Below are 112,142 nucleotides of genomic sequence, written 5' to 3' on the forward strand. Positions count from 1 at the left end.
CCCCGCGCCCTCCCGCCGCGGCCCGCCCCGCCCCGCGCCCGGCGGGGGGGGGGGGGGGGGCGCCCCGCCCGGGGGGGGGGGGGGGGGCGCGGCCCCCCCCCCCCCCCCGCCCCCCCCCCCCCCCCCCCCCCCCCCCCCCCCCCCTCCTGCGTGGGTATTGCGGTTACAGCACCTTCGACAGGAACGACTTGGTGCGATCGTGCTGCGGGTTCATCAGCACGTCACGGGGGTGGCCGGATTCGACCACCACCCCGTCGTCCATGAAGACCAGGGAGTCGCCGACCTCGCGGGCGAAGCCCATCTCGTGCGTGACGACGATCATCGTCATGCCGTCCTCGGCGAGGTCGCGCATGACGTCGAGGACCTCGCCGACGAGCTCCGGGTCAAGGGCCGACGTGGGCTCGTCGAACAGCATCAGTTTGGGCTCCATCGCCAGTGCACGGGCGATGGCGACGCGCTGCTGCTGGCCGCCGGAGAGCTGGGCCGGGTAGTGGCCCTTGCGGTCGCCGAGGCCGACCCGGTCCATGAGCCGCTGGGCGCGCTCCCGGGCGACGGCCTTGGTTTCGCCCTTCACCTGGATCGGGGCCTCGGTGACGTTCTCCAGCGCCGTCATGTGCGGGAAGAGGTTGAAGCGCTGAAACACCATGCCGATGTCCCGCCGCTGCGCGGCCACTTCCCTTTCCTTCAGCTCGTAGAGCTTGTCGCCGCTCTGCCGGTAGCCGACCAGGCTGCCGTCGACGTACAGCCGGCCGGCGCTGATCTTCTCCAGGTGGTTGATGCACCGCAGGAAGGTGGACTTGCCGGAGCCGGACGGGCCGATCAGGCAGAACACCTCGCGCGGGTTCACCTCCAGGTCGATGCCCTTGAGAATGTGCGCGAGCCCGAAGGACTTGTGCACGCCCTCGGCCTTGACCATCGGATGGCCGCTCGTGCCCATGGCGAACTCCTTGCTGATACTGCTCATCGCGTCACCTCCGGCCGGCGGAACGAACCGAACAGACGGAGGTTCTTCTTCATGCGCTGCAGCGGCGTCGGCGGCAGGTTGCGCGAGGAACCGCGGGCGTAGCGGCGCTCCAGGTAGTACTGGCCGACGCTGAAGACGCTGGTGAGGATCAAGTACCAGATCGACGCGACGAAGTACATCTCGACGACCGCCAGCGAGGTGCTGGAGACGTCCTGGGCCCGCTTGATGAGTTCGTTGAACTGCACCGCGTAGGCGAGCGACGAGGTCTTCAGCATGTTGATGAACTCGTTGCCGGTCGGCGGCACGATCACGCGCATGGCCTGCGGGAGGACCACGCGCCGCAGCGTCTTGCCCTGGGTCATGCCCAGCGCGTGCGAGGCCTCCGTCTGCCCCTCGTCGACCGACTGGATGCCGGCCCGGACGATCTCGGACATGTACGCGGCCTCGTTGAGGCCGAGTCCGAGCAGGGCCGCCAGGAACGGCGTCATCACCTGGTTCATCTCGTCCTTGTAGAACCCCAGGTTGAGTATGGGGAACACGAGGGCGATGTTGTACCAGAGGAGCAGCTGCACCAGCACCGGGGTGCCGCGGAAGAACCAGATGTAGAGCCAGGCCACCGTGCTGGTGACCGGGTTCGACGACATCCGCATCACCGCGAGGATCACGCCCAGGGCGAGCCCGAGGACCATGGCCAGCACGGAGATGTACAGCGTGTGCCAGACACCGTCCAGGATCAGGTCGTCCGTCAGGTAGTCCGGGATGATGTCGTAGTTGATCTTCGCGTTGGAGAAGGCGATTCCGATGAGCACCAGGACCGCGATGACCACGGCGCCGGCCACCCAGCGGCCGTAGTGGCGCACCGGGATGGCCTTGATCTGCTCCGGCGGCACCGACGCCGGAACCTTGTCGACAGTGTCAGTCACAGTGACTGCCCTTCAATGTTGCGTCAGGCAGGGTCAGGAGCCGCCGTTGATCTTGGCCTCGGTCACCGCGCCGTCCGTGACGTTCCACTTCTCGAGGATCTTCTTGTACTCGCCGTTCTCGATGATCGCGTCCATGGCCGCCTTGAGGGCGTCCCGCAGCTGGGCGTTCTCCTTGCTGACGCCGATGCCGTACGGGCCCGCCTCGATCTGCTCGCCGACCACCTCGAAGTCCTTGCCGCCGCCCGAGATCTTCGCGTTGTACGCGGCCACCGGGAAGTCGTTCAGGTCGGCGACAGAGGCACCCTGCTTCAGGCGGAGCAGCGCCTCGGGGTCGGTGTCGAAGGTCTGCAGCTTGATGGCCTTCTTGCCAGCCTTGGTGCACTTCTTGCTCTGTTCCTTGGCGATGCCCTCGGATGTCGTGCCCTGCTGCAGTGCCACGACCTGGCCACACAGGTCGTCCAGGGTCTTGATGCCCTTGGGGTTGCCCTTCTGGACCAGGATCGAGGTGCCGGCGGTGAAGTAGTCGACGAAGTCGATGCCGTTGCCGACCTTCTTGCCCGTGTCCGAGTCGATGCCGTTCTGGCGGTCCTTCGTGTCGTTCATCGCCGACATGATCACGTTGAACCGGTTGGACTGCAGACCCACGATGAGCTGGGCGAACTTGCCGTTCTGGAAGTCGAACTTCACGCCCAGCTGCTTGCCGAGGGCATCCGCGACGTCCGGGTCGATACCGACGGCCTTGCCGCCCTCCATGTACTCGACCGGCGGGTAGGCGATGTCGGAGCCGACCTTGATGACACCGACCTTCTTGATGTCCGCGGGAAGCTTGTCGGCGAGCGGCGCGGCGGACGCGGACGACTCCGACGTGCTCTCACTGCTGCTCTTGTCTGTCTGGTCACCGCAGGCGGTGAGGAGCAGCGCGCCAGCGACCGCGATCGCACCGACCGCGGCTGTCCGGGAGCTCGCGGCGGTCGTACGACGGGTGGAGCTTGCGGTCATGGTGGGTTCCTCCGGCGGATGGATGGAGTTGCCGATGGGGCGGGCGCCTGCCGACGGGTTCGGCAGGAGCCTGAGGTCGACGAGAGCACACGTCTTCGTGTGTAGCGACCTTGTGTGATTACGGCATCTTGCCATTCGGACTGAACCGTTCAGACGACTGGCCATGTCAAAATCGGATAACGGGAGACCCCCGAACCGCACCAGCCCGGTACATCACGGCCGGACCTTCTATTGGGAAGGCACCCTTCCGGCCGGAAGATCTGCGGCTTTTCTCGCGATGCACGCGGCCCAGGTGTCTGACGTGTGTCCACTTGAGCCCTTGTCAAGAGGTTGTCCAGAACTTGTCGCCATAATCAGCCATGAGTGCTCCCATGGTGTGTGACCTTCACGTTATGGACTCGTCCTGACCGTGGTCCGTCGGGTAAGAAGGTTCTTTACACCCCTCATCCGGGGCCCAGGGCGCGTGTGCGGCGCGCCCGTCGCGTATGTGCCCGTATCACTGACAGGGCCGTACGTGGTGCCCGCCCACCCCTCACCAGGGAGTGGCCACCCTCAAACCATGAACATCTAAGGGGTAAGACAAAGTGGCAGCGGAGATCGTCAATCCTCGCGGCAAGAACAAAACGGACCAGGAGGGCGGTGCGGAGCCCCTCGACTCCTTCGATCCGGCGTTCGCGCTGCACCGCGGCGGCAAGATGGCCGTGCAGGCCACCGTCCCGGTCCGCGACAAGGACGACCTGTCCCTCGCGTACACCCCCGGCGTCGCGCGCGTGTGCACCGCGATCGCGGAGCAGCCGGAGCTCGTCCACGACTACACGTGGAAGTCGTCCGTGGTCGCCGTGGTGACCGACGGTACGGCCGTCCTGGGGCTCGGGGACATCGGCCCCGAGGCATCCCTCCCGGTGATGGAGGGGAAGGCGATCCTCTTCAAGCAGTTCGGCGGCGTGGACGCGGTGCCGATCGCGCTGGCCTGCACGGAGGTCGACGAGATCGTCGAGACCGTGGTGCGGCTGGCTCCCTCGTTCGGCGGCGTGAACCTGGAGGACATCTCGGCGCCGCGGTGCTTCGAGGTCGAGCGCAAGCTCCAGGAGCGGCTGGACATTCCCGTCTTCCACGACGACCAGCACGGTACGGCGGTCGTGACGCTGGCGGCGCTGCGGAACGCCGCGCGGCTGAGCGGGCGGACGATCGGGGATCTGCGGGCCGTCATCTCGGGTGCGGGGGCGGCGGGTGTCGCCATCGCGAAGATGCTGGTCGAGGCGGGCATCGGAGACGTGGCGGTCGCGGACCGCAAGGGTGTCGTCTCCCGTGAGCGGGACGACCTCACGTCGGTGAAGGCGGAGCTCGCCGAGTTCACCAACAAGGCGGGGATCTCCGGTTCGCTGGAGGCGGCCCTGGCCGGCGCGGACGTCTTCATCGGAGTCTCCGGCGGTACGGTGCCGGAGGAGGCCGTGGCCTCGATGGCCGAGGGTGCGTTCGTGTTCGCGATGGCCAACCCGAACCCCGAGGTGCATCCGGACGTCGCGCACAAGTACGCGGCGGTCGTGGCGACCGGGCGGTCCGACTTCCCGAACCAGATCAACAACGTGCTGGCGTTCCCGGGCATCTTCGCCGGGGCGCTGCAGGTGCGGGCCTCCCGGATCACCGAGGGCATGAAGATCGCGGCGGCTGAGGCGCTGGCGGCGGTCGTCGGTGACGATCTCGCCGCCGACTACGTGATTCCCTCGCCCTTCGACGAGCGGGTCGCCCCTGCCGTTACCGCGGCGGTGGCTGCGGCGGCTCGGGCGGAGGGGGTTGCGCGTCGCTGAGCTGAGCTCGCGCTGAATGGCCTCGTCTGTTTGGGCGGGGCCATTTCCTTTGCCCTCCCGCCCGCCTGTCGGGGTGGGAGGTGGGGGGGGTGAGGGCTCGTCGGGTGCGGGCGCGCGGCTGGAGGAGCCCGCCCCGCCGCAGCTCGTGCCGGGCTTCCGCAAGAGGGGATGTCTCACACGGTCCCGCGGTTTCGTCGGCACCGTCGGGACCCTATCGTCGGCATCATGTTCGCCGTCTACGCCGCCCGAATCGACCGCGACCAGCCGCTTTCCGGCCTGGAGTTGGGGGAGCGCCCGGCCCCCGAGGCCCGTCCCGGCTGGAGCACGGTCAACGTCAGGGCCGCTTCCCTCAACCACCACGACCTCTGGTCCCTGCGCGGCGTGGGCCTCGCTGAGGACAAGCTGCCGATGATCCTCGGCTGCGACGCCGCCGGCGTCGACGAGGACGGCAACGAGGTCGTCCTGCACTCCGTCATCGGCCAGACCGGACACGGGGTCGGCCCCCACGAACCCCGCTCCATCCTCACCGAGCGCTACCAGGGGACCTTCGCCGAACAGGTCGCCGTACCGACCTGGAACGTCCTGCCCAAGCCCAAGGAGCTCTCCTTCGAGGAGGCGGCCTGTCTGCCCACCGCCTGGCTGACCGCCTACCGCATGCTCTTCACCAATGCCGGCGTGCGACCCGGTGACTCCGTGCTCGTCCAGGGCGCCGGCGGCGGTGTCGCCACGGCCGCGATCGTCCTCGGCAAGGCCGCCGGGCTGCGCGTCTTCGCCACCAGCCGGGACGAGGCCAAGCGGAAGCGGGCCCTGGAGCTGGGTGCCGTCGAGGCGGTCGAGTCGGGGGCGCGGCTGCCTCAGCGTGTCGACGCCGTCATCGAGACCGTCGGCGCCGCCACCTGGTCGCACTCGATCAAGTCCCTGCGGCCCGGCGGCACGCTCGTCATCTCCGGTGCGACGAGTGGCGACCGGCCCTCGCACGCCGAGCTGACCCGTATCTTCTTCCTCGAGCTCAAGGTCGTCGGCTCCACCATGGGCACCAAGGACGAACTGGAGGACCTCCTCGCCTTCTGCGCCGCCACCGGCGTACGCCCCGTCATCGACGAGGTGCTCCCGCTGGACCGGGCCCGCGACGGCTTCGAACGCCTTGCCTCGGGTGATCAGTTCGGCAAGATCGTCCTTACCAACAGCGCCTGAGGTTCCGCCTCGCGCGCCGCGTAGGCGGGTCCGGATCGCCGGGCCCGCCTTTCGTGTGCCCGCTGTGTCAACTGTGGTTGACATCATTCGCCTGTCAACGTAAGTTGACGTCATGACCGAAGCAACGGATCTCGCCGAGCGCGCGGGTGACCGCGATCCGCGGGTCGGACTGCGCGCCGTCGCCGCGCTGCGCAGGCTGCTGGAGCAGTTGGAGGCGGTGCAGGTGCGCAGTGCGCGCAATCAGGGCTGGTCGTGGCAGGAGATCGCCGCCGAACTCGGCGTCAGCAGGCAGGCCGTGCACAAGAAGTACGGGAGGCAGTGATGTTCGAACGGTTCACGAAGGACGCCCGCGAAGTGGTGCGGGGCGCCGCGGCCCACGGCGAACGCTCCGGCTCGCAATGCGTCGACGCCGAGCACATCCTCCTCGCACTGCTCGACCGCGAGGCCAGCCGTGCCTCCTTCGCATTGGCCGCGCTGGGGCTCGCCGAGCGCGGGGAGTCGGTGCGACGGGCCCTGGACGCGGCGCGCCGACGTGCGGGCCTGACCCGGGCGGAGGCCGACGCCCTCGCCGGGCTGGGGATCGACGTCTCCGAGATCGTCTCCCGGGTCGAGGAAGTGCACGGCGTCGGAGCGATGTCCGGTGACCGCGGGGACAAAGGCTGGTGGTCGGGCCGTCGCAGCTTCAGCCGAGGTGCCAAGGACGTCCTCGAAAGGTCCCTGCGAGCCGCCGTGGCCCGCCGTGACCGCCATGTCGGCGACGAACACATCCTCCTCTCCCTGACCAGCCTGCCCGGCGTCCCAGCCGAGGTCCTCGCCGACCACGGCGTGACGTACGAGTCGGTGACGCGGGTGCTGTACGGCGGGGGAGAGGCACAGGCGGGCTGAGGCCCACCCGTACGCTCTCCCGGCGGTCGGCACTCGGCACTCTCCTTGGGTGTTCAGCCCTTAGGAGCGCGCAGTATCACCCCGATGTGCGCCGCCGCCGTGGACAGATGGCGGCGGGCGTCGCGGAGCTGGTCGGGGGTGACACCGTGGTCGCGGGCCGCGTCGCGGATGTCGTCGCGGAAGCGGTCGAGGAGGCGGTCCAGGTCGCGGGAGGGATCGCCGGTGGGGTCCTCGTGAGCCCAGGCGGGCTCGTAGTCGGCGGGGAAGTCCTCCGGGGTCTGCCCGTACTCCGGCTGGGTGGTCGCCGCCCTGCCGCCGGGGCCCGGCCGGCCGAATCCGAAGTCCTTGCCGAACTCCTTCCCGAAGTCCTTGCCGAAGTCGCCGAACTCCTTCGCCAACTCGGTCAGCCCCTCCCGCAGCCCCGTGGGCCAGTCACCCCGCGTGAAGTGGTCCTGCACCTGCTCCTGCACCCGCCGGGCGATGCGCTGCACCTCCTCCTGCGTCTGGGCCCGGGCCCGGTCCTGGGCCTCCTTGGCCTGGCGCCGGGCCCGCTGGGCCTCGTCACGGGCCCGGCGGCTCTCGTCCTTGGCCCGCCTCGCCTGTTCCTTCCACTCCTGCTTGACGCGGCGCATCTCCTCCTTCGCGGCGCGCCACGCCTCCTTGTCGCCGTACTCGCCATGTTGACCGTGGTCGCCGAACTCCCCGAAGGGGCCGTTCTCGCCCGCGCCGGTGGTCGTGCCCCGGCGTGCCTCGGAGGCCGCCGCCCGCATCTCGCGCCGCAGGTCGCCCGCCGCGCCCCGGACGTCGGCCCGGATCTCGGCGGCCAGCTCCGCCACCGACTCCCGGATCTCCAGCTCCAGGTCGGCCAGCTCACCGCTGCGGTCGGCCAGTTCGGCGCGGCCCGCGTCCGTGATGGCGTACACCTTGCGCCCACCCTCGGTGGTGTGCGTGACCAGCCCCTCGGCCTCCAGCTTGGCCAGGCGCGGGTAGACCGTGCCTGCCGACGGGGCGTAGAGCCCCTGGAAGCGTTCCTCCAGGAGGCGGATCACCTCGTAGCCGTGACGCGGGGCCTCGTCGAGCAGCTTCAGCAGGTAGAGGCGGAGGCGGCCGTGGGCGAAGACGGGAGGCATGTCAGAGCACCTTCTTGTCGGTCGTGCCGTCGGCCGGAGCGTCGGTCGCGGTCGCGTCCCCGCCCGGGCCGGAACCGGAATTGTCCCCTGAGGCGGCTCGTGCTCCGTCCGCCGGGTCCGTCGGGTCTGCCGGGTCGGAAGCGGAAGCTGCCGACGGGGTCGCCGAGTCGTCGCCGGGAGTCCTCGGACGGTCGGCCGGGCTCACCCGGTCGTCGAAGGGAGGGTCGGGCTCGGCCTCCCAGGCGCCGTCGCCCTCCTCGTCCTCCTGCGGCCGCCGCAGCAGCGCGATCGACCCGGACACCGTCGTCGCCTTCAACCGGCCGTTGCCCGCGCCCAGGCGCCCGGTGATCCGCTTGGCGCCCCACTGGCCGCTGACCCGCAGATCCTCGAAGGCGTTGGAGACCGCGCCGCTGGCCGTGTTCGCCTCCACCTCCGCGTCCGCCGGGTGGGGGAGCCGGATGGCGATCTCGCCCGACACGCTGGTGAGGCTGACATGGGTGGGCCGGGCCGTCGGGTCCAGGTCGACGATCATCGAACCGCTCACCGAGTCGGCCTTCACGGAGGAGCCCGCGCCGTCTACCACCGTCAGGTCCCCGGAGACGGAGTTGAAGCGCAGGTCGCCGGAGAGGGCCTGGGCCTCCACGTTCCCCGAGACGGTGTCCGCGCGCACCGGCCCCGCTAGGCTCACGAGCGTGGTGTCCCCAAAGACCCCCTTGACCTCGGCGCGCCCCTCGATCCCGGAGACCACGGCCGCGGCACTCACCACGCCCACCTCCACGCGCGTCAGTGCCGGAACGGCCAGGGAGACCACGGCACTGCGGCGCCACCCCTTGCGGTCGAGCCACTTGAGGAAGCCCTTCCAGGGCAGGTCCTCGTACGCCACCGTGAGGGTGCCGCCCTGCTGGGTGACCACCAGGGGCGGGCCGTCGATCTCGGAGACCTCCAGACGGGCGGAACCCTCGTCGGTCCCCACGACGTTCACCGTTCCATGGACGATGCGCACCTGGAGCTCGCTCACCGGCTCGTCGAAGGTGAGCTTCCCCGGCTCTGACACGGACCACTCGGACATGCTGACGACCTCCCCGACACGACACGCCATATCGCGTCTTACGTGAAACACGATATATCGCGGTTGGTGAAAGTCAAGACACCCGTTCTGGTGATCGACGAGCCCCAAGGATGACGAATTGTCCTAGCGTGTGAGCATGCCGACGGAAGACCTGCCCGCCCGCTCCCGGGCGGGCGCCACCTCCGGTGCCCTGCTGCTCTGCCGGGCGGCCCCCGACTCCGTCGCCCCCGCCGCCCGCCTCCTGCGCGAGCCCCTGCTGCTGACGAGCGCCGGTGAGGGCTGGAGCGTCCTCGTCCCCGAGGGCACCCCGTGGCAGTACGGCGGCGACCCGGTCGACCGCGTCCTCACCGGCTGGGCCACCGCCCTGGCCGTCGGCGCCTCCTCGCCCGCACTGGCGCTCTGGTGGGACGCCGACCGCGCCGGCTGCACCCTCGCCTCCGGCTTCCGCCGCACCGTCGCCTACGTCTGGCTCGCCAGCGGCACCCCCGCGGGCGAGGACGAGGCCATGCGCACCCTGGCCACCTGTCTGGGCCTGGACCCCGTCCTGGACGTGCAGTCCCTCGCGCCGCTCACGGAACCGGACTCCGGCGCCGACGCCCCCGCCCGCCTGCGTGCCCTCCTCGCGGTCCTCACGCGCGCGGGCGTCTCCCTCCCGGCCGCCCTCACCCCCGGCGCCCCCGCGAGCCGCCTGTGCGAGGCGGCCCGTGCGCAGTCGGGCGCCCGGGAGATCGACTGGCCGGTGCGACGTACGGAGCCGGAGCCACCGGCACCCACGGCCCCTCCAGCGCCCCGCACCCTCACGGCAGCGCCCCGCACCCTCACCAGCAGCCCCCCGAACCCCTGGCTCCCCTGGTCCCCGACGCACCGTTCCCGCGCCCTGGCCCTCGCTCAGATCGCCGCGGGCCTGTCCCTCGCGCTCTCGGGCCTACGGTGCCGCAGAGGCGGCTGGGCGGCCGCTGGAGCGCTCCTCCTGGCGCACGGCGCGCTCGCCCTGGCGTACGACCTCAGCCACCCGCCCGACTGACGGCCGCCGGAGAAAACGACACCAAAAACACCACCGCAAACGACCCCCGAAACACCGCCGCAAACGACCCCCGAAACACCGCCGCAAACGACCCCAGAAACGACACCAAAAAGGGGCGCCGCAAAGGCGCCCCCAGGAAATCCACCCGACGAACCTACTCGTCGTCGTCGTCCTCGTCGTCCAGCCGGGCCAGCCACGTCGCCAGCCGCTCCACCGGTACCTCGAAGTCCGGGTTCAGGTCGACGAACGTCCGCAGCTGCTCGGCGAGCCACTCGAAGGTGACCTCCTCCTCGCCGCGCCGCTTCTCCAGCTCTTCGATGCCACGGTCCGTGAAGTACATGGCTCAAGGATAAGTGCGCCGAAACGGCCGGGCCGCACCCCCGGAAGAGGGGTGCGGCCCGGTCACGTACGGCCTGCGAGGGCGGTTACGCCTCGAACACCTCGCGCACCAGCTGCTCCTGCTCGGCCTGGTGGCGCTTGGCGGAGCCGACCGCCGGGGACGAGCCGTGCGGGCGCGAGATGCGCCGCAGACGCTCGCCGTGGGGCACGTCGGCGCCGACCGCCAGGTCCAGGTGGTCGATCAGGTTCAGCGCGATGAACGGCCAGGCACCCTGGTTCGCCGGCTCCTCCTGGGCCCACAGGTACTTCTCGGCGTTCGGGTACTTGTTGACCTCCGCCTGGAGCTCGGCACCCGGCAGCGGGTACAGGCGCTCGACGCGGATGATCGCCGTGTCCGTGACACCGCGCTTCTGACGCTCGGCCTCCAGGTCGTAGTAGACCTTGCCCGCGCAGAAGACGACCTTGCGGACGGCGGCCGGGTCGACCGACGCGTCGCCGATGACCGGGCGGAACTGGCCCGTGGTGAACTCGTCCGCCTTCGAGGCCGCCGCCTTGAGGCGCAGCATCGACTTCGGGGTGAAGACGACCAGCGGCTTGTGGTGCGGGTTGTGCACCTGCCACCGCAGGAGGTGGAAGTAGTTCGACGGCAGGGTCGGCATGGCGACCGTCATGTTGTTCTGGGCGCAGATCTGCAGGAAGCGCTCCGGGCGGGCGGACGAGTGGTCCGGGCCCTGGCCCTCGTAGCCGTGCGGGAGCAGCAGGGTGACGCCGGACGTCTGGCCCCACTTCTGCTCCGCCGACGAGATGAACTCGTCCACGACCGTCTGCGCGCCGTTGACGAAGTCGCCGAACTGCGCCTCCCACATCACGAGCGCGTCGGGGCGGGCCAGCGAGTAGCCGTACTCGAAGCCCATCGCCGCGTACTCGGAGAGGAGGGAGTTGTACACGTTCAGCCGCGACTGCTCCTCGGAGAGGTAGTTCAGCGGCGTGAACTCCTCGCCGGTCGCCCGGTCGATGATGACCGCGTGGCGCTGGCCGAAGGTGCCGCGCTGGGAGTCCTGGCCCGCCAGGCGGACCGGCACGCCCTCAAGGAGCAGTGAACCGACGGCGAGGGTCTCGCCCATGCCCCAGTCGATCGTGCCGTCCTCGACCATCGCCGCACGGCGCTGCAGCTGCGGCAGCAGACGCGGGTGCGCGGTGATGTGGTCGGGGACGTTGACCTGGGACTCGGCGATGCGCTTGACGACCTCGTCGGAGACCGCGGTGTTCACCGCGACCGGGAAGGTGTCCTGGCCGTCGAGGGTGTCGCCGGAGGCGGGCTGCGAGGTGGCCTCGCGGACCTCGGTGAAGACCTTCTCCAGCTGGCCCTGGTAGTCCTGCAGAGCCTGCTCGGCCTCTTCCAGGGTGATGTCGCCGCGACCGATCAGGGACTCGGTGTACAGCTTGCGCACCGAGCGCTTCTTGTCGATCAGGTCGTACATCAGCGGCTGGGTGAAGGCCGGGTTGTCCGACTCGTTGTGACCGCGGCGGCGGTAGCAGATGAGGTCGATCACCACGTCCTTGTTGAACGCCTGACGGAACTCGAAGGCGAGGCGTGCGACGCGCACGACGGCCTCGGGGTCGTCGCCGTTCACGTGGAAGATCGGGGCCTCGATCATCCTCGCCACGTCCGTCGCGTACATCGACGAACGCGAGGACTCCGGGGCGGCGGTGAAGCCGACCTGGTTGTTGATGACGATGTGGACCGTGCCGCCGGTGCGGTAGCCGCGCAGCTGCGACATGTTCAGGGTCTCGGCCACCACGCCCTGGCCCGCGAAGGCCGCGTCGCCGTGGATCGCGATCGGCAGGACCGTGAAGTCCGTGCCGCCCTTGTTGATGATGTCCTGCTTGGCGCGGGCGACGCCCTCCAGGATCGGGTCGACGGCTTCGAGGTGCGAGGGGTTCGCGACCAGGTTGACCTTGATCTGCTCGCCGTCGAGGCCCGTGAAGGTGCCCTCGGCGCCCAGGTGGTACTTCACGTCGCCGGAGCCGTGCATCGACTTCGGGTCGAGGTTGCCCTCGAACTCGCGGAAGATCTGCGCGTACGACTTGCCGACGATGTTCGCCAGGACGTTCAGGCGGCCGCGGTGGGCCATGCCGATGACGACCTCGTCCAGGCGCGACTCGGCGGCCGAGTCGAGGACCGCGTCGAGCAGCGGGATGACGGACTCGCCGCCCTCCAGGGAGAAGCGCTTCTGGCCGACGTACTTCGTCTGCAGGAAGGTCTCGAAGGCCTCCGCCGCGTTCAGACGGCGCAGGATGCGCAGCTGCTCCTCGCGCTCCGGCTTGGAGTGCGGGCGCTCCACGCGGTCCTGGATCCACTTGCGCTGCTTGGGGTCCTGGATGTGCATGAACTCGATGCCGGTGGTGCGGCAGTACGAGTCGCGCAGCACGCCGAGGATGTCGCGCAGCTTCATCATCGACTTGCCGGCGAAGCCGCCGACGGCGAACTCGCGCTCCAGGTCCCACAGGGTGAGGCCGTGCTCGGTGATGTCGAGATCGGGGTGCTTGCGCTGCTGGTACTCCAGCGGGTCGGTGTCGGCCATGACGTGGCCGCGGACCCGGTAGGAGTGGATCAGCTCGAAGACGCGGGCGGCCTTGGTGACGTCGTCGTCGTGGCTGGCGTCGATGTCCTTGAGCCAGCGGACCGGCTCATAGGGGATGCGCAGCGACTCGAAGACGTCGTCGTAGAAGCCGCTCTCGCCGAGGAGGAGGTTCGCGACCGCGCGCAGGAACTCGCCGGAGGCGGCGCCCTGGATCACCCGGTGGTCGTAGGTCGACGTGAGCGTCATGACCTTGGAGATGCCGAGCTTGTTCAGGGTGTCCTGGGAGGTGCCCTGGAACTCCGCCGGGTAGTCCATGGAGCCGACGCCCATGATCACCGACTGGCCGGGCATCAGACGCGGCACCGAGTGGACCGTGCCGAGGCCGCCGGGGTTGGTCAGGGAGACCGTGACACCCGTGAAGTCGTCCATCGTCAGCTTGTTGTCGCGGGCGCGACGGACGATGTCCTCGTAGGCCTGCCAGAACTCGAAGAAGTTCAGCGTCTCGGCCTTCTTGATCGCCGCGACGACCAGCTGGCGGTCGCCGTTCGGCTTGACCAGGTCGATGGCGAGGCCGAGGTTGACGTGCGGCGGCTTGACGAGGGTCGGCTTGCCGTCCTTCTCGCCGAACGCGTGGTTCATCGACGGCATGGCCTTGATGGCCTGCACCATCGCGTAGCCGATCAGGTGCGTGAAGGAGATCTTCCCGCCCCGGGCGCGCTTGAGGTGGTTGTTGATGACGATGCGGTTGTCGAAGAGCAGCTTCACCGGCACCGCACGCACGGACGTGGCCGTGGGCAGCTCCAGGGAGGCGTTCATGTTCTTCGCGACCGCGGCGGACGGGCCGCGCAGCGTCACGAACTCGGGACCCTCCGCAGGCGCTGCGGCCTCGGCGGCCGGCGCGGCCTTCGGCTTGGCGGCCGCGGGCTTCGCGGGGGCCGGAGCCGGGGCGGCGGCCTTCGCGGGAGCCGGAGCTGCGGCCGCGGGCTTCGGGGCCGCGGGGGCCGGCGCGGCGGCAGGGGGCGCAGGAGCCGCGGCGGCCGGGGCGGCGGGCGCCGCCGGAGCCGTGGTCTCTGCGGCCCCCGCGGCCGCAGTACCCGCCGGAGCCGGGGCGCCAGCGGCGCCCGGCTTGTAATCGGCGAAGAAGTCCCACCAGGCGCGATCGACCGAATTCGGGTCCTGGAGGTACTGCTGATAGATCTCGTCGACGAGCCACTCGTTCGGACCGAACGCGGCAGCGGGGTTCTTGCCCGCTTGGTCGGCGTCGGTCGAGATGCTCGAGTTACTGGGGGACTGTGGCGACACGGCGGCAACCGCCCTCTTCCGCTTCACAAGGTGATGGACAGCGGGAATAAAGGCTACGCCCCCAAGACGGTGAAGGTCAGGTCGGGCCCGTTCATCGTCGCGTAAGTCACATCGGAAAGTGTGTTTCGGGGCTGGAAATGGCGGGAAACAAGCGTGGTTCCGCTACAGAAGTGCCGCACAGGGGTACGGAGATGGGGGCCGTGCGCGCGCAGCGCGCAGACCTGTGCCTGATCACACGTGTCCGTCAGCGCGGACAGTGGTGGATCTTGAGGCTCCGGTTCGGACTTTACGTCAACTTGGCACGGAAGTCTCTCCCGGGAGAGTGATAAGAATCCGGCAACCCCGCTCGGATTCGGCCACTCCGATCCGGCCCCCGTGGAGATCCACGGCCCAGCGGGCGATCGCCAGCCCGAGCCCCGTACCGCCGTCGCTGCCCGGCCCGTGCGGCCGGCGCACCGCCCCCCGGTTGAACCGCTCGAACACGCGGTGCCACTCCGACCTGGGGATACCGGGGCCCTCGTCCAGGACCTCGAGGGCCAGCGACTCCGGCAGCGGCCCGCGCCGCGCCTTGACCGTCACGCGGCCGTGCGGCGGGCTGTGCTTGACCGCGTTGTCGATCAGGTTGGCGACGACCTGGTGGATGCGCTCCGGGTCGGCGTGCGCGGTCAGCTCCGGCGGGGAGACGTCCAGGTGCAGATGGACGTCGGTACGGGTGTGACTGCCGCCCGAGCCCATCGTCGCGCGCGCGGAGGCGACCATGTTGGCCTCCTTCAGCACGCCCGAGAGGTACGGCCACACCTCGAAACGCCGCTTGCGCAGCGGTACGACGCCGTTGTCGAGGCGGGAGAGGTCAAGGAGCGTCTCCACCAGCCGCCCGAGCCGCTCGGTCTGCTTCAGAGCCGTGCGCATGGTCTCGGGGTCGGCCTCGGCGATGCCGTCCACGACGTTCTCGAGGACGGCGCGCAGACCCGCGATGGGTGTGCGCAGCTCGTGCGAGACGTTGGCCACGAGTTCCTTGCGCTGGCGGTCCTGGGCCTCCAGTTCGTCGGCCATCATGTTGATCGTCTGGGCCAGGTCGCCCAGCTCGTCCCAGCGGTTCTCCTGCACTCGGCGCGTGTAGTCACCGTGCGAGATGGACCGGGCCACCGTGTTCATCTCGTCCAGCGGAGCGGTGAGCGAATGCGCCACGAACTGCGTAATGAGCAGTGTGGCGATCATCGAGAAGACCGTGATGAAGCGGAGTTCCGTCTTGGTGTGCACCGCGATCATCGACAGACCGGTGGTGATCAGCACCGAGATGACGACGAGCGCGCCCAGCTTGGTCTTGATCGAGAACGGGCGTACGCCGCCCCAGGGCTCCCCGGGGCTCCTCCGTGCGGCCGACCGCCCTTCGCTCATGGAGTCGGGGTCTCCAGCGCGTAGCCCACGCCGTGCACCGTACGGATGCGCTCGGCGCCGATCTTCCGGCGCAGCGCCTTGATGTGGCTGTCCACGGTCCGGGTGCCGGAGGCGTCCGCCCAGTCCCACACCTCCGCGAGGAGCTGCTCACGGGAGAGCACCGCGCGCGGGGTGTTGGCCAGGCAGACCAGCAGGTCGAACTCGGTGGGCGTGAGGTGCACGTCCTCCGAGCGCACCCGCACCCGGCGCTGCGCGTGGTCGATCTCCAGCTCGCCGAGCCGCAGGATCCCGCTGCGCGGGGTCGTCGCGGCGAGCGCGGCCCGCTCCACGCGGCGCAGCAGGACGTGCACGCGCGCGGCCAGCTCCCGCATGGAGAAGGGCTTGGTCATGTAGTCGTCGGCGCCGACGCCGAGCCCGACCAGCATGTCGGTCTCGTCGTCGCGCGCGGTGAGCATCATCACCGGCACCGGGCGGGCGGCCTGCACGCGACGGCAGACCTCCAGACCGTCGAAGCCGGGCAGCATGATGTCGAGGATCAGCAGGTCGGGCTGCCAGGCCTCTGCGGTGTCGACGGCCGCCGGACCGTCGCCCGCTGTTTGCACGAGGAATCCCTCGGCGCGCAGGCGGGCTGCGATGGCGTCGACGATCGTCGGGTCGTCCTCGACCACCAGGACTCGCCGCTGGGCGCCCGGAGTCGCCGTCGTCGTGCCGCTGTGGGAGGTGTGTGTCTGCTCCATCGCCCGCCCCTGAGTGTGCTTTCCGGAACCAGTGGGGTGATTCCTCGGTCTGCGCATGGTTGCGATTGACGCTTGAATGATCCGCGTCAGGGGAGCAGCGTACGGGGAGGCACCGCGCCTTTGCTATCCAGGTCTTACAGCAACGTGCACGACGTCGGGAACGCCTCGGGCAACCGGGATCTCTTCGGTACGCACCTGCTGGAACCCGGCATTCCCCATGGTTCCCTCGAATTCCGGCGATGGCCTCGCCGACCACACCGCAAGCACCCCGCCGGGTCTCAACACCCTTGCGCAGCTTGCCAGTCCGGCCGGACCGTACAGCCCGTGGTTGCCGTCGGTGACGGTCCAGTCGGGACCGTTGTCGATGTCCAGGCACAGGGCGTCGTATGTGTCGGATGTCTCATTGACGAAATCGAGCAGGTCCGCTTGCACGATCTCCGTGCGTAGGTCGGCGAGGGCGTCGCGGGACAGCTCCGACAGGGGACCCGTGCGGTGCCAGTCGACGACGGCGGGCTCGCGCTCGACGACCGTGATCCGTCCCCAGCGGGGGTCGGCGGCGGCGTGGGCGAGGGAGAAGCCGACGCCGAGGCCGCCGATCAGGACGTGCGGTGCGGCCCGCCCGTCCAGGGCGTTCAGCGTGGCGTCGACGAGCAAACGCTCCGAGCGGCCGTCGGAGGTGTCCATCAGGAAGCAGCCGTTGGCGATGATCTGGAGCAGCTCGCCGTGGCGGCGCAGTACGACCTCGCCGTAAGGGCCCTCACGACGGTCCAGGACTTCGGGAATGTCGTAAGCGGTGCTCATGCGCTCATCCTGACACCGATGTGACGGAGCGTTGGAGGAATTAAGACGCTGGTGAGCGCGAGCTGGGAAGTCGCTGTGAATCGGCGTCGGGGTGGCGTCGGTCACAGACAGGCGGTCCGTGCGCCGCGAAGGGTGGTGGGGCGTAGCGGAAGGAGCGCCTCACCTTGGAACGGACTGCGCGGGAACGGACGGTACGGGCCGACGCACCGACCTCGTCGGCGCCCCTGCTGGACGGGATACCCAGGCAGCGCGGACCGGCGGACGGCACGACCATCACCGCGCCCGAGGCACCCCGCGTCCGCCGTGTCCCGCGTCCCTGGCGTCTGTTCCCCACCCCCACCGGCACCCCGTTCACCTTCGCCTACGTCGCCGTCCTCGTCGTCACCTCACTTGTCACCGAACATGCCGGCCCCGCGCTCGTGCACGCCCTGTACCAGGGGTCCAGCACGGATGTGGCGCACCTGGTGCGCACACCGGTGCTGGTGCTGGTGGGGAGCGCGCTGTGGGTCGCGGGCGGGTTCCTCTCGCCGTACGCGATCGGGCTCCTGCTCGTCCTGACCGGCCTGGAGCGGCGGATCGGCGGTGCGCGCACGGCCGGTGTCTTCCTGCTGGGGCACGTGCTGGCCACCCTCGCCACCGAGGTCCCGGTGGGCCTCGCGGTGCTCGCCGGTCACCTGCCCGACAGCGCCCTGCACCGCCTCGACTACGGGGTCAGCTTCGGCGTCGCCACGAGCGTCGGCGCCCTCGCCGGCCTCCTCACGCCCTGGCTGCGGTGGCCCCTGCTCGCGGTCGTCGGCTGGATGCTCGTCTCGGACCTGATCGCCTTCACGGACCCCCTGACGAACTGGGGCCACCTCATCTCCCTGGGCATCGGCATCGCGACCTGGCCGCTGGTACGGCGGTGGCGGCGGGGCCGCGCCCTCGGGTGAGCTCCGGCCGCCGAGTGAACTTCGCGCTGGTCGGCGGCGCCCTCGCCGGCAGGCTCAGGCCGGCCGCACGGCACCGTCAACGGCTCGCCCCACGGTGATCGCTGAGAGCGAACGAGGGTTGGGGAACATTCAAGCGGGGCCAAGCATTGAGTCGGCATAACTCAACTTGACTGCCGAAGGGGAGATCATGGCTTCGACGTCCACACCGCTCACCTTGCCCGTGCTGCCGCTCGACGACGAGGTCGTGCTGCCCGGGATGGTGGTTCCGCTGGATCTGAGCGACGCCGATGTGCGCGCCGCGGTGGAGGCAGCCCAGGCCGCCGCCCGCTCGGAGCCCGGCAAGCCCAGGGTCCTCCTGGTTCCACGCATCGACGGGACCTACGCGAGCACCGGCGTCCTCGGCACCGTCGAGCAGGTCGGACGGCTGGCCGACGGTGACCCGGGTGCCCTGATCCGAGGCCGCGGCCGCGTGCGGATCGGCGCCGGGACGACCGGGCCGGGCGCGGCGCTGTGGGTCGAGGGCACCCGCATCGACGAGAGCGTGCCCGAGCCGTTGCCGGGCCACGTCGCCGAACTGGTCAAGGAGTACAAGGCCCTGGCCACCGCCTGGCTGCGCAAGCGCGGAGCCTGGCAGGTCGTGGACCGTGTCCAGGCCATCGACGGCGTCTCCGCCCTCGCCGACAACTCCGGTTACTCGCCCTTCCTGACCGTCGAGCAGAAGGTGGAACTGCTCGAGACCGCCGACCCGGTGGCCCGCCTCAAGCTCGCCACCCAGCAGCTGCGCGACCACCTCGCCGAGCAGGACGTCGCCGAGACCATTGCCAAGGACGTCCAGGACGGCGTCGACAAGCAGCAGCGCGAGTTCCTCCTGCGGCGCCAGCTGGAGGCCGTGCGCAAGGAACTGCGCGAGCTCAACGGCGAGAGTGACGGCGAGGAGTCCGACGACTACCGCGCCCGCGTCGAGGCCGCCGACCTGCCCGAGAACGTCCGCGAGGCCGCCCTCAAGGAGGTCGACAAGCTGGAGCGGTCCAGCGACCAGTCCCCGGAGGGCTCCTGGATCCGCACCTGGCTCGACACCGTCCTGGAGCTGCCCTGGAACGAGCGGACCGATGACAGTGCTTCCGCGTACGACATCCAGGGCGCGAAGGCGATCCTCGACGCCGAGCACGCGGGCCTGGAGGACGTGAAGGAGCGGATCACCGAGTACCTGGCGGTGCGCAAGCGGCGCAACGACCGCGGCCTCGGCGTCGTCGGCGGGCGCCGCGGCGGTGCCGTGCTGGCCCTGGTGGGCCCGCCCGGCGTCGGCAAGACCTCGCTCGGCGAGTCCGTCGCCCACGCCATGGGCCGCAAGTTCGTCCGCGTCGCCCTCGGCGGCGTCCGCGACGAGGCCGAGATCCGCGGCCACCGTCGTACGTACGTCGGCGCGCTGCCCGGCCGGATCGTGCGCGCCATCAAGGAGGCCGGGTCCATGAACCCGGTCGTGCTCCTCGACGAGATCGACAAGGTCGGCTCCGACTTCCGCGGCGACCCCGCCGCGGCCCTCCTCGAGGTCCTCGACCCGGCGCAGAACCACACCTTCCGCGACCACTACCTGGAGGTCGAGCTCGACCTCAGCGACGTCGTCTTCCTCGCCACCGCCAACGTCCTGGAGGCCATCCCGGAGGCTCTGCTCGACCGTATGGAGCTGGTCCGCCTCGACGGCTACACCGAGGACGAGAAGGTCGTCATCGCCCGTGACCACCTGCTCCCGCGCCAGCTGGAGCGGGCCGGTCTGGACAAGGACGAGGTGACTCTCGACGAGGGCGCGCTGCGCAAGCTGGCCGGCGAGTACACGCGCGAGGCGGGTGTGCGCAACCTGGAGCGGTCCGTCGCGCGGCTGCTGCGCAAGGTCGCGGCCCAGCACGAACTCGGCGAGCGGAAGTTGCCGCTCACGGTCCGCGAAGGCGACCTGCGTGCCCTGATCGGCCGGCCGCACCATGTGCCGGAGTCCGCCCAGGACCCGGCCGAGCGGCGCACGTCGGTGCCGGGTGTGGCGACGGGCCTCGCGGTCACGGGCGCGGGCGGTGACGTGCTCTACGTCGAGGCGTCGCTGGCCGACCCGGAGACCGGTGCGGCGGGACTGACGCTGACGGGCCAGCTGGGCGACGTGATGAAGGAGTCGGCGCAGATCGCGCTGAGCTTCCTGCGCTCGCACGGCGCCGAACTGGAGCTGCCGGTCGCAGACCTGAAGGACCGGGGCGCGCACATCCACTTCCCGGCGGGCGCGGTCCCGAAGGACGGGCCGAGCGCCGGTATCACGATGACGACCGCGCTGGCCTCACTGCTCTCCGGCCGCCTGGTCCGCACGGACGTGGCGATGACCGGCGAGGTCTCGCTGACCGGCCGGGTGCTGCCCATCGGCGGGGTGAAGCAGAAGCTGCTCGCCGCGCACCGGGCCGGGGTCACCACCGTGATCATCCCCAAGCGCAACGAGCCCGACCTGGACGACGTCCCGGCGGAGGTGCTGGAGAAGCTCGACGTCCACACTGTCACGGACGTCCGCCAGGTCCTGGAGCTGGCGCTGGCACCGGCCACGAACGGCGCGGCGCCGGAGGTTCCGGTGGCGGCGTGACGGACGCTCCCGGATGAGGGAAGGCCCGGGTCCCCGAGAGGGAGGCCCGGGCCTTGCCCTGCCCGCTCGGGCAGCAGGGGGCCCGGAGGCCGTCATTGGTCCATTCCTGCGAAATACTTGCGGAGCTGCGGCGGTCACCAGGACAGGTCCTGGGTGCGGCAGGATTCTTCGGGACGAGCGGGAAACCGGATCAGGGGTGCTGACGTGCACGAGGACGCGAAAATGGACCAGGAGTTCCTGTCCCTGGAGCGGGAGCTGACCGTCCTGCTGCGGCGTGCCCGGGCCAACCAGGGCGAGATGGCCCGCGAGGTCCACCCGGACCTGGAGTCCGCCGCGTACGGGCTGCTCGTCCGGCTGGAGGAGTGCGGTCGCCAGCGCGCCACGGAGCTCGCCGCCTACATCGGCGTCGGCAAGGCGACCATGTCCCGCCAGCTGCGCGCCCTGGAGGAGCTCGGCCTCGTGGCCCGCGAGCCCGACCCGGCCGACGGGCGGGCCTGGCTGGTCGACCTCACCCCGGAGGGCCGCTCCCGCGTCGGCAAGGTCCGCGAGGCCCGCCGCGCCCGCTACGTCAGCGAACTCTCCCACTGGGACCGAGGCGAGGTGGCGGAACTGGCCCGGCTGCTGCACCAGCTGAATCGCGGCATGGAGAGGTAGCCCACCGGGCGGGCCCGGGTACCTCGCCGGGCGGGCCCGAGGCTCACAGCTCCACGTACACCGCGGTCGCGTCGTCGTGCGTCTTGCTGCGGCCCAGGAACACGCGCTCCTCGCCGTCGGCCCGCTCCAGGGCCCGTACCCGGTCCACCAGGGCGCGAGGGCCCTCCTTGCGCACGAAGGTGAACAGGTCCGTCCAATCGCCCTCCCGGAACTTCTCGACCCACCGCGTCGCCCCGTCCGTCAGCCCGGCCAGGGCGCGGACCTCGGTGCGGGGCAGGGCGCCGGTGACCGCCCGGCCCGCCACCGCGGGATCCGCGGCCGCCGTGAAGAATCCGCCCTCCTTGTTGCGGAGCGTGGCGTCGATCACGGCGTCCGAGGCCAGGGCCGAGCGGGGCAGCCGGGACAGGCGGTCGTCGAGGACCGGCGTGACCACGCCGTCGGGGGACTCCAGCAGCAGGGCCGCGTCGGACAGGACGAGGTACTCGACCGTGTCCGGGGACCAGCGGGCGACGGCCACCGTGGCCTGAGGGGTGCGTGGGTGAGAAAGGTCACAGGTTTCGGCATGGGCTTCGGAGGTACGTGCGATGGCGCGGGCCAGGGCGTCGGCCAGGGGAACATCCGTGAGGGAAACGGTCAGTTCGGTCAACGCCCCGCCGAGGCGCGCGGTGTACCAGGGGACCGAATGAAGACAGCCCGTTTTGCCTCGTGGTGGTGTCACGCCGTCCAGGACGACGAGCGAACCGCCCTGTCCGGAGGCGGGCAGTCCGACACTCGCGAAGTCCTCGTTGGGGTACGCCCGGTCGCCGGGCTCCGATACAAGTTCCGTTCGCATCCGGCCAGTCTGCACGAGGTCTCCACAAGGCCCGCAAAAGGCTGGCATCCATCGCCGGACCGATGCACCGACGCAGGTCAGGCGCCCCGTTTGAGGTGGAATGCTGCGCTCCGGGAAGACGTGGCGGCGAATACTGTCAAAGCCGGTCGCCCACGTCCAACCGGCCCACCGCGCAAGGCCGTCGCAAGCGCCGGAGGAACTTGCCCGCCAACTCTCCTTGGATGTTCACTCCTTCGGGTGGCGGGTCAGATGATGCGCGCCCCCTGTCCATCGGCGCTGGGAGGGTCAGGGACCGGTGGGACCCCCTGCTCCGACGACGCCGAGAGCGCGGGGGAAGACGTACGCAACAGTTGACGAAAAGTCACCCCGACCCATGGGCACACGAGTCAGGAATGCGAGCACCGGTGCAGAAGACGCGGCCGCGGCGCACAGGCAGGCAGACGGCCCCTGAAGGGGACGCGGAGCGCACCCCTGTCGGCAAGGGCCGCCCCACCCACGTACGCAACCGGCTGATCGTCGCCGTGGCCGTCGTGGCCGCCGCCATCGCCGGGGCCGGCGCCCCGTCCGTCCTGGCCGCCTCCGGGCAGCTCAAGGACTCCCAGGACCTGGTGGTCCTCGCCGAGCAGACCCAGGACGCGCTCGCCCTCGCCCACTCGCTCGCCGACGAACGCGACGAGATCACCTCCTACATCGCGGCCGGCCGCGTCAAGTCCGAGGCACCCTCGGAGCAGCGCAGCGCCCGCGTCGACCGGCAGGTCGAGGAGATGCGCGCCGACACGGACACACCCGCCGCGGTGCGCGGGGACCTCGACGCGATCGCCTCCGTCCGCAGGTCCGCCCTCACCGGCAAGGACACCGCCCTGGAGGCGCACCAGGCGTACTCCGCCACGATCACCGCGCTCCACCGGCTCGCCGAGCAGCTGGCGGCGGAGATGCCGCCCCGCGCGGGCTCCGGCACGCACTCCCTCGCCGAGCTCGACGCGGCGGTGCAGCAGTCGGCCGCCGCCCGCGGACTGCTCCTCGCGGCCCTCAACGTGCCGACGAGCAAGCAGACGGTCGTCAACCCCATCACCGGACTCGCGAGCACCGAGCTCGTCTCCTCCGACGCCGACACCAAGCAGCGCGACGCCCTCACCGCCGCCGCCCAGCAGGCCCGGCTGCGCTCCGACGCCGCCCTCGCCGGCTTCCGGGACAGCGCGCCCAAGGCGGCCGTGACGTCGTACGACTCCACGGTCACCGGCTCCGAGGTCCAGTCCGCCGACAAGTACCTCGCCTCCCTCACCGACCAGCCGCAGCTGAGCGACGGCGAGCTCGGCACCGACGCCAAGAAGCTGGACGAGGCCCTGTCCGCCCGCATCGACGCGATGCGGGGGGTGGAGTCGTCGCTCTTCGACCACCGCACCAAGGACCTCGAGAAGCTGCGGGACGACGACGTCACGGCGCTGGAGATCCGTATCGCGGCGCTGGGCGTGCTGATGCTGGTGGCCGTCGGCATGGCCACCGCCATGGCCCGCAGCCTCACCCGCCCGCTCGCCGCCCTGCGCCTCGGCTCGGCCCGGCTGGCCGGGGCGGAGGACCCGGTGGCCGAGGAGCCGGTGAAGTTCACCGGCCGCAACGACGAGTTCGCCCAGGTCGTCCGCTCCGTCAACGCCCTGCACGCGCACGCCGCCGCCCTCCACGAACGCGTCGCCACCCTGGAGGACGACCGCAAGCACCTCGTCGGGCAGCGCCAGAAGATGGCCGACGCCCGCGAGGAACTGCGCGCGGAACTCGCCGACTCCGCAGCCCAGTTGGAGCGGCTGCGCGGGAGCATCGGCGGCACGTTCGTCAACCTCGCCCTGCGCACGCTGGGTCTGGTCGAGCGGCAGCTCGCCGTCATCGAGAACCTGGAGGACCGCGAGCAGGACCCCGAGCGCCTCGCCACGCTCTTCAAGCTCGACCACTTCGCCACGGTCATGCGCCGGCACAGCGAGAACCTCCTCGTGCTGGCCGGTACGGAGCACGTGCAGCAGAGCGCCGTTCCGGTGCCGCTGGTCGACGTGGTCCGCGCGGCGGTCAGCGAGATCGAGCGCTACGAACGCGTCCGCATCGCGGCACTGCCGCCGCACGCGCACGTGGCGGGATTCGCCGCGGACGACCTCTCGCACCTGCTGGCCGAACTCATGGAGAACGCGACGTCGTTCTCCCCGCCCGACCTGCCCGTCGAGGTCTCCGGCTGGTTGCTGGAGAGCGGCGAGGTCATGCTCTCCGTCCAGGACGAGGGCATCGGGATGGCGGGCGACCGTCTGACCCGCCTCAACACCCGCCTCGCCGAGTTCGCCCCGGAGACGCCGTACGACCAGGAGGGTGAGGAGGGTCTCGGCCTCGGCCTCTACGTCGTCGCCCGCCTCGCCCACCGCCACGGCGTCCGCGTCCAGCTGCGCGAGCAGAAGCAGGGCGGCATCGCCGCGGTCGTCGTCCTCCCCCAGTCCCTGCTCGCGGCAGCCCCGTCCGCCGCGGTCCCCTCCTCGTCGTCGTCACCGCTGGCCGGCACGGCGAACACCTTCTCCCTCCCGGGCGCCGACGCCGAGGTCAACTCCAACATCCTCTCCGGCCGCTCCACGGGCGGCGACCCGCTGGTGAGGCTGGCGGAGCAGACGGTGCGGGACGCCGACGAGGCCGACGCGGAGTCCGGGGTGGCCGAGGAGGTCGTACGGGATTCCGAGGGGACTGCTGGGACCGACGCGGCTCTTCGGGAGCCCGGAGCCGGTGCGGAGGCGGAGGCAACCGAGGAGGCCGTACGTGAGTTTCCGGCGGCCGAGGGTGCCCTGGAGACGACCGGGGACGCGCGGGAGGCCGTACCGGAGACGGCGGAGCAGGAGCAGGAGCCGACGGCGCTCGGTACTGGCCCCGAGCCGACCACCGGCGCTGAGCCGGAAGCGCCCTCCGCCGAACCGGAGCCGGCCCCGAAGGCCCCGGAGCGGCCCGCCGAGATGACGATGGAGCTGCTCCTCCCGCCCCAGGCAGCCACCGAGCCCTCCACCCACGAGCGGGAACCGACCGAGAACGCACCCGACGAGCCCGACTCCGAGTCCGCCGGGGCCACTGCCCGTGAGCGCAGGGCGGCTTTGCGGGCGGCCCTTGAAGAGGCGTCCGGCGAGTCCGCGTCGGCTGGGCCTGCGTCGGCCGCGGGTGAGTCCCCGTGGGCCGCCGCCGAGCCCGCCGAGGGCGCGGCTGGTGAGCCCTGGGCGGCTGGGCGTGCGGGCGAGGATGAGCCCGCTGGGCCCGTGGCAGACGAGTCCGAGTCCGCCGGGGGCACTGCCCGGGAGCGTAGGGCGGCTTTGCGGGCGGCTCTTGAAGAGGCGTCCGGCGAGTCCCAGCCTGCTGGGTCTGCATCCGCCGCAGGCGAGCCGGCCGGGAGCGCGGCTCGTGATTCCTGGGCGGCTGCGCGCGTGGGCGAACATGCGCCTGCCGAGCCCGGGTCCGGCGAGTCCGCGCGGGCCGCCGGCGACCCCGCTGAGGGCGTAGGCCGTGAGCCTTGGGCGGCTGCGTCCTCCGAGGCCCAGCCCGCTGGGCCCGAGTCCGGTGGGGGCACGGCCCGGGAGCGCCGGGCGGCTTTGCGGGCGGCGCTCGGGGGATCGGGCGGGGAGTCCGCGTCCGCTGCCAGTTGGCCTGTAGGGGACGGCGGGGAAGCCGAGGCGGTGCATGAGCGGGTTCCCGACGAGCCCGAGGAAGTGCTCACCGACAAGGGGCTGCCCAAGCGGACCCCGAAGATCAACGCGCCTGCCCCGCCGCCGCGGCAGCGCGCCGGTTCCGTGGATGCCGAGGCGCTGCGTCGCCGTCTCGGCGGCTTCCGCCGGGGGGCGGAAGCGGGGTACCGCGACGTGGAGGCGGAGATCGCCGAGAAGACCGGCCAGAACCAGGTGCCCCCGGCACCCGGCGAGGCCACCTCACCCGCACCGCAGCACGCACACGCCGAAGATGACACGGGGGGCACCGTCGAGGAGGCAAGCAGTTGACCGCGCCCAGTACCTTCGGACTGAGCAGTGAAGCCCGCAACCTGCACTGGCTACTGACGAATCTCGTCGAGGAGGTGCCGGGCATCCAGTCGGTCGCGGTGGTCTCCTCCGACGGCCTGCTCCTCCTCTCCTCCGACCACGGCCGAAACGCCGAGGCACGCCGAGCGCAGACCGGCAAACCCACCGGCCCGCGCGGTTCCTCCGCGGACCTCGCCACCATCGTCTCCGGCATCGGCAGCCTCACCGTCGGCGCCGCCAAGCTGATGGAGTTCGGCCCGGTCAGGCACACGATGGTCGCGATGGACGAGGGCAGCCTCTTCGTGATGGCCATCAGCGACGGTTCCCTGCTGGGTGTGCACGGCTCCGCGGACTGCGACATGAGCGTGGTGGCGTACCACATGGCGCTCTTCGTCGGCCGCGCCGGCCACGTCCTGACGCCCGAACTCCGCAGCGAGCTGAGGCAGTCCCTGGAGATCGAGTCGGCAGGGAGTACCCGATGAGCACCGCGCCCCAGAGGCTCCCCGTCCGCGGCGGCGACCGCAAGCCCGCCCGCGTCCGCCCCTACTCGCTCACCGGCGGCCGTACCCGCTTCGGCCACGTCCTCCTCGTCGAGACCTTCGTGGCCGCCCTGGAGGCCCCCGAGGAGCGCCGGGAACTGACGAACGGTTCGCTGAAGACGGCCGTGATGCCGGAGATGCGGGCCATCGTCGAACTGTGCCGCCGTATGCGCACGGTGGCCGAGATCGCCGCGCTGCTGAGGATGCCGCTCGGCGTGGTCCGCGTGCTGCTCAGCGACCTCGCGGACCAGGGAAAGATCCGTGTGTACGGAACCGGGACGGGGCACGGCACCGGCCGCCCGGACCGCGCTCTGCTGGAAAGGGTGCTGAGTGGACTCCGTCGTCTCTGACGCCGCTCGTGGCGTCTCCCCCCACATCGAACCCCTCGTCGAACTCGAACCCGACGAGACGTTGCTGCCCTGGCAGACGGACCGGACCCGAGCCCCGATCGCCACGAAGATAGTCGTGGCGGGTGGCTTCGGCGTCGGCAAGACCACCCTCGTCACCGCCGTCTCGGAGATCACGCCCCTGCAGACCGAGGCGCTGATGACCGAGGCCAGCGAGGAGGTCGACGACCTCACCGCCACGCCCGGCAAGCTCACCACCACCGTGGCCATGGACTTCGGCCGCCTCACGCTCGACGAAGACCTGGTGCTCTACCTGTTCGGCACCCCGGGCCAGCAGCGGTTCTGGTTCATGTGGGACGACCTGGTGCGCGGCGCGATCGGCGCGGTCGTCATGGCCGACACCCGCCGCCTGAAGGACTGCTTCCCCGCGCTGGACTACTTCGAGAGCTGCGGACTGCCGTACGTCGTGGCCGTCAACCACTTCGACGGCAGCGAGCGGTTCGCTCCGCAGGACGTGCGGGAGGCGCTGACGATCCCCACGCACGTACCTGTCATGATCATGGATGCGCGGCGCCGGATCTCGGTGATCGAGACCCTCCTGGCCCTCGTCGGCCACGCCCTCGACGAAACCCCCGAGTAGGAGAAGTTCCCCGCATGCGGAAGATACTCGTCGTCGGAGCCGGCCAGTCCGGACTCCAGATCGCTCTCGGCCTCCAGTCGCACGGGTACGAGGTCACCCTGATGTCCAACCGGACGGCGGACGAGATCCGCTCCGGCCGGGTCATGTCGACGCAGTGCATGTTCCACACGGCCCTGCAGCACGAGCGCGATCTCCAGCTGAACTTCTGGGAGTCCCAGGCCCCGAAGATCGAAGGACTCGGCGTCTCGGTCGCGGCCCCCGGCTCGCACGACCCGGGCCCGACGCAGCGCGCGATCGACTGGGTGGGCAAGCTCGACGGGTACGCCCAGTCCGTCGACCAGCGCGTGAAGATGGCCGGCTGGATGGAGACGTTCGCCCAGCGCGGCGGCCAGCTGGTCATCCACGGCGCGGCGGTCTCCGACCTCGACTACTTCTCCCGTACGTACGACCTGGTGCTGGTCTCGGCCGGCAAGGGCGAGCTGGTGTCGATGTTCGGCCGCGACGCCGAGCGCTCCCCGTACAGCGAGCCGCAGCGCGCCCTCGCGGTGGCGTACGTCCATGGGCTGGGCCCGCGTCCGGAGCACCCGGAGTTCGACGCGGTCCGCTGCAACCTGGTCCCCGGCGTCGGCGAGCTGTTCATCATGCCGACCCTGACCACCTCCGGCCGCGCCGACATCCTCTTCTGGGAGGGCATACCCGGCGGCCCGCTCGACGTCTTCAAGGGCGTCAAGGACCCGGCGGAGCACCTCTCCCTGACCCTGGAACTCATGGAGAAGTTCACGCCGTGGGAGTACGCCCGGGCCACCAAGGTCGAGCTGACGGACGCCGGTGGCACGCTGGCCGGCCGGTATGCGCCGACGGTGCGCAATCCGATCGGCCGTCTGCCCGGCGGGGGCCTGGTGCTCGGTGTGGCTGATGTCGTCGTCGCCAACGACCCGATCACCGGGCAGGGCTCCAACTCGGCGTCCAAGTGCGCGGCGTCCTACCTCGCCTCGATCCTGGAGCGCGGGGAGAAGGCGTTCGACGAGGAGTGGATGCAGGGGACTTTCGACCGGTACTGGGAGACTGCGCAGCACGTCACGAAGTGGACCAACGCGATGTTGGCTCCGCCGCCGGAGCACATTCTGAACCTCATTGGTGCGGCGGGGCAGTTGCAGCCGGTGGCGGATCGATTCGCCAATGGGTTCAACGATCCGGCGGACTTCGAGAACTTCTTCTATGAGCCGGAGAAGGCGGCCGCCTATCTGGCCTCGGCCGCCGGAGCCTGATGGGTTCCTGACCTGCAGGTCCGGCCGTCGTTGCCTGCAGGACAACCGACTGTCGCTTGTCGTCCGGGAAGACATGAACGACTTCCAGCGGGCAGGCGCCCGAAGACCGCCCCTCACCTGGGATGCGACAAGCGAGAAGGCAGGCGATGAGTCGGACGACAACAAGAAGGACCGCCCTTCTGTCGCCCAGAGGCTGTCCCTCCGGACCGAGCGTCCATCAAAGTGGACGTGGGCCTGGCGATGAATCCCGCTGTACGCGAGGGAACAGTTACTTGCACTGACCCTTATGACACTTCATTCCGCTCGGGCAGACGATGCCAGTGCAGGGATCCACCGGCACGCATTGGCCATTTTTGCAGGTGGTGCCTGACGGACATACGATACCCGCGCATTTCTTGTTCGACGCAGCCAACAGCAATGTGCCCGGATCCTGGGAGCATGGCCCACGCTCAGCAGATTGCTGTTGAAGAATGGACGGATTCGGCCGGACATTCTCGTGCGCTGACTGGGTGGGCCCGAAGCCCAGTAGGGCCAGCGGGAGAATGAGCACGACGAGGAAGGACCTGGCAAACATGATTTGCTCCAGCTCTTGTCCTTTTTGTCTAGACTGCGCCTCTGCGTCCATGGGATGCAAGGACTCTATTTGGTTTCGATATCAACCAGTGAGCCAAACGCTGATTTCTGCTCGACGGTCGGTGTGCAACGCGGCCAAGTCGGCATTGGGGCTTGAAGAATGTGCCTCGACTGGCTGCTAGCCGGTAGCCAGTAGCCCCGACGGGCCCCCGTTTCTCTGAGCCGGAGAAGGCGGGGGCTTATCTCGCGGAGGTGTCGGGAGCCTAGGAGTTCGTGGGCGGCTGCGGGTTGTTTTGTTGCTGGTCGCGCCCACGCGGCGGAGCCGCATATGTCTCAGCCTCGCGCCCCTCGGTCTGCTGGTCCGGGCGTACTGCTCCCAGTACCGGGTTGGACGCGATCGGGGAGAGCTTGATGTTCTCGCCGGGGCGGGGGGCCTGGACCACCGTGCCGTCGCCCACGTACATCGCCACGTGGGTGGCGTCGGGGAAGTAGACGACCAGGTCGCCGGGGCGTAGCTCCTCCAAGGGGATTCGGGGGAGCTGCGCCCATTGCTCCTGACTGGTCCGGGGGATCGGGATTCCCGCCCGGCCCCATGCTTGGGACGTCAGGCCCGAGCAGTCGTACGACGTGGGGCCCTCCGCGCCCCACTCGTAGGGCTTGCCGAGTTGCTGGACGGCGTAGCGGATGGCGCTCTCGCCCGCCGGTGACGGGGTGCGGGCGGTGCTGAGGGCGCCGGAGGCCATGAAGGTGCGCTGGGCCTGGGCGATGCCGTTGCGTTCGAAGTCGGCGAGTGCGGTCAGCTGGTCGGTGGTGAGGGAGGCGAGCAGTTTCTCCACCTCGTCGAGCCGTGCGCGGACCTGGTCCCGCTCCTTCTTCCGGCGCTCGGTGAGGGTGAGCTGGCCGTCCAGGGCCCTGCGGGCCTTCCGCGCGAGCTCGTCGGCCCGCCGTTCGGTCCCCGCGAGCCGGCCCACCGTCTGCGCCCGCTCCCGCGCCAACTGGCCGATCATATGGCCCTGGTCGAGCGCGTGCTGGGGGTCGCGGGCGAGGAGGAGGTGTACGTAGGGGGAGATGTCGGAGGTGCCCTGGTACTGCTGGCGGGCCAGCCGTCCGGCCGCGCCCCGGCTGTCGTAGAGGGAGAGGCGGGCGTCGGCGAGTTCACGGTCCAGCCGGTCGGTCTCGGCGCGTTGCCGCTTCAGCTTCTCCTCGGTGGCGTTGTAGGACTCGGTGGCCTGTTCGGCCTCGCGGTACAGCCGCTGAAGGTCCGTCAGCAGCTCGGCCACGGAACGCTCGGGTTCCGGGACGGCCGCCGCGGACACCGGTGCGAGGGCGACGTGCGCCGCCACCGCCGCCGTACATACCAGACGCAGCACCCTGCCTGACACGCCATCACCTCCGGTGAGGGGCAGGCGGGCCTTCCGCCTCCCTCCGCACCGTGAGCATCAGGCGATCGCTCGTGACGTGCGCGTCGAACGTGCGCCGTTCGGCGCAACGCTGTCACTCGTCGGTGTCATCCGGCTTGCCGGGCGGCGTGGTGTCTGGATCGGCGCGGGGCGGGGTGTCCGGCTTGGACCAGGGCCACCTCGGGCGGCTGTCCTTGATCCCTTCCGGGTCGTACTCGTACTTCCACCCCTGGGGCAGGCCCAGGCGCCTGCTGTGGCCGCGGGGCGCGCGTCGGTAGACGAGCACGGTGGGCGGGCCGCCGGCCGCGTCGGGGACGGGGATGCGGTACGTCTTCGGTGGCTGGCCGGTGGGGCCGAGCAGGATGGGCAGGACGCGCCCGTCCATGGGCCCGCCCTCGAAGGGGGTGTCTTCGCTCTTCACGACACCAGTGTCGATCAGGTCTCCGCCGCGAGCGCACGCCGCACGAGCGCTTCGGTCTGCGGGTCCCGGCGTGCGGTGACGGTGAGCAGGGCGACGAACTGTTCCACGAGCCAGTCCCGCAGCTCCTCGGCGGGCGGCTGCTTGTCCTCGTCTAGCCAGATCAGGGAGGCCGCCTCGACGGCGGTGATCCACATCCGGACGGTCATGCGCAGCCGGGGTCCGGGGTCGGTGATCTCCAGGTGGCTCAGGATGTGCTCGGCGGCGGCCCGCCGCACCCCGTCCACGATGGCGGTCGTCCGTGACGTCTCCACGACGCTGCCGCCCTGGAGCAGGGCGCTGAAACCGGCGTCGTGCTCGTCGACGAAGGTGAGGTAGCGGTCGAGGGCGCGGCCGAGGCGGGGGAGGAGAGGGCCCTCGCGCGGCTCGTCGAAGCACTGCCGGAGCTCCTCCGCGGCGGACCGCAGGGCGGCCTCGTACAGCTGCTGCTTGCCGCCCGGGAAGTACCGGTACACCAGGGGCCGTGACACCCCGGCCGCCTCCGCCACGTCGTCCAGCGACACCTCCTCGGGCGCGCGGTGCGCGAAGAGCGACAGGGCGGCGTCGAGGAGCTGGCTCCGGCGCTCCTCGACGCTGAGGCGGCGGTAGGCGGGGGTGGCGGCGGAGGGGGTCATGTCCCGCAGCGTAACCGGCGCACCCTCACCGGCACCCACGCCAGCAGGCACGATGCCGGGTGCCGGGTGCCGGGTGCCGGGTGCCGGGTGCCGGGTGGCGGGCGGCGGCTTCAGGCCAGCAGGCCGGAGGACCTCCACAGTCGTCGCCCGACGCCCCGCAGCACCCCTATGTCGTCCAGGAAGTCGGTCAGGCGCTTCGCGCCGGTCTGCATGACCTCGCGTCGATGGCCGCTCGCGCTCACCTGGGCCACGGCCTCCCGCTTGTCCAGGCCGACGTTCGTGTAGACCTCGGGGTTCACGAAGGCCAGCGAGAACACGCGCGCGACCTCGCCCGACGTGACTCTCGTGAACTCCTGGGACCACTTCGGCGCCGTCACCATCTGCCGGCGCAGCTCCTCGCGGGCGTAGCGCACGTGCCGGGCCTCCTCCACGACGTGGATCCGGGTCACGCCCCGCACCAGCGGCTGCACGCGCTCGTCGGGGAACGTCAGCCGCTGCATCCAGTCGAGGACCTCCTCGCCGAGCAGGGTGGCCGTGAAGGATCCCGGTGTGGTGGAGATGGTCTTGAACAGGCGCCCCAGCTGGTGGTGCGTCCGGCTCACCGGGTACCACGGGGTCTCGCCGCGGGAGATCAGCCGCGCGAACATCTTCGAGTGCCGGCACTCGTCCTCGATCTCGGTGAGGGCGTAGCGCACGTGCGCGCTCGTGGCGGCCTTGTCGTAGATGTGCCGCACGAGCAGCTGCATCAGGATGATCTCGAACCAGATGCCCAGCGAGGCCAGCGAGGCGGCCTCGTGCCGTGACAGCAGCAGCCGCTGCTCCTCGCCCATCCGCTTCCACAGCGGCGTGCCGTACAGCGACACCAGCTCCGGCGGCCAGAACCACTTGCCCTCCTCGAAGGGCGCGTCCCAGTCCAGCTCCTCGTCCGGGTCGAAGGAGTGCTTGGCGGAAGAGACGAGCAGCCGCTCGGCCACCTGCTCGCGGTCCTTGAGCAGGCCGAGCGCGTCCCGCAGCCCGTCGAGCGCGTCGGCTTCCGTCAGGGTCGTCATGGGTGTTCCACCTCGTCGTACGGGGGCGTGTCCGGTTACCCGCGGTTCACTCGATCCTTATGAGACTGCTTGTCAGCAAGCCCGTCAATCCCCCGCGCACCACTTGTTGACCCTCGGTCTAATTGGGGTGTGGGGCTCGACCGGATCCGGAACACTGATCGAATGACCTCCACGCCCCGCGCCGTCGCCCGCCGCAGCCTCGAAGGCCTCGCCCTCGGCGACGCGTTCGGCGAGCGCTGGTTCCCGCTCTTCCGCGAGCCGCGTCAGGCGTACGAGGAGATCCGCACGCGGCGCACGCCCGAGGAACCCGAGTGGCACTGGACGGATGACACGGCGATGGCGCTCGGCGTCCTCCGCGTGCTCGACGAGCACGGTGAGATCCGTTCGACGGACCTGGCCCAGGCCTTCGCGCTCGGCTACGACGCCGACCCCGCCCGGGGTTACGGCTACGGCATGCACGAACTGCTGCCCCGGCTGCTCGAAGCACCGGAGCGCTGGCCCGAGTTGGCGCGCGGTCTGTTCGGCGGCGAGGGCAGCCTCGGCAACGGCGCGGCGATGCGTGTGGCGCCCCTCGGCGCGTGGTTCCACCCCGACCTCTCACGCGTCGTCGAGCAGGCCACCCGCTCCGCCGAGGTCACCCACGCCCACCCCGAGGGCGTCGCGGGTGCCGTGGCCGTGGCGGTGGCGGCGGCGTTGTCGGTCCGTCGGGAGCTGGACCTGGGGCGGGTGGTGTCCCTGACGCCGGACAGCGCGGTGCGGGAGGGGCTGGTGCGGGCCGCCGGGCTGCCCTTCGGTACCGAGCCCTGGAGGGCGTCCGACGTGCTCGGCAACGGGCAGCAGATCCGCGCCGACGACACCGTCCCGTTCGCCGTCTGGTCGGCCGCCCGGCACCAGGACGACCTGGCCTCGGCCCTGTGGACCACGGCCGAGGGTTTCGGTGACGTCGACACCACCTGTGCGATCACCGGCGGGATCGTGGCGGCCCGCACGGGAGTGGACGGAGTGCCGGAGGAGTGGCTGAGCCGTAGGGAGCCGCTGCCCGCAGGGGTCGGCTAGGCGGGGCAGCCCAGGTCGTCGGGGACGTCCAGGGCGACCGGCTCACCGGCCCCCGGCGGGAAGGACGTGCGCAGGGTGAAGGCGTACGGCGTCGGGCCGTTGGTGCGCAGGTGCAGCAGGCGGGCCTCCGCCTCGGCGACCGTCGGGCGGTGACCCGCCGGGACCCACCACAGGGTCGCCATCGCCTCCTGCACCCGCTCGAACCACTCGCGGCGGCGGGCCAGCATCTCGCGGTGCCGGCCCTGGTACATGTAGGCGGTCAGGGCGTTGGTGTCCCGCCACACCGACATGTTGATGATCAGCCACTCGTCGCCGAACACCGCCACGTCCGTCGCGTCGCCGCCCTCGCCCTCCAGCCGCCAGACGAAGCCGTCGGCCGCGTCGGCGTCGGCGTTCACGGGGTCGAGGCCGTCGACGAAGTCCTTCAACTGCGCGGAGTCCAGTGGGGCCTTGAGGCGGGCGATGTTGACCTGGGCGAGTTCGAATGCGGCTGCGGCGTCAGTCATGACCGAACGTTAGGTCGGTCATGACGGTCTCCGGTAGCCCCCGTCTCACGACTTGAGCACTCACGAGTTGAGCACCGCCTCCATCACGGCCCGCGCGATCGGCGCCGCCATGCCGCCCCCGGTGATCTCCCCCCGGTTGCCCGAGGCGTCCTCCACCACCACCGCGACCGCGACCTTCGCCTCCAGGTCGGTGTGACCCTGGGCCCAGGACACGAACCAGGCGTACGGCGTCCCGGCGTTGCCGATGCCGTGCTGGGCGGTGCCGGTCTTGCCGCCGACGGTCGCGCCGCGGATCGCGGCGTTCGTCCCCGTACCCTCCCTCACCACGTCCCGCATCAGCTGCCGCATCCGGGCCGCGGTCGTCGGAAGCATCACCTGGCGCGTGGGACGGGGACCGGCCGTGGATACCGTCGCTCCGTTCGCCCGGAGCGTGCGCTCCACCAGGTACGGCGACCGCAGCTGCCCCCCGTTCGCGACGGCCGCCGCGACCATCGCCATCTGCAGCGGCGTGGCCCGCGTGTTGTACTGGCCGATCGACGACAGGGCCAGCTGCGCCTTGTCCACGGACGTGTCGAAGGTGCTGCGCGCCACCGAGAACGGGATCCGCAGATCCGCGTCGTTGAAGCCGAAGGCGTGTGCCGTGGACACCATGTCGTCCACCCCGACGTCCACGCCGAGCTTCGCGAACACCGTGTTGCACGACCACTGGAACGCGACCCGCAGCGGCGCGTTCTCGCAGCCCTCGGACTCGTTGGCCAGCCTCGTCGTCGTCCCGGGCAGTTGGTACGGGTCGGGGGAGTCGGTCGGCGCGTCGACGTCGCGGACCACACCCGCGTCCAGCGCGGCCGCGGCGGTGACCACCTTGAACGTCGAACCGGGCGGATACGTCTGCCGTACGGCCCGGTTGAGCATCGGCTTGTCCGGGGCGCCGGTCAGCCGCGCCCACGCGCGGGCCGCCGCCGGGCCGTTGCCGGACAGTTGCGCCGGGTCGTAGGAGGGGGCGGACACCAGCGCCAGGATCCGCCCCGTCGCGGGCTCGATCGCCGCCACCGCGCCCTTCCGGCGGCCCAGTCCCTCGTACGCCGCCTGCTGCGCGGCCCGGTTGAGGGTCGTGACGACGTCTCCGCCGGGGTTGCGGGCGCGGGTGACGTCGTTGAAGAGGGGGAGCGGGGTGAGCAGCGGGTCGGTGCCGGAGAGGACGCCGTCCTCGGTGTGCTCCAGGAGGGTCGTGCCGTACATCTGAGAGGCGTAGCCGGTGACGGGCGCGTACAACGGCCCTTCGGGGTACGTCCGTTCGTGGCGGAGCCGGCCGTGGGTGTCCCGGGAACCGGTGACCGGCCGGTCGCCGACCAGGATGTTCCCGCGCGGCTGCCGGTAACGCGCGATGTCGGGACGGCGGTTGGCCGGGTTGTGGTCGTAGGAGCGGGCCTGGACGATCTGGACGCGGGCGGCGTTGACCAGGAGCGCCAGGAGCAGCAGGGCGCAGAAGGCGGCCGCGTGCCGGATGTGTCGGGTCACTGTGCCGCCTGTCTGTCGTGCTGTCGGCGGGCCGAGTGGCTCACCCGGATCAGCAGGGCCACGATGGCCCAGTTGGTGACGACCGACGAGCCGCCCTGGGCGAGGAAGGGCATCGCCATGCCGGTCAGCGGGATCAGGCCGGTCACCCCGCCGGCGATCACGAACACCTGGAGCGCCCAGATCGACGCGAGGCCGACCGCGAGCAGCCGGCCGAAGGGGTCGCGCAGGGCGAGGCCCGCACGGTAGCCGCGTTCCACGAGGAGTCCGTAGAGGAGGATGATCGCGGAGAGGCCGGCCAGGCCGAGCTCCTCGCCCGCCGTGGCCAGGATGAAGTCCGACTTGGTGGCGAAGCCGATGAGGACGGAGTGGCCGAGGCCGAGGCCGGTACCGAGGAATCCGCCGGCCGCGAAGGCGAACAGGGACTGCGCGAGCTGGTTGGGGCCCTGGCCCGCCTCGATCGACGCGAACGGGTGCAGCCAGTCCTCGACCCTGCTGTGCACGTGCGGCTCCAGCCGGCCGACGGCGACCGCGCCGAGCACCGCGAGCAGCAGGCCGACCGCGATCCAGCCGGTGCGGCCGGTGGCGACGTAGAGCAGGATCACGAACAGGCCGAAGAAGAGCAGGGACGTGCCGAGGTCGCGCTCCAGGACCAGGACGCCCACGCTCAGCAGCCAGATGGCGAGGATCGGGCCGAGCACGCGGCCGGTGGGGAGCTGGAGCTTGGTGAACTTCCAGATCGTGCGGCCCGTGTACGCGAGCGCGCTGCGGTTGGCGGCGAGGTAGGCGGCGAAGAAGATGGCCAGCAGCACCTTCGCGAACTCGCCCGGCTGGATGGAGAATCCGGCGATCCGGATCCAGATGCGGGCACCGTTCACGGCCGGGAAGAAGATGGGCAGGGTGAGCAGGACGAGGGCGGCGACCACGCACACGTACGCGTAGCGCTGGAGGATCCGGTGGTCGCGCAGGGCGGCGACGACCACGATGAACAGGCCCACGCCGAGCGTGGACCACACGAGTTGGGTGGGGGCGGCCCGGTCGCCCGGGGTTTCCAGGTCGAGCCGGTAGATCAGCACCAGGCCGAGGCCGTTGAGCAGCACACCGATGGGCAGCAGCAGCGGGTCGGCGTACGGGGCGCGCAGTCGTACGGCGAGATGCGCCAGCAGGGCGAGTACGCCGAGCCCGGCACCGTAACCGGCGGCGCCGGGCGGGAGGGTGCCGCTGCGGGCGATGCCGACGTTGCAGTAGCCGTACACGGACAGCAGGAGGGCCACGAGGATCAGGGCGAGTTCGACGCCCCGGCGCCGGGGGAGGCACGCGGCGGGAGCGGGCGCGTCCGTCGCTGCCACGGTGGTGCCGACCTTGGTCATGTCCGGAACTTACCCAAATAGTGATTCTTGCGGGTTCTTGTGCGGCTTGAGTGTTGCCGGGGGTGTCAGCACCAGCGCGGCGGTGTGCCGATGGTGTCGATGTGGCGGGCCGACCCCCAGGCCCAGGTGCCGTCCGTGAGGAGGTACCAGGTGCGGTTGCCCTGGACGCTCTGGCCCGTGGTCCTGCAGAAGATCGTGACGTAGTCACCCCGCTGGACGGCCCGGATCACACGGCTGCCGCGGGTGGGCGCGCTGCGCAGGAGCAGCCGGTTCGCCGTGACGATGCCCTTGTACAGGCGCGGGGCGCGGGTGTCGCCGCCCTGGGCGGCCGCACCGTCACTCGCGACGGCGGGCGTGACGGCGGCGGCGGTGGCGAGGGCGGTGGCGAGGGCGGTGGCTATGAGCAGGCGGGTGGCACGCGAGCGCATGGACATGGGGTACCTCCCTGAAGGGCTCCCTGATGGGGGCGAAAGTGACTGATCGCCACATTAGGGGCGGTGCACGGAGGGTGCCCGTCGCGTTGGGCCATCGGGGGCGTGGGGTTCGCCGGGGACGGTCACGCGGCGCCGTCGGGGGCGCCGGGCGCCCGCTGAGGCAGTGTCAGGGTCGCCACCGCCCCACCGTCGGGCGCGTTGGCGAAGTCCAGCCGCGCGCCCAGCACCTCCGCCTGCCCCAGGGCGATCGTCAGCCCCAGTCCGTGCCCCTTCGCGCCGCCCTCGGTACGGAACCGCTGCGGCCCGTGCGCCACGAGGTACTCCGGATAGCCGTCCCCGTGGTCCCGCACGGTCACCACGGGCCCGTCCACCGTCAACACCGCCGCCGGGCGCCCGTGCCGGTGCGCGTTCGCGACCAGGTTGCCGAGCACCCGCTCCAGCCGCCGCCGGTCGGTCTCCACGCGCGCGTCCCGGACGACCCGGACCTCCGTGTCGGTCCCGGAGGTCCGCACCACCCGCTCGGCCAGCGCCCCGAGCTCCTCGGCGTCGACCTCCAGCCGCTCCCGCCCCGTGTCGAGGCGCGAGATCTCCAACAGGTCCTCGGTGAGGGTGCGCAGCGCCGCCACCCGGTCACGTACCAGTTCCGTCGGCCGGCCCGCGGGCAGCAGCTCCGCCGCCGCGTGCAGGCCGGTCAGCGGGGTGCGCAGTTCGTGCGCCACGTCGGCGGTGAACCGCTGCTCGCTCAGCAGCTTGCCCTGCAGCGAGGACGCCATGGAGTCCAGCGCGGCGGCGACCGCGGCGACCTCGTCCTGCGGGCGCGTCGGCTCCTTCGTCCGTGGGTCGTTCGCGCGTGTCCGTGGGTCGTTCACCCGTGTCCGGGGGTTGTTCACCCGTGTCCGTGGGTCGTTCACGCGCGCGTCCAGATCGCCGGCGGTGATCCGCCGGGCCACCCGCGCGGTCTGGTGCAGTCGTGCGGTCACCCGGGTCACCGCGAACGCGCCCACCAGCAGCGTCGCTCCGATCGCCAGCGCCGACGACCACAGGATGGCCGAGTCCAGGCCCTGGATCGTACGGGCCTGCTGCCCGTAGTCGACGGCGACGGCCAGTGTCCGCCCGCCGTCGGCGGGGCCCGCCGCCCACATCGTGGGCCGTCCGCGGTGCTCGGCGACCATCGTGCCGCGCTCCCCGGCCGCCGCCAGCTCCCGCAGCGGCTCCGGCAGCCCCTGCGGGTCGACGCCGGCGCCCGGCCGCAGCGTGTCCCCGGCCTCGAACGCCGCGGTCGCGTCCGTCAGCCGGGACAGCGCGAGGTCACGGGCCTGGCCGACGGTCTGGTTCGTGACCTGCACATGGACGAGCACGCCGAGCAGGGCGGCCAGCGCGCAGCACATCACCGTGATGAAGACCGCGGCCTTCACGGCGAGCGTGGCGGTCCACTGGGGGAGCGCCAGCCTCATCGGGGGGCCGCCGAGGAGGGGGCGGCGGGGACGGCGGTGGTCGGGGAGGGGGACCGGGACGACCCGGGGGAGCGCGAGGACCCGGGAGGGCGCGAGGAGTGCGGGGCGTGCTTCCTGCCGTCGCTGCGCAGCATCTCGTCGTGGGTGAGCAGCATCGCCTTCTGCTCCTCGTCCCAGGTCCACTGGAGGCGGTACTCGTAGCCCGCGATGTCCGACGGCGAGCGGACTATCACCGACCGGCCGGCCAGCTCGACCGCGCTCACGGCGTCCTCGTAGTGCATGACCTGCACCAGCCGGTGCTTCTCCACGGTGTAGACGCGGACGGCCGTCAGCGTGCCGGGCAGCAGCCGGAAGCCGAGCGTCAGGTCGTCGCGTCCGTCGCCGGTCAGGTCCCGGTAGTACGGCTTGAGGACGGGGCACCTGGCGCGGTCCCCGTCCGTACCGCAGTCGGCCATCAGCGCGGCCGTCTCGCGGTACGGCGCCTTGTCGCCGTCGTAGTCGTCCGGGCTCCCGGAGATCTCCTCGCGCACGATCGCGGCCGGGTCCACCCTGCGGAGATCGTCCCCCGGGACGGTGACGCCCTTCACCACCGCGGTCTCCGCCTCGTCGAAGTCGAAGGCGGGGGAGGAGGCGGGAGGCAGGTCCGGCCAGAGCCGGGCCGGGCTGATCGCGGTGGGGGTCGCCCCGGCGCCGCGCAGCCCACCGGCGTCACCACAGGCCGCGGTGGCGGCTGCCAGAAGCGTGACGGCACCGAGGGCGGAGGCTGCGCGCGAGGGGCGTCTGGGGGGCACGGGGCTCCTGTGGTCGGGGTGGCTGTCGGCCCGTACACCTTATTCGTAGGGGAGTCCTATTTGCGTTTGCATCGCCTTTATGGATGGGTCGACGCCCGCCTACTCGGCGAGTTCCTCAAGAAGCCGGGCCGTCGAGAGCCCGGCCCGCAGGTACTCGACGAACAGCTCGTTGTGCAGCGCCCACGGAGAGCGGCGGGAGCGTATCAGCCGGATCGCCTCGTCGGCCGAGTGGCCCCGACGGGCCAGGGCGTGGGCGATGACCAGCCCCGAGCGGTTGTACCCGTGGTAGCAGCGGACGAGGACCGTGCGGCCGGCGTCCAGCGCGTCGCTCGCGGCCTGCGCGAGCCGCATCACGCCCGCGAGCTGCGTCCCGTCCAGCGGGCCGTCGGGGATGGGCCACACCTGGTGCTCCACCCCTGGGCCCGGCCCGTGTCCCGGCAGCCGCAGCAGCGTCTGCACGAGATCGAACTCCTCCTGCACGACGGCGAACTCCAGCTGCCCGGCGTGGCCCCGGAACTCGTGCCCACCCATCCACAGACCGGGCACGACCTCGCTCCACGCACTGTCCGGAGCCGGTACGTCGGGCTGCTTCCCGCGGGTACGCAATTGCGCCTCCCCAGCTCCCGCTCCCAACTCCTCTCAAAGGTAGCCGGGTTCTTGCCCCTGGAGCACCCCGCCTGTTCCCATGGTCATGGGGTGATGGTGCATGAGTGGACTGCGCGTCATACCGACCTGGCGCCACGGTCAGGAACGGCTGTACGTCTGTCTCCCGGACGGCAGGAACGTGGCCTGGTACGACCGTGAGGCGGCCCGGGTCAACCTGCTGAGCGTGGACCGCGCGGAGGACGTCCTCGAGGCCCTCCGCCCCTTCCTGACCGGCCAGGTCACGGTGGGCCCGCCGCCCGTCCCGACCCCCGCCGAGCTGGCCCGGCTCTCCCTCCACCCGGACGACGACCTGGCCCCCAACCGCCCCGGCGAGGCCCTGCTCGTCGCCCTCGACCGGGACCCGGGCCCGCCCCGCCGCCTCCGGCCCGACCCCCGGCGCCGGGAGCTGGCGGCGCAGCAGGCGGTCGGCGACGCCCTGGACCGGCTCGACGGCGCGGGCTGGCACACCCTGCACTCCGTCCCGCTGCCCGGCGGCGACCTCGTCCACCACCTGGCCATCGGGCCGGGCGGCCTGTTCGCGATCCACGCCCTGTACGCCCACAAGCAGCGCGTCCTCATCACCGACCCCATGGTCGCCCTGGGCCGCCGCGACCCCCACCCCCTGCTCCGCCGCGTCCGCTCCGCCGCCGACCGCGCCTCCTACGCCCTGACCGCCGAGGTCCACCCGGTCCTGGCCGCCGTAGACCCGACCGAGGTCACGGCGGCCGGCCCGGTGCGCGAGGTCCGCATCCTCAAGGACACGGAGATCGCGAATCTGGCCCGTCTGGGCGGCGTACTGAAGCCGGCGGACGTGGAGGCGTTGCACGCGATGGCGAGGGACAGAAACACCTGGACACGGGTGTAGTGGACCCATCTCAGGGGCGCGGGGCAGTGTCGAGATGCGGCTCCGCCGCGGGGCGCGACAAGCCACAGCGGAGCCGCACCCGTCATGCTCAGGGCAGCGCCCCCGCACGGTCGGCATCAAGAAGCGGCCCCAACAGATCCCCGAAATCCCGCACCCGTGGTGCGACGTCCGGAGCCAGAAACGCCAGCTGCGCCGCATCCCCGCACTCCTCGACCTCAGCCCACGTAACCGGCGCCGACACACTGTGCTCCGCCCGCGCCCGCAACGTATACGGCGTAGCCGTCGTCTTCCGCGCAGCGTTCTGACTCCAGTCGACGAACACCTTCCCGGGCCGCAGGCTCCGGGTCATCCGGTGCACGACCAACCGCGGCATCGCCTTCTCCGCCTCCACCGCGAGCGCCTTGGCGTACTCCGTGGCCCGCTGCGAGGAGACCGGCCGCAGCGCCGCCAGCAGATGCAGCCCCTTCGACCCCGACGTCTTCGCGTACGCCTCGATCCCGTCCGCCGCCAGCCGCTCCCGCAGCCAGAGCGCGACCTCGCAGCACTCGACGACGGTGGCGGGCGCCCCGGGGTCGAGGTCGAACACCAGCCGGTCGGCCTCGGCCGGTGCCTGGATCAGCCACTGGGGCGTATGGAACTCGGTGACGAGGTTCGCCGCCCACATCAACGAGGCCAGGTCCTGCACCAGCACCATCCGCGCGGGCCCCTCCGACCGCGGCACCTCGGCGGTCGTGACCCACTCGGGCGTACCCGGCGGCACGTTCTTGGCGAAGAACACCTGCCCGTCCGGGCCGTCCGGGTAGCGCAGGAAGGACAGCGGCCGGTCGCGCAGATGGGGCAGGAGGACGTCCGCGGTCGTGGCGTAGTAGTGCAGCACCTCGCCCTTGGTGAAGCCGGTCGCCGGATACAGCACCTTCTCCAGATTGCTGAGCGCGAGCCGCCGCCCCTCCACCTCTGTGATCGGCGTCATACGATGAGAATCCCAGAGATTAAGGTGAAAAGTCGCACAAAATATCTCGACCCGATCGAAAGGGTGCCGCACGTGAGATCCATCTGGAACGGCGCGATCTCGTTCGGGCTGGTCAGCATCCCGATCAAGCTGGTGAACGCCACGGAGAGCCACTCGATCTCCTTCCGTCAGATCCACACGGAGGACGGCGGCCGCATCCGCTACCGCAAGGTCTGCGAACTGGAGGACCGCGAGGTCAGCCAGGCGGAGATCGGCAAGGGGTACGAGGACGCGGACGGCACCGTCATTCCGATCACCGACGAGGACCTGGCCCACCTGCCGATCCCGACGGCCCGGACGATCGAGATCGTCGCCTTCGTGCCGGGTGACCGGATCGACCCGCTCCAGATGGACGCCGCGTACTACCTCCAGGCCGGCGGCGCCCCGGCCGCCAAGCCGTACACGCTGCTGCGCGAGGCCCTCAAGCGCAGCCAGAAGGTGGCCATCGCGAAGTACGCACTTCGCGGCCGCGAACGCCTGGGCATGCTGCGGGTGGTCGGCGACGCCATCGCCATGCACGGGCTGCTGTGGCCGGACGAGGTCCGCGACCCCCAGGGCGTCGCCCCCGACACGAACGTCACCGTCCGCGATCAGGAACTCGACCTCGCGGACGCCCTGATGGACACCCTGGGCGAGGTCGACCTGGAGGATTTGCACGACGAGTACCGGGAGGCCGTGGAGGAGGTCATCGCGGCGAAGGCGGCAGGCGAGACCCCGCCCGCGGCCCCGGAACCCGTGGCCGGCGGCAAGGTCCTCGACCTCATGGCGGCCCTGGAGAAGAGCGTGCGGGCGGCGAAGGAGTCCCGGGGCGAGGAGGCGGAGGTCGCCCACCTGTCCTCCCGCGCGACCCCGAAGCAGACCGGCGGCAAGAAGTCCGCGTCCACCGCGAAGAAGACGGCCGCGAAGAAGACCGCCGCGTCCGGCTCCGCGAGGAAGTCCACCGCCAAGACGGCGAAGTCGTCCCAGGCCGCGAAGAAGACGGCGGCGACCAAGAGCACGGCGAAGAAGTCGTCGGCCACGGCGAAGAAGACGGCCACGAAGAAGACGGCGGCCCGCAAGCGCACGGCGTGAGCACGCCCGCCCTCCGGCGTGTCAGGGGTGCATGGACACCGCTGGGCCAGGTGCGAGCGCGGCCGGACTCAGCCGCCGCGTGGCGTCCGCCTGCACCGGCAGCACGTGAAGACGCGCCCGGTCCGGAGAAGGGGGAAGCAGATCGAGATGGCGGTCACGGACGAGGTCGTGACGCAGGGCGATGGAGACCAGGGCCTCGCGCTTCCAGCGCATCCGGTCCTCGCCCGGGTGGTCGCCCCACTTGTCCAGCGGCAGCTTGGTGGAGGCCAGGTAGTCGAGGTGGTAGTTGACGGCGGCACGGGTGATGTTGCGGCAGCTGGGCAGCGCCTGCAGACGCTCGACGATCTCGTTGTCCGTCGGCACCCCGTGCAGGGAGCTGGCCCGCAGGCGCGGTTCGCACAGGGCCACCAGGACCAGGAAGTACTTGGTGTCCTCGGGCAGGCTGAAGGTGCGGGAGGCCAGGCTGGGGCGCAGCGCGGAATCGGACACGCGGCGCGGAGCGGGCGCCAGCACGCTGAACCGGGTGAGCCGCGGCTGGTCGGGCAGGATGACCCGGGACAGCTCGAAGGGGATGGGCGCGTGCTCCCGCCCGGGCAGGACCTTGACGAACTCGCTCCGGCCCTCGATGTTCTCCACGATGTAGCTGGCGGCCGGACTGAAGTTCGACAGCAGCCAGTGGCCCTGGCTCGCGGTGATCCGGCCGGCCGGCTCCGAGATGTTCTCCTCCCGCACGTCGATGCGGTTGCTGGAGGCGGCGTCGTAGCCGAAGACCGTGCTGGTGCCGGGAAGCAGCTCGGTGGTGCGGCGTCTGCCGTCACCGCTGCTGCGACCCAGATGGACGATGATGGCGCGCGAAGAGTCCACGGCGTTGTTCCCCCGGTTCTGTCCCGGTCGGCGGCACGCTCGTTGCGCCGACTCGTCGAGTGAAGCGGTGTCGGCCCGTGTGGTGGTCAGCGGCGGGGCCGGTCTTCCTTCTCAACCGTCCAGTTGAGCGGACAGCGGCGCAGTGAGTGTAGGCACGCACCGAGTTGAAGTGTCAATGCGATAACGGCGGGCCCTGAGCTGCTGATACTGTCCGAAAAACCGCTGCTGCAAGAAGAATTGACTGGACATCAGGCGGCCGTGCACCGTGCGGACCCACGCCGGAACCCGTCCGCTGAAGCGGACGTTCCTCAGGAAGAGCCGGTGGCCAACGGCGAGTCGTAGAACTCGGCCACGCGCAGCAGGAACCGCTCGTCGCTCCACTGCTCGCTGTCCACCACCGCGTACGCCGTGGGCGTGTCGGACCGCTGCTGCCCACCGGCGCCCGGTGCCGGTGCCGGGACCGCCCGCAGCCAGCAGGCCATGACCGCGGCGGCCGACCGGTCAGGGGGGATTCGGTGTTCGCCCACCCGACGGCGCGCCTCGTCGATCAGCGCCTCGGGAGCCGAGGGGCCGAGAGCGAGGAGCGCGTCCTGGATCTCGATGGTGCGCCGGTACAGCTGCAGCCGAGGGTGGCACAGGGAGGCGAGAACAGCCCTCGCCCGTCCCCGCCCCCGTATCGGCTCGAGCCTGACCTGCGGGGCCTTGCGCGTGAGATCGCGCCACAGGGGATACAGCCGGTGCAGGGTGCGTACGTCCTGCACCCTCCTGCGCACCCCGACGAACAGGGGCACGGCCGTGCCCAGTCCCAGGGCGAGGGCCTCCGTACTGGTGAGCCAGGGGGCCAGGGACAGCAGCCGAGGATCGTCGGTGACGGTGCGGCACAGCGCGAGGAGGGCCAGCAGGGCGGACAGCAGCGCGCCGGCGCCGTACAGCAGCAGGCCCGCCCGAAGGGCCCGGCCCGCGGCGCGGGCGGCGTGGATCCAGCACAGGATCCCGCAGCACAGACCGGTGACCAGGTGGTAGCCGAGCAGCAGCAGCCAGTACAGGCAGGTGAGAAGCAGGTGCGCATCCGGGTCGGCAGGCCGCAGGGGCGTCGCGTGCACGTCGACGGTGAGGCCGATGGCGGTGAGCGTCGACGCCAGGCCGAGGGCGAGAGCGTAGAAGGCCGGAATCCGGTGGGCACGTCCGGTCAGTCTCAGCAGGAAACCCCACACGGCACTCGCCGCGAGCATCCCGACGAGTTCCTGAATGGTCGCCAATTCGCCCGCGTAGGCGGGTAGTCGGCCGGAGGAGGGACCCCACGCGGCGTCCAGTGCCAGCACCACCCCGGCCAGTGCCGCGGTGGTCCACAGCGGCCGCTGCTGCGCGGAGCGCAGGGCCGTCGGCGCGCGCAGGAGCGACACCATCAGCAGCACGCCCACACTCACCGCCTCGAACAGGGCGAGCGGCAACGGGTCCTGATGGTCAGTCATGGAGTCCCAGTGCCTGTTCCGCCTCGTTGGGCCGGGGCGGACGGTGCGCCGCGAAGGGATGGCCGGCCTTCACCCGGATCAGGCTGGCGAGCATCTCGGCCTCCTGCTCCTGGCGCGTGGAGTACGCGGTCCGCGCCAGCAACCGCCTCACCAGACGGGGGCTGAGGTCGGGCAGCAGCCCGACGAGGTCCGGTGCCGGGTCGGTGCCGCGGTGGTCGAGGAGCATGTGGCCCACCTCGTGGAGGACGATGTGCTCCTGGTGCAGCCTGCTGGTGCGCCGCTCGAAGAACACGTGGTCGGTGTCCTCGGTGGCCAGCCACACACCGCACGCCCCCGCCCCAGCGGTCTTCTCGGGCAGCGGATGCAGGTACAGATGACGCCCGCGCCGCAGGGCCAGTTGCGCACACAGCGCGTCGACCGAGAACGGCGTCGGTAACTCGATGTCCTTGAGCAGCGTGTGACAGCGGCGCCGCAGCGCCGCGTAGCGGTACAGCATGGGTCTTTCACCCGGGCCTGTTCGTCGTGGGGGGCGTCGTGGGGGGCGTGGGGGTGTGGTGGGGGTGTGGTGGGAGGTGCGCGGGTACGACGGGGTCGCGGACGGGCGGACGGGCGGGCGGCACGGACGAGCGGCACGGACGCGGTGGGGGTCACCCGGCGGCGGCGTCGTCCTCGGGCGTGACCGGCCGCGCGGCCCGGGACGCCTCATCGTCCGGCAGGTTCTGGAGCTTGCGGGCCTCGGTCACCATGGCGAGGAGCGCGTCGAGGCTCGCGGGCGGCAACCCCTCGGCCCGCAGCGCGATGCTGCGGATCTTGGCGTTGCGCAGCGCCACCGCCAGTGCCATCTGGGAGTTGACCCGCTCGTAGACCTCCTCGTTGAGGAAGTACGGCAGGGGGACCCCGAAGAACTCGGCCAGGACGTCGAGTTGGGCCAGGGTGATGTTGTGCTTCTTGCCGGTCGCCAGTTCCCAGAGATACGTGCCCGAGATGGTGCTGCCCGTGGCCTCCCGTATCTCCTTGGCGAGGCGGGCGAAGCCGGGACGGGTCCGCTCGTCCGGATAGAGCACCGCGATCAGCTCGTTGATGCGCCGGTCCAGCCCCTGCAGAACCGGCCGGCCCTCCCCTCGCGGCGCTGCGCCGTTGCTCATCTGACGGCCTCACTCGCTGAGTCGGGGAACCCACTGCCCGGTTCGTCGCTGCGGACGGAGTGTAGTCCGCTGCCCGGACACCAGCTGTGGCCATCTCGTTCCCTCTGCGCGTGCGACGAGGCTTTCCGGTTCGACGAGGCTTTCCGGTTCGAGGTCAACTCTCACTCCTCAGGGTCAGCGGTGGAACAGTGGTTTTCGGTCACGTGATCTTCCGGGAAGCGATCCTCGTCGCTGTCAGGGGCCGCCGTGCCGATGATCGGGTAGCTTTCCGAGCGGTCCGACCGGCCCGACCTCGGTCGGAGTCGGCGAACCCGGGAGATGATGTGGAGTCACAGCTCGCCTACGACGCCCTGGCCGACGTCTACGACCTGATGTACCCGCCCGAGTCACCGGACGCCGCCGACGCCGTCGACTTCCTCGCCGCCCTGACCCCCGCCTCCGGCCGGGTGCTCGAACTCGGCGTAGGCAACGGCCGTATGGCGATCCCGCTCGCCAAGCGCGGGCTGACGGTACACGGCATCGACGCGTCCGCACAGATGCTGGCGCGACTGAAGGAGCGCGACCCGGACGCCACCGTGGTGACGCACACCGGCGACTTCACCACCGAGACCACGGGCGAGCGGTACGACGTCGTGTTCATCGCCCTCAACACCTTCTTCGCGCCCAGCACGGCCGACGCCCAGGTGCGCTGCATGCAGCGGATGCGCGAGCAGCTCGCCCCCGGCGGACGTGTGGTCGTGGAGGCCTTCGACCCGCTGCCGTACCACCAGCTGGACGGCGAGAAGACCAGCACGCGGTACCTCTCGCCGGGCGCCGTCATGATCGACAGCACCCATGTCATGCGGGACCGTCAGCTCATGCTGGTCATCCACACCGTGATCGACGGCGGCACCCCGCGGCCCACCCAGGAAGTCATCCGGTACGCCTGGCCCTCCGAGATCGACCTCATGGCCCGCCTCGCCGGTCTGCGCCTCACCGAGCGGTACGCGGGCTGGAAGCGCGAGCCGTACGGACCGGACAGCCCCCGTCACGTCTCGGTCTACGAGGCCGCCGAGAACGGCTGACCATGCGCTCCCCAGGCACCGCGGACACCTCCCCGCTGCTCCGGCTGACCGACGTGGGCCGCACCTACGGCGACCACGCCGTCCTGCGCTCCGTCACCCTGGACATCCGTCCCGGCGAGTTCGTCGTGATCATGGGGGACAACGGCTCGGGCAAGTCGACGCTGCTGCGCGTGGCGTGCGGGAGGGAGCAGCCGACCTCGGGAGAGGCGCTGTTCGCCGGCCGCCCCGTCGACGAGGACGCCACCGACGTCCGGTCACGGCTCGCCACGGTGATCGACCCGGGTGCCTGCTACCCCGACCTGACCGTGCGCGAGCACCTGATGCTGGTGGCACTCGCCCACGGACACGGCGACGCGGCGGACGACGTCGTCGAGGAGGCGCTGGCCGAGCACCGGCTGACGGACCACGCCGACGCCGTGCCGACGGCCCTGTCGTCGGGCCAGGTCCAGTCCATGCTCCTCGCGGCCGCCTTCGTCCGCCCGCACGACCTCCTCGTCCTGGACGAGCCAGAACAGCGCCTCGACAGCCGGGCCCGGCACGACCTCGCCCGACGGCTGGCCGACCACCGCGACCGCGGCACCGCGGTCCTCGCGGTGACGCATCACGAGGCGGTGGGCGCCGCCGCGGACCGGGTGCTCACCCTGGAGGACGGCGTGCTGGCCTCCGCCCGGTCCGCGGACCGACGAGGCTCACGATGAGCCCCCTGCTGCGCACCCCGAGGTCCGTTACGAGCCCCCTGGCCGCGGACGAGCCCACCGCACGGGTACGCGCCCACCTCCACGAGGCCCGCAGCGCCACGCGCGAGGAGAAGCGCCGCAGCCTGGCCTTCACCCTCTACGGCATCGCGCTCGTCGGCGCCTTCTGGGGCATCCCGGGCCTGCTCGCCGCCGCACGGGCCGGGCACAGCGGACAACGGCCGTCGGCCGCCATGACGGACGTCGTGACGAGCCTTCCGGTGACGTTCCCGGTGGTGCTCCTGCTGGTCCTGCTGGGCATGGCCCGGGCGGCGGTGTGGCGCGGGCCCGTCCTGGTGGACCAGCCGACCGTGAGCTGGCTGCTGAGGACGCCCGTGCGACGCGGCCCGCTGCTGCTGCCCCGGCTCGCCGCGTCCGCCGGGACGACCGCGGCGGTGGGACTGGCGCTGGGCGCGGCCACCGGCTTCCTCCTGTACGGCTCCGGCCCCCACCCCTGGCCGGCCGCGACCCTCGCCGGGGCGTGGGCTGGCGTCGCCGCCGGGGTCATGACCAGTGCCGTCGGCGTCTGCGTCGAGCGCTACGACCGCCACGTACTGCGGCACGGGGCGCGACTCTTCGCCCTCGCCTGGACGGCCCTGGCGGTCGTGGTGGCCGTCGCGGCACTCGCGGTGTCCCGGGGGACGCCCGCCTGGTCCGCCGGTCTGTTCCTCTGGTCGGGGCCGTGGGGCTGGTCCGCGCAGCCCCTCGTCGCCGCGATGGGCGGCCCGGCCCCCTGGTGGGGCCTTGGGGCGGCGCTCTCCGTGGCGTCCCTGGCCGCCCTCGCCCTGCTCGCCGTCCGCGAAACCCCGCTCATCCCCGTGGGCGCACTGCGCCGCCGGGCTACGGTGGCCTCCGCCGTCGCGACCTCCCTGGTGATGCTCGACCTGCGGCAGGCCAGAGCCGGCCTCCCCTCGCTGCAGGAGAGCCGGTCACGTCCCGCCGTACGACTGCCCCCACCACGCCACCCCCGGCTCCTGGTGCCCTGGCGCGACGCGACCGCCCTGCTGCGCGCCACCGGCCGGCTCGGCTGGGCGGCGGTGTGGACCACGACGGCGGTCGCACTCACGGTGACGGCCCCGCAGGTCCGCGAGGACGCCCGCGAGTTGGTGTGCGTCGTCGCCTTCGTGGCCCAGTACCTGGCCGCCGCCCAGCTGACCGAGCCCGCCCGTCTGGAGAGCGACGACGTACGCCGCTCCGCCGGACTGCCGTGGACCGCTCGCCAACTGGCGCTCTGGCACGCGCTCGTCCCCGCCGTCCTGCTCTGCGCCGGACTGGGGATCGGCGCCGCGGTCTGCGCGTCGGCCGGAGTGGCCCGGCCGGGCCTCGCGGTGCTCGTGGGCGCGGTGCCCGCGTTCGTCGCCGCCGCGCTCGTCAGCTCCTACCGGGGCGTCATCCCCGCCCACATCCTGGTCGGCACCCAGACCCCGATGGGCAGCACCGCTCCCGTGCAGACCTTCGTGTGGTACCTGCGCGGTCCGCTGGCCGCGCTGATCGTCACGGTGCCCGTGCTGGTGAGCGTGGTGCACGACGGGACGTACTCGCCGCTGCGGCTGGTCGTCCAGCTCGCGGCGGGTGCGGGCGGGTTGTGGTGGGCCGGGCGGACGGCGCATCGGTTGCTCAGGGGGTGAGGGCATCCGTGCGTGAGGGCGTCTGTGCGCCTCCCCTCTCCGGTTCTCTTCCCTCTTCCCTTCCCTCCCGACTTCAGGACGGCCCGTTGACCACGACAGCAGAGACACCCCTTCTCGGCAGACTCGGGCTCGGAGTCCTGGACGCCGACGAGCACACGGCCCCCAAGGGCCGCAACAGCAACCGCGTCGGTACGACCGACGCGGGGCACGCCGTCTTCGTCAAGCGTCTCGACCCCGAGCAGCCCGACGCACGGGCACGCTTCCGACGGCTCCTCCGCTTCGAGGCGACGGCGCCCACCGCGGACGCCGCCCTGTCCACGCCGCCCTGCCTGGGGTGGGACGAGGAGGAGCTGACCGTCGTCTTCCGCTGGCTGCGGGACGCCCGGTCGGGCGCCGACCTCGCCGAGGAGGAGGCGTTCACCGACGACCTGGCCCGGCGCGCGGGCCGCGCCGTGGGAGCGCTGCACACGCTGCCGGTGCCCGAAGAAGCGGACGAACCGCCCTTCCTGCCCCCGCTGGAGTTCTTCGACGCCCTGCCCGCCAGGTACTACGCCCAGGCCAGCGGGGCTTCGCTGGATGCCTGGAGACTCCTTCAGCAGGACGACGAATTAGCTTTCGCCGTACGGGAGTTACGGCGCCTGGAGGCGGCGGCACCCACCACCGCGGCCCACTGTGACCTGCGGCTGGACCAGTTCCTGTGGGACGGCGACACCCTGTGGCTGTCCGACTGGGAGGAGTTCCGCCGCGCCGACCCGGCCCGCGACGTCGGCGACTTCATGGGTGAGTGGCTGTACCGGGCCGTGCTGGACCTGCCGTCGAAGGAGCTCGGCCCCTCGGGCGTGGCAGGCGACTTCGGCGCGGACGAGGCGACCGCACACCGTGACGTGGTGGAGCGGGGCGTACGCGAACTGACCCGGCTGCGCACCAGGAACGTCGCCTTCTGGGCCGGGTACCGGGAGCGGGTCCCGGAGCCGGATCCCGGCCTCGCCGAGCGGGCCACGGCGTTCGCGGGCTGGCACCTGCTGGACCGGATGCTCGCGGCGGCCGAGCGACGCCCCCGGCTGAGCGCGCTGGACCGGGCGGCGGCCGGGATCGGCCGGTCGGCGCTGCTGCGTCCGCAGCGATTCGTGACGACGCTCGGACTGGGGGACTGAGATGACCCGGACTTGGGGGACTGGGATGACGCGGGCTGGGGGACTGGGATGACAGCGGCTGCCTCTCCACCTGACACGCGGCTCGATCCGCGGCTCACGGCGATCCTGGCCGAGGTCGAGGTCTCTCCGGACGGCCGGCACGCCACCGTGGCCGGACGCTCCCTGGACGCGGACACACCTCGCAAACTCCGCCAGGAACTGGTCACGGCGCTCTACGAGACCTTCCACGTGGGCCACGCCTTCGGCGCGGGCAACGACGAGGGCCGCCCCCTGCGCGAGCCGGCGTTCGAACGACGACTGGCGGAGTGCACACCGCACACCGAGACCCTGGTCGCGGCACAACCGCGGGAGCACGGTGCCTCGCCTGCCGCTGTCGCTGGAGCCGCCACTGCCGCTGTCGCTGGCGCCGCCACTGCCGCTGCCGCGCGGATCGCGGTCGTGGACGGTCTCAGGGTCCGCCTCGGCGACGCGGTCGAGCAGGTCGGCGACACGGTGCGGCTGCCGGCCCGCCGCCCCGGTCTGTCTCCCGGCTTCTTCCTGGTGGACGGCAGTAGGGGCAGACCCTCCGGCGGCCCCCTGCTGCGGCTCTACCAGCACGTCGACCATCCGGACGAGGCCGTCGGCCTGTGGACCCGCACCCTGCGCACACTGGAGGACGCAGGCGTGCGGTACCGGGCCAAGGTGACCTCCGCGCAGTGGCTGCTGCCCCGCCGGGACGGACTCGTCGTCTACCTCGGCGCGGACGCCTGGGACGTCGTCCCCGCCCTCACCGAAGGGGTACAGCCGGCCGAGAAGGCCGGGCGGCCGGACCTCTCCTCCTCGTTCGCCCGGGTGCTCGCGCCGGGCGTCTCCCTGGCCTGGGAGCCCGACGACCGCCGACCGGGCCGCCGCGGCCTGAGCTTCGGCCAGCACCGGGCCGCCGCCGTCGCCGAGGCGCTGCTCGACGGCACGGGCGGCGCTTCCCTCCCCGCACGCCTGCGGGAAGCCCGTGTCGACCCCTCGGCCATCCACCGGAATATCGATTCGCCGAACATCGCGCGCATCGGGGAATGTGGCCCGCGTCACGCCGATGAATTCGGTTGATGACTTCCGCGAAAAGCTGGAAGATGATTATCTGATAAAGCGTGATGGGTGGCCCGGAATTCCTCGGATCACCCTTGGAGTAATCCTCACGCATTTCCTTGTCGATTTCACGGAAAGGAGACGGTCATGGAATCCGTCGAGCTCATCGAGGGGTATGCCGCGTACACCACCGCCGAGGAGATCGCCGCGGCCGACGCCACCGACGCGCCGGCCATCACCAGCACGGTGACCTCATCGGAGATCTGTATCACGATCACCGCCGGCATCACCTGCTGAACCGGCCGACCGGCTCGGCACGACGCCGTGACGGCCACCCCTTCGGGTCCGGAAACCGGGCCCGAAGGGGTCCCGGGCGCGCCTTCTTTTCCTTTCGGTCGATTCTTTTCGGCCGATTCTTTTCGGAGTGATATGACACCGGTGCGACATCCGGTCCTTCGGAATACGTTGCCGAACGGACTGGAAGTGGTGATGAGCCCGCAGGAGGGAATTCCGCTCGTCGCCGTGGGCGTACATTACGGTGTGGGTTTTCGCTCCGAACCGGAAGGGCGCAGCGGATTCGCCCACCTCTTCGAGCACCTGATGTTCCAGGGGAGCGCCGCCGTCGAACCCGGCGAACACCTCAGGGGCGTCCAGGCGCTCGGCGGCACGGCCGGCGGCTCGACGCACCAGGACTACACCGACTACCACCAGATCGCTCCCGCCGCCGCCCTGGAACGACTGCTGTTCCTGGAAGCCGACCGCATGCGCTCCCCGCGCCTCACCCAGGACGCCCTCACCACCCAACTCGCCGTGGTGAAAGAGGAGATACGCCTTCAGGTACGCGACCGCGCCTACGGCGGATTCCCGTGGACGACCCTGCCCGCCGCGCTGTACCGCACGTATCCCAACGCCCACGACGGCTACGGGGACTTCACCGACCTCGACCGCGCCACCGTCGACGACTGCGTCACGTTCTTCGACCGCCACTATCCGCCCGGTAACGCCGTCCTCACCGTGGCCGGCGCCATCGACCCCGACCGCACGGCCGCACTGGTCGAACAGTACTTCGGCGACATCCCGGCGAGACCCGCCGCCACCGCACCGGACCTGCGGGAACCTCGCCCCACCGACAGGGCACACCGCGCGTACGACGACCCGCACGCACCCTTCCCGGCAACCGCGGTCGGCCTCCGCCTCCCCGACCCGGCCGACGACCACGACCGCTACCTCGCCTGCGTCCTCCTGGCACACCTCCTGGCGGGCGACGGCCCGGCAGGACTGCGCTCCCGTGCCCACGAGGAGGGCCTGGAGCTCACCTCGGCGACGTCCCGCTGCGGCTTCTTCGGCCCCTTCGACGCCCGCGACCCCGACACCCTCGTCGTCACGGCCCGTCACCCGGCCTCCGTCCACGACGACTTCGCCGATCTGGTCGTACGCACCCTGAAGCGCATCGGCGACGGAACCCTCCCCGAGGAGGAACTCCACCACGCCGCCACCGCACGGGCGGCCCACTGGAACCGCCGGCACGACCACCTCCTCACCCGAACCCGCGCGCTCGGCACGTGGACCCTGCTGTACGACACCCCCGACCGACTCCACCAGGTCCCCGCCCGCCTCCGGACACTCGACCCGAGCCTCGTACGGTCCACGGCAGCGGAACTGAGCCGCGGGCAGGTGGCGCTGCTCGCGGTGCGGTCGGCGAAAGAGGGGCCGGCGAAGAAGGGGCCGGCGACGGAGGGGCCGGCGACGGAGGGGCCGGCGACGGAGGGGCCGGCGACGGAGGGGCCGGCGAAGGAGGGGCCGGCGAAGGAGGGGCCGGCGAAGGAGGGGGCGGCGAAGGAGGGGCCGGCGAAGAAGGGGCCGACGACGGAGGGGCCGGCGAGGAAGGGAGCGGCCGCATGAGCGCAGGTGACGCCTTTCTCCTGCCCGAGGCCGACACCCGGCACCTGGACACCGGCGTACGCGTCCTCACCGTCCCCCGCACCGGCACGGAAACCGTCGAGGTGCGCGTCCAGATCCCGTGCACCCCGTCGGACGGCCAGGACGCGGCCGTGGCCGAACTGCTTGCCGCCACCCTCTTCACCGGCACGACCCGACTCGGCACCCGGGTCGTCCGCTGGGACACCGCCCTGCGCACCGGACGCCTGCACGCCGGCCGCACCGCGGAGTGGCTGATCCTCGCCGGCCACTGCGAAGCGTCCGAACTGCCACGGCTCCTCGGCCTGCTCGGCGAACGCCTGGCCCACCCGACGTACGACGAGGCATGGGTGGCCCGGGAGGCCCGCCGCATCGCTCAGGCGACGGAGACGCTGCGCGGCCATCCCCGGCTCCTCGCCCTGCGGGCCCTGAACCGCATCCGGCGCGGCGACCTGAGCTGTTTCGAGGAGCCGCCCACCGACGGCGCCCCCGCCCGCCTCACGGCCCACGAGGTGACGGAAGCCCACCGCCGCATTCTCACCCCCCACCGCGCCGAGATCCTGCTCGTCGGCGCGGTGACCCCCGACACCGCCCGCGACCTGGTGGGGCACGCCCTCGCCGCCTGGCAGCCCCCTCGGCCCACCGCCACCCCTGCGCCCGACCCGTCGCCGCCGTCGGACACGCCCAGGACCCTGATCCACCGCCCCGCCTCCGCCCAGTCCACCGTGGCGATGTCCTGGTCGTGCCTGCCGTTCGAGGACCCGGGATACACGGCACAGGCCGTGGCGAACGCGGTCTTCGCCGGCTACTTCTCCTCACGGCTGGTGACCAACATCCGCGAGCGCAAGGGCCTGACGTACCACGCGGCGTCACGTTTCGACCGGGTGCTCGGCACGACCTCGATCACGCTGGACGTGTCGTGCGCACCGGCCGCCACCGGGCAGGTGGTCGAGGAGGTCCTCACGGATGCCCGGCGCATGGTGACGGACCCGCCGACCCCGCAGGAGACCGCGCACGCCCACACCTTCCTCGCCGGTTCGCTGCTGATGGCGACCGCCTCGCCGACCGACCTCACCAACCTCCTCGCCACCCTGGGCTGCTGGGGCATCGGGCCCGACTGGATCGAGGCGTACCCGCGCCGCCTCTCCGAGACCACCGCCGACGACGTCGAACGCGCCGCCGCCCGTGTCTTCGACGCGCCCCCCGAGGCCGCGGTCGTCGTCGGCGACCTGCCCGCCCTCACGGCCCCGCTGGCCCGCCTCGGCTTCACCCCGCACAGCTGATGGAAGGAAGATCACCGTGACGCCCCGCCCACCCGATGATGTTCATGTGGCGGCACCGCCCTTCGGCGCCGAACGCCTGCTGCTGGTCGGCACCGGGGCGGTCCAGGTGGCGCTCCTGCCCACCTGGATCAACTGGCTGCGCGTCTCCTACCCCGAGCTGGACGTACGGATCGTGGTGACCCGCAGCGCCGAGCGCTTCGTCTCCCGTACGGCCCTCTCCGCCATCGGAGGGACAGAGGTACTGCTCGACACCTGGCCCGAGGACCCCAACGCCGGCGCCCTGCACATGGAACTCGCCGAGTGGGCCGACGCGGTGGCGGTCTACCCGGCCACCGTGCACTTCGTCAGCCGCTTCGCACTGGGTCTCACGGACACCCCGGTCCAGCTGGCCCTCCAGTGCACCCGGGCCCCGATCGCCGTGGCGCCGGCGCTCCCGCCGGGATGCCGGGACAACCCGGTCCTCACCGGCCACCTCCAGTCCCTCGCCACCCGCCCCAACATCACCGTGATCCCCACCGTCACCGGCCGCTCCGTCAGCACCGACCGCCCCGACGGCGCCTCCCCACCCCCGCTGCCGGTGGTGCTGGACCGACTGGAACGCCTGCGCCGGGACTGCGTACCGGCCAGGGGCGACGCGGCATGACCCGGGATCCGGAGCCCCGCACCTTCGGGACACGCCAACTGCGCACCCGCGTCGAACCGGCCGGAGCGGGCCGATTCCGCTGGACCAGAACCCGACTCCGGGGCGAGCTCGGACCCGCCGCACCCCCCGGCTTTCCAGAGTCCGAGCCCCACATGGTCCTGGGCACCCGGTCCGGAAAGGACACCGCGTACCTCTGCCGAGGCGACCTCTCGCTGGCCCAACTGATCTGGCCACCGGGCCGCTTCAACCTCCCCCCGTCCGCGGCCGCCACGGCCACGGCCGCCGCCGGCCAGGCGTTGCGCCGCATCGCGGACCACCCCTCCACCGCCCTCCCTCCACCACCGGCACTCACTCGCCTCGAGGCCTGGCTCAGCACGGGAGAGGGCCCGGGCGAGGCACCGCGACTGCATACCCTGACCCGCGCGCACCTGGGAGTGCACCGCCTCCAGACCCTCGGCGCATGGATCCGCGACCTCCATGAACGGCCCCCCGTGCTGCTGCACGGAGAACCCTCCCTGGGCCTCATCGTCCTCCCCCGGGAGGGCGTCTCCCCTCCCGTCCTCCTCACCGGCGAAAGCCTCTCCTCCGGCCCGCCCGAGTTCGACACGGGCTGGCTGCTCGGCGAACTGGCCGAGATGGCGGACATCGCCCACCGCAACGCCCCGCACCAGGACTCCGTGGCCCTCCTCAGCACCATGGCCCAGTCCCTGCTCGACGCCCGCGGCCCACTCGAGACCCCTCTCCTCGCCCGCGTCGCCACCCTCCGCCGCCTCACCCACCTCCTCGACTTCGCCGCCCACGTGAACTGGAACCCGGGCGTGGAGTCGTCACTGCTCCAACTGGCTTCCCTGATCGACGAGGAAGGGACCTCGGCCCTCGACCTGCTACGGGTGACCCAGCGCAGACTCCCCTGAAAACCCGAGGTCAGGGTCCAGCGGTCCGGGTGGGTGAAGTCTCGGCCATCGAGGTCCTCTCAGCCGGTGTGGGCCGGGATGCCGAGGCTCACTTCGTAGCCGCCGTCGGCGGTGGCGCCGGACTCGAAGGACGACTCGGATCAAGGGGCGTCGAAACCTCCATGATCTTGGAAGGGCATGTCATCCGCCTGTGGCGTCCTCGGCCTCCCAGCGCAGCAGGTCGCCCGGCTGGCACTTGAGCACCTCGCAGAGCGCGGCGAGCGTCGCGAAGCGCACCGCCTTGGCGCGGCCGTTCTTGAGTACCGCAAGGTTGGCGGGCGTGATCCCTACGCGGTCCGCGAGCTCGCCCACGGACATCTTCCGCCTGGCCAGCATCACGTCGATGTCGACGGTGATCGGCATCAGATCACCTCGTCCAACTCGGCCTGCATCTGAGCCGCTTCGACGTCGCGCGCGACGGCCTGGGCGAGCAGCATCCGCAGCACGAGCACGATGAGCGCGACCCCCAGGATGGCCACGCCAATCCCGCCCATGATGACGGTGACGCCCGGGTCCTCCCGCTGCCCCGGCGCATTGACGGCCGTGACCGCGAACCACACGAGGGCAGCCGCCACGATCGCGCCGATCACGCCGTCCACGTACCGGAAGGCGGCGTGGGAGAACACGGTTCCGCGTCGCACCATCGTCACAAGCCGCCATACGCAGACCAGGGCGACCTGGACCGACACCATGCCCAGGATCGTGATCACGCGCAGCGGGGTCAGCGGGAGCGACCCGTCCTCCGGGTCGGTGGCCAACGCCCACACCATCAATGCCTGTACGAACACAGTGCCGGCGAGCACCACCACGAGCACGGCGCGCAGCGCACGCACTGTCAGTTTTCCCATGCCCCATCCTCCCATCGAGTTGCGATGGGAATCTATCGAGATTCGATAGGCGAAGCAAGGGCTGGAACGGAGGGCGGGCGGCAGTTTCGTACCGCGGCGGGACGCCGCCGCCTCCCACGGCATGCCGGTTGCGCGAACCGTCTTGACCTTGTCGAAGTCGGCCTCAGTTGCACCCTGCGCCGGGTGCGCCCCTGGCTCCCTCGGGACGGCAGCGCGTCGGGAGAGCGCGAGGGGCGGCGATGTGCCGTGACTTCCGCCGGGATGTCCTGGGTGGCTGCCCGGTTCAGAAGGCGTGTGCCATCAGATCCGCGAACAGCGCGTGCTCGTCGACGTCGAGGCCCCGCGAGCGGAACCAGCCGCAGATGTTGGCGCAGTCGCGCTGGAGGAAGCTCATCCCGTTGAGGTTGCCGACCAGGTCGACGATCTGTGGCAGGTCGATGATGACCAGCCGCTCGCCCGCCGCCAGGATGTTGTACGCCGAGAGGTCGCCGTGGACGAAGCCGTTCTGCACCATCGTCGCGAGCGCGTCGGTGAGCTGCTCGAAGTACGCCGCCAGCAGGTCGGGTGAGGGCCTTGTCTGGGCGAGCCGGGGCGCGGTCCGGACGGTGCCGTCCTCGTCGACGACGGTGATCCACTCCATGAGGATCTCGGTGCCGTCGATCTGGACCGGGTAGGGAACCGGCAGCCCGAGGTTCCAGAGCCGCACCAGCGCACCCCACTCGGACACCGCCCACTCGCCGGCCGCGACCTGTCGGCCGAAGGTGCTCTTCTTTTTGAGGGCCCGCTCGTCACGTGAGCGCTTCATCGAGCGGCCCTCGGTGTAGGACGCGGCGCGGTGGAACGTCCGGTGCTCGGGAGAGCGGTACCTCTTGGCCGCCATGACCACACCGGCGGCGGGATCGAGCGGGTCGGCGCGCTCGACGAGGTGAACGTCGGCCTCCTTGCCGGTCTTGAGGACGCCGAGCTCGGTGTCGATCGCGCCCTGCGAGGTCACCACCCAGTCCGGGAGCGGCTCGGGGCCTCGGCAGAGAGGTTCGACGCTGAGCCAGGTCGACCAGCGCTGGCCGTCCTCGAGGTCGCCGTAGGGACGGAAGTCGAAGACGAACCGGTCGTCGACGTCACCCAGGTCGTCCGGCGGCGGGACGGAGTGGTGGGCGTCGGTGATGAAGGCGTCAGGAAATGCCGGGTGCTGAGGGTGCTGAGGGTGCTGCGAGAGATCGTCGTGAGACATCGCTGGAGGTGCTCCATGAGGTGCGAGAGAGGCGGTCTGCGGGCAGGCCGAGGACAGTCGTGGTCACGGTCGTGCCTCCTCTCGTGGAGCACCGGGCAGCTCCCGGTGTCTGGCCCATGGTGAGGGGCGGACACCGGGAGCGGCAACCGAATAACGACTCCTGACACGACCTCCACCACGCGTTCGTCGCTCTCGGCTGCGCCGTCATCTGCTGGCGACGACTGCGCACCGCACTTTGCCGAGAGGGCCGGGCACCAGGTGACCGGTCTCGAGCGGGACGCGGAGAGTAGGGGCAGGCGATGCGTCCCAGGGGATGGCCTGCTCGATGCGTCAGAACGCATGCGTAGCAGTCGGGCCTGGCTGCTGCCGTCCGATGGCTCGAGGTCGGCCGGCTGCATGTAGGTGTGGGCCTCGTGACTGATCGGGCGGGCGGCGTCCCGTCAGATCTTGATGACGGTGACGCACCCGCGGCAGAGCGTGGCGAGGTCCTCGGGGCCAGAGGTGAGGACGGTGACGGGGCCGGGGGCGGCCAGCGCCGTGGCGCTGAGCATGGCGTCGATGGCGTACTTGTGGCCGTGCAGGCCGGCGTCGGCAAGGAGGGCGGCGGCGTGACGGGCGATGGGCTCGGTGACCGGTTCGATGACGAGGCGGGACAGGGTCCATTCCAGAGCTGGGCGATTGATCCGTGGGTGGATCACTTCCACGAGGGTGGCTGCGGAAGTGATCACCCGTAGGTCGTCGGCGCGGGCGAGGGCGAGCCAGCCGGTGACCGTGCGGTCGCGCAGGACTGCCTTGGCCAGCCCTTCGCTGTCGAGGACCAGGGTGCCGCCGGGGGTGGCGGGGGAGGGGGTCACGCGGCGTTCGTCCCGCCTTGGGTCTGCTGCTCGCGGGCTTGGTGGAGTTGGTCGCGCAGAGCTTGAATCTCTTCGTCGGTGATGGGGCCGTGTTCGGCCTCTGCCACCGTGATGAGTTCGTTGAGGTTGTCCCGCTCGATCTGGCGGGCGACGGCTGCGGCGACGTAAGCGGACAGTCCGGAGGGGCCACTGCGGGCCTTGGCTGCTTCGGCGATATCGCGCGGCATGGTGATCGAGTACTTGCCGGTAGGCTCGCTCATGCTACCTATCCTACCTTGCATCCTCCCTTGGTCGAATGGGTCGGCAGAGAGAGTCGCCGCGGTGCTGGTCCGACGCGAGTTCGCATCTGGGTCTGGGCGTACGGCGGGACTCCGGGGGGCGTTGTTGCTGCTGGGTTTGATATGGGCATTCCGGGACGTTCACGCGTCAGAGAGGTGGTGGACGTCATGAGGAACTCGACATCTCAGGCGCGCGGAGTCCCCGGCCGGAGACGTGGAGGAAGGGCCGTGGCCGACCGACGCACGGCGGGTGCGACGGATATCAGGGCCCTGGCCGATGACCTGGGCGCTGTGCTCCTCCGTGCCGTTCGACAAGGCGTTGCGGATGAGTCCCCTGCGGGGATCAGTCGTGGCTCGTCACAGGGTCGCGCGGCTGGGGCCAGCTGGTATGCCTCTGCTCTGGAGTACATGGAGATGAGGTGGCCGCTGATCGCGGCGAAGACCCGGGACGAGACCAACGACGCGCTGTGTGAGATCACCCGGGCGATGCTGCGGGACGTGCGGGGCCGTCCGAGCGATGAACTGCTCCGGCGGGCGATGCGGGGCTGGGCGTTCGTCGTCCCACGCCCGGAGTTGCGTCAGATGCCGGCTGACGTCCGGCTGGCCCTGCGCTGGGTGGCGGGAGCCTCACGTCACCTGGCCGTTCTGATGGACCCGGCCGTGATGCGGTCCCTGCTGACAGCACTGCGGCTCAATCAGGATGGCGCGGTGGCGGCGGCCGAGACGCAGCGGCACAAGCACAAGGTCCTGGTCAACGCCGTGCGGTACGCCGTCGAGCAGCGCAAGTTGCCCGCCGACCCGCTTGCTCCCATCAAGTGGACCGTGGCTGAGACCGTCGACCAGGTCGACCCGCGGGTGGTCGCCAACCTCAGCCAGGCACGTTCCCTACTGTGCGCGGTCTCCTACGTCGGCGGTTACCGGCGGGCACATGGACGACGGCTGGTCGGGCTGTTCGCCGGGATGTACTACGCCGGGCTGCGCCCCGCCGAAGCGGTCGGGGTGTCTCTGCCCAACTGCGTGCTGCCCGCCGAGGGCTGGGGCCAGGTGACAGTGCACCGCACACTGCCGCAGGCGGGCAAGCGGTGGACCGACACCGGAAGAGCTCCAGGCTGAGGATCGGCCACCCTCTTGACGGCACTGTGCGTGCATGTCGAGGACCGCTTGAAGACCCCGCGATGGCGCGGACGGCCGCCTCGGCTGACTGATGCGGAACTGGTGACGCTGGCCGTGGCCCAGGCCATGCTCGGCCTTCACTGCGAGGCTCGCTGGCTGCGCTTCGCCCACGCGCATCTGCACGGCCTGTTCCCCTACCTGCCCCAGCGTCCGGCCTGCAACAAGCGCCTGCGGGCCGCTCTGCCGCTGGTCAAACGGGCGATCCGGTCCCTGGCTGCCGACACCGACCTGTGGCTGCACGACCTGTGGGTGGTGGACTCCACCCCCGTCGAATGCGCCCGTTCCCGCGAGACCGTGCGCCGTTCGGACCTGGCCGGCTGGGCCAACTACGGCTACTGCCGCTCCCGCTCCCGCTTCTACTGTGCCTGAACTGCACCTGGTATGCACCCCGCGGCCGGACTGCCCGTCACCTGGGCCCTGGCTGATCCCAAGAGCGACGAATGACATGTCCTGGCCGCGCTCATCGATAACAAACCGCACCTGCCCGCCGACCGTCCCGGCCTGCTGATCCTGGCGGACAAGGGCTACATGGCCGCCGAACTCGACCGCTTCCTCGCCGCTCGCGGCGTGAGCCTGCCGCGGCCCTCCTACACGGCCGGGAGAATCCCTGCTCAAGACGGTGCAACAGCTGATCGAGTCGGTCAACGACACCCTCAAAGGCCCGCTCGATCTCGAACAGCACGGCGGACGCACCATCGAAGGCGTCCGCGTCCGGGTGGCCCAGCGGATCCTGGCGATGACCTGCGCCATCTGGCATAACCGCACCATCGGCACACCCATCACCAGGTCACTGATCGCCTACGATCACTGAGCCACATCGGAACTCCTCATCTAGGCGTGACTTGGTGTCGGCCCATCCGAGAGCCACGGGGCCCGCCGGAACGACAGACTGTTCCTCGAGTTGGTGCGACCGATGCGCACACGGCGCCGGTTGCCCTCGGCGGCGAGGAGCCGCTCGAACGCGATGTAAATGGTCCGGGGCGTCTGCCTCGAACGATTGCCCGGCTTCCTACGTGGCGGAGGTCTTCGCAACCGATGCCTCGCATCGTGTGCCGACCGCGGTGAATCTTAGGCACCTCCCTGGGAAGGGCGGCGCCTCGCGCCACTGACTAGCGCCCTGCCATTGCGTCCGCGCTGGTCTGCGAGCTCAGCCTCGCGGTTTGGGGCGGACCAGACGCAGCAGACCACCCTCCTGCAGCCCCACTCGCCTCTATCCTGACTAAGTCGGCGCCGTGGAGCGCCAGTTGGGCGCCCCTGGGCGAAGACGATCTAGTAGGAGGAATTCATTCCCCAAACACTGAAGAAAGGAATACTCGCATGAGTACCAACGGCAACCTCAACCCCAACTCACAAGTGCCGGTGCCAGTCGAGGTCAAGGAAGTTGTGGCCCCGCCGGAAGAGTTGGGAAGCGTCCACCGGAATGGTGACGAAATTATTTGGATTGCAGGCGACTCCCAGCAGAGCTGGCGGCCGGAAGTCGTCGATGGAGGAGGTGATCACTATGTACGTATCCGTAAGGGTGAAAAGTTCCAACGCCTCGACGGGTCGCCCCAACAGCTGGCCCGCCTGCGTGCGCGGCACGAACGCCGCATGGAAGCTTGGAAGTTTCTCACCCAAGCTGGAGTTTCCCTGCTGATCTTCGCAGGTCTCGTGTTCGGAGGGCCTCTTGGGGTCCCTCCAGAGGCGCAGCCAGTCTTGTATGTTGCGGCAGGCACCGCAGGCACCTGGGTTTACAAGACTCAAAGGCGCAAGTAAGAATTTAGGCCATTCCGCTAAGGTGCGATTCTAAACTCCAGGCCTGATATTAAAGGCTGCTGGGCCAATCTTACGCCCGGCAGCCCTGCGCTGGCCGCTCGGCACTGAGACTCCAAATCAGATCACGTCTGACTGACGGAACCCATTTGCTATAATCAACATGGGCAGATTCCGTCGGGGGTCTAAAACGAGGTAAAAGGCCCCGGACCATGGTCGGTCCGGGGCCTTTTACCCGGAGCCATCGGCAGGATTTGAACCTGCGACACCCGCTTTAGGAGTTCGATCCAAGCCCGCTCCTGCTGGCGTCGTCGACTGGTGCGGCGGCCGGACCGAGTCGCTGATGTACGCCCCCGTCCGGCGTCGTTGATGTCAGCCGTGGATGTCAGAAGCGCTGGGGTGGCTGCACTTCGGTGCTGTACAGCGGCGAGGCACCGTCGCTCCTCCTGGGCCCGGACCGTTGTCAGTGCCACTTGCTAGTTTGCCTGGTGGAGTGAGACCGGTCAGAGAACCTTCGAGGTCCGCGGTCAAGGGGGGTGGGCATAAAGGTCCCCGGGAGCCACCTCGGGACTATGTTGCAGGCCGTAGATCCCCACCCCCCTCATCCTCCAGGAGGCCGGCGGTCGCCACCTCCACTGAACGGCGGTGCCGGGGAGGCTCCCTCACTCTTCCCCAGGTGGGATAAGGCGATCGGCGCTCTCAGCGTCGTCCACGTGTCCGTGGGCGTCGACGGTGATCGGGGTGGCGCGTCCTCTGGCCGTGACCAGCCAAGCAAGAACCTGCTCGGTCAATGGCCCGTTGCTGGGCCCTTCGTCCTTCCAGTACGCGCGCCAGCCGCCACCTGGTACGGCGGCTACCACCTGGTCGGCTTGCTCCAGGTGGGAGAAATCTGGGTAGTCCGTCACGGGGCGGCGGGTACCGCGTTTGGGATCGACCACAAGTGCCACGCCCGTCGCCTCGTCCCAGGCGTCCACGTGCGCTGTCCGACCGATCGTCGTCTCCGTGCCGGTGAAGATTGCGAGCCAGCCTGTTCCGTTGAAGTACCGCATGCGGTCATCGTCCATGACGGCGGCCAGCCTCGACGTGGAAGTGCCCACTTCGGCGCCCTGGCAGGCCCTCAGCTTGGGAAGCTAAGGGCATCCAGGGCTCCTTCCGGGGCTGACCTGCGGCGGAGTGGCGTTGGCGCTTGGTGGGCGGTCGACTGGTTCCCCGGGGTTCCCCGTGGTTCCCCGCACGATCTGGCACGGGTCGGGTACGGACCTCTTCGTCCTGGACGTTCGGCTACAGAGGAATTCAAGTCCAGTGAGCTGGTCAGTTCGCGGTCAGGGCCGTTAGCGGGGCTATGGCAGTGACGGCTGCAGTACTTCGCTGCTCTACTGTCCGCGGAGAGAAACCGACCGGTGGATAGTCGAGTGGACGTTTCCTGGCTGCACTGCTTCTGTCGCTGCGGATCTTTCGGCGATGTCGAGCTGCATCGCTACAACCAATCCCGCGGCATTTCTGAAGGCGCAAGGTTGGAATCAATCGAGTCCCCCATGTGCGGGATCGCCCGACCGGTACTAGCGTGGACTGCATGTGGGCACCCATGCGCCGGCAAGTGTCTCTGAGGGTGCACAGAGCTTGGGCGGGGCCGGTCGGCAGGCTGAAGCCAGGGGTCGGCTTCCTCATCCAACACGCTCACATCCGGAAGAGGAGACGGCGACAAGTAGCGAGAGTTTGGGCCTCAGCACCATTCGCAGCTGTGGCATCCGTGCTTGGCGTGCTTGGTTTCTGCGTTAGCCCGTTCTTGGGGGACAAGTGGGGCTATGCTTTGGCCTCAGCCTCCCTAGCTCTTGCTATATCCATAGGCATATTGGTCCATAAATATGGTTCCAGCAGGGCGTTTTTCACCCAAATTTCTTTCAGTACACCCGACCGCGCGACGGCCCTGGCCAGCCTAATCCGCGGCGAAAGCTCGCGCCCACATTTCGCCTCACTCGCTCCCCGTCCTGACGAGTGTCAAATAGTCGTAGACCAATTGAAAGCAGAAGGGACGGCGACAATCACTGGCGGACCTGGAGAGGGCAAATCACTCCTCGCTTACCACGTCGCTCAAGCCCTACAACACCGACATAAAACATATCAGCTGCATTGGGATAGGGCTATCGGAGTCTCTCGAACGCAATTTCATGTGGAACTTGAGGGAGAGCTGGACGCGCTGAAAGGGCGTCTGCGATTTGTGATCATTGATGATGCACACCTAGCGGACGAGACCTGGATCGGAGACGTCGTTCGTGAACTCCTCCAAAGGGCTGTAAGTGAGCGCGACACTAAGACCCTCTGGATACGAACTCAGAACCCAGAAAGCGTTGCAGGGGAAGAGCTGGAGAATTCGGTAAAGATCGATTATGATAAGCTGGCGCCGAAACAAACGGACTTCTATTCCGCCACTCTGAGGGAGTATCCGCAAATATTTGACCAGTTGGGCGGATTGCCCCCATGGCGTATCGTGACGCCAGAACAGCATGGCACTTCGCATTCCTTGCATCTGGAGGAAATGCGAGGTTGAAGAAGAGCCTGAAAGCGCTAAAAAATATTGAATTGCTGGCGCTTTTTGCCGTTTCAGCCAAGGCCGTTGCGAGTGGTTCCCCATCCGTTCACCGTGCCAACCTGCAGAACCTGCTTCACGAACTCTCCCTATCCCTTGGATGGGCACGGGACAGCCTGGCCGAGACCAATTATGACCGCGTATTGGCAAAACTCTCACGGAAAACAGAGTCGCGCGGACCACTGCTTTTGAGGAGCATCGAGGGAGAATCAAGTGTTAGCGTCAGAATCCTCCATTACAATTTTGCTCGTTTTGTAGTGCGCCTGTCCCTTTCCCGTGATGAGATTGCTGAGGATCTGGTTAGGAGCATCCCTAAAATACTTCAAGCAAAACCCCAGGGCCTTCGCTTCCTCGGGGCCCTTTGCGAGGATGTCGGAAGTAAGCTTGGTTTGCTCGTTGAGGAGGGAAATGAGTTCTTCTGCGACTATCTTGACAAGCCAGAAAAACTCGGCCTCGACTCTATGGCTGGACTGTTGAGGGTTCTGGGGCGCAGCCAAGACCGAAGGGTGCATCACACTTTGACGTGTCTGTCACCTCTCGGTCTGGCGACGGAAATAAATGCGAGCGATGTAAAAGATCTTGGCCACGCAGCTGCTTGCATCAAGCATGTTAGTCAACTAGGCGATATACACATCCGACTTATAAGCGCCTTGGATGTGGATAAAATCGGGGCGTCTGCCATGAAGGCTGATTACGGCGAGTTGCCAGCAGTAGCAGCCATTATGGAAGCGATTGATTTTCGTCGGAATGAGTTGCTGGCCTCTATGAACATGGCAACCCTCGCTGCTGCTGCTCGCCGCGCCTGGGCGCCACAGTTCGCTTCCTTGGTGAAACTCCTCCGCTTGATGGGTGAGCAGGCTGAAGACTTGTTGATCTGGCTCGACATGGAGACACTCGCTGAGAGCGTCAGTCGGGCCAGCCTTACGCGAATTCCGGTTGTATCAGAACTTCTCAAACTTCTCGGTGAACGTCGCTATGAACTGCTAGAGTACGTCGATTTTACGCAGTTGGCCGAGACAGTAAGTCGAATGAAGCTAACGCATATCACACCCCTCGTAGAATTCTTCAAGATTCTTGATAGTCGAAAAGAATTGCTTTCGACCGCCTTGAACATTCGCTCCTTCGTAGACATGGCCGAGAAGGCCAACCCAGCTCAACTTGTACTGATACCAAGACTTCGGGAGCTGCTAGGCCGCCGATATCCGGAATTTCTTCGTGAGCTGGACGTGCGATTGCTGGCTGCTACCGCAAGTACGGGAGGACCGAGTGACCTTCCTGGAATAGCTGGACTATTGGACAGTATTGGGTTCCAAAGGCATGAGTTTCTCCGTGGCTTGGATGTTGGTGCTTTGGCTGCTGCGGCGAGCAGTGCTGATGTGGGTCAAATTGACTCTATGGCTGGCTTGCCTGAGCGCCTGGGTTTCCGGCGGGGGGAATTTCTTGATGCATTGGATGTCGGGAGGTTGGCGGCTACGGCGAGCGCGGGTGACTCTGGGCAGTTGGTGACTGTTGTTGGGTTGCTTAAAGTGCTGGATTATCGGCAGGATGAGTTTCTCCGTGGCTTGGATGTTGGTGCTTTGGCTGCTGCGGCAAATTCGGCGCATGCGGGGCAGTTCGGCGCTGTGGCTGGCCTTTTGCAGAGTCTGGGTTTCCGGCGGGGGGAATTTCTTGATGCATTGGATGTCGGGAGGTTGGCGGCTACGGCGAGCGCGGGTGACTCTGGGCAGCTGGTGACTGTTGTTGGGTTGCTTAAAGTGCTGGATTATCGGCAGGATGAGTTTCTCCGTGGCTTGGATGTTGGTGCTTTGGCTGCCGCGGCGAACAGTGCTGATTCGGGTCAAATTGGATCCATGGCCGGTTTGCTGGAGCACCTGAGAGACCGCCGGGGTGAGTTTATCCATGAAGCTGATATGTCATCCCGAGCTACGGCCATCAGGACTCCAAGTATGGTGATAGGCATGGCTGCCTTGGTGAAACATCTTGGCTATCGTTGGGATGACTTTCTTGACTCCTTCAATATTCACGAGATAGCAACAGCTTCAAGTGATGTCAGGCCTGAGCAACTTACGGAGGTCGCTAGCCTTCCCGCGTGTTTGGGGCATCGACGGGATGAGTTCCTGCGAGAATTGGATGTCAGGAGGTTGGCCGGTACGGCAAATAAAGAACACACAGGGCAGCTTGGGGCCGTGACTGCGCTGCTGAAAGTTATGGGTTCTCGGCGGGATGAATTCCTTCGAAATTTGGATATCCGTAGAGTGGCGGCTACTGCCAGTACAGCGCATCCGGGACAATGGGTGACTCTTGTTGGCTTGCTGAAAGCTGTGCAATATCGGCGTGCTGAATTCATCCGAGAATTGGATGTGCGGGCACTTGCCGCGTCGGTGGCTCTGGCTAGTTCGGCGCAACTAGCGGCGGTCGCTGGCCTTCCCAAGCATTTGGACTATCGGAGGGAGGAGTTTCTTCGAGCACTGGATGTCCAAGCTTTGGCTGTCATGGCGAGCTCCGTCAATTCCGGCCAGTTGGTAGCTGTGGCCGGATTGCTCAGCGCTGTGAGCTCTAGGCGAGATGAGTTTCTGGATGAGTTGCGTATACGGGATCTCGCCGTTAGGGCGAGCTCTGCGCCTTCGGGACAGCTTGCGGGAGTCGCTGCTCTGCCTGGGCGTTTGGGTAATAGAAGGGATGAGTTTCTGAGTGATTTGGACGTCGGCACACTGGCTGCGACGGCGAGTTCGGCGCATGCGGGGCAGTTCGGCGCTGTGGCTGGCCTTTTGCAGGGGCTGGGTTTCCGCCGAGATGAATTTATACGCGCATTGAATCTTGTAGAACTAGCTGCGACGGCGAGCAAGGCAAGCCATCGGCAGGCGCCAGTCGTTTCATCTTTTCCCAAATTTCTCGCCTTCCGCCAAGAAGAATTTTGGTCCTATTTTTCCGGCTGGGTGCCATGATGGCCATTCCCATTTATGTCGCGGTTTACAGTGACTAATGCAATGATCCAGATTTTTCTTGGCGTCCAGAGCGATTTCATGTCAACGTGGCAGAATTAGCGAGCGTCGGTATGGGAAAACAGCGAGCGGTCGGCGGAACGGCTTTGGGCTGGCTGGGGTCACGTCCGCGGGAGTGGTGTATCGACGGCCACTCGGTGATCTCGTTTTGAGGCTATGCGGTGAGTTCGGTGGGCAGGGCGGCTTCGTCGGTTTCTGACTCGATCGGGTGGAGACGGGCCTTGGCCAGCAAGTCGAGTCCCATGTAGCGGCGGGCCTCGGTCCATTCGTCGTTCTGCTCGGCCAGCACCGCGCCGACCAGCCTGATGACGGCGGTGCGGTCGGGGAAGATACCGACCACGTCGGTGCGGCGGCGGATCTCCTTGTTCAGCCGCTCCTGCGGATTGTTCGACCAGATCTGCCGCCAGACCTCGCGCGGGAATGCGGTGAAGGCCAGCAGGTCGTGCTGGGCGGTGTCCAAGTGGGCGGCGGCCTTGGGGAACTTGCTCTCCAAAGCGTCCAGGACGTGCCGCATCTGGGCCTGGACGGCGTCGGTGTCGGGCTGTTCGAAGACGGTCCGCAGCAGCGTGGCCACCCACGGCTGGGCGGACTTCGGAACCTGGCTCAGCAGATTGCGGGCGTAGTGCGTGCGGCATCGCTGCCAGGAGGCTCCGGGCAGGACGGCGCCGATCGCGTTCACCAGGCCGGTGTGGGCGTCGGAGATGACCAGCTGGACGCCGGACAGGCCGCGGGCGGTCAGCGAGCGCAGGAAGGCGAGCCAGCCGGCGCCGTCCTCGGCGGTGGCGACGTCAAGGCCGAGGATCTCGCGGTGGCCGTCGGCGTTCACGCCGACCGCGATCAGGGCGTGGATGTTGATGATGCGGCCGCCCTCGCGGACTTTCTGGGTCAGTGCGTCGACCCAGACGAATGTGTAAGGGCCTTGGTCCAGAGGCCGGTTACGGAAGGCGGCGACTTGCTCGTCCAGATGCTTGGCCATCGCGCTGACCTGGGACTTCGACAGCTGGGTGACGCCGAGGGACTCGGCGAGCTTCTCGACCCGGCGGGTGGAGACGCCCAGTAGGTAGGCGGTGGCGACCACCGAGATGAGGGCCTGTTCGGCCCTGCGGCGGCGTTCCAGGAGCCAGTGCGGGAAGTAACTGCCCTGGCGCAGCTTGGGGATGGCCAGTTCGACGGTGCCGGCCCTCGTGTCCCACTCGCGCGGGCGATATCCGTTGCGGTGGTTGACGCGTTCGTCGCTGACCTGCCCGTATTCGGCGTTGCAGAGGGCGTCGGCTTCGGCGGACATGAGGGCGTCGGCGAATGTCTTGACCATCGCGCGCAGCAGATCGGGACTCGCCGCGGCGAGGTTGTCCTCAGCGAGGGCGTGCAGGGGCAGACTGTCGGGTGCGGTCATCGTGCTGATCTCCTTCGAGGCTTCGACACTTCGAAGATCAGCCGGTGGCCGTTCATCTATGCGGGCATCACCCTGAAGCCGGAGCAAACCCCCGGATCAGGTCGAACCCGTACACCACTTCCCTGGACGCAAAGTGGCTGCCTAAAGCCGTGGAGCCGACCGCCCCAGCCACGACGTGCCCCTTCTCTGGCGTCTGGTGGCTGATTGCTATGAGCGCGGCTCGGGCGCCGGCCGGGCTGGAGCGGGGCGGAGACAGACATCCGATGCGGTTGATCAGTCAAGCGGTGTCGGGGAAGGCGGTCTGTTCGCTGTAGGGGATGTGGTGGGTGAGGCAGTGGTGGAGGCAGCCGAGTAGGCGGTTGAAGAGGTTGCGTTGTGCTGCGACGTGGCGTTCTTCGGCCGCTCGGCGGCGGTCGTAGTGGGCTCGTGCTCCGGGGGATGCGGTGAGGGCGGCGAAGGCCCAGTTGTAGCCGGCTGAGGCGAGGCGCTGGTTCTTGATGTGCCTGGCCAGGACGGTGGTCTTTCGTCCGGAGGATCTGGTGATGGGGGCGGATCCGGCGTAGGCCTTGAGGGCGCGGGCGGTGGCGAAACGGGTGTGGTCGTCGCCGAGTTCGGCCAGGACGCGGGCGCCGGTGAGATTGCCGAGGCCGGGGAAACTGGTGATGATCTCGGCGTCCTCGTGAGTGGTGAAGGCGTCGACGACCGCGGCCTCCAGCTCATCGGCGCTGGTGCAGGCCGCCTCGAACTGCCGCAGCAGGGCGAGGGCTTTGGTGCCCATCGCCTCCTCGACCAGGGGTGGTTGGTGCATCTGCGCTTCGCGGAGTAAGCCGTGGAGGCGTTCGACCTCGCCGGTGATCTCGCGTTGGCGGCCGGCCTTTTTGAGGATGGCTCGCAGTTGGGGGCGGGTGAGCTGGGCGGCCTGCGTGGGTGTGGGGGCCGCGGCGAGCAGGGTGCGGCTGACGGGTGAGGCGAGGCCTTCGCGGAAGTGGCGGAAGACGGTGAGGAATGCGGGGAAGTATTCGCGCAGGTGGGAGCGCAGCCGGTTGCCGGTTTGGACGCGGTCCCAGACGGCGTCCTGCTGGGCTCGGGCCAGGACGGTGATGGCCTGGGCGAGGTGGCTGTCTGTGGGCAGGGGGCGGTGTTCGGCGGGGTCGGTGCGCAGGATGTGGGCGAGGACTTTGGCGTCGAGGTGGTCGGACTTCTTGCGGCTGAGGGCGTAGCGGTCGCGGTAGCGGGCGGCGGTGAGTGGGTTGATGACGTAGATCGGTCGGCCGGTGGAGCGCAGGCAGGCGACCAGCAGCCCGTGGGAGGTCTCGATGGCGATGGGGATCGGGTTTTTGGGGTTGTCGCCGTGGTGGGCCAGGAGGTCGAGGAGATGGGTCAGGCCCAGGGGGCTGTCGTCGATGCGGAGCTTGGCGAGGAGGGCGCCGGTCTCGTCGAGCAGGGCGATGTCGTGGTGGTCGGTGGCCCAGTCGATACCGCAGAACACGCTGGTCATAGGGGTGTCCTCTGGTTGGCGGTGGTGTGGTGGTCCTCGCCGGGCAGGGGTTGCGCGTCTTCCTAATGGCAGGGCTCAAGGCCCGTCATCCGATCAGTCGTTCGCAATCCCAGCGGTCGTCAGGGGTCTCGGTCAGCTGCGGAACTGAGCGTTCGCCGAGCGGTGAGAGGTGTTCCCTGGCGGCGGCTTGGACCACGGGCCAACGATGCCGCTGTTGTGTCTTTCGGTGGAGGGGGCGGGGGCGGTCCGCGCGGGACGAAGGCAGGAGCGCGGGCCGGCCCCGCCCCCTCCACACGATGAAGAACGAAGAACGAACGAGTGAGCCGGCATGCGGGGCCGACTCTGTCTTGGGAGGTCAGGCCTCAGGAGCGGCTACGGATAACCCCATGCCGGCTCACTCAAGACGTTCGCCAGCAGGATCAAGACCAACGTCTCACGACGCCATTAGGAGCGCAGGCCCGGCCGGGGGCCGGGCCGCGCGCGGGGAGCGGAGCGAGCCGCCTTGAAACCCGTAAAGAAGGTTGTTACTCAGGTGGCCGCTGGGATGTGTGTCCGGTCCCGGGAGATGCTTGACACTTCGGTCCCAGGTGATGGTTGACAGTGGCCGTGATCGGCTTTTCTGTGCACGTCGTTGCGGCGTGTGGCAGGAGGCCGGGATTGGCGCTGGTGGAGTTGTCGGTTGTCGAGCAGAGATACCGGGCTGTGCTGGCCGTGCTGGCGGGTGCGACGGTGACTGAAGTCGCCAGGCAGCTGGGCGTGTCCAGGCAGACGGTCAGCGGGTGGAAGTCGCGGTATGCCGCCTCGGGTCTGGCCGGGTTGGCGGACCGGTCGCGTAGGCCTGCTTCGTGTCCCCATCAGGCTTCTGCCGAGGTGGAGGCGGCCGTGTGTGAGCTGCGGCGTGAGCATCCACGGTGGGGGCCGCGGCGGATCGCTCATGTGCTGGAGCGGTCCGGGGCAGTCACGCCGGTGCCGTCGCGGATGACCGTGTATCGGATCCTCTTGCGTCACGGGCTGGTGGAGCCGGGGGTGCGGCGCCGGAAGCGGTCGGATTACAAGCGCTGGCAGCGGGACCGGCCGATGCAGTTGTGGCAGATGGACATCGTCGGCGGGGTGATGCTGGTCGACCCGGTGACCGGGGAGTTGTCCGAGGTCAAGGTCGTGACGGGGGTGGATGATCATTCCCGGTACTGCGTGATCGCGTCGGTGGTCGAGCGGGCGACCGGGCGGGCGGTGTGCTCGGCATTCGCCCAGGCTTTGCAGGCGTTCGGGGTGCCGGAAGAGGTGCTCACCGACAACGGCAAGCAGTTCACCGACCGGTTCGGGCATGGTGGTGAGGTGTTGTTCGACCGGATCTGCCGGGAGAACGGGATCGCGCACCGGCTGACGCAGCCGGCGTCGCCGACCACGACGGGCAAGGTCGAGCGGTTCCATCAGACCCTGCGGCGTGAACTCCTCGACGACTGCGGTGCGTTCGAGAGCATCGGGGCTGCTCAGGCGGCGCTGGATGAGTGGGTTCAGGAGCACAACTCCGTCCGGCCGCATCAGGCGCTGGACATGCAGTCCCCGTCTGACCGGTTCACCCCGGTTCCCGAACAGGAACGGGACGTCCTGGGTCTGAAGATTCCCGGAGTGCTCACGCTGGTGCCGCAGCAGCGGACGGCTCCCGCTGCGGTGCCGGATCCGGTCGAGGTGGTGCCTGCTCCTGTCCCTCTGCCCGAGGTGGTTCAGGTGGATGAGGGCGGGCCGGTGGAGTTCGAGCGGGTGGTGCCTGCGAGTGGGAACCTGCAGGTCGTGGGCAAGCAGTTCTGGCTGGGTCCGGCCCGCTCGGGGTTGACGGTGACGTTCTGGGCCGACACCGCGGTGATCCATGTGCTGATCGCCGGGACGCGGATCAAGAGCGTGCGGTCGCACCTGTCCGTGGCGGACCTCACGCAGCTGGCCGCCCGGGGAGGACGTGCGGCCGGACCGGCCCCGCTGCCCACCGGCGATGAGGCCGCGTTCGAGGTGTACCGGGTGGTCAACAACAGCGGGCTGGTGAACCTGGGCGGGCGCCAGGTCCTGGCGGCGGAGATCCTCGGCGGCCGCCAGGTCGGCATCCGGATCGACGAGGAGACGCTGTCGTTCTTCGACCTGTCCTCGCGGGAGCTGCTGAGGGTGCGGCCCAACCCGCTCACCCCCGATGAGGTGCAGCGTCTGCGCGGACTGCGGCCCGCAGGTCCTCCGCCACGGCCCAGCGTGGAGCCGGTGCGGGTGCAGCGGCGGGTCAGCGCGGTCGGCACGGTCATGGTCTGCCGCCAGACCGTCTCCCTCGGCCGCCCCTACGCAGGCCAGACCGTGACCGTGCACGTGTCGGACACAACGATCACCGTTGAACTGGACGGCCAGATCCGCGTGATCCGCCGCACGACCGACGTCCCGGTCCGTAACGTGAAAGCGAACAAGCCCCACGGGGCTTCCCATGTTCTCTAGGCCTACCGTCAAGCCTCAGGTGGGACCGGAACGTCGTGCATCAGCTGGGATCAGACATGGCCGCTGGGATGTGCCACAGTGGGGCTGTGTACCGCTCCGGTTTGCTGTCGATGAGCAGCCGGCGCAGGTCATCGCGCTGTGAGCCGTCGAGGTTCAGGACCTCTGTGAGGTGGCGGAACGTAGTGTGAGTGATTCCGCGGCTTCGGGCCTCTGCTTCGAACTGGGCGAGTTGCGGCAGCACCGACTCGGCATCGAGCTTCGCCGGCCGTTTCTCCTTGAGCCAAAGGGCCTTGTTGCGCTCATAGTCGATTTCGGAGAAGCCGCAGACCTCGCGGCTCAGTGCCTCCACCTGGTCCAGGGTGGTTGTCGACATGATGGCGCGGGCCAACTCGTTGCGGCTCAGTGCCTCGTCCAGGTCGACCTCGTGGACCGTCGGGCTCTCGTCGGTGAGGGGGATGGGTAGACCGGCATCTCGGACCTCGCACGTGCCGCGTAGGCCTCGGGCTGTTGCCGCGAGCATGCCTGTTGCCTCTGAAGGGTGCCACTCCAGAACCGGGCTGACCGGCTCCGCGTCCTTCGCCGTGAAGGTGTGGACGAGTGGGCCGAGCATGCCTCGCAAGTCCTCGCGTGACAGCTCGCCGTCCAGGCCGGGGCCTGCGACCAACAGGCGGATGGGCGCGTTCACCCGGCAGCACGCTGCCAGCGTCACAGAGTCGGCGAGTGGGCTCTTCAGCGTCGGTTCGTCGCCTCGGGCCAACACGTCGCCGCCGACGTCCAAAAGATCGATTGACGTCGGCTTTAAGTGGGTCACCAGATCTTCGAGTTGGCGTGTGACGCCCTCGGCGCCGTGCCCCGGGTCGATCAGCGCGAAGGTGTGGGGGAGCTCTGCCGCTAGGCGGGGGAGCGTGGAACCTGCTGGTGCGATCGGGCGGGCTTCCGCCGGCACCTTCCAGACGGCTGGGGTGAGCGGTTCGAGGCTGGTGAAGTTGTCGGCTCCTCGGGGGCCCGGCAGTGGGTCGATCAGCAAGCGGTCCCACGCGTACGTGAGGATCACCGCCTGGTCGTCGCCGCCGTAGAGGGCGGCATCAAGCATTGCGGCGGCGACTGCGTCGCCCCCTCCTCCTGCTGCGACGATCAACCGCGTCATGAGCCCAAGACTACGGGGTCGGGCCCTTGACCACTCACCCTATAGTGGCTAGAGGCTATAGCCACTTGGACGAGGAGGAGACATGCCTCAGCTTGAGGAGGCACAGCCGAAGTATCTCCAGATCGCGCACTTCATCCGCGATCAGATCCTTCGGGGTGACCTGCGGCCGGGGGACGAGGTGCCCTCGGAGCGACAGTTGGCGGCGGACTGGAAGGTGTCCCGGCCGACGGCGGCGCGGTCGTTGGAAGCGCTGAGTCATCAGGGGCTTGTCGAGAAGCGGCAGGGGTCCGGCACGTACGTGCGGAGCCTTGAAGTGAACCGACGGGCGCGCGAGTTGTACGGACGGGCCAGGCAGACCGGGAAGATCTACACGCCCGGCGAGTACGCGGTGATCACGTCGGCGGGGTGGCTGAACGCACCGGATCACGTTGCTGAGGCGTTGGGCCTGGTGAAGGATCGTCGGGCTGTGCACCGCCGGCGGGTCACCAACAATCAGGACGGGCCCATCACGCTGTCCACTTCGTGGTTCGCGCCGGATGTAGGCCAGCGGGCGCCCAAGCTGCTGGAGCCGGAACGGATCCAAGAGGGAACCCTGATGTACGTCGAGAATATGACGGGGCGGCAGGGGAGTTATGCCGAAGATCGTATGTGTGCCCGGCAGGCGACGGACGAGGAGGCGGCAGACCTCCAGCTTGAGCCGGGATCGGCTGTCTTGATCGTGCATCACGTCGTCTTTGACCTCCAGGACCGGCCGTTGGAGTTCGCCGAAGCCACCTACCCGCCGCAGCGCTGGGCGTTCGAGCAGGGGTATCCGCTCACCTGATGGTTCATCACTTCGGGGAACGGCTTGCGCGCCGCGAGTGGCTAATGCCACCATCCAGTAAGTGGCTAAGGCCACTTCATCGGAAGGAGGCACGGAGTGACGAGTCAGCGGCCGGACCAGGGAGCGCACTTACCTTGCCGGGGTTGCCGGGGGCGTGGCTGGAAGCGGGTCAGTTCGCGTGCGTCCCTGGTGCTTGCCGCTGCCGCCGAACGCTCCCGTGCCACATCGAAGCGGCGCTGCCTCGACTGTGACGGCAGCGGCAAGGAGTGAGCGCGGATGGCTTACACGATCGACCGCTACCCCTCTGAGGACTCACCGCGACTCGGAGCAATGACCTTGCATCCGGCCCCGGAGTCCGTACCCCGGGCGCGACGCTGGTTCCGGAAGTTCATCGCCCCCTACAACCCGGCCTGCTCGGTCGAGGACTGCGCGCTGATGATCTCGGAACTGGTCACCAACGCCATCACCTACGGGCAGGCTGATGACCCGTGGGTAGTGCGGGTGGAGTGGTTCCGCGAGGAGACCTCGCTTCGGGTCGACGTACACAACCCGGGCTTCCCGGCGAACGTCCGGCTGAGGCGCCCGGAGGCCAACGACGCGCACGGTCGCGGGCTCCTGCTCGTCGACTCGATCGCCGCGTCGTGGCACTCCGGACCCAGTTGCTTCGGCGGAACGGTGGTCTCCTTTGTGGTCGCCGATGCCTGGCCGTCGTGACCAGGGGAATACCTTCTGTTGGTACTGCGCTGGCGGATTCGTCGCTAGTCTGGTTGACCAGTTGACTTGGCCAATCTCGACAGGCGGCGGCGTTCATGGCGTATGAAGTGGAGGCACCGAAGTACGTACGCCTCGCTCAGACCATTCAGCAGCGCATCGAGGACGGCACGTACCCGCCCGGCACCCGCGTGCCCAGTGAGAACCAACTGGTGCAGGCGTTTGGAATGTCCCGTCCGACCGTCGTCCGGGCGCTGGAACTGCTGAAGCGTGACGGCTGGCTGGAGTCCCGGCAGGGGTACGGCACTATCGTGCGCGGGAGACCTGCCGTCGTCGAAGACGACAAGAACCGCCGGGGGAGTGAAGCACTCGCGCGTGATGAGTCGCAGACCCCGGGGCGTCTGGTCGAGGTCGCTCATGTCCCTGTGCCGGCGCGTGTCGCCTCCGTGCTCGGCTTGCCGAAGCGCGCCAAGGTCCTCATGCGCCGGTTCCTCGTAGAGGAGGATGGCGAACCCGTTGAGCTGGTCTCGTCGTACTTCCCCGCCTGCCTGGTGGAGGGCACCGAGTTGGAGAGTGCTGCCGCCTTGAGCGGCGGCACTCGCGCTCACCTTGAGACGCGGAAGAAGGTTCGCTTCGACCATGTGAAGGAACGTGTCTCGGCTCGGCTGCCTGAGCCGAGTGAGGCCGAACTTCTGGAGCTCCCGGACGGGGTGCCCGTCCTTAGCGTCCTGGTCGTCGCGTGCGACCCTTCCGGTCAAGCTCTGCAAGTCTCTGAGCTGCTGCTTCCCGCCGATCGGCAGGAACTCGAAGGCACCTACCGGCTCAGCTGAACCCGCGGGCTGCCCACTGCCGGGCTGTGATGACCTGTCTCAGGTGCGTCGGGTGGCGAGTCGGTAGACCACGTATGTAAAGCCAAGGATGACGTCGACCGCCGCCCATAGGCCGACGATGAGTCCCACGCCGATTGTGGTTCCGACGTCGCCCGCGTCTTCGCACAGCTTCAGGTCGTCCCCTGTCATGCCCCGACATTCTTCGGGTGTGCCGCTGCCGCTCGCGGCGCCCGTGATCACCCAGATCAGGAACACGATCTGGACGGCCAGGAAGAGCCACAGGAAGACGCGACGTCGCTTCTTCGGCTGGGGTGTCGTCGCGCCCTGGCGAGGGCTGCTTGGCGGCTCTTGCGGCGGTGCGGGCCAGGCGTCCGGCGGTGATGCGGAGCCTTGGCGGTTGCGTGGATCCCACGACTGTGGCCCTTGAACGCGGTGTTGTCTGCCCATGTCGTGCCCTCCTCTGCGCTGATGGCTTCATGGTGCGCTTGCGGTCTCGGCGGCGCTCGGTTGTGGCTACCCAAGCGGCTTGACAAGTCAACTTGGCATCCCTAACTTCGAACTTGCTAAGTCAACCTGTCAGTTGGCAGGTTGATTCATCTCAGAAGGAGAACTCTCTGTGCGTGTGATCCGCGTTGACGCCTCGTCCGCCACGATCCTGCTCGAAGCGCCGGCACCGAAGGTGCGTGACCGGCAGACCGGTGAGATCGCCAAGGACGCAGTGAGCGGTGAGGCGTTGATGACCGTCGGCGTCGTCTTCATCGACGAGGGGGACTCGTCGCTCATTCAGGTCACCGTCCCGGAAAGCGGAGTGACGGAGGGCCTGACCGTTGGTGCTCCGGTTTCGCTGCCGGGGCTCATTGCCCGGCCGTGGGAAAGCGTGTTCAACGGCCAGCAGCGGCACGGCATCGCCTACCGCGCCACCGCCACGCGCCGGGCGCGTTCCCGGTCGCGCAGGCGGGCTGATTGTCGTGACGGACCTGATCACGTTGGCCGAGCTGGGTGCGCCGCTCGCTGCGATAGGCGGCGCGGTCTACGTACGGCACGCCAACCCGGCCGCGTACTGGTCCACGGTCGGGCTGCCGGTCTCGGTGGCCCGGCTGCTGGCCTCGTACTCCTCGACCATGGACGCTTGCGGCCTGACCGTCGAGCCGTCCCGGTTGCGGGTACTGGCCGTCAAGGCGACCAGCCGCAGGGAAATCCGGCCCGTCCCGCCTCGCCGAGGCATCATCCGTCCCACCACCACAGGCCTGCGTGTCCGGCTTCGGCTCGCCCCGGGCCAGGAACCCGCCGACGTTGCCGCCTCGGCGGAACGCCTTCGCCACGCCTGGGGCGTGCACGCCGTGTACGTGAAGGACGTGAAACCGGGCGTTGTCGAACTGCGGCTCATCGGCTTCGACGTCCTTCGCAAGGTCCGGATGCCTCGCAGGATCGAGGGCGGGTTCCTCACAGTGCCGGTGGCGCTGCGGGAGGACGCCACGGCGTTCTTACGCGACTACCGCGCCGTACCGCATGAACTCGTCCTCGGCGCAACGCTGTCGGGCAAGTCCATGTACCTGCGGAACCTGATCGCCGGGCTCGCCCGACAGTCCGTCGCCCTGGTCGGCGTCGACTGCAAGCGGGGCGTCGAGCTCGCTCCGTTCGCTCCCCGCTTTGGCGCGCTCGCGACCGACCCCGACGAGGCGGCCGAGCTGCTGCCAGTCCTGGTCAAGGAAATGGAGGACCGCTACGACCTGATCAAGGCCCGCCAGGGCATCGCCCCCGGCACGCCCGACGAGGAGATCACCTCGGACATCTGGGGCCTGCCCGAGGGCGAACGGCCTGTGCCCATCGTGCTGTTCGTCGACGAGGTGGCCGAACTCTTCCTCGTCGCCACGCGCAAGGACGAGGAACGCCGAGACGAGATGGTCACTCACCTCATCCGGCTCGCCCAGCTCGGCCGTGCGGCCGGCATCTATCTGGAGGTGTGCGGGCAGCGCTTCGGCGCCGAGCTGGGCAAGGGCGCGACCATGCTGCGGGCCCAACTCACCGGCCGCGTCTGCCACCGCGTCAACGATGAAGCCTCAGCCAAGATGGCCCTCGGCGACATCGCCCCCGAAGCGGTCTACGCCTCCTGCGCCATCGCCGCCGAGCTGCCGGGCCTGGCCGTGGCCGGTGACACCTCCGGCGGCTGGTCCCGCATCCGCACTCCCCACCTCTCCCTCGCCGCCGCCGCGGCCACCTGCCGCGACACGGCCCACCTCGCCCCGGACGTTCCGGCGCTCACGCCCTTCCGGCCGTACATCCCTCCCGTACTCCTCGACACCCCCGAATCGGTACCCACCGCGCGCCTGGCCTCCGAGACAGCGGAGGACTGAGCGATGCGTACCCACCGCATCCGACTCGACCCCGTCCTGGTCCAAGCGGCCATCGCCGCAGCGCTCTCCTTCGCCCACCTGCACGATCTCGCTGCGGCGGCCGGACAGGATGGGTGGAAGGCGTGGGCCTACCCGATCAGCGTTGACCTGCTCCTCGTCGCCGCCTGGCGACGGCTGCGCTCCGGTGCTGCGAAAGCCGCTGGCTGGTGCTGGTTCGTCGTCGCCCTGGTCGCGTCGCTGGGCGCGAACGTCGCCACGGCCGGCCTGCTCGACCTCGGCGACGTCCCGGCCTGGCTGCGCATCCTCGTCGCCGGATGGCCCGCGGTCGCCTTCCTCGGCGGAACGCTCCTCGCCCATGGCACCCCGGACGGCGGCGAGGTGCCAGTACCGGACCAGGACGAGGCACCCGCTCCGCCTGTCACGCCAACCGCCCCCGAGCTGCCCGCCGCCGACCCACAACCGGGCGCACAGCTCACCGCCGCCCCCGTCCCGCCCGCCCTCGTCGCCCTCGCCCGCAAGGTCGCCGACGACCACCGGACACGGACCGGGACGGACATTGACACCCCAACCCTTCGCACCCGCCTCGGCGTCCCGCTCCCGCTCGCCGAAGCCATCGCCGCCCAACTCACTTGATCCCGGAGGACTTTCCACCGTGCGTCCGTCCACGCTCCGCGCGCTGAAGCGTGCCGCCGAGCTGACCCGACAGAACCGCCTCACCGAAGCCGTGCTCATCGCCGAACCGGTGATCCTCGCCGCCGACAGCTACGAGGGTGACGAGATCTTGCGCTGGCTTGCCGACCACGCCGCCGACTTCACCGGCGAGAACCCTGAGGAGCTCCCCTGATGCCCGCCAACCGCCACTTCCGCAACGTCGTCCGCATCGGTCCGGTCCAGGTCGGCACCGCCTACGACGGCCATGGCCGCGAGAAGCACACCGCCGTCTGCACCGCCCCGCGCTGCGGCTTCTCCAACGACTACGACACCCGCGCCGCCGCCGAACTCGCCGCCCGCACCCACCGCTGCCGCGTCCGCTGAGGAGATCCCGTGACCGTCTCGCTCCCGCTCGTCTTCGTCCGGGGCGTCATTGCCTGGGCCGCGATCAAGTTCCTCGGCGTGCGCATGTGGGTCGCCGTCGTGATCGCCCTGTTCGGCTTCTGGCTCTCGCACACCTTCCTCGCCCCCGCCATCGAGTCCGGCACCCGTTCTGGGGTCGGCGTCGTCAACGGCGACAACCGCTGAGAGGAGCTCCGCCATGTTCCGCCCCAAGCTGCCCGACGCACCCACTCCGCCATCGGCCTCGGGGAACATCGGTACAGCCGTTGGCGCTGAGATTGATCATGAGGTCTAGCTGCGGATCTCCGTGTTCGGGTGAGGCTGGGCCTGGAGGCGTTCGCGGAGGTCGATCTCCTCGGGAGTGAGCGGGTCCCCGGCCCGACGGATGCGGACGGGCTTGGGCCGCACCGGCAGGCTGTCGTCTGCGGCGGCTTCCTCAGCTTCCGCGAACGCTCGGTAGAGCGAGGCGACCGAGGGGTTCTTGCCCGCGTTCTTCCCGGTCTTGATGACCAGCTTCTTGGCGATCTCCGGGACGGGGACGCCCTTTTCCTTGAGTGCGACGGCGAAGGTGAGCATGTCGTCGTCGATGACCTTCGGCCTTCCGCCATGGTTGCCCTTGGCCGCAGCGGTGACCTGACCTTCGAGGGTCTTCTCCCGGATGTAGTTGCGCTCGATCTGCCCGGCCACGGCGAGCACGGCGAAGAACATGGCGCCCATACCGTTGGGGTCGTAAATGCCGGTGAGCGGGCCGGTGAGGAGTTCGAGCTGGATGCCGCCGGCCTGAAGCTCGGCGGACAGCGTCATCAGCTCGGCGGCGTTGCGCGCGAGGCGCTTGAGCTCGTGGACGGTGAAGATGACCGGCGTCTCGGGTGCGGCCTCTTTGAACTGGCGGGCCAGGGCAAGCGCCTTCTCCAGCTCGGGCCGCACCTTGATGCGGGTGCTGATCTGCTCCTTGAAGATTTTGTGGCACTCCGCCCGGTGGAGAGCTTCGAGCTGGCTCGCCAGCTCCTGCCGGGCGGTCGATGTCCTTGCGTACCCGATCCGGACCGGCCGCTCGGTACGGGGCGCGGGCACGATGGCGAGCGCCGGGCCCTGCTTCCACGCGCGGCCCGGGTGCCGGTTGGCGGGGACGGGGATCTCCAGTTCTTCGCGGAGGGCGGGGACGAGGACGAAGCGCGGGGTGTGGTACTTCGCGGCGGTCTTCCCGCCCCGGGTGCGGCAGGGGCTACCGGCGGGCGCGTCACAGTTCGGGCAGTCGTGACGTTCTACCGCCAATGCGGCCTGATCGGGCGTGAGATCCATGGCGGCAGCCTCTCAGAAGTGCCTCGCACAACGTGCGGGTTTCGAGAGGACTTTTGCGAGTGGCGACCTGCGGAAACGTGATCACTTCCGGCACTCTCGCAGAACTCTCACAGATGTTCATTTGTGAGAATGCCGAGCAGTCGAACGCGGGCGCCCGATCGGAGCGCCTTGCCGGACGCCACGTCGCGGCGAAGGCCGCGGGCGTCCGACCTCCTGCACGTCGCCGTAGTGCTGCTCATGCATGGTGAGTGTGATGGTGGCCAGGGAGTGTCGTTGGGCTGGAGGGTCTGCCAGGAGTCGTCGGCTTCGCGGAATTGGTTAACAGAGGGCGAAGTTGTCTACCGCTCCGTCTGTGTGGTCGGAACCGATCTGTGTGCTCAGGCGGGCTGACGGAGTGCGCTGACCAGTGCGCGCGGGTCGTCTGCGTGGAAGCGGATGGTGTGGGCCTCTTCCGTTGCGCCGAGCGGGCGGGTGAAAGGGAGTGGCCGGTTCAACTCCAGGGTCACCGAGGTCTGGCTGCCCACGATCAGGTCGAGGACCCCGTCCTCGGAGAGGGTGATCAGGCTGCCTTCGGGATAGCGCCGGTCGACCCGGACCGAGGCCACCGCGTCCGGCGGTACGGCGAGGTCGAAGAGGGCTCCGTAGCGGATCCGCAGAGAGCCGTCGGGGCGCACGACGTGCGGCCGGGTGACGCAGGCTGCGTGCAGGGCCAGCACGAGGACGACGCCATACAGGTCGAGTACCAGGATCACCCGGTGGACCACCGGCCAAGGGATGAGCAAGGCCAGGACCACCGTCTCGATGACCATCACGAAGAGCAGCCCGTACATCATCGCGGTCTGGGGCCCGGTGTACGCGGCAGCGTGGTCCCCGGGGCGCACCCCGTGCGTGCCGCGCCGGACCCACCGCCCTAGGGAGGCGAGGGCGCGCAGTTCGTGGAGGACCAGGCGGCGGACCGTCACCGGCACCGCCTCCTGCACGGCGGACCGCCGCGCCGCCCGGCGGTCCGCGCCGCGGGCGCGCGCGGCGACGTACAGCGAGCGCAGCACCCATGCCTCCAACAGCAGCACCACGAGCACCAGCGCCTCGGCGCCCGCCAGCGCCCACCCGGGAGGCCGGACCCCAGCCACCAGGCAGGCCGCCAGGGCCAGTTCCCCCGGCAGCACGGCGGCCACCGCGACCCGCGCCGCCCGTACGCCCCTTGGCCGGCCGCTCATCCCCGGCCCCTTTTCACGAAAGCCTCCATGAGCCGGCCCACGACTTCCGCCTGCGCGGGGGTGTACTCGGCGAGCAGCGCCTCCTTGAACCCGGTCACGACCACCCCGTCCTCGGGGATCGCGGCGAACAACTCCGCGGGGACGGCTGCCATCAGGTCAGCCGCCAGGGGTGCGATCCGCGGATCGTCGGCGGGGGCTTCGGCGAGCGCGTCAAGGCGCTCATACAGTTCGACAACTGCGGGATCGGCGACCAGCGTCCCGAGCAGCCCGAGCATCTCTTGGTTACCGGTGCTGGTGGCGTCCAGCAGCGCGAGGTACTCGCGGTCCTTGGCCGCGCTCGGCGAGTCTGTTCGGGGGGCCTGTGCCAGCAGTGCGGCGAGGGCGGGTGAGACGGGCCCGGTCGCGCCGGGCGGCTCGGCGAGCAGGGCGCTGAGCCGGCAGCGGCGCTCCCGGATGTCGGCTTCCTGGCGGGCCAGGTCGGCGTCGAGTTCCTCCAACACCTCGGCCAGTTCGCGTCCGGCATCATCGGCGAGGGCGTCGCGCACTTCATCTAGGCTGAGGCCGAGTTCGGTGAGTCGGCGCACCCGGGCCAGCAGTACGGCGTCGCGGACGCTGTAGACCCGGTAGCCATTGGGGCGCCGCTCCGGTTCCGGAAGCAGCCCGACATGGTGGTAGTGCCGGATCGCCCGGGTGGTGAGCCCCACGAGCGCGGCGATCTCTCCGATTCGCATGCCGCCAGTAGAAACCCTGCCGTTGCGTCAAGGTCAAGCGCTGAAAGTATCGTCGGGCGCAAAACGATTCGAGCGCGTCTACACACCGGAGTGATACGTCTTCGTCAGCGCACGTATCTGGCCAGAGTCCGCTCCCGCTACCCCTCGTCGTCCTCGTCGAGTTCGACTGTGTCTGGGTCGCGAAGCGGGCGTAGGGCGCCGCCAGCCGGGGTGGAGGCGGTGAAGCTGTAGCGGCCCAGGACGTTGAGGTTGCGGTGCTTGAGCGGGGAGAGGCGGGCGATGTCCTCGTCCCGGATCTCGGGGCCCTCGGCACGGAGGTGTACGACGGCGGCGTCGATGTACCGGGTGGTCCAGAGCACCACGGCGTTGAGGACCAGGCCCAGTGAGCCGAGCTGGTCCTCCATCCCGTCCCGGTACGCCTGATGGATGGTGCCGCGCTTGCCGTGGCACACGTCGCGGGCCAGCTTGTGCCGGGACTCCTGCACGGTGAGCTGGCGGTTCATCTGGCGGCGGTAGGTGTCGTCGACCGGGTCGACGACGCGGAGCAGGTGCTCGGTCTTGGCGATCCGGCCGTACTCGGCGAATGCCTGCCCCAACGGGGTCGGGTGGCCTTCGCGTCCGAACATCCGCAGTAGGTCGTAGGCGCGAACCTGGTTGGTGACCAGGGAACCGGCGACCCGGAGCATGTCCGGCCAGTGGGTGATCACCTTGTTCAGGTTGACCCGGTTGCGGGCCAGCGGCTCCAGCGGCCCGTACGTACCTGTCCCCACGCCCGGAAGGGACGCGCGCCAGAACCGCTGGTCGTCCAGGTCTTTGAACCGGGGGCTGAAGTTGTAGCCCAGGATGCGGAAGATGCCGAACACGATGTCGCTGTACGAGGCGTTGTCGGTGGCGACCATCTCCGGCTTCACCCCGCCGTCGAGGTTCAGCAGGGCGTCCAGGATGTGCAGGGAGTCGCGAGGGGTGCCCGGGACCACCATCTGCCCGATGCCCGCGACCTGGTCGTTGACGGCGTTGAGCCAGGTGATGCCGCGCTTGAACCCGAAGTACTTCGGCGACGGGGCGGCGTTGATGGTGCGGACGGGGACGACGAACCGCAGTCCGTCGACCGAGGCCAACAGCCCGTCTCCCCAGTACCGCACGATCGGCACCTGGCCCTGCGCCTCGATCAGTGCGGCGTTCGCCGCGGCGATGGTGTCGGCCCGCAGGTAGAACTGGTCGACGTGCACCAGCCGGGAACGGTGAAGCGCCTCATGTGTGGGGTTGATGACCGGGGTCATGCCGATGTTGCACGCCTCCGAGACCAGGAGGGCCACCAGTGAGGTGGTCAGGTCCTTCATGCGGGTCGTGCCGTCGCCCAGGTGCACGAAGGCGTCCAGGAACCCGGTCCAGCCATGCACCTCGAACAAAAGCTCCGGCAGGTCGATCTTCGGGAGCATCTTCTCCACCCGCCCCCGCAGCCACGTCAGGGACTTCGGCTCCCCCAGGGCACCGAGCTTGGACACGTTCAGCTTCGCCCGGCCGCCCGGCGGGACCTCGATGGTGACCTTCGTGTCCTGCCCGGCCGTCTCCAGCCGCTCCGCCATCTGCTTCCACGCCGCATCCAGCGCCGTCACCAGCGCGGCCAGGTGCTCCTCGACCGGCGTGTCCAGACTCAGCCCGGCCAGGACGTCCTCCCGCACGGCCTCCCACTCCGTGCCGTCCAGCAGCCGGGCGCGCGGGTCGGACCAGCGGTGCGAGGGAGAGGCGAACACGTCCCGGCGCTGAAGCGCGCGGTACAGCTGCTCCAGCACACACACCACGTATGCGTCCCTGTCCACGGCCCCCGGCGGCAGCTCGGCGTTGGCGTACACCACCTTGCGCCACGCGGCCGGCACCAGCTTGTCATCGACCTCGCGCGGCAGCAGCGGCTTGTCCTTCACCCGCCGCCGCGCAAGAGCGGGCAGCCGCTTCACCCCGGCCAGCACCCGCTTCCCACCGGTCGCCGCGTCCAGCGCCTTCGACTCGCCCAGCAGCGACAGGAACGGCCGCACCGTGTTGTACCGGGTGGCCAGCGCCGCCCGCATGGCGACCGCCGCCGAGTCCTCGTCCTCCGGCACCAGCGAGACCACCAGCGCCGCCGCGCTCATCACTACCGCCCTCGGGGCGACCTCCTCCACCGCCCGCCACAGCGCGGCCGCGTCCAGATCCGTGCCGTGGCTCTCGACCAGCTCCAGTTCCCCGAACAGCACCTTCGCCGCCCGCGCCAGGGTCCGCGACGCCTTCTCCAGCTGCGGCAGCATCGAGAGCCGCTCCTTGTCCGTCGCCCGCTTCGCCGTGCTGATCAGCCTTGTCGCCATCAGCACCGAGAACAGGTCCAGTGCCTCATCGATCGCCTTGGCCTCAAGGTGACGCATCACCGCGGTGAGCATCGCCGTGCGCTTGGGCTCCGCAGCCCGCTCCAGGCTCGCGGCCTTTGACCCCAGCCCGTACCGGGCCAGCGCCGCGAGCCGGTTCGGCGGGATCTGCGACAGCTTCAACCGGCCCAGCTGGAACGCACCGATCTCATCGACCCGCTCCAGCGACCGCGCGAACGCCGTGCCCGTCGTACGCGTCGGCGGCCGGCGCAGCCGCTCCAGCTCCGAGTACCGGCCGCCCTCCGGCGTCACCAGCGTGGCCACCAGGTCCGCCGGCAGCGCCGGGTCCGCGCGGTGAGCCGCCCTGGCCACGGTGGCGTGCAGCCGCTTCTCCGCGATCGTGCGAACCTCCGACACCTGCCGGGCCAGCACCGAGACACCGGGCAGCAGCACCCGGTTCCGCCGCAGCCAGCCCACTGCCTGGTTGAACAGCGCGACCGGCCCCTCCGCATGCGTCCACGCCCGGCCGTGCAGGAACGTCCGGAACTTCCGACCCCACTCCGCATCTTCGTAGGGGTGATAGCCGTAGGCGTCCCGTATCTCCCACGCGTGCTCGTACGCCGTCTTCAGCCGCTCGGTGTACCGCTTCACACACGACGGGTCCTCGATGCCGAGCTGCACGGCCAGGTGCTCGACCACTGGCCACGGCACCACGAGAGGATCCTCCAGAAACAGCCCCACGTAGCGCACCGTGCACATCTGGAGAGCAAAGCCCAGCTGATGATGCTTCGTACGCCGTAGCGCGATCAGATCCCGGTCGACATCGTCCAGGAAGAAGAACCGCTCCAATTCAGGTCTCGTCGGCTCCTCGGCGAACTTCCCGTACGCCTCGGCCTGATCATCAGTTAAGAACTCCACCGGCATGACGGGGACCGTAGCCAGGCCCACCCGTGATCGACGATCTTTCGGCGAACCCCCGTTCTGGAGACGACCGCTGTGCTAGCCGACCATGATCGTTCTCAGCGCCAACGGCTGTACCGATGTTCCCCAAGGCCGGCCATCGACTCTCATCCCGCAGCAGCACCACCAGCACAGCCTGGCCCCCACCGCCGGCCGCTCGCTCAGCCCCTACGCGGGCCCGGTCGCCGCCGTCCTCGTCGGCGGTGTCGTCCTCACCGCGCTCCTGGCGGCCGTCGCCGTCACGGCCATCTCCGTGGCCATCGCCGCCGTGGTCCTGCGCTCCCTGCTCAACAACGCCATCAGGCGCTGACCGGCCGCCGGGGCGGCAACAAGCCGCCAAGCATCCCGCCGCCCCGGGGCCGTCCTTCCCACCGCCGAAACAGCCGAAAGGAAGACCCATCATCACCCGGCAGACTCCGCCCCCGCTGGCGGAACTCTCCATGCTGGCCTCCCTGGGCACCATGCCCGGACTGGCCCGCCAACTCTCCGGCCTGGGCGGCTGCATCCACCCTGTCCGCCTCGACGGCCACCGCACGGAGTTCGCGGTCAACACGACAACCGGCGAGATCGGCAACGTCCTGCACCACCTGGACTCCGCCAACCTCCCCGCCGGCCAACTCCTCGTCCGCTGCAACAACCGCCGAGCCACCCGCTGCGCCGCCTGCGCCGAGACCTACCGCCGCGACACCTACCACCTGATCACCGCCGGACTGCGGGGCGGCAAGGGCACCTCGGAAGGGGTGGCGACCCACCCGCGCGTCTTCGCCACGCTCACCGCCCCCGGGTTTGGCCCGGTCCACAACCGTCCTTCGGGCGGCCGAGACTGCCGCTGCGGCGTTCGCCACGACGAGCAGGACCCCGCCCTGGGTACCCCTCGACCCGGACACCTACGACTACGAAGCGGCCGTTCTCTGGAACGCGCACGCCGGTGCACTGTGGCGGCGCTTCTCGATCTACCTCCGCAGGGAGGTCGCCAAGCGCGCCGGACTCACGCAGCGGGAATTCCGGCACCATGCCCGGGTCTCCTTCGCGAAGGTGGCCGAGTACCAGAAGCGCGGTGCAGTCCACTTCCACGCCGTCATCCGCCTCGACGGGCCAGAGGGAGGCGACACCTCACCTCCGGACTGGGCCACGGCCGAGCTGCTCACCGATGCCATCCGAGCCGCCGCCACTGCCGCGCGCGTCGACGGACCGGAGGTTGACGGCCGGGCGCACAGCTTCGTCTTCGGCCGCCAACTCGACGTCCGCCCGATCCGCTCCACCGACTTCGACGACGGCCAGGAGCTGACCGAGCGAGCCGTAGCGGCGTACATCGCCAAGTACGCCACCAAAGGCGCCGAGACGTCGCCAACCGACGAATCGAGGACCTGCCTCGTGAGTACGAGTGACACCGCCTGATCGTGTCCGAGGCCCCTGGCGTGCTGGCGGATTCCAGGGGCCTCGTCATATTGGAGCTCTCACCTGTGGTGAGGCTCTTTCCGAACCTGACGTGTCGGGACCCGCACCTACAGGTGTCCCGGATCGCCGTTGGTGACGAACCGCGTCAGGCCTTGCTCCAGCAGCTCCAGAAACTGCCGCAGGTCATCAGCCACCCTGTCGAGTTCGGGTTCGTCCAGCGATGCTGTCCGTGTCCTGTAGACCGCCCCGTGGGGGCCAATGACGTAACACAGTCCGCCACCGTTCGAGCCAATGACCAAGCCACCGGCCCCCTGGTCCGCGCCGATGTCAACAGCTCCGTACTCCTTGAGCCGCAGAAGGACGTCACGTACTGGGTCGACGAAGTAGCCGTTGCCGACGTCCGCCCAGGTGACATCGCCGATGCTGTCGTAGAACGTGACCAGGTCAGCAGGAACGAGGTCCACTTGGGCCAGAGCGCGAGCCGCCGCCTGATCGTCACGGTCGGCCGGCCGGACCTGATTGGTACCCGGGGGAAACCCGTACCGACGCGCGAACTCGTCTGTCATTGCCTTCAGGGGGCCAGAGACCCTGCTTCCCCACGAGGCCAGCCAGGCAGGCGACAGCGAACGTTCACTCATGAAGCCGGATCATGGCACGAGCCCCAGACATCCACAGGAAGAGAGGCAGCAAAAAGCTTCAGGAAGGCTTCATGCATGTCGGCTCTGCGTTCTTAGGCGGCCTGGGCTCGCTCTGCGGCGAGTAGATCCGCGAGGCAGTTCCGCGCGCTGTCGAGTGCTGCGAGCATCTGCATACGGTTCTGCTCGAAATGAGGGTCGTCCTCGACGCCGAGGTCGTGTCGCAGTGCGACCCGCAGCAGGTACACGCCGTCGGACAGCGGGCCGCTGAACCATGTCTTGGCCCGCTGGTACGCCTCGTCGAGTTCGGGGCTGCTCGGCAGCTGCTTGACGACTGAGTACCCGACTCCGAGCGACCTGTTGAGGGTCGAGGCTACTTGCAGGACATCCTTCGCCAGTGCCATCTGCGCTTGGGAGTACTGCTCGGCCCAGGCTTCCTTGGCTGCGTCGAGGAGTGCCGGGTCAATGCTTTCACCGCGTTCGACTGCTTCGACTGCGTCTCGTGCGGCGACCCGGTAAGCGCGAGCTGCGGTGTTCAGATGGGCATAGAGGTCGCGCTTGGCTTGCAGCACTTGCTCATTGCGCTCTTGCTCTCGTTCACGGTCGGCACGCTGGTTCTGTTCCACCGCTTCGGCCCGGCTTGCGCGCTGGCTGAGCACTGCTCCGCCCAGAGTTCCGCCCAGCGTTCCTCCGACGCTGATGAGCGCGACGGCAAGCGTGGTTACATCCACGAGATCCCCCAACTCGTCCATTCGTTGTATCCGTAGGCGGGGACTTACGACGGTGATATGGCCTTCAGTCATGCTCATGCTCCCCACCCGCCGACAAATGGTCCAAGACCAGTGACGCGAGAATGAGGAGCAGCGCGACTCGACTACAAGGAGCCTCGTCACCGGCGGTGATGCTCCAAGATCCCGTCCACGCCTCGTCCACGGAGCCCGACATACGCCCGCTTCAAGCGGCATACGCCTGCACATACGCGAAGACCCCGGCCTCAGCGTTTCCGCTGGTGACGGGGTCTTTGGGCACCAAATCCAAGGTGCCCCCGGCAGGATTCGAACCTGCGCACACGGCTCCGGAGGCCGTTGCTCTATCCCCTGAGCTACGGGGGCGTGTCGGGTGTGAGCTGCTTGCTCGTGGCGACGGGTAGAACACTACCAGCTCTGTCTGGGTGATCAGGAACGGGTTTTTGTGCCGCCGGGCTTGTCACCTTCCGTCGGCTCTCACCCCGGCCCCCCAGGCCAGTGGAGGTCCGCCCCCAGGCCGGTGGAGCCCGCCCCCAGGCCAGTGGACGTCCACACCCGTCTCCGTCCCTCGCCCGGGGTGGAAGTCGGGAAAACGCGGACGCGGTGGCCGGTGCGGACCTACTCTCGAGTTGTGCCAGGCGCGTCGGGTCGGGTGCTTGTTGTGGACGACAACAAGGTCATCCGGCAGTTGATCAGGGTCAATCTCGAGCTGGAGGGCCTCGAGGTCGTGACCGCGGCCGATGGTGCCGAGTGTCTTGATGTCGTTCATCAGGTGCGGCCCGATGTGATCACCCTTGATGTCGTCATGCCTCGACTGGACGGGCTCAGCACCGCCGCCCGGCTGCGCGCCGATCCGCGGACCCGGCAGCTGCCCCTCGCCATCGTCAGCGCCTGTACGCAGTACGAGATCGAGGCGGGGCTCGATGTCGGGGTGGATGCCTTTCTTGCCAAGCCCTTCGAGCCTGCCGAACTCGTCCGGTTGGTACGGCAGTTGGTAGAGCGCAGGCAGGGTTCTGCGGGTGAGGGGACCTCCAGTGGTGAGGTCTCGGGCTTCGGGGGCGTCCTCGGTGCGGGGGAGGCGGAGCGGGCCGGGCGCACAGGCGGCTGATCGCCGGTCACCCTGGCTGGTCTCCCCTCATGGCATCGAGTGCCTGCACCTCCCACCGTCCACATCCCGGACCCCACCCAAACCAGCTCGCCTACCCACCCCCCTCCTCCCCTACGCTTGTCCCGTGACCCCCGTCGAGCTCTCGCGCACCGTGCTGCACGCCGTGCGTTGCGCTGTCGACCAGGGGGAACTGAATGTGACCGTTCCGGAACGGGTGGTGGTTGCGCCCCCCGGGCCTGGGGGGTGTGGGGACTACGCGACCAACGTCGCCCTGCAGCTCGCCCGGCCTGCCGGCCAGCCGCCTCGGCGGGTCGCTGAGGTGTTGCGGCCCTACCTCGCCCGCTCCGAGGGCGTCGACGACGTCGAGATCACCGGGCCCGGGTTCCTCAATATTCGTCTTGAGCGGTCCGTGTCCTACGCCGTCGTGCAGCGGATCCTTGAGGACGGCGACCGTTACGGGCACTCCGACGCCCTCGCCGGGCACGTCGTCGAGCTGCGGGTGCCGTACGAGGTCCGTGCCGAGGTTCTTGCGGACGCGCTGATCCGGATCGTCGGGTCGCAGGGCGGGCGGGTTGAGGTCGAGCACCGGGAGCCTGTCAATCTGCGGCCCGTACCGGCGCCCGAGGATCCTGCCCCGCTCGGACTCGACGCCGCCCGGTGGGCCCTTCTCCATCCCGCCCCGCACGACCGGCCCCGTATCAGCGCCGAGCATCTCGTCCAGCGGGAGAGCAATCCTCTCTTCCGGGTGCGGTACGCGCACGCCCGTACCCGGGCCGTCCGCCGCAACGCCGCCGACCTCGGGTTCACCGCCGAGCCCGGCCCAGAGGACGAGGCGACACAAACCGCACCGGCGCACACCGCTCTCCTCGCCGCCCTCGCCGACCACCCTCGCGTCCTCGCCCGAGCGGCGGCGCACCGCACTCCCCACCGCCTCGCCCGGCACCTCGTCAGCGTCGCCGATGCCGCCCTCGTTGTCCTGCCCGCCGTGCTCCCGTGTGGTGAGGAGAAACCCTCGGCCGCCCACCGTGCCCGGCTCGCTCTCGCCGAAGCCGCCGGGACGGTGCTGGCCGGTGGCCTGTCCCTGCTCGGCATCGACGCACCCGACCATCTCTGAGAGAACACAGAACAGACCATGAGCCGTTCCGCACACCCCGCCGGGCCCCGTTACGCCGACGTCCTCCCCGAGGGCCACTACTCCGCCCCGCCCACCGACCTCAACGCCCTCGACCCCAAGGTGTGGGCCCAGACCGTCACCCGCGGCCCCGAAGGCGAAGTCACCGTCGGCGGGCTCCCGGTCACCCGGCTCGCCGAGGAGTTCGGCACGCCGGCCTACGTCATGGACGAGGCCGACTTCCGGGCCCGCGCCCGCGCCTGGCGCAGTGCCTTCGGGGATGACGCCGACGTTTTCTACGCCGGCAAGGCGTTCCTCTCCCGTGCCGTGGTGCGCTGGCTGCACGAGGAGGGGCTCAACCTCGACGTCTGCTCGGGTGGCGAGCTCGCCACCGCCCTCTCCGCCGGCATGCCCGCCGACCGCATCGCCTTCCACGGCAACAACAAGTCCACGGAAGAGATCCACCGCGCGATCACGGCAGGCGTCGGGCGCATCGTGCTCGACTCCTTCCAGGAGATCGTCCGCGTCGCCCACATCGCCCAGTCCCTCGGCAAGCGGCAGCGCGTCCAGATTCGTATCACCGTCGGCGTCGAAGCCCACACGCACGAGTTCATCGCCACCGCGCACGAGGACCAGAAGTTCGGCATTCCGCTGGCCGGCGGGCAGGCCGCCGAGGCCGTGCGCCGCGCCCTTCAGCTCGACGGGATCGAGCTCATCGGGATCCACAGCCACATCGGGTCGCAGATCTTCGACATGTCCGGGTTCGAGGTCGCCGCCCACCGGGTGGTCGGGCTGCTCAAGGACATCCGTGACGAGCACGGGGTCGAGCTGCCCGAGATCGACCTCGGGGGCGGGCTCGGGATCGCGTACACCAGCGACGACGACCCCCGCGAGCCGCACGAGATCGCCAAGGCGCTCACCGAGATCGTCAGCCGTGAGTGCGACTCCGCCAAGCTGCGCACGCCTCGGATCTCCGTCGAGCCCGGGCGCGCCATCGTCGGTCCGACCGCCTTCACGCTGTACGAGGTCGGCACCATCAAGCCGCTCGACGGGCTGCGCACGTACGTCTCCGTCGACGGCGGCATGTCGGACAACATCCGCACCGCGCTGTACGACGCCGAGTACAGCGTCGCCCTCGTCTCCCGCACCTCCGACGCCGCGCCGATGCTCGCCCGTGTCGTCGGCAAGCACTGTGAGAGTGGCGACATCGTCGTGAAGGACGCCTTCCTGCCCGCCGACGTGGCACCCGGTGACCTCATCGCCGTGCCCGCCACCGGTGCCTACTGCCGGTCCATGGCGAGCAACTACAACCACGTGCTCCGCCCGCCCGTCATCGCCGTGAACGACGGCGAGGCCCGCGTCATCGTCCGTCGTGAGACCGAGGAGGACCTCCTGCGTCTCGACGTCGGCTGAGCCGCAACAGGCAGGCATCAGACGGCAAGCAACAAGCGGCAACAGGCAGCAACAAGCGGCAACAACAAGAGGGGTGGAAGATCTACGGTCTTCCACCCCCGTACAAATGAAATCGACGTCTCACAATCCGGACATGGGATAGAAACTCCCGTCCGGTGAGTGAGACTGGTGCAACCGTAGACGGTATGAGGAAACGAGGTCGGATGATGCGTACGCGTCCGCTGAAGGTGGCGCTGCTGGGCTGTGGAGTGGTCGGCTCAGAGGTGGCGCGCATCATGACGACGCACGCCGACGACCTCGCCGCCCGTATCGGTGCCCCGGTGGAGCTCGCGGGTGTCGCCGTGCGGCGGCCCTCCAGGGTCAGGGAGGGCATCGACCCGGCCCTCGTCACCACCGACGCCACCGCCCTCGTCAAACGCGGCGACATTGATGTCGTCGTGGAGGTGATCGGGGGGATCGAGCCCGCGCGGAGCCTGATCACCACCGCCTTCGAGCACGGCGCCTCCGTCGTCTCCGCCAACAAGGCCCTCCTCGCACAGGACGGCGCCGCCCTGCACGCGGTGGCGGAGGAGAACGACAAGGACCTCTACTACGAGGCCGCCGTCGCCGGCGCCATCCCGCTGATCCGGCCGCTGCGCGAGTCCCTCGCCGGTGACAAGGTCAACCGGGTGCTCGGGATCGTCAACGGGACCACCAACTTCATCCTCGACAAGATGGACAGCACGGGGGCCGGTTATCAGGAGGCTCTCGACGAGGCCACGGCCCTCGGATACGCCGAGGCCGACCCCACCGCCGACGTCGAGGGGTTCGACGCCGCCGCCAAGGCCGCCATCCTCGCCGGGATCGCCTTCCATACGCGCGTGCGCCTCGACGACGTCTACCGCGAGGGCATGACCGAGGTGACGGCGGCCGACTTCGCCTCCGCCAAGGAGATGGGCTGCACCATCAAGCTGCTCGCCATCTGCGAGCGGGCCGGGGACGGGGCGTCCGTCACCGCGCGCGTGCACCCCGCCATGATTCCGCTGAGCCACCCCCTCGCCTCCGTGCGCGGCGCGTACAACGCCGTGTTCGTGGAGTCCGACGCGTCCGGGCAGCTCATGTTCTACGGGCCCGGCGCCGGCGGCGCCCCCACCGCCTCCGCCGTGCTCGGCGACCTCGTCGCCGTCTGCCGCAACCGGCTGAGCGGAGCGACCGGGCCGGGCGAGTCGGCGTACGCGGCCCTGCCCGTCTCGGGCATGGGAGACGTCGTCACGCGGTACCACATCAGCCTGGACGTCGCCGACAAGCCGGGTGTTCTCGCCCAGGTGGCGACCGTGTTCGCCGAGCACGGGGTGTCGATCGACACCGTGCGGCAGCAAGGACGACAGGACGGAGGCGGCGAGGCATCCCTCGTCGTCGTCACCCACCGCGCGTCCGACGCGTTCCTCTCCGGGACCGTCGAGGCGTTGCGCAAGCTCGACACCGTGCGGGGTGTCGCCAGCATCATGCGGGTTGAAGGAGAGTAACCAGCAATGACCCACCAGTGGCGCGGAATCATCGAGGAGTACCGGGACCGACTGCCGGTATCCGACACCACGCCGGTCGTGACGCTCCGCGAGGGCGGCACGCCCCTCGTGCCCGCGCAGGTGCTCTCCGAGCGCACGGGCTGCGAGGTCCACCTCAAGGTGGAGGGCGCCAACCCCACCGGGTCCTTCAAGGACCGCGGTATGACCATGGCGATCACGCGGGCCAAGGAGGAGGGGGCGAAGGCCGTCATCTGCGCCTCCACCGGCAACACCTCCGCCTCCGCCGCCGCGTACGCCGTGCGTGCGGGAATGGTTTCGGCCGTTCTCGTGCCGCAGGGCAAGATCGCGCTCGGCAAGATGGGGCAGGCGCTCATCCACGGCGCCAAGATCCTCCAGGTCGACGGCAACTTCGACGACTGCCTCACCCTGGCCCGCGCGTTGAGCGACAACTACCCGGTGGCGCTGGTCAATTCGGTTAACCCGGTACGTATCGAGGGTCAGAAGACGGCCGCGTTCGAGATCGTCGACATGCTGGGCGACGCCCCCGACATCCACGTCCTGCCGGTGGGCAACGCGGGCAACATCACCGCGTACTGGAAGGGTTACAAGGAATACGCCGCCGACGGCGTGGCCGGAAAGACCCCCCGTATGTGGGGCTTCCAGGCGTCCGGCAGTGCCCCGATCGTGCGCGGCGAGGTCGTCAAGGACCCGTCGACCATCGCCACCGCGATCCGCATCGGCAACCCGGCGTCCTGGCAGTACGCGCTGGCCGCGCGGGACGAGTCCGGTGGCTTCATCGACGAGGTGACGGACCGTGAGATCCTGCGCGCCTACCGGCTGTTGGCCGCACAGGAGGGCGTCTTCGTGGAGCCCGCGTCCGCCGCGTCCGTGGCCGGTCTGCTGAAGGCCGCCGAGCTGGGCAGGGTCGACCCGGGGCAGCGCATCGTGTGCACCGTCACCGGAAACGGCCTGAAGGACCCCGACTGGGCCGTCGCCGGCGCCCCGCAGCCGGTCACCGTCCCGGTCGACTCGGCGACGGCGGCCGAGCGCCTCGGCCTCGCCTGATCGCAAGGCTGTCAGGGCGACGAAGGGGTTAACCCTTTCGAGGGTGCACAAGGGGCTTGCGACACGCATCGTGCGCCTCCTGTGCGCCCTATGTCGCCACAGAACCTTCCTTCGATAGGCTGTAGTGAACCCGCCCGCCGCATATGCCTCCGCGTATGGCACGGCGCCGTGCCGTCTTCGCGGCCTGGGGTTTTCCCGTACGTATACGTATCGAATGTCATTCGACAGTCACGCAGCTCAAGGAGAGTCTTCGAGCGATGGCCGGTCCAGCGTTCCGCGCCGCCGCCGTCCGGGTGCGCGTCCCCGCCACCAGCGCCAACCTCGGCCCGGGCTTCGACGCCCTCGGCCTGGCGCTGGGCTTGTACGACGACGTGGTCGTCCGGGTGGCCGACTCCGGGCTGCACATCGACATCGCGGGTGAGGGCAGCGAGACCCTCCCGCGCGACGAGAGCCACCTCCTCGTACGCTCCCTGCGCACCGCCTTCGACCTGCTGGGCGGCCAGCCGCGCGGCCTGGAGATCGTCTGCGCCAACCGCATCCCGCACGGCCGCGGCCTGGGCTCCTCCTCGGCCGCCATCTGCGCCGGCATCGTCGCCGCCCGTGCCGTGACCATAGGCGGCGAGGCCAAGCTCGACGACACGGCCCTCCTGGAGCTCGCCACCGAGATCGAAGGTCACCCCGACAACGTGGCGGCCTGTCTGCTCGGCGGCTTCACCCTCTCCTGGATGGAGGCCGGCGCCGCCCGGGCGATCAGGATGGCGCCCGCCGATTCCATCGTTCCGGTGGTTTTCGTGCCGGGGAAACCCGTTCTCACCCAGACGGCGCGCGGGCTGCTGCCGCGCACCGTCCCGCACGTCGACGCCGCCACCAACGCGGGCCGCGCGGCCCTGCTCGTCGAGGCCCTGACCAGGCGCCCCGAGCTGCTGCTGCCCGCCACCGAGGACCGCCTCCACCAGGAGTACCGCGCCCCGGCCATGCCGGAGAGCGCCGCGCTGGTGGAGCGACTGCGGGCCGACGGAGTCCCGGCAGTCATCTCAGGAGCAGGACCCACCGTGCTCGCGCTGGTCGACGCCGACAGCGCCGACAAGGTGTCCCATCTGGCAGGCGAAGGGTGGGCCGCGAACCGGCTCGACCTCGACGCCCAGGGAGCGAGCGTGCTGCCGCTTGCCACCTGACACACGGTTGCCGGATTTCGAGAGGGGGAATGTTTGTTGGATCCGGTAGTGTTAACCTCAAGTCTGCACCCGACCCCACCATGGCGAGGTGCTTCGTGTCCCCGTCCGGGACAGACATTCTTCCGGGAGTCTCCCAAACCACTCTGTGTTCCGTATGTCGTACCTGGGCAGTACGCCGTATGCGTGCACTGAGCGGGCCACTGGGCACGCTCCGGAATCGGTGCTACCACGCCACGTGACACTGGGTGTCACGGCTCGAGGAAGCGCCATCACCTGAAATCTCTTCCGCCGCTTTGGCGGACCACCGCCCCGGCTTCGTCCACACCACAAGGACCGGAGTCGGACAGCACAACCGGTCGCCGAGCCAGACAGGCCGACGTCCGCTCCAGGGAAGGACCCTTCGTGAGCGACACCACCGATCTGATGGGCGCACGTGTCGAGGAGACCGCTGCCGCGCCCGCCACGGACGCCTCCGCGCCTGCCACCGGTGCCGGCTCCCGGCGGCGCCGCGGCACCGGCCTCGATGGCATGGTGCTGGCCGAGCTGCAGCAGGTCGCATCCGGCCTCGGAATCAGGGGCACGGCGCGTATGCGCAAGAGCCAGCTGATCGAGGTCATCAAGGAGGCGCAGGCGGGAGGGGGTGCCGCCCCGGCCGCGAAGGCCGAGGCCGCCGGCGAGACCAAGCCGAAGCGCCGCGCCACCTCCAAGGCCCGTACGGGCGAGGCCGCCGCCGAGAAGAAGGCGGAGAAGGCTACTGACGCCCCCGCCGAGAAGGCCGTGGCCCAGCAGCAGATCGAGATCCCCGGCCAGCCGTCCCCCAAGGCCGCGGCCGAGCAGGGCGCCGCCGCAGGCGACGAGGCTCCCGCCGAGCGCCGTCGCCGCCGCGTGACCGCCGACGCGGGCGCGCCGACGAGCAGCCCCGAGACGGTCGCCGCCGAGGCGAAGAGCGAGGCCAAGGCCGAGACCCCGGCCCAGCCGCAGGGCGACGCCGACGGCGGCGAGGGCCGTCGCCGCGACCGCCGTGAGCGCGGCCGTGACCGCGGGGAGCGCGGCGACCGCCCGGAGCGCGGTGACCGCGGTGACCGCGGTGACCGTCGCAAGAGCGACGAGCAGCAGGGCGGCCCGCAGCGCGGTCAGCAGCAGAGCCAGCAGCAGGGCGGCGGCCGTCAGGACCGGGGCGCCGGTCCGCAGGACGACGACGACTTCGACGGTGGCCGCCGGGGCCGTCGCGGCCGCTACCGCGACCGCCGTGGCCGCCGTGGCCGCGACGACATCGCCCCCGAGCCGCAGCTCACCGACGACGACGTCCTGATCCCCGTCGCGGGCATCCTGGACATCCTCGACAACTACGCCTTCATCCGTACGTCGGGCTACCTGCCCGGGCCGAACGACGTGTACGTCTCCCTCGCCCAGGTCCGCAAGAACGGCCTGCGCAAGGGTGACCACATCACCGGTGCCGTGCGTCAGCCCAAGGACGGCGAGCGCCGCGAGAAGTTCAACGCGCTGGTCCGCCTGGACTCCACCAACGGCATGGCGCCCGAACACGGCCGTGGCCGCCCGGAGTTCAACAAGCTGACCCCGCTGTACCCGCAGGACCGCCTCCGTCTGGAGACGGACCCGGGCGTGCTGACCACCCGCATCATCGACCTCGTGTCGCCGATCGGTAAGGGCCAGCGCGGTCTGATCGTGGCCCCGCCGAAGACCGGCAAGACCATGATCATGCAGGCGATCGCCAACGCGATCACCCACAACAACCCCGAGTGCCACCTGATGGTCGTCCTGGTCGACGAGCGTCCGGAAGAGGTCACCGACATGCAGCGGTCGGTCAAGGGCGAGGTCATCTCCTCGACCTTCGACCGCCCGGCCGAGGACCACACGACGGTCGCCGAGCTCGCCATCGAGCGCGCGAAGCGTCTCGTCGAGCTGGGCCACGACGTGGTCGTGCTGCTCGACTCGATCACGCGTCTGGGCCGTGCGTACAACCTCGCCGCCCCGGCCTCCGGCCGCATCCTGTCCGGTGGTGTCGACTCGACCGCCCTGTACCCGCCGAAGCGCTTCTTCGGTGCGGCCCGCAACATCGAGGACGGCGGCTCGCTGACCATCCTCGCCACCGCCCTGGTGGACACCGGGTCCCGCATGGACGAGGTCATCTTCGAGGAGTTCAAGGGCACCGGCAACGCCGAGCTCAAGCTCGACCGGAAGCTCGCCGACAAGCGCATCTTCCCGGCGGTGGACGTCGACGCGTCCGGCACCCGTAAGGAAGAGATCCTGCTCGGCAGCGACGAGCTCGCCGTCACCTGGAAGCTGCGCCGCGTGCTGCACGCGCTCGACCAGCAGCAGGCGATCGAGCTGCTCCTCGACAAGATGAAGCAGACGAAGTCGAACGGCGAGTTCCTGATGCAGATCCAGAAGACGACGCCCACGCCGGGCAACGGCGACTGAGGCAAGCGCTTCTCCAAGGGCCGTCCCTCCGGGGGCGGCCCTTCCTGCTGTCCTCCGCAAGGGCACCGGTACAAGGGCACCGGAAACGCCACCAGCGAGACCTTCGCCACAAGGATCTTCGTCGGCACCGACTACGACAAGTACGGCCTCATGGGCTGAATCCGCAGGTGAGCGGGGTACGACCCGCTCGGTCGACTACGGACCGTGTCCGGCCCTCCACGAATCGGGCACAGTCCGTTGTGCAACCCTTTCCCGAGTTTCGCCGTCTGACCGGACGGAGTGACGATGGTGCGGTGCAGGTGCCGACACACCGAGCCTGACCCTGACCGCAGGGGGTAACCGACCGGACGAAACCGAGGAGCACATGTCTGCCGAGAGCACGCCGGACCCCGCCATACCGGGCGGCGGCACAGGCCCGCGTCACCGCGCCAAGGGCCACCGACGCAAGCCCAGAGGCCGGCGCAAGGGCCTGATGATCATGGCCTGGACCGCTGCGGGCATCGTCGTCCTCGGCGGCACCGGAGCCGGCTACCTGTACTTCAAGCTCAACGGCAACATCAAGAGCGTCGACATCGACCAGGCCCTCGGCACCGACCGGCCCGAGAAGGTCGACAACGGCTCCGAGAACATCCTGGTCCTCGGCTCGGACACCCGCGCAGGCAGCAACAAGAAGCTCGGCGGCGGCACCGACGACGGCAGCGCCCGCTCCGACACGGCGATGGTCATCCACGTGTACGAGGGCCACAAGAAGGCCAGCGTGGTCTCCATCCCGCGCGACACCCTCATCGACCGTCCCGAGTGCACCGACACCAAGGGCGACACCCACGACGCCGCGTCCGACGTGATGTTCAACTCCGCGTACACCACCGGCGGCGCCGCCTGCGCCGTGAAGACGGTGGAGTCCCTCAGCGGCATCCGTATGGACCACTACCTGGAGGTCGACTTCTCCGGCTTCCAGAAGCTGATCGACCAGCTCGGCGGCGTCGACATCACCACCACCAAGAACATCGACGACCCCGACAGCCACCTGAAGCTGAAGGCCGGCACGCACACGCTCAACGGCAAGCAGGCCCTCGGCCTGGTCCGCACCCGGCACGGCGTCGGCGACGGCTCCGACCTCGGCCGCATCCAGCTCCAGCAGGCCTTCATCAAGGCCCTGGTCGACCAGGTCAAGCACATCGGCCTCTTCAGCGACGGCACGAAGCTGTACGACCTCGCCAACACCGCGACCAAGACGGTGACGACCGACTCCGACCTGGGCTCCCTGAACTCCCTGATGTCCTTCGCGAACGGACTGAAGGGCATCAGCGCCTCGAAGATGAACATGGTGACGATGCCGGTGCAGTACGACCCGGCCAACCCCAACCGTGTGCTCATCGAGAAGACCAAGTCCCAGCAGGTCTGGACGGCCCTCAAGAACGACCGGACGATCCCGAAGTCCGCCGTCAAGGGCAACGCCAAGGGCGAGGCCGACGGCGTCGTGACGTCCTCGTAGGCCTCCCGGGAATAGTTCGGCTCACCCCCCGGTTTTGGGGGATGCGGCCAGTCCTGGCAGACTGGTACGTCGGCTCCGGTTCACGCCTCCGCATCCCGCGGCTGCGACCCGGCGCCCTCCCGAAACTAGGAGACACCTTGAAGCGCGACATCCACCCCGAGTACGTCGAGACGCAGGTCAGCTGCACCTGTGGCGCGTCGTTCACCACCCGTAGCACGATCGAGAGCGGCACCATCCGCGCCGAGGTCTGCTCCGAGTGCCACCCGTTCTACACGGGCAAGCAGAAGATCCTCGACACCGGTGGCCGTGTGGCCCGCTTCGAGGCCCGCTTCGGCAAGGCCGCCGGCTCCAAGAAGTAGCGAGCCCCATTTCGCCGGTCCACGGCTGCGCGCCCCTTCGAGGCGCGCGCCGGGACCGGCGTTTTTGGTCGCCCGCCTTCCCTTCCCCCTGCAGTACAGGAGCCGAAAGATGTTCGAGGCCGTCGAGGAGCTCGTCACCGAGCACGCCGACCTGGAGAAGAAGCTCGCCGACCCGTCGGTCCACTCCGACCAGGCCAACGCGCGCAAGCTGAACAAGCGCTACGCCGAGCTCACCCCGATCGTCGCCACGTACCGCTCCTGGAAGCAGACCGGCGACGACATGGAGACCGCGCGCGAACTCGCCGCGGACGACCCCGACTTCGCCGCCGAGGTCAAGGAACTGGACAAGCAGCGCGACGAGCTGACCGAGAAGCTCCGCCTCCTGCTCGTCCCGCGCGACCCCAGCGACGACAAGGACGTCCTCCTCGAGATCAAGGCGGGCGCGGGCGGCGACGAGTCCGCCCTCTTCGCCGGCGACCTGCTGCGCATGTATCTGCGCTACGCCGAGCGCGTCGGCTGGAAGACCGAGATCATCGACGCCACCGAGTCCGAGCTCGGCGGCTACAAGGACGTCCAGGTCGCCGTGAAGACCAAGGGCGGCCAAGGCGCCACGGAGCCCGGCCAGGGTGTGTGGGCCCGCCTGAAGTACGAGGGCGGCGTGCACCGCGTCCAGCGCGTCCCGGCGACGGAGTCCCAGGGCCGTATCCACACCTCGGCGGCCGGTGTCCTGGTCACCCCGGAGGCCGAGGAGGTGGACGTGGAGATCAACCCCAACGACCTCCGCATCGACGTCTACCGCTCCTCCGGGCCCGGCGGGCAGTCCGTCAACACCACCGACTCGGCCGTGCGCATCACGCACATCCCGACCGGTGTCGTCGCCTCCTGCCAGAACGAGAAGAGCCAGCTGCAGAACAAGGAGCAGGCGATGCGTATCCTGCGCTCCAGGCTGCTCGCTGCGGCGCAGGAGGAGGCGGAGCGTGAGGCCGCCGACGCCCGCCGCAGCCAGGTCCGCACCGTCGACCGCTCCGAGAAGATCCGCACGTACAACTTCCCGGAGAACCGCATTTCGGACCACCGCGTCGGCTTCAAGGCGTACAACCTGGACCAGGTCCTGGACGGCGACCTCGACGCGGTGATCCAGGCCTGCGTAGACGCGGACTCGGCGGCGAAGCTGGCGGCCGCGTAAGACACGGCACGTACGGACGAGTACGACACGGAGGACTTGCGTGAACCTGCTGCTCGCAGAGGTGGCTCAGGCCACCCAGCGGCTGGCCGACGCCGGCGTGCCCTCGCCGCGCAACGACGCGGAGGAGCTCGCCGCGTTCGTGCACGGCGTGAAGCGGGGCGAGTTGCACTCCGTGAAGGACTCCGACTTCGACGCCCGGTACTGGGAAGTCATCGCGCGCCGTGAACAGCGGGAACCGCTGCAGCACATCACCGGGCGCGCCTTCTTCCGGTACCTGGAACTCCAGGTCGGGCCCGGCGTGTTCGTCCCGCGTCCCGAGACCGAGTCGGTCGTCGGGTGGGCCATAGACGCCGTACGCGCGATGGACGTCGTCGAGCCGCTGATCGTGGACCTGTGCACCGGTTCCGGCGCCATCGCGCTCGCCCTCGCCCAGGAGGTGCCGCGCTCCAGGGTGCACGCCGTGGAGCTGTCCGAGGACGCCCTCAGGTGGACCCGCAAGAACACGGAGGGGTCCAGGGTCGACCTGCGCCAGGGCGACGCCCGGGACGCCTTCCGCGACCTCGACGGACAGGTCGACCTGGTCATCTCCAACCCGCCGTACATCCCGCTCACCGAATGGGAGTACGTCGCTCCCGAGGCCCGGGACTACGACCCCGACCTGGCCCTGTTCTCCGGCGAGGACGGCCTCGACCTCATCCGCGGCCTGGAGCGCACCGCGCACCGGCTGCTGCGCCCCGGCGGTGTCGTCGTGATCGAGCACGCGGACACCCAGGGCGGACAGGTCCCGTGGATCTTCACCGAGGAGCGGGGCTGGGCCGACGCGGCCGATCACCCCGACCTCAACAACCGCCCGCGCTTCGCGACGGCCCGCAGGGCGATGCCGTGAGCGCGACTACGACTTTCGACCCGCAGCAGTACGTGTACGAGGAGGCCCGCTAAATGGCACGGCGATACGACACCAACGACGCGACCGACCGTGTGACCGGTCTGCGCGAGGCCGCGTCCGCCGTCCGCCGTGGCGAACTGGTGGTCCTCCCCACCGACACGGTGTACGGCATCGGCGCCGACGCGTTCGCCAAGGAGGCCGTCGGCGACCTCCTCGACGCCAAGGGGCGGGGCCGCAACATGCCCACTCCTGTGCTGATCGGCTCCCCGAACACGCTCCATGGTCTCGTCACGGACTTCAGCGAGCTGGCCTGGGAGCTGGTCGACGCGTTCTGGCCGGGCGCGCTGACGCTCGTCGCCAAGCACCAGCCGTCGCTCCAGTGGGACCTCGGGGACACCCGGGGCACGGTTGCCGTGCGCATGCCGCTTCACCCGGTCGCCATCGAGCTGCTGACAGAGGTCGGGCCGATGGCGGTCTCCTCCGCGAACCTCACCGGGCACCCGGCGCCGGAGAACTGTGACGAGGCGCAGGAGATGCTCGGCGACTCGGTCTCCGTGTACCTGGACGGCGGTCCGACGCCCGGCAACGTGCCGTCGTCGATCGTCGACGTCAGCCGTGAGGTGCCGCTGCTGCTGCGTGAGGGCGCGATCTCCGCGGATGAGCTGCGGAAGGTCGTACCCGACCTCGAGGTGGCGAATTGACAGCCCCTGACTCGGGGCGTGGCATAGGCAGCGGGGAGCGCACGGCGGAGGAAACGACGACTTTCGGGTTTCCGCGCGACAGCTTCCGCATCCTCCACGTCAGCACCGGCAACGTGTGCCGCTCGCCGATCACCGAGCGGCTGACCCGGCATTTCGTGTCGCAGCGGCTCGGGGTGCTGGGCGGCGGGCTGATCGTGGAGAGTGCGGGGACCTGGGGCCATGAGGGCGCGCCGATGGAGGCGAACGCGGAGACCGTGCTGGCGGATTTCGGGGCGGACGCGTCGGGGTTCGTGGGGCGGGAACTGCTCGACGAGCACGTCATCATGGCCGACCTGGTGCTGACGGCTACGCGTGACCATCGGGCGCAGGTGATCTCGATGGGGCATTCGGCGGGGTTGCGGACGTTCACCCTGAAGGAGTTCACGCGGCTGGTGAAGGCGATAGATCCGGCGACGTTGCCTCCGTTGGAGGACGGGGTGGTGGCGCGGGCGCGGGCGTTGGTGCGGGCTGCGGCGGCGCTGCGGGGGTGGTTGCTGGCGCCCACTCTTGAGGCGGACGAGGTGTATGACCCGTATGGGGCTCCGCTGCCGTTCTTTCGTTCGGTGGGGGACGAGATACACCAGGCGCTGGATCCGGTGGTGACGGCGTTGACCGGGGTGCGGGCTCGGGCGTAGGTGACTGCGGGCGTTGCTTGAAGCGGCACCCGGCGCTGTCGGCTGTGCCCACCCTCCCCCGGGGGGACCCCCATCGCCTCTGCGGAACGCCTGCCCACAGCAGTAGCGGGCGACTCTCATGGGTCGGGCCTACATTGGTCGTACGTCAGCGTCGACGACCGGAGCCCAGCATGACGGTCAGCCAAGGTCTTGAGGTGGATGTCCTGCGGCGGCAGGACCCCGAGCTCGCGGAGATCCTGCTCGGGGAGGTCACGCGGCAGTCGACGGCGCTTCAGTTGATCGCCGCCGAGAACTTCTGCTCGCCGGCTGTGCTGGCGGCCCTCGGCTCGCCGCTCGCGAACAAGTACGCGGAGGGGTATCCGGGGGCCCGGCACCACGGTGGCTGCGAGATCGTCGACGTCGCCGAGAGTATCGCCGTATCGCGGGCCAAGGCGCTGTTCGGGGCCGAGCACGCCAACGTGCAGGCGCACTCCGGCTCGTCGGCCGTTCTCGCCGCGTACGCCGCCCTGCTGCGCCCCGGTGACACCGTCCTCGCGCTCGGGCTGCCGTACGGCGGTCACCTCACGCACGGCTCGCCCGCGAACTTCTCCGGCCGCTGGTTCGACTTCGTCGGGTACGGGGTCGACGCGGAGAGCGGGCTCATCGACTACGAGCAGGTGCGGACGCTGGCCCACAACCACCGTCCCAAGGCGATCGTCTGCGGGTCGATCGCCTATCCCCGCCACATCGACTACGCCCTCTTCCGGGAGATCGCCGACGAGGTCGGGGCCTATCTGATCGCCGACGCGGCGCACCCGATCGGGCTCGTCGCCGGGGGAGCGGCGCCCAGTCCGGTGCCGTTCGCCGACATCGTGTGCGCCACCACGCACAAGGTGCTGCGCGGTCCGCGCGGCGGCATGCTCCTGTGCGGCTCCGAACTCGCCGAGCGGGTGGACCGGGCCGTTTTTCCGTTCACGCAGGGCGGGGCCCAGATGCATTCCATCGCCGCGAAGGCGGTCGCCTTCGGGGAGGCGGCAACTCCGGCGTTCTCGGCGTACGCCCATCAGGTGGTTGCCAATGCGAGGGTTCTCGCGGCCGGTCTGCGGGCCCAGGGGCTGGTCGTCGTCACCGGCGGCACCGACACCCACCTCATCACCGCCGACCCCGCGCCCCTCGGCGTCGACGGACGCACCGCGCGCGGCCGGCTCACCGCCGCCGGGATCGTGCTGGACTGCTGTGCCCTGCCTCACGATGCCGCCCGTGGCCTGCGCCTGGGTACGGCGGCGGTGACCACTCAGGGCATGGGGGAGCGGGAGATGGAGCGCGTCGCGATGCTGGTGGCGGGGGTGCTGCGGGAGGACGTCGAGGCCAAGAAGGCTCGTGAAGAAGTGCGGGATCTCACCGGGGGATTTCCGCCGTATCCGCGCTGAACCGGGGTAGGTGCGCATCCGTACACAGCCACACGTGCAACCATCGTCGCTACCCGGAAGTCCCCAACCGTATGCAGCCATCGCTAGGGTGTGGGGCTGAGATGGCCAGCGAGACCTGTGGGGAAGCCCGTGCGTGAATACCTGCTGACGCTCTGCATCACGGCCGCGGTGACGTATCTGCTGACAGGGCCGGTACGGAAGTTCGCGATCGTGGCCGGAGCGATGCCGGAGATCCGGGCACGTGACGTGCACCGGGAGCCCACTCCGCGGCTCGGCGGGATCGCGATGTTCTTCGGACTGTGCGCGGGCCTGTTGGTCGCGGACCACCTCACCAACCTCAACGAGGTCTTCGAGAAGTCGAACGAGCCGCGCGCGCTGCTGTCCGGGGCGGCGCTGATCTGGCTGATCGGTGTCCTCGACGACAAGTTCGAGATCGACGCCCTGATCAAGCTGGGCGGCCAGATGATCGCCGCCGGTGTGATGGTCATGCAGGGTCTGACGATTCTGTGGCTGCCCATCCCGACCGTCGGCACGGTCGCGCTCACCCAGTGGCAGGGCACGCTGCTGACGGTGGCCCTGGTCGTCATCACCATCAACGCGGTCAACTTCGTGGACGGCCTCGACGGCCTCGCCGCCGGCATGGTGTGCATCGCCGCGGCAGCGTTCTTCATGTACGCCTACCGCATCTGGTACTCGTACGGCATCGAGGCCGCCGCCCCGGCCACCCTCTTCGCGGCGATCCTGATGGGCATGTGCCTGGGCTTCCTGCCGCACAACATGCACCCCGCGCGGATCTTCATGGGTGACTCGGGCTCGATGCTCATCGGCCTGGTGCTCGCGGCGGGCGCGATCTCGGTGACGGGTCAGGTCGACCCGGACGTGATGAAGCTGTTCTCCGGTTCCGAGCGCAGCGCCGTCCACCAGATGGTGCCGGTCTACATCCCGCTGGTGATGCCGCTGACGATCATCGCGATCCCGGCCGCCGACCTGATCCTGGCGATCGTGCGCCGTACGTGGCGGGGTCAGTCGCCGTTCGCAGCGGACCGCGGGCATCTGCACCACCGGCTCCTGGAGGTCGGCCACTCGCACAGCCGCGCGGTGCTGATCATGTACTTCTGGTCGGCGCTGATCGCGTTCGGCGCGCTCGCCTACTCCGTCAACTCGGCGTCCATGTGGATCGTCCTGGGCATCGTCTTCCTCAGCGCGATGGGGCTGGCGCTGCTCCTGCTGCCGCGCTTCACCCCGCGGACACCGCGGTGGGCCGAGCACTTCGTGCCGCCGCGCTACCGCCGCCGTCGCCGGGCCGCCGCCGCCGCGTCGGCGGAGTCGGTGCCCGCCGTGGAGCAGGCTGCCTCGGTCGAGGAGGCCGAGGACATGGAAGAGACGCGCACCCCGGTCGTGGCGGGAGTGTCGGGAGTCAACGGAGCGACCGCTGTGGGCCCCCGTTCGCGGCTCCCAAGGTAAGAATCTGACTAGAGCATTGCCAAGTCGTGGGGGAGCAATGGGTGACCAAAGCGCCCCTATACCAGACAAAAGGGCGCCGTTTCCGCACAGACGCGCACGGTCACTCTCATGTGTGACAGCGAGCACACGATCCAGGTAAAGACCTCATCAAATAGTTTGTGATACCGTTCACGAGAACCCCGGACAGAGCCGAAGGGCCGCAGTGCGACGGCCCATTGGCGCGAGTTCTCCAGCACTCCGCCCCGGGGACTACGCTCGTCCATGACGACACCCTGCCCCCCTGTGAAAGCGGAGTTGCCGCCATGCCGTCCAATGACGTCCGGATCCTGGCCCAGGCCGCGGTGCCCACCGTTGCCGTCGGCGCTGTCGCCGCTGTCATCGGTGCGGTCGCGGCCGGTGGCGAGGGTGCGATCGGGGCGGTCGTCGGAACGCTGGTGGTGATCCTCTTCATGGGGATCGGTCTGTACGTCCTGCAGCGCACTGCCAAATCGCTTCCGCACCTCTTCCAGGCGATGGGTCTCATGCTCTACGGAGCGCAGATCCTGCTGCTGTTCATCTTCGTCGCGGCCTTCAAGCACACGACGCTGTTCAACCCCCGGGCCTTCGCACTCACGCTCGTCGCCGGCACCCTCGCGTGGATCGCCGCGCAGACGCGTGCCCACATGAAGTCCAAGATCCTCTACGTCGAACCCGATTCGGGCGCCTCCTCGACCGGTGGCACGCCCGAAAAGACGGGGCACTCGTCGTGAGAGGTAGGGCCGGGATAAAGGCGCACGAGAAGTCCTGCTATCGTCCGGTGCCAACTGCGGCATCGCGGGCGCGGGCATCCGAGCTGACGCCTGCTCAAACGCGAGGCGAGATGCCCCACAGCCGCCCCCACATCCGTAACACCAGTCCCGTGCCGAACTGCGGCAGCGTGCCGCGCCGACACAACGAGGTTGCCGTACCTATGCGCCACGATGAAGGAGCCCGCGGTGAGTGCTGACCCGACGCAGGTGCTCGCCTTCGAGACCGACTGCCACATCTTCGACGGCTGTGGCTTCCCTTCTCCCGGCCTGCACTCGTTCCTGTTCGAGCCCATCTGGGGCGACGGGGACAGCAACGTGTACTTCAACAAGACGATGCTGCTGGCGCTGCTCGGCTCGATCATCATCGTCGGCTTCTTCTGGGCCGCGTTCCGCAAGCCCCAGGTCGTCCCGGGCAAGCTGCAGATGGTCGCCGAGGCCGGCTACGACTTCATCCGGCGCGGAGTCGTCTACGAGACCATCGGAAAGAAGGAGGGTGAGAAGTACGTACCGCTCATCGTCTCGCTCTTCTTCTTCGTCTGGATGATGAACCTCTGGTCGATCATCCCGGTCGCCCAGTTCCCGGTGACGTCGATCATTTCGTACCCGGCTGTTCTCGCAGCGATCGTCTACGTCCTCTGGGTCTCGCTGACGTTCAAGCGGCACGGCTTCGTCGGTGCCTTCAAGAACTTCACCGGCTACGACAAGTCGCTCGGCGCGGTTCTGCCGCTGGCGATGTTCATCGAGCTCTTCTCCAACCTGCTCATCCGGCCGTTCACCCACGCCGTCCGACTCTTCGCGAACATGTTCGCGGGTCACACCCTGCTGCTGCTCTTCACGATCGCCAGCTGGTACCTGCTGAACGGCATCGGGATCGCCTACGCCGGAGTCTCGTTCGTCATGGTCATCGTCATGACGGCCTTCGAGCTCTTCGTCCAGGCCCTTCAGGCGTATGTCTTCGTACTCCTGACGTGCAGCTTCATCCAGGGCGCGCTCGCCGAGCACCACTGAGCACCCCGCACTCACGCCCTCCAGTCGTCCGGTGGCCAACCCCCACCGGTCCGCAAAGAAAAGGAAGAACTGGCATGTCCCAGACCCTTGCTGCTGTCGAAGGCTCCCTCGGCTCCATCGGCTACGGCCTCGCTGCCATCGGCCCCGGCGTCGGCGTCGGCATCATCTTCGGTAACGGCACCCAGGCCCTGGCCCGTCAGCCCGAGGCGGCCGGCCTGATCCGCGCCAACCAGATCCTCGGCTTCGCGTTCTGTGAGGCGCTGGCCCTGATCGGTCTGGTCATGCCGTTCGTCTACGGCTACTGATCGCTGATCGACGACCAGCCGACTAGACGAAAGGCACACACATGAGCCAGCTGCTCACGGTCGCGGCTGAGGAGATGGAAAATCCCCTCATCCCGCCGATCCCCGAGCTTGTCATCGGCCTGATCGCCTTCGTCATCGTCTTCGGCTTCCTCGCCAAGAAGCTCCTCCCGAACATCAACAAGGTTCTGGAAGAGCGTCGCGAGGCCATCGAGGGCGGTATCGAGAAGGCCGAGATTGCCCAGACCGAGGCCCAGAGCGTTCTGGAGCAGTACAAGGCCCAGCTCGCCGAGGCCCGCCACGAGGCCGCGCGTCTGCGCCAGGAGGCGCAGGAGCAGGGCGCGACGCTCATCGCCGAGATGCGCGCCGAGGGCCAGCGGCAGCGCGAGGAGATCGTCGCCGCCGGTCACGCGCAGATCGAGGCCGACCGCAAGGCCGCCGCGTCCGCGCTGCGTCAGGACGTCGGCAAGCTCGCCACCGAGCTGGCCGGCAAGCTCGTCGGTGAGTCCCTCGAGGACCACGCCCGGCAGAGCCGCGTCATCGACCGCTTCCTCGACGAGCTCGAGGAGAAGGCCGAGGCCACGCGATGAACGGAGCGAGCCGCGAGGCCCTGGCAGCCGCACGCGAGCGTCTCGACGCGCTGACGGACGCCACGTCCGTGGACGCGGCGAAGCTCGCCGACGAGCTGGCCGCCGTCACCGCGCTGCTCGACCGCGAGGTGTCGCTGCGTCGGGTCCTGACCGACCCGGCGCAGGCCGGTGAGGCCAAGGCCGAGCTGGCCCAGCGCCTGCTCGGCGGCCAGATCAGCGGGGAGACCGCCGACCTGGTGTCCGGACTGGTGCGCTCCCGCTGGTCGCAGTCGCGCGACCTGGTGGACGCGCTGGAGGACCTGGCGAACATCGCCGACCTCACCGCGGCCCAGCAGGCCGGCACGCTCGACGACGTGGAGGACGAGCTGTTCCGCTTCGGGCGGATCATCT

At 69.5% G+C, this 112,142-nt stretch carries 103 protein-coding genes, 1 tRNA gene and 3 pseudogenes (1 of these 107 running past the window's edge); 63 read left to right on the forward strand and 44 right to left on the reverse strand.

Going from position 1 to position 112,142, the window contains the following annotated elements:
* Positions 1-163 precede the first annotated feature (163 nt).
* The 3 genes from ACFYWX_RS29580 to ACFYWX_RS29590 are packed head-to-tail and all read right to left on the reverse strand — an operon-like array spanning position 164 to position 2,886.
* Complete coding sequence (locus ACFYWX_RS29580; protein WP_389427174.1) at positions 164-964, reverse strand: amino acid ABC transporter ATP-binding protein; 801 nt, start codon at positions 962-964, stop codon at positions 164-166.
* A complete protein-coding gene (locus ACFYWX_RS29585) occupies positions 961-1,887 on the reverse strand; it encodes an amino acid ABC transporter permease (RefSeq protein ID WP_389427176.1) in 927 nt (308 codons plus the stop codon). The genes ACFYWX_RS29580 and ACFYWX_RS29585 overlap by 4 nt, the downstream gene beginning before the upstream one ends.
* A 33-nt stretch (positions 1,888-1,920) precedes the next feature.
* Positions 1,921-2,886 (reverse strand): ABC transporter substrate-binding protein, encoded by a 966-nt coding sequence (locus ACFYWX_RS29590; RefSeq protein WP_389427178.1) that lies wholly within the window; start codon positions 2,884-2,886, stop codon positions 1,921-1,923.
* 584 nt (positions 2,887-3,470) lie between these two features.
* Here ACFYWX_RS29590 and ACFYWX_RS29595 point away from each other — a divergent pair.
* From ACFYWX_RS29595 to ACFYWX_RS29610, 4 genes are all read left to right on the forward strand, one after another.
* Positions 3,471-4,694 carry an NADP-dependent malic enzyme gene (locus ACFYWX_RS29595; RefSeq protein ID WP_389427180.1) on the forward strand — a complete coding sequence of 408 codons (1,224 nt, stop codon included), beginning with the start codon at positions 3,471-3,473 and terminating at the stop codon, positions 4,692-4,694.
* Between the two features lie 225 nt (positions 4,695-4,919).
* Positions 4,920-5,888 carry a zinc-binding dehydrogenase gene (locus ACFYWX_RS29600; RefSeq protein ID WP_389427182.1) on the forward strand — a complete coding sequence of 323 codons (969 nt, stop codon included), beginning with the start codon at positions 4,920-4,922 and terminating at the stop codon, positions 5,886-5,888.
* Between the two features lie 112 nt (positions 5,889-6,000).
* Positions 6,001-6,210, forward strand: a complete 210-nt coding sequence (locus ACFYWX_RS29605; protein ID WP_018571396.1) for a helix-turn-helix domain-containing protein — start codon at positions 6,001-6,003, stop codon at positions 6,208-6,210.
* Positions 6,210-6,773, forward strand: a complete 564-nt coding sequence (locus tag ACFYWX_RS29610) for a Clp protease N-terminal domain-containing protein (protein ID WP_389427184.1) — start codon at positions 6,210-6,212, stop codon at positions 6,771-6,773. Before ACFYWX_RS29605 ends, ACFYWX_RS29610 begins: the two co-directional genes overlap by 1 nt.
* Before the next feature lie 53 nt (positions 6,774-6,826).
* On the opposite strand, the gene ACFYWX_RS29615 is transcribed toward ACFYWX_RS29610, so the two are convergent.
* Positions 6,827-7,903, reverse strand: a complete 1,077-nt coding sequence (locus tag ACFYWX_RS29615) for a helix-turn-helix transcriptional regulator (RefSeq protein ID WP_389427186.1) — start codon at positions 7,901-7,903, stop codon at positions 6,827-6,829.
* Between the two features lies 1 nt (position 7,904).
* Entirely contained in the window at positions 7,905-8,972 is a 1,068-nt protein-coding gene (locus tag ACFYWX_RS29620) for a DUF4097 domain-containing protein (RefSeq protein WP_389427188.1), read from the reverse strand.
* Between the two features lie 136 nt (positions 8,973-9,108).
* On the opposite strand from ACFYWX_RS29620, the gene ACFYWX_RS29625 reads away from it, so the two are divergent.
* Positions 9,109-9,996, forward strand: coding sequence for a hypothetical protein (locus tag ACFYWX_RS29625; protein WP_389427190.1), 888 nt, complete (start codon positions 9,109-9,111; stop codon positions 9,994-9,996).
* A 154-nt stretch (positions 9,997-10,150) separates the two neighbouring features.
* Here ACFYWX_RS29625 and ACFYWX_RS29630 read toward each other — a convergent pair whose 3' ends face one another.
* From ACFYWX_RS29630 to ACFYWX_RS29650, 5 genes are all read right to left on the reverse strand, one after another.
* The gene (locus ACFYWX_RS29630; protein WP_053640526.1) at positions 10,151-10,336 is read right to left on the reverse strand and encodes a DUF6104 family protein; all 186 of its coding nucleotides are present in this window, start codon (positions 10,334-10,336) and stop codon (positions 10,151-10,153) included.
* A gap of 85 nt (positions 10,337-10,421) precedes the next feature.
* Complete coding sequence (locus ACFYWX_RS29635) at positions 10,422-14,222, reverse strand: multifunctional oxoglutarate decarboxylase/oxoglutarate dehydrogenase thiamine pyrophosphate-binding subunit/dihydrolipoyllysine-residue succinyltransferase subunit (RefSeq protein ID WP_389427193.1); 3,801 nt, start codon at positions 14,220-14,222, stop codon at positions 10,422-10,424.
* 291 nt (positions 14,223-14,513) lie between these two features.
* Entirely contained in the window at positions 14,514-15,620 is a 1,107-nt protein-coding gene (locus ACFYWX_RS29640; protein ID WP_389427195.1) for an ATP-binding protein, read from the reverse strand.
* Positions 15,617-16,357, reverse strand: coding sequence for a response regulator transcription factor (locus ACFYWX_RS29645; RefSeq protein ID WP_389427197.1), 741 nt, complete (start codon positions 16,355-16,357; stop codon positions 15,617-15,619). The genes ACFYWX_RS29640 and ACFYWX_RS29645 overlap by 4 nt, the downstream gene beginning before the upstream one ends.
* Positions 16,358-16,480: 123 nt before the next feature.
* Positions 16,481-17,158: a spermidine synthase gene (locus ACFYWX_RS29650; RefSeq protein WP_389427199.1), complete on the reverse strand. Its 678-nt coding sequence runs from the start codon at positions 17,156-17,158 to the stop codon at positions 16,481-16,483.
* Between the two features lie 164 nt (positions 17,159-17,322).
* Here ACFYWX_RS29650 and ACFYWX_RS29655 point away from each other — a divergent pair, with 164 nt between their 5' ends.
* The 3 genes from ACFYWX_RS29655 to ACFYWX_RS29665 all read left to right on the forward strand — a co-directional run bounded on the left by ACFYWX_RS29655 (position 17,323) and on the right by ACFYWX_RS29665 (position 21,352).
* The gene (locus ACFYWX_RS29655) at positions 17,323-18,087 is read left to right on the forward strand and encodes a rhomboid-like protein (protein ID WP_389427201.1); all 765 of its coding nucleotides are present in this window, start codon (positions 17,323-17,325) and stop codon (positions 18,085-18,087) included.
* A 187-nt stretch (positions 18,088-18,274) separates the two neighbouring features.
* The gene (lon, locus tag ACFYWX_RS29660; protein ID WP_389427203.1) at positions 18,275-20,698 is read left to right on the forward strand and encodes an endopeptidase La; all 2,424 of its coding nucleotides are present in this window, start codon (positions 18,275-18,277) and stop codon (positions 20,696-20,698) included.
* Positions 20,699-20,920: 222 nt separating this feature from the next.
* A complete protein-coding gene (locus tag ACFYWX_RS29665) occupies positions 20,921-21,352 on the forward strand; it encodes a MarR family winged helix-turn-helix transcriptional regulator (RefSeq protein ID WP_389427205.1) in 432 nt (143 codons plus the stop codon).
* A 43-nt stretch (positions 21,353-21,395) separates the two neighbouring features.
* Here the strand turns inward: ACFYWX_RS29665 and ACFYWX_RS29670 are convergent, their stop codons facing one another.
* The gene (locus tag ACFYWX_RS29670) at positions 21,396-22,184 is read right to left on the reverse strand and encodes a protein phosphatase 2C domain-containing protein (protein ID WP_389427207.1); all 789 of its coding nucleotides are present in this window, start codon (positions 22,182-22,184) and stop codon (positions 21,396-21,398) included.
* Between the two features lie 404 nt (positions 22,185-22,588).
* Between ACFYWX_RS29670 and ACFYWX_RS29675 the strand changes: the two genes are divergently transcribed.
* The 5 genes from ACFYWX_RS29675 to ACFYWX_RS29695 are packed head-to-tail and all read left to right on the forward strand — an operon-like array spanning position 22,589 to position 28,994.
* Positions 22,589-26,182: a nitrate- and nitrite sensing domain-containing protein gene (locus tag ACFYWX_RS29675; protein ID WP_389427209.1), complete on the forward strand. Its 3,594-nt coding sequence runs from the start codon at positions 22,589-22,591 to the stop codon at positions 26,180-26,182.
* Complete coding sequence (locus ACFYWX_RS29680) at positions 26,179-26,682, forward strand: roadblock/LC7 domain-containing protein (RefSeq protein WP_389427211.1); 504 nt, start codon at positions 26,179-26,181, stop codon at positions 26,680-26,682. The genes ACFYWX_RS29675 and ACFYWX_RS29680 overlap by 4 nt, the downstream gene beginning before the upstream one ends.
* Complete coding sequence (locus ACFYWX_RS29685) at positions 26,679-27,089, forward strand: DUF742 domain-containing protein (RefSeq protein WP_389427213.1); 411 nt, start codon at positions 26,679-26,681, stop codon at positions 27,087-27,089. The genes ACFYWX_RS29680 and ACFYWX_RS29685 overlap by 4 nt, the downstream gene beginning before the upstream one ends.
* On the forward strand, positions 27,070-27,726 hold the full coding sequence (locus ACFYWX_RS29690; protein ID WP_389427215.1) for an ATP/GTP-binding protein: 657 nt from the start codon (positions 27,070-27,072) through the stop codon (positions 27,724-27,726). Before ACFYWX_RS29685 ends, ACFYWX_RS29690 begins: the two co-directional genes overlap by 20 nt.
* 14 nt (positions 27,727-27,740) lie before the next feature.
* A complete protein-coding gene (locus ACFYWX_RS29695; protein ID WP_389427217.1) occupies positions 27,741-28,994 on the forward strand; it encodes a styrene monooxygenase/indole monooxygenase family protein in 1,254 nt (417 codons plus the stop codon).
* Between the two features lie 836 nt (positions 28,995-29,830).
* On the opposite strand, the gene ACFYWX_RS29700 is transcribed toward ACFYWX_RS29695, so the two are convergent.
* From ACFYWX_RS29700 to ACFYWX_RS29715, 4 genes are all read right to left on the reverse strand, one after another.
* Positions 29,831-30,949, reverse strand: a complete 1,119-nt coding sequence (locus ACFYWX_RS29700) for an NlpC/P60 family protein (RefSeq protein WP_389427219.1) — start codon at positions 30,947-30,949, stop codon at positions 29,831-29,833.
* Positions 30,950-31,061: 112 nt separating this feature from the next.
* Positions 31,062-31,388: a hypothetical protein gene (locus tag ACFYWX_RS29705; protein ID WP_389427221.1), complete on the reverse strand. Its 327-nt coding sequence runs from the start codon at positions 31,386-31,388 to the stop codon at positions 31,062-31,064.
* Positions 31,389-31,402: 14 nt separating this feature from the next.
* A complete protein-coding gene (locus ACFYWX_RS29710) occupies positions 31,403-32,059 on the reverse strand; it encodes a TetR/AcrR family transcriptional regulator (protein WP_389427223.1) in 657 nt (218 codons plus the stop codon).
* Positions 32,060-32,169: 110 nt separating this feature from the next.
* Positions 32,170-33,108, reverse strand: coding sequence for a diiron oxygenase (locus ACFYWX_RS29715; RefSeq protein WP_389427225.1), 939 nt, complete (start codon positions 33,106-33,108; stop codon positions 32,170-32,172).
* 162 nt (positions 33,109-33,270) lie between these two features.
* On the opposite strand from ACFYWX_RS29715, the gene ACFYWX_RS29720 reads away from it, so the two are divergent.
* Positions 33,271-34,164 (forward strand): ADP-ribosylglycohydrolase family protein, encoded by an 894-nt coding sequence (locus tag ACFYWX_RS29720; protein WP_389427227.1) that lies wholly within the window; start codon positions 33,271-33,273, stop codon positions 34,162-34,164.
* Here ACFYWX_RS29720 and ACFYWX_RS29725 read toward each other — a convergent pair.
* From ACFYWX_RS29725 to ACFYWX_RS29755, 7 genes are all read right to left on the reverse strand, one after another.
* Complete coding sequence (locus ACFYWX_RS29725) at positions 34,161-34,670, reverse strand: DUF3291 domain-containing protein (RefSeq protein ID WP_389427229.1); 510 nt, start codon at positions 34,668-34,670, stop codon at positions 34,161-34,163. The two genes, ACFYWX_RS29720 and ACFYWX_RS29725, sit on opposite strands and share 4 nt — an antisense overlap.
* A 60-nt stretch (positions 34,671-34,730) precedes the next feature.
* Positions 34,731-36,188, reverse strand: coding sequence for a penicillin-binding transpeptidase domain-containing protein (locus ACFYWX_RS29730; protein WP_389427231.1), 1,458 nt, complete (start codon positions 36,186-36,188; stop codon positions 34,731-34,733).
* On the reverse strand, positions 36,185-37,555 hold the full coding sequence (locus tag ACFYWX_RS29735; protein WP_389427233.1) for an FtsW/RodA/SpoVE family cell cycle protein: 1,371 nt from the start codon (positions 37,553-37,555) through the stop codon (positions 36,185-36,187). Before ACFYWX_RS29735 ends, ACFYWX_RS29730 begins: the two co-directional genes overlap by 4 nt.
* Before the next feature lie 65 nt (positions 37,556-37,620).
* Positions 37,621-37,989 carry an SH3 domain-containing protein gene (locus ACFYWX_RS29740; RefSeq protein WP_389427235.1) on the reverse strand — a complete coding sequence of 123 codons (369 nt, stop codon included), beginning with the start codon at positions 37,987-37,989 and terminating at the stop codon, positions 37,621-37,623.
* Positions 37,990-38,111: 122 nt separating this feature from the next.
* Entirely contained in the window at positions 38,112-39,443 is a 1,332-nt protein-coding gene (locus ACFYWX_RS29745; protein WP_389427237.1) for an ATP-binding protein, read from the reverse strand.
* The gene (locus tag ACFYWX_RS29750) at positions 39,440-40,234 is read right to left on the reverse strand and encodes a hypothetical protein (RefSeq protein ID WP_389427239.1); all 795 of its coding nucleotides are present in this window, start codon (positions 40,232-40,234) and stop codon (positions 39,440-39,442) included. Before ACFYWX_RS29750 ends, ACFYWX_RS29745 begins: the two co-directional genes overlap by 4 nt.
* A gap of 99 nt (positions 40,235-40,333) precedes the next feature.
* Positions 40,334-40,840 carry a dual specificity protein phosphatase family protein gene (locus ACFYWX_RS29755; RefSeq protein ID WP_389427241.1) on the reverse strand — a complete coding sequence of 169 codons (507 nt, stop codon included), beginning with the start codon at positions 40,838-40,840 and terminating at the stop codon, positions 40,334-40,336.
* A gap of 100 nt (positions 40,841-40,940) precedes the next feature.
* Between ACFYWX_RS29755 and ACFYWX_RS29760 the strand changes: the two genes are divergently transcribed.
* A complete protein-coding gene (locus ACFYWX_RS29760; protein ID WP_389427243.1) occupies positions 40,941-41,744 on the forward strand; it encodes a nuclease-related domain-containing protein in 804 nt (267 codons plus the stop codon).
* 88 nt (positions 41,745-41,832) lie between these two features.
* On the opposite strand, the gene ligD is transcribed toward ACFYWX_RS29760, so the two are convergent.
* Positions 41,833-42,714 carry a non-homologous end-joining DNA ligase gene (ligD, locus tag ACFYWX_RS29765; protein ID WP_389427245.1) on the reverse strand — a complete coding sequence of 294 codons (882 nt, stop codon included), beginning with the start codon at positions 42,712-42,714 and terminating at the stop codon, positions 41,833-41,835.
* A 72-nt stretch (positions 42,715-42,786) separates the two neighbouring features.
* On the opposite strand from ligD, the gene ACFYWX_RS29770 reads away from it, so the two are divergent.
* A complete protein-coding gene (locus tag ACFYWX_RS29770) occupies positions 42,787-43,824 on the forward strand; it encodes a Ku protein (RefSeq protein WP_389427247.1) in 1,038 nt (345 codons plus the stop codon).
* 21 nt (positions 43,825-43,845) lie between these two features.
* On the opposite strand, the gene ACFYWX_RS29775 is transcribed toward ACFYWX_RS29770, so the two are convergent.
* The 4 genes from ACFYWX_RS29775 to ACFYWX_RS29790 form a co-directional block, all read right to left on the reverse strand.
* Positions 43,846-44,688 carry a serine/threonine protein kinase gene (locus tag ACFYWX_RS29775; protein WP_389427249.1) on the reverse strand — a complete coding sequence of 281 codons (843 nt, stop codon included), beginning with the start codon at positions 44,686-44,688 and terminating at the stop codon, positions 43,846-43,848.
* Between the two features lie 308 nt (positions 44,689-44,996).
* Entirely contained in the window at positions 44,997-46,160 is a 1,164-nt protein-coding gene (locus ACFYWX_RS29780) for an MAB_1171c family putative transporter (protein ID WP_389427251.1), read from the reverse strand.
* Complete coding sequence (locus ACFYWX_RS29785; protein ID WP_389427253.1) at positions 46,153-46,656, reverse strand: hypothetical protein; 504 nt, start codon at positions 46,654-46,656, stop codon at positions 46,153-46,155. The genes ACFYWX_RS29780 and ACFYWX_RS29785 overlap by 8 nt, the downstream gene beginning before the upstream one ends.
* Positions 46,657-46,807: 151 nt before the next feature.
* The gene (locus tag ACFYWX_RS29790; protein ID WP_389427255.1) at positions 46,808-47,305 is read right to left on the reverse strand and encodes a hypothetical protein; all 498 of its coding nucleotides are present in this window, start codon (positions 47,303-47,305) and stop codon (positions 46,808-46,810) included.
* A gap of 323 nt (positions 47,306-47,628) precedes the next feature.
* Here ACFYWX_RS29790 and ACFYWX_RS29795 point away from each other — a divergent pair, with 323 nt between their 5' ends.
* The 10 genes from ACFYWX_RS29795 to ACFYWX_RS29840 all read left to right on the forward strand — a co-directional run bounded on the left by ACFYWX_RS29795 (position 47,629) and on the right by ACFYWX_RS29840 (position 57,704).
* Positions 47,629-48,369, forward strand: coding sequence for a class I SAM-dependent methyltransferase (locus ACFYWX_RS29795; RefSeq protein WP_389427257.1), 741 nt, complete (start codon positions 47,629-47,631; stop codon positions 48,367-48,369).
* Between the two features lie 2 nt (positions 48,370-48,371).
* Entirely contained in the window at positions 48,372-49,067 is a 696-nt protein-coding gene (locus ACFYWX_RS29800) for an ATP-binding cassette domain-containing protein (protein WP_389427259.1), read from the forward strand.
* Entirely contained in the window at positions 49,064-50,731 is a 1,668-nt protein-coding gene (locus ACFYWX_RS29805; RefSeq protein WP_389427261.1) for a hypothetical protein, read from the forward strand. The genes ACFYWX_RS29800 and ACFYWX_RS29805 overlap by 4 nt, the downstream gene beginning before the upstream one ends.
* 86 nt (positions 50,732-50,817) lie before the next feature.
* Complete coding sequence (gene lxmK / locus ACFYWX_RS29810) at positions 50,818-51,885, forward strand: class V lanthionine synthetase subunit LxmK (protein ID WP_389427263.1); 1,068 nt, start codon at positions 50,818-50,820, stop codon at positions 51,883-51,885.
* Positions 51,886-51,933: 48 nt separating this feature from the next.
* Positions 51,934-52,968, forward strand: coding sequence for a T3SS effector HopA1 family protein (locus ACFYWX_RS29815; protein ID WP_389427265.1), 1,035 nt, complete (start codon positions 51,934-51,936; stop codon positions 52,966-52,968).
* Between the two features lie 126 nt (positions 52,969-53,094).
* Positions 53,095-53,244: an LxmA leader domain family RiPP gene (locus ACFYWX_RS29820; protein ID WP_389427267.1), complete on the forward strand. Its 150-nt coding sequence runs from the start codon at positions 53,095-53,097 to the stop codon at positions 53,242-53,244.
* Between the two features lie 192 nt (positions 53,245-53,436).
* The gene (locus tag ACFYWX_RS29825; protein ID WP_389427269.1) at positions 53,437-54,849 is read left to right on the forward strand and encodes an insulinase family protein; all 1,413 of its coding nucleotides are present in this window, start codon (positions 53,437-53,439) and stop codon (positions 54,847-54,849) included.
* Complete coding sequence (locus ACFYWX_RS29830; RefSeq protein ID WP_389427271.1) at positions 54,846-56,147, forward strand: M16 family metallopeptidase; 1,302 nt, start codon at positions 54,846-54,848, stop codon at positions 56,145-56,147. The genes ACFYWX_RS29825 and ACFYWX_RS29830 overlap by 4 nt, the downstream gene beginning before the upstream one ends.
* Positions 56,148-56,193: 46 nt before the next feature.
* Entirely contained in the window at positions 56,194-56,790 is a 597-nt protein-coding gene (locus ACFYWX_RS29835; RefSeq protein ID WP_389427273.1) for a flavoprotein, read from the forward strand.
* A complete protein-coding gene (locus ACFYWX_RS29840) occupies positions 56,787-57,704 on the forward strand; it encodes a hypothetical protein (RefSeq protein ID WP_389427275.1) in 918 nt (305 codons plus the stop codon). Before ACFYWX_RS29835 ends, ACFYWX_RS29840 begins: the two co-directional genes overlap by 4 nt.
* A 180-nt stretch (positions 57,705-57,884) precedes the next feature.
* On the opposite strand, the gene ACFYWX_RS29845 is transcribed toward ACFYWX_RS29840, so the two are convergent.
* The 5 genes from ACFYWX_RS29845 to ACFYWX_RS29865 form a co-directional block, all read right to left on the reverse strand.
* Positions 57,885-58,106, reverse strand: coding sequence for a helix-turn-helix domain-containing protein (locus tag ACFYWX_RS29845; RefSeq protein WP_389427277.1), 222 nt, complete (start codon positions 58,104-58,106; stop codon positions 57,885-57,887).
* The gene (locus ACFYWX_RS29850) at positions 58,106-58,591 is read right to left on the reverse strand and encodes a DUF2975 domain-containing protein (protein ID WP_389427279.1); all 486 of its coding nucleotides are present in this window, start codon (positions 58,589-58,591) and stop codon (positions 58,106-58,108) included. Before ACFYWX_RS29850 ends, ACFYWX_RS29845 begins: the two co-directional genes overlap by 1 nt.
* Before the next feature lie 283 nt (positions 58,592-58,874).
* Positions 58,875-59,822: a serine protein kinase RIO gene (locus ACFYWX_RS29855; protein WP_389427281.1), complete on the reverse strand. Its 948-nt coding sequence runs from the start codon at positions 59,820-59,822 to the stop codon at positions 58,875-58,877.
* A 440-nt stretch (positions 59,823-60,262) separates the two neighbouring features.
* Positions 60,263-60,676, reverse strand: coding sequence for a PIN domain-containing protein (locus ACFYWX_RS29860; protein WP_389427283.1), 414 nt, complete (start codon positions 60,674-60,676; stop codon positions 60,263-60,265).
* Entirely contained in the window at positions 60,673-60,936 is a 264-nt protein-coding gene (locus ACFYWX_RS29865) for a CopG family transcriptional regulator (protein WP_389427285.1), read from the reverse strand. Before ACFYWX_RS29865 ends, ACFYWX_RS29860 begins: the two co-directional genes overlap by 4 nt.
* Positions 60,937-61,368: 432 nt before the next feature.
* On the opposite strand from ACFYWX_RS29865, the gene ACFYWX_RS29870 reads away from it, so the two are divergent.
* The 3 genes and pseudogenes from ACFYWX_RS29870 (at position 61,369) to ACFYWX_RS29880 (ending at position 63,882) form a co-directional block, all read left to right on the forward strand.
* A complete protein-coding gene (locus tag ACFYWX_RS29870; protein ID WP_389427286.1) occupies positions 61,369-62,067 on the forward strand; it encodes a hypothetical protein in 699 nt (232 codons plus the stop codon).
* A gap of 15 nt (positions 62,068-62,082) precedes the next feature.
* Positions 62,083-62,938: pseudogene (locus ACFYWX_RS29875) on the forward strand (IS982 family transposase).
* Between the two features lie 506 nt (positions 62,939-63,444).
* Positions 63,445-63,882, forward strand: a complete 438-nt coding sequence (locus ACFYWX_RS29880; protein WP_389427288.1) for a hypothetical protein — start codon at positions 63,445-63,447, stop codon at positions 63,880-63,882.
* A gap of 659 nt (positions 63,883-64,541) precedes the next feature.
* Here ACFYWX_RS29880 and ACFYWX_RS29885 read toward each other — a convergent pair.
* Entirely contained in the window at positions 64,542-64,928 is a 387-nt protein-coding gene (locus ACFYWX_RS29885) for a hypothetical protein (protein WP_389427290.1), read from the reverse strand.
* Between the two features lie 692 nt (positions 64,929-65,620).
* Here ACFYWX_RS29885 and ACFYWX_RS29890 point away from each other — a divergent pair.
* Both ACFYWX_RS29890 and ACFYWX_RS29895 read left to right on the forward strand, forming a co-directional pair.
* Positions 65,621-66,427: a hypothetical protein gene (locus ACFYWX_RS29890; protein WP_389427292.1), complete on the forward strand. Its 807-nt coding sequence runs from the start codon at positions 65,621-65,623 to the stop codon at positions 66,425-66,427.
* Positions 66,424-69,411, forward strand: coding sequence for a hypothetical protein (locus tag ACFYWX_RS29895; RefSeq protein ID WP_389427294.1), 2,988 nt, complete (start codon positions 66,424-66,426; stop codon positions 69,409-69,411). Before ACFYWX_RS29890 ends, ACFYWX_RS29895 begins: the two co-directional genes overlap by 4 nt.
* 211 nt (positions 69,412-69,622) lie before the next feature.
* On the opposite strand, the gene ACFYWX_RS29900 is transcribed toward ACFYWX_RS29895, so the two are convergent.
* Both ACFYWX_RS29900 and ACFYWX_RS29905 read right to left on the reverse strand, forming a co-directional pair.
* Complete coding sequence (locus tag ACFYWX_RS29900) at positions 69,623-70,861, reverse strand: IS256 family transposase (RefSeq protein WP_389427296.1); 1,239 nt, start codon at positions 70,859-70,861, stop codon at positions 69,623-69,625.
* Between the two features lie 277 nt (positions 70,862-71,138).
* The gene (locus ACFYWX_RS29905) at positions 71,139-72,359 is read right to left on the reverse strand and encodes an IS110 family transposase (RefSeq protein ID WP_389427298.1); all 1,221 of its coding nucleotides are present in this window, start codon (positions 72,357-72,359) and stop codon (positions 71,139-71,141) included.
* Between the two features lie 672 nt (positions 72,360-73,031).
* Between ACFYWX_RS29905 and ACFYWX_RS29910 the strand changes: the two genes are divergently transcribed.
* Positions 73,032-74,828, forward strand: a complete 1,797-nt coding sequence (locus ACFYWX_RS29910; RefSeq protein WP_389427517.1) for an IS481 family transposase — start codon at positions 73,032-73,034, stop codon at positions 74,826-74,828.
* A gap of 40 nt (positions 74,829-74,868) precedes the next feature.
* Here ACFYWX_RS29910 and ACFYWX_RS29915 read toward each other — a convergent pair whose 3' ends face one another.
* A complete protein-coding gene (locus ACFYWX_RS29915) occupies positions 74,869-75,975 on the reverse strand; it encodes a DUF1152 domain-containing protein (RefSeq protein WP_389427300.1) in 1,107 nt (368 codons plus the stop codon).
* 82 nt (positions 75,976-76,057) lie between these two features.
* Here ACFYWX_RS29915 and ACFYWX_RS29920 point away from each other — a divergent pair, with 82 nt between their 5' ends.
* The 3 genes from ACFYWX_RS29920 to ACFYWX_RS29930 all read left to right on the forward strand — a co-directional run bounded on the left by ACFYWX_RS29920 (position 76,058) and on the right by ACFYWX_RS29930 (position 78,339).
* Positions 76,058-76,798: a GntR family transcriptional regulator gene (locus ACFYWX_RS29920; protein WP_389427302.1), complete on the forward strand. Its 741-nt coding sequence runs from the start codon at positions 76,058-76,060 to the stop codon at positions 76,796-76,798.
* A gap of 276 nt (positions 76,799-77,074) precedes the next feature.
* Entirely contained in the window at positions 77,075-77,512 is a 438-nt protein-coding gene (locus ACFYWX_RS29925; RefSeq protein ID WP_389427304.1) for an ATP-binding protein, read from the forward strand.
* A 95-nt stretch (positions 77,513-77,607) separates the two neighbouring features.
* On the forward strand, positions 77,608-78,339 hold the full coding sequence (locus tag ACFYWX_RS29930) for a GntR family transcriptional regulator (protein ID WP_389427306.1): 732 nt from the start codon (positions 77,608-77,610) through the stop codon (positions 78,337-78,339).
* Positions 78,340-78,378: 39 nt separating this feature from the next.
* On the opposite strand, the gene ACFYWX_RS29935 is transcribed toward ACFYWX_RS29930, so the two are convergent.
* Positions 78,379-78,786: a hypothetical protein gene (locus tag ACFYWX_RS29935; RefSeq protein WP_389427308.1), complete on the reverse strand. Its 408-nt coding sequence runs from the start codon at positions 78,784-78,786 to the stop codon at positions 78,379-78,381.
* A 169-nt stretch (positions 78,787-78,955) separates the two neighbouring features.
* Between ACFYWX_RS29935 and ACFYWX_RS29940 the strand changes: the two are divergent.
* From ACFYWX_RS29940 to ACFYWX_RS29965, 6 genes and pseudogenes are all read left to right on the forward strand, one after another.
* Positions 78,956-79,302, forward strand: a pseudogene (locus ACFYWX_RS29940) (hypothetical protein).
* A gap of 5 nt (positions 79,303-79,307) precedes the next feature.
* The gene (locus ACFYWX_RS29945) at positions 79,308-80,693 is read left to right on the forward strand and encodes an FtsK/SpoIIIE domain-containing protein (RefSeq protein ID WP_389427310.1); all 1,386 of its coding nucleotides are present in this window, start codon (positions 79,308-79,310) and stop codon (positions 80,691-80,693) included.
* Between the two features lie 3 nt (positions 80,694-80,696).
* A complete protein-coding gene (locus tag ACFYWX_RS29950; protein WP_389427312.1) occupies positions 80,697-81,326 on the forward strand; it encodes a DUF2637 domain-containing protein in 630 nt (209 codons plus the stop codon).
* A gap of 19 nt (positions 81,327-81,345) precedes the next feature.
* Entirely contained in the window at positions 81,346-81,537 is a 192-nt protein-coding gene (locus tag ACFYWX_RS29955; protein WP_389427314.1) for a hypothetical protein, read from the forward strand.
* The gene (locus ACFYWX_RS29960) at positions 81,537-81,728 is read left to right on the forward strand and encodes a mobile element transfer protein (RefSeq protein WP_389427316.1); all 192 of its coding nucleotides are present in this window, start codon (positions 81,537-81,539) and stop codon (positions 81,726-81,728) included. Before ACFYWX_RS29955 ends, ACFYWX_RS29960 begins: the two co-directional genes overlap by 1 nt.
* A gap of 9 nt (positions 81,729-81,737) precedes the next feature.
* On the forward strand, positions 81,738-81,932 hold the full coding sequence (locus ACFYWX_RS29965) for a hypothetical protein (protein WP_389427318.1): 195 nt from the start codon (positions 81,738-81,740) through the stop codon (positions 81,930-81,932).
* Between the two features lie 105 nt (positions 81,933-82,037).
* Here ACFYWX_RS29965 and ACFYWX_RS29970 read toward each other — a convergent pair whose 3' ends face one another.
* From ACFYWX_RS29970 to ACFYWX_RS29985, 4 genes are all read right to left on the reverse strand, one after another.
* Positions 82,038-83,048, reverse strand: coding sequence for a recombinase family protein (locus tag ACFYWX_RS29970; RefSeq protein ID WP_389427320.1), 1,011 nt, complete (start codon positions 83,046-83,048; stop codon positions 82,038-82,040).
* A gap of 377 nt (positions 83,049-83,425) precedes the next feature.
* Positions 83,426-84,265, reverse strand: a complete 840-nt coding sequence (locus tag ACFYWX_RS29975) for a hypothetical protein (RefSeq protein WP_389427322.1) — start codon at positions 84,263-84,265, stop codon at positions 83,426-83,428.
* Positions 84,262-84,996: a MerR family transcriptional regulator gene (locus tag ACFYWX_RS29980; protein ID WP_389427324.1), complete on the reverse strand. Its 735-nt coding sequence runs from the start codon at positions 84,994-84,996 to the stop codon at positions 84,262-84,264. Before ACFYWX_RS29980 ends, ACFYWX_RS29975 begins: the two co-directional genes overlap by 4 nt.
* 137 nt (positions 84,997-85,133) lie before the next feature.
* The gene (locus ACFYWX_RS29985) at positions 85,134-88,256 is read right to left on the reverse strand and encodes a Tn3 family transposase (protein ID WP_389427325.1); all 3,123 of its coding nucleotides are present in this window, start codon (positions 88,254-88,256) and stop codon (positions 85,134-85,136) included.
* 85 nt (positions 88,257-88,341) lie between these two features.
* Here ACFYWX_RS29985 and ACFYWX_RS29990 point away from each other — a divergent pair, with 85 nt between their 5' ends.
* Positions 88,342-88,602, forward strand: a complete 261-nt coding sequence (locus ACFYWX_RS29990) for a SpdD protein (RefSeq protein WP_389427327.1) — start codon at positions 88,342-88,344, stop codon at positions 88,600-88,602.
* Between the two features lie 130 nt (positions 88,603-88,732).
* Positions 88,733-89,639 (forward strand): annotated as a pseudogene (locus ACFYWX_RS29995) (replication initiator); the annotation flags it as partial.
* 158 nt (positions 89,640-89,797) lie between these two features.
* Here the strand turns inward: ACFYWX_RS29995 and ACFYWX_RS30000 are convergent.
* The 3 genes from ACFYWX_RS30000 to ACFYWX_RS30010 form a co-directional block, all read right to left on the reverse strand.
* A complete protein-coding gene (locus tag ACFYWX_RS30000; RefSeq protein WP_389427329.1) occupies positions 89,798-90,256 on the reverse strand; it encodes an SMI1/KNR4 family protein in 459 nt (152 codons plus the stop codon).
* Between the two features lie 164 nt (positions 90,257-90,420).
* A complete protein-coding gene (locus ACFYWX_RS30005) occupies positions 90,421-91,077 on the reverse strand; it encodes a hypothetical protein (RefSeq protein ID WP_389427330.1) in 657 nt (218 codons plus the stop codon).
* A gap of 288 nt (positions 91,078-91,365) precedes the next feature.
* Positions 91,366-91,437: transfer RNA gene (locus tag ACFYWX_RS30010), tRNA-Arg, on the reverse strand.
* A 244-nt stretch (positions 91,438-91,681) separates the two neighbouring features.
* Between ACFYWX_RS30010 and ACFYWX_RS30015 the strand changes: the two genes are divergently transcribed.
* The 20 genes from ACFYWX_RS30015 to ACFYWX_RS30110 all read left to right on the forward strand — a co-directional run.
* Positions 91,682-92,179: a response regulator gene (locus ACFYWX_RS30015; RefSeq protein ID WP_389427331.1), complete on the forward strand. Its 498-nt coding sequence runs from the start codon at positions 91,682-91,684 to the stop codon at positions 92,177-92,179.
* Between the two features lie 124 nt (positions 92,180-92,303).
* On the forward strand, positions 92,304-93,293 hold the full coding sequence (gene nrtL / locus ACFYWX_RS30020; RefSeq protein WP_389427332.1) for an ArgS-related anticodon-binding protein NrtL: 990 nt from the start codon (positions 92,304-92,306) through the stop codon (positions 93,291-93,293).
* A gap of 18 nt (positions 93,294-93,311) precedes the next feature.
* Positions 93,312-94,703 (forward strand): diaminopimelate decarboxylase, encoded by a 1,392-nt coding sequence (gene lysA, locus ACFYWX_RS30025; protein WP_389427333.1) that lies wholly within the window; start codon positions 93,312-93,314, stop codon positions 94,701-94,703.
* Positions 94,704-94,909: 206 nt separating this feature from the next.
* The gene (locus ACFYWX_RS30030) at positions 94,910-96,208 is read left to right on the forward strand and encodes a homoserine dehydrogenase (protein ID WP_389427519.1); all 1,299 of its coding nucleotides are present in this window, start codon (positions 94,910-94,912) and stop codon (positions 96,206-96,208) included.
* 6 nt (positions 96,209-96,214) lie between these two features.
* Positions 96,215-97,273, forward strand: a complete 1,059-nt coding sequence (thrC, locus tag ACFYWX_RS30035) for a threonine synthase (protein WP_389427334.1) — start codon at positions 96,215-96,217, stop codon at positions 97,271-97,273.
* Between the two features lie 257 nt (positions 97,274-97,530).
* Complete coding sequence (gene thrB, locus ACFYWX_RS30040; protein ID WP_389427336.1) at positions 97,531-98,448, forward strand: homoserine kinase; 918 nt, start codon at positions 97,531-97,533, stop codon at positions 98,446-98,448.
* Between the two features lie 402 nt (positions 98,449-98,850).
* Entirely contained in the window at positions 98,851-100,890 is a 2,040-nt protein-coding gene (rho, locus tag ACFYWX_RS30045; protein WP_389427338.1) for a transcription termination factor Rho, read from the forward strand.
* 364 nt (positions 100,891-101,254) lie between these two features.
* A complete protein-coding gene (locus ACFYWX_RS30050) occupies positions 101,255-102,385 on the forward strand; it encodes an LCP family protein (protein ID WP_389427340.1) in 1,131 nt (376 codons plus the stop codon).
* A gap of 137 nt (positions 102,386-102,522) precedes the next feature.
* Complete coding sequence (gene rpmE / locus ACFYWX_RS30055) at positions 102,523-102,744, forward strand: 50S ribosomal protein L31 (protein WP_015657814.1); 222 nt, start codon at positions 102,523-102,525, stop codon at positions 102,742-102,744.
* A gap of 109 nt (positions 102,745-102,853) precedes the next feature.
* On the forward strand, positions 102,854-103,930 hold the full coding sequence (gene prfA / locus ACFYWX_RS30060) for a peptide chain release factor 1 (RefSeq protein WP_389427342.1): 1,077 nt from the start codon (positions 102,854-102,856) through the stop codon (positions 103,928-103,930).
* Positions 103,931-103,970: 40 nt separating this feature from the next.
* On the forward strand, positions 103,971-104,816 hold the full coding sequence (gene prmC / locus ACFYWX_RS30065) for a peptide chain release factor N(5)-glutamine methyltransferase (protein ID WP_389427344.1): 846 nt from the start codon (positions 103,971-103,973) through the stop codon (positions 104,814-104,816).
* 53 nt (positions 104,817-104,869) lie between these two features.
* Positions 104,870-105,517, forward strand: a complete 648-nt coding sequence (locus ACFYWX_RS30070; RefSeq protein ID WP_389427346.1) for an L-threonylcarbamoyladenylate synthase — start codon at positions 104,870-104,872, stop codon at positions 105,515-105,517.
* Positions 105,514-106,191, forward strand: coding sequence for a protein-tyrosine-phosphatase (locus ACFYWX_RS30075; protein ID WP_389427348.1), 678 nt, complete (start codon positions 105,514-105,516; stop codon positions 106,189-106,191). The genes ACFYWX_RS30070 and ACFYWX_RS30075 overlap by 4 nt, the downstream gene beginning before the upstream one ends.
* Before the next feature lie 170 nt (positions 106,192-106,361).
* Positions 106,362-107,600 carry a serine hydroxymethyltransferase gene (glyA, locus tag ACFYWX_RS30080; protein WP_389427350.1) on the forward strand — a complete coding sequence of 413 codons (1,239 nt, stop codon included), beginning with the start codon at positions 106,362-106,364 and terminating at the stop codon, positions 107,598-107,600.
* Between the two features lie 129 nt (positions 107,601-107,729).
* Positions 107,730-109,064, forward strand: coding sequence for an MraY family glycosyltransferase (locus tag ACFYWX_RS30085; RefSeq protein ID WP_389427352.1), 1,335 nt, complete (start codon positions 107,730-107,732; stop codon positions 109,062-109,064).
* A 302-nt stretch (positions 109,065-109,366) separates the two neighbouring features.
* Complete coding sequence (locus tag ACFYWX_RS30090; RefSeq protein ID WP_389427354.1) at positions 109,367-109,813, forward strand: hypothetical protein; 447 nt, start codon at positions 109,367-109,369, stop codon at positions 109,811-109,813.
* Positions 109,814-110,023: 210 nt separating this feature from the next.
* Positions 110,024-110,860, forward strand: coding sequence for a F0F1 ATP synthase subunit A (gene atpB / locus ACFYWX_RS30095; protein ID WP_389427356.1), 837 nt, complete (start codon positions 110,024-110,026; stop codon positions 110,858-110,860).
* Between the two features lie 74 nt (positions 110,861-110,934).
* Positions 110,935-111,165 carry an ATP synthase F0 subunit C gene (gene atpE / locus ACFYWX_RS30100; RefSeq protein ID WP_009321656.1) on the forward strand — a complete coding sequence of 77 codons (231 nt, stop codon included), beginning with the start codon at positions 110,935-110,937 and terminating at the stop codon, positions 111,163-111,165.
* Between the two features lie 41 nt (positions 111,166-111,206).
* Entirely contained in the window at positions 111,207-111,752 is a 546-nt protein-coding gene (locus ACFYWX_RS30105) for a F0F1 ATP synthase subunit B (protein WP_389427358.1), read from the forward strand.
* Positions 111,749-112,142, forward strand: the 5' end (the start) of a protein-coding gene (locus ACFYWX_RS30110) for a F0F1 ATP synthase subunit delta (protein WP_389427360.1). It continues 422 nt past the right edge of the window; 394 of the gene's 816 nt are visible here — the first part of the coding sequence; the start codon lies at positions 111,749-111,751; the stop codon falls past the right edge of the window. The genes ACFYWX_RS30105 and ACFYWX_RS30110 overlap by 4 nt, the downstream gene beginning before the upstream one ends.

The sequence above is a fragment of the Streptomyces sp. NPDC002888 genome (genome assembly GCF_042888465.1).
Classification (GTDB): Bacteria; Actinomycetota; Actinomycetes; order Streptomycetales; family Streptomycetaceae; genus Streptomyces.

Excerpts from the sequence above, each read along its gene's own strand:
- ACFYWX_RS29985 (WP_389427325.1), bottom strand. The coding sequence starts at position 88,256 with ATGCCGGTGGAGTTCTTAACTGATGATCAGGCCGAGGCGTACGGGAAG.
- ACFYWX_RS29615 (WP_389427186.1), bottom strand. The coding sequence starts at position 7,903 with ATGCCTCCCGTCTTCGCCCACGGCCGCCTCCGCCTCTACCTGCTGAAG.
- ACFYWX_RS29785 (WP_389427253.1), bottom strand. The coding sequence starts at position 46,656 with ATGCTGTACCGCTACGCGGCGCTGCGGCGCCGCTGTCACACGCTGCTC.
- ACFYWX_RS29815 (WP_389427265.1), top strand. The coding sequence starts at position 51,934 with ATGACAGCGGCTGCCTCTCCACCTGACACGCGGCTCGATCCGCGGCTC.
- ACFYWX_RS29745 (WP_389427237.1), bottom strand. The coding sequence starts at position 39,443 with ATGAGGCTGGCGCTCCCCCAGTGGACCGCCACGCTCGCCGTGAAGGCC.
- glyA (WP_389427350.1), top strand. The coding sequence starts at position 106,362 with ATGACGGTCAGCCAAGGTCTTGAGGTGGATGTCCTGCGGCGGCAGGAC.
- lon (WP_389427203.1), top strand. The coding sequence starts at position 18,275 with ATGGCTTCGACGTCCACACCGCTCACCTTGCCCGTGCTGCCGCTCGAC.
- ACFYWX_RS29720 (WP_389427227.1), top strand. The coding sequence starts at position 33,271 with ATGACCTCCACGCCCCGCGCCGTCGCCCGCCGCAGCCTCGAAGGCCTC.
- atpE (WP_009321656.1), top strand. The coding sequence starts at position 110,935 with ATGTCCCAGACCCTTGCTGCTGTCGAAGGCTCCCTCGGCTCCATCGGC.
- ACFYWX_RS30030 (WP_389427519.1), top strand. The coding sequence starts at position 94,910 with ATGCGTACGCGTCCGCTGAAGGTGGCGCTGCTGGGCTGTGGAGTGGTC.
- ACFYWX_RS29670 (WP_389427207.1), bottom strand. The coding sequence starts at position 22,184 with ATGCGAACGGAACTTGTATCGGAGCCCGGCGACCGGGCGTACCCCAAC.
- ACFYWX_RS29885 (WP_389427290.1), bottom strand. The coding sequence starts at position 64,928 with ATGCGGTACTTCAACGGAACAGGCTGGCTCGCAATCTTCACCGGCACG.
- ACFYWX_RS29790 (WP_389427255.1), bottom strand. The coding sequence starts at position 47,305 with ATGAGCAACGGCGCAGCGCCGCGAGGGGAGGGCCGGCCGGTTCTGCAG.
- ACFYWX_RS29915 (WP_389427300.1), bottom strand. The coding sequence starts at position 75,975 with ATGACGCGGTTGATCGTCGCAGCAGGAGGAGGGGGCGACGCAGTCGCC.
- ACFYWX_RS29975 (WP_389427322.1), bottom strand. The coding sequence starts at position 84,265 with ATGAGCGGCCGGCCAAGGGGCGTACGGGCGGCGCGGGTCGCGGTGGCC.
- ACFYWX_RS29620 (WP_389427188.1), bottom strand. The coding sequence starts at position 8,972 with ATGTCCGAGTGGTCCGTGTCAGAGCCGGGGAAGCTCACCTTCGACGAG.
- ACFYWX_RS29920 (WP_389427302.1), top strand. The coding sequence starts at position 76,058 with ATGCCTCAGCTTGAGGAGGCACAGCCGAAGTATCTCCAGATCGCGCAC.
- ACFYWX_RS29880 (WP_389427288.1), top strand. The coding sequence starts at position 63,445 with ATGAGTACCAACGGCAACCTCAACCCCAACTCACAAGTGCCGGTGCCA.
- ACFYWX_RS29905 (WP_389427298.1), bottom strand. The coding sequence starts at position 72,359 with ATGACCAGCGTGTTCTGCGGTATCGACTGGGCCACCGACCACCACGAC.
- ACFYWX_RS30005 (WP_389427330.1), bottom strand. The coding sequence starts at position 91,077 with ATGGACGAGTTGGGGGATCTCGTGGATGTAACCACGCTTGCCGTCGCG.
- ACFYWX_RS29980 (WP_389427324.1), bottom strand. The coding sequence starts at position 84,996 with ATGCGAATCGGAGAGATCGCCGCGCTCGTGGGGCTCACCACCCGGGCG.
- ACFYWX_RS29625 (WP_389427190.1), top strand. The coding sequence starts at position 9,109 with ATGCCGACGGAAGACCTGCCCGCCCGCTCCCGGGCGGGCGCCACCTCC.
- ACFYWX_RS29935 (WP_389427308.1), bottom strand. The coding sequence starts at position 78,786 with ATGGGCAGACAACACCGCGTTCAAGGGCCACAGTCGTGGGATCCACGC.
- ACFYWX_RS30105 (WP_389427358.1), top strand. The coding sequence starts at position 111,207 with ATGAGCCAGCTGCTCACGGTCGCGGCTGAGGAGATGGAAAATCCCCTC.
- ACFYWX_RS30090 (WP_389427354.1), top strand. The coding sequence starts at position 109,367 with ATGCCGTCCAATGACGTCCGGATCCTGGCCCAGGCCGCGGTGCCCACC.
- ACFYWX_RS29820 (WP_389427267.1), top strand. The coding sequence starts at position 53,095 with ATGGAATCCGTCGAGCTCATCGAGGGGTATGCCGCGTACACCACCGCC.
- ACFYWX_RS29870 (WP_389427286.1), top strand. The coding sequence starts at position 61,369 with ATGAGGTGGCCGCTGATCGCGGCGAAGACCCGGGACGAGACCAACGAC.
- ACFYWX_RS29950 (WP_389427312.1), top strand. The coding sequence starts at position 80,697 with ATGCGTACCCACCGCATCCGACTCGACCCCGTCCTGGTCCAAGCGGCC.
- thrC (WP_389427334.1), top strand. The coding sequence starts at position 96,215 with ATGACCCACCAGTGGCGCGGAATCATCGAGGAGTACCGGGACCGACTG.
- ACFYWX_RS29715 (WP_389427225.1), bottom strand. The coding sequence starts at position 33,108 with ATGACGACCCTGACGGAAGCCGACGCGCTCGACGGGCTGCGGGACGCG.
- lysA (WP_389427333.1), top strand. The coding sequence starts at position 93,312 with ATGAGCCGTTCCGCACACCCCGCCGGGCCCCGTTACGCCGACGTCCTC.
- ACFYWX_RS29665 (WP_389427205.1), top strand. The coding sequence starts at position 20,921 with ATGGACCAGGAGTTCCTGTCCCTGGAGCGGGAGCTGACCGTCCTGCTG.
- ACFYWX_RS29850 (WP_389427279.1), bottom strand. The coding sequence starts at position 58,591 with ATGGGAAAACTGACAGTGCGTGCGCTGCGCGCCGTGCTCGTGGTGGTG.
- ACFYWX_RS29605 (WP_018571396.1), top strand. The coding sequence starts at position 6,001 with ATGACCGAAGCAACGGATCTCGCCGAGCGCGCGGGTGACCGCGATCCG.
- thrB (WP_389427336.1), top strand. The coding sequence starts at position 97,531 with ATGGCCGGTCCAGCGTTCCGCGCCGCCGCCGTCCGGGTGCGCGTCCCC.
- prfA (WP_389427342.1), top strand. The coding sequence starts at position 102,854 with ATGTTCGAGGCCGTCGAGGAGCTCGTCACCGAGCACGCCGACCTGGAG.
- ACFYWX_RS29780 (WP_389427251.1), bottom strand. The coding sequence starts at position 46,160 with ATGACTGACCATCAGGACCCGTTGCCGCTCGCCCTGTTCGAGGCGGTG.
- ACFYWX_RS29725 (WP_389427229.1), bottom strand. The coding sequence starts at position 34,670 with ATGACTGACGCCGCAGCCGCATTCGAACTCGCCCAGGTCAACATCGCC.
- ACFYWX_RS29960 (WP_389427316.1), top strand. The coding sequence starts at position 81,537 with ATGCCCGCCAACCGCCACTTCCGCAACGTCGTCCGCATCGGTCCGGTC.
- ACFYWX_RS29610 (WP_389427184.1), top strand. The coding sequence starts at position 6,210 with ATGTTCGAACGGTTCACGAAGGACGCCCGCGAAGTGGTGCGGGGCGCC.
- ACFYWX_RS29580 (WP_389427174.1), bottom strand. The coding sequence starts at position 964 with ATGAGCAGTATCAGCAAGGAGTTCGCCATGGGCACGAGCGGCCATCCG.
- ACFYWX_RS29630 (WP_053640526.1), bottom strand. The coding sequence starts at position 10,336 with ATGTACTTCACGGACCGTGGCATCGAAGAGCTGGAGAAGCGGCGCGGC.
- ACFYWX_RS29930 (WP_389427306.1), top strand. The coding sequence starts at position 77,608 with ATGGCGTATGAAGTGGAGGCACCGAAGTACGTACGCCTCGCTCAGACC.
- atpB (WP_389427356.1), top strand. The coding sequence starts at position 110,024 with ATGAAGGAGCCCGCGGTGAGTGCTGACCCGACGCAGGTGCTCGCCTTC.
- ACFYWX_RS29900 (WP_389427296.1), bottom strand. The coding sequence starts at position 70,861 with ATGACCGCACCCGACAGTCTGCCCCTGCACGCCCTCGCTGAGGACAAC.
- ACFYWX_RS29650 (WP_389427199.1), bottom strand. The coding sequence starts at position 17,158 with ATGAGCACCGCTTACGACATTCCCGAAGTCCTGGACCGTCGTGAGGGC.
- ACFYWX_RS29830 (WP_389427271.1), top strand. The coding sequence starts at position 54,846 with ATGAGCGCAGGTGACGCCTTTCTCCTGCCCGAGGCCGACACCCGGCAC.
- ACFYWX_RS29685 (WP_389427213.1), top strand. The coding sequence starts at position 26,679 with ATGAGCACCGCGCCCCAGAGGCTCCCCGTCCGCGGCGGCGACCGCAAG.
- ACFYWX_RS29845 (WP_389427277.1), bottom strand. The coding sequence starts at position 58,106 with ATGCCGATCACCGTCGACATCGACGTGATGCTGGCCAGGCGGAAGATG.
- ACFYWX_RS29925 (WP_389427304.1), top strand. The coding sequence starts at position 77,075 with ATGGCTTACACGATCGACCGCTACCCCTCTGAGGACTCACCGCGACTC.
- ACFYWX_RS29710 (WP_389427223.1), bottom strand. The coding sequence starts at position 32,059 with ATGACCCCCTCCGCCGCCACCCCCGCCTACCGCCGCCTCAGCGTCGAG.
- ACFYWX_RS29805 (WP_389427261.1), top strand. The coding sequence starts at position 49,064 with ATGAGCCCCCTGCTGCGCACCCCGAGGTCCGTTACGAGCCCCCTGGCC.
- ACFYWX_RS29800 (WP_389427259.1), top strand. The coding sequence starts at position 48,372 with ATGCGCTCCCCAGGCACCGCGGACACCTCCCCGCTGCTCCGGCTGACC.
- ACFYWX_RS30050 (WP_389427340.1), top strand. The coding sequence starts at position 101,255 with ATGTCTGCCGAGAGCACGCCGGACCCCGCCATACCGGGCGGCGGCACA.
- ACFYWX_RS29600 (WP_389427182.1), top strand. The coding sequence starts at position 4,920 with ATGTTCGCCGTCTACGCCGCCCGAATCGACCGCGACCAGCCGCTTTCC.
- ACFYWX_RS29865 (WP_389427285.1), bottom strand. The coding sequence starts at position 60,936 with ATGAGCGAGCCTACCGGCAAGTACTCGATCACCATGCCGCGCGATATC.
- ACFYWX_RS29760 (WP_389427243.1), top strand. The coding sequence starts at position 40,941 with ATGAGTGGACTGCGCGTCATACCGACCTGGCGCCACGGTCAGGAACGG.
- ACFYWX_RS29740 (WP_389427235.1), bottom strand. The coding sequence starts at position 37,989 with ATGTCCATGCGCTCGCGTGCCACCCGCCTGCTCATAGCCACCGCCCTC.
- ACFYWX_RS30070 (WP_389427346.1), top strand. The coding sequence starts at position 104,870 with ATGGCACGGCGATACGACACCAACGACGCGACCGACCGTGTGACCGGT.
- ACFYWX_RS29695 (WP_389427217.1), top strand. The coding sequence starts at position 27,741 with ATGCGGAAGATACTCGTCGTCGGAGCCGGCCAGTCCGGACTCCAGATC.
- ACFYWX_RS29840 (WP_389427275.1), top strand. The coding sequence starts at position 56,787 with ATGACCCGGGATCCGGAGCCCCGCACCTTCGGGACACGCCAACTGCGC.
- ACFYWX_RS30000 (WP_389427329.1), bottom strand. The coding sequence starts at position 90,256 with ATGACAGACGAGTTCGCGCGTCGGTACGGGTTTCCCCCGGGTACCAAT.
- ACFYWX_RS29990 (WP_389427327.1), top strand. The coding sequence starts at position 88,342 with ATGATCGTTCTCAGCGCCAACGGCTGTACCGATGTTCCCCAAGGCCGG.
- ACFYWX_RS29640 (WP_389427195.1), bottom strand. The coding sequence starts at position 15,620 with ATGAGCGAAGGGCGGTCGGCCGCACGGAGGAGCCCCGGGGAGCCCTGG.
- ACFYWX_RS29825 (WP_389427269.1), top strand. The coding sequence starts at position 53,437 with ATGAGCCCGCAGGAGGGAATTCCGCTCGTCGCCGTGGGCGTACATTAC.
- ACFYWX_RS29645 (WP_389427197.1), bottom strand. The coding sequence starts at position 16,357 with ATGGAGCAGACACACACCTCCCACAGCGGCACGACGACGGCGACTCCG.
- ACFYWX_RS29970 (WP_389427320.1), bottom strand. The coding sequence starts at position 83,048 with ATGGATCTCACGCCCGATCAGGCCGCATTGGCGGTAGAACGTCACGAC.
- ACFYWX_RS29590 (WP_389427178.1), bottom strand. The coding sequence starts at position 2,886 with ATGACCGCAAGCTCCACCCGTCGTACGACCGCCGCGAGCTCCCGGACA.
- ligD (WP_389427245.1), bottom strand. The coding sequence starts at position 42,714 with ATGACGCCGATCACAGAGGTGGAGGGGCGGCGGCTCGCGCTCAGCAAT.
- ACFYWX_RS29735 (WP_389427233.1), bottom strand. The coding sequence starts at position 37,555 with ATGACCAAGGTCGGCACCACCGTGGCAGCGACGGACGCGCCCGCTCCC.
- ACFYWX_RS29855 (WP_389427281.1), bottom strand. The coding sequence starts at position 59,822 with ATGTCTCACGACGATCTCTCGCAGCACCCTCAGCACCCTCAGCACCCG.